We start from the raw sequence: 115343 nt of genomic DNA, 5'->3' as shown, positions 1-115343 counted from the left end.
GCCCGACCGAGTCCAGCGTCGGCGCGGAGAGGTCCGGCAGCACCAGCCAGCCGCCGGACGCCCCGGTGAAGAACGCCGGGTCGCCGGCGACGATCGGCCCGTAGGTCGCCGTCTGCGGCAGGTGCCCGGCGAACACGTCCGGGGTGAGCAGCCAGTACGGGTCGGCCGAGTCCCGCGGCCGCCAGACGCCGCTGACCTTGCGGGCGACGGCACGCCCGGTGTTCCGGTCGGTGAGCGCCAGCGTGCGACCGGCGGTCAGCCCGAGCGCGGTGGCGGCCGGCTGGGCCAGCGCCACCTCGTCCTTCCCGGCCGGCCAGGCGCCGTCCACCAGGTCGGCGTGCTCGTGCAGGTCGTCGAGCCGGACCAGCGAGGCGTAGACGATGCCGTCCGCGTCCGGGACCGCCGTGCCGGTCGCGCCACGCACGGCCCAGCCGGAGCCGTACTGGACGCTGCTGACGTGTGCCGGGGCGTACGCGGCCCGGACCGCCCTGTCGCGCGCCTGCGGATCGGTGCCGAGCGCGCCACGCACCAGCACCGAGCGTTCGTCCGGGTCAGCGGCCGTGACCGCGGCGCGGATGCCCGCGCCGGCCGAGGCGGAAGCGTACGCGGTCAGCCCCGTGAGCAGGAGCACCGCGGCCAGCATGACCGCGGCCGCCGCGGCGAGCAGTCCCCGAGCTGCCGCCGCACGCCGAAGAATCAGCGCCATCGGCGCTCTTGTTCGAGCATGCGGCGGATCCTGCCAGATGAGAATGGCACTCACGTACCCGCACCCCGGCCAGTCACGAATTTACATAGGGTGATCAAGTGACTGAGGCAGCTCTGGAAATCCGTGGCCTGACGAAGACATTCGGGGCCTATCGAGCGGTGGATCACGTCGATCTCACCGTACGGCCGGGCACGTTCCACGGCATCGTGGGACCGAACGGTGCGGGGAAATCGACCACGATCGGCATGGCGGTCGGCCTGATCACGCCGGACGCGGGCACGATCCGCCTGCTCGGCGGCGACGCGCTGGCCGACCGGACGCGGGCCCGTTCGCTGACCGGCGTGCTGCCGGACGGCCTGGACTTCCCGGAGCGGCTCACCGGCGCGGAGCTGCTGCACTACTGCGCCGGGCTGCGCGGCGTCACCTCCCCGCGGACTCGCATCGCGGAGCTGATCGAGGTGCTCGGCCTGGCCAAGGGCGCCGCCACGCCGCTCGCCGACTGCTCCACCGGCACCCGCAAGAAGGTCGGGCTGGCCCAGGCGCTGCTGCACGCGCCGCGCCTGCTGGTGCTGGACGAGCCGTTCGAGGCGGTCGACCCGGTGTCCGCGGCGGCGATCCGCCGGGTGCTGCGCCGCTTCGTCGCCGGCGGCGGCACGACGGTGCTCTCCACCCACTCGATGCTGCTGGTCGAGCAGATGTGCGACGACCTCACGGTGATCCACCAGGGCCGGGTGGTGGCGGCCGGCCCGGTCGCCGAGGTGGCCGGCGAGGCCGGCCTGGAGGAGCGGTTCGTCGAGCTGGTCGGCGCGGACGCCCCGGGCGCCGCCGACCTGAGCTGGCTGATCGCCGGATGACGGCCACGGTTGTCAGGTCGCCGGCGAGCACCCCGCCGCCGGCGGCGGTCACGACACTGGTCCGGATGCGGACCACGATGCTGCGGCGCGCGCTGCGCGAGAACCCGGCGCCGATGGTGGCGGCGATCGCCGGTCTGCTCGCGGCCGCCTGGCTGATCCGGTACGCGGTACGCGGCAATCCGCACACGCTCGCCGTCCTCACCGGCGCGTGGGTGCTCGGCTGGATCGTGCTGCCCCTGCTGCTCGGCGGCACCCGCGGCCGGCTGCGTCCCACCCAGCTCAGGCTCGAACCGATCACCGCGGGCCCGATGACCGCCGGTCTGCTCGCCGCGTCGGCGGTCGGCATCGGCCCGGCCGTGTCGCTGGCCGCGCTGTCGTCGCTGCCGGTGCACGCCGCCGTCCAGCACGGTCCCGGGCCGGCTGCGGTCGCGGCCGGCGGTGCGGTCCTGCTCTGGCTGATCGGCCTGACCGGGTCCGCGGTCGCGGTCGAAGCGGTCGGGCGTTCCACCGGAGCGGTCGGCGCCGTGCTCACCGGCACGTTCACCGGCGCGGTGATGGGTGTCACCGGGTCGGTGTGGGCGGTCGCGCCGTGGATCGGCTCGCTGCTGGTGACCGGCCCGCCGGTCGCGGTCCTCGGGATGCTGGAACGGGTGCCCAGCGACTGGCCGCTGGCGGCGGCGACGGGCGGTCCGGGGAAGGCGGCGGGGCTGCTGCTGGGGCTGGCGGCGCTGGCCGGGCTGCTGATCGGCGGGTATGCGGCGCAGGTCAGGCGGGTGCTGGCGGCCGGGGCGCCGTTCCGGCCACGCGGGGCGCGGGCTGTGCACAGTGGCGGGTTGTCCACAGGGGGCTCGGTGAAGCCCGCACTTTCCGGGCACACTGACCGGCGGGGGCGCCCCCAGGGAGGGCGGGCTGGGAGCGCGGCCGGGCCCGCGGCGGGGAGCACGACCGGAAGCGCCCCCGGGAGCACGACCGGAAGCGCCTCCGGAAGCGACTCCGGGAGCACGACCGGAAAAACGGCCGGAAGCACGACCGGAACCCCGACCGCCGCCCGGACCGCCATCGGCACCACGCCGCTCGGCGCGGTCACGGTCCGCGAGCTGCTCTCTTGGGTACGCCATCCCCTGCGCCTGCAATACCTCACCTTCGCCGTCGTCTACGGCCTGCTCCTCGCCACGTTGCCGCTGCTCGCCCACGTCGACCTGCTGGCGCCCTGGGCCGGCCCGCTCGCCGTGCTCTGGGCGGCCGCGATGTCCGCGAGCCTGGTCGGCCTGGACGGCACCGCCCTGTGGATCCCGCTGCTCACTCCCGGCGGGCCGGCCGTCGAGACCCGCGGCCGGGCCCTGGCCTGGCTGCTCCTCGCGGTCCCGATCGGCCTGGTGCTGACCGTCGCCGGGATCCTGATCGCACCCGGTGCAGACCCGCTCCCCGCGCTCGCCGTGCTGCCCGCCCTGCTCGGCGCCGGGGCGACCACCCCGGTCTGGGTCGCGCTGCTGCGGGTCAAGCCGGTGCTCGACGCCCGGCACCCGACAGCGGCCGACAACCCGACCGACATCGTCAGCGTGCTGCTCGCGATGGCCGGTCCGCTGGTCGCGGCGGTTCCGGCGTTCGCCCTGGTGGCGTGGGGACCGCACGGCCTGCGCTGGCTCGCGCCGGTGGCCGGGCTGGTCGCCGGGATCGCGGTGGGGCGTGGCGCGCTGTGGCTGGCCGACGACCGGCTCGCCCGGCGCGGCACCGAGGTCCTGGCCGCCGCGGGTGACCGGAGCGCGCCGCCGCCACCGGCGGTCCCGCTCACCTGGGACCCGCAGTGGTACCGGGACAACCGCGCGACCGCCTGGGCGCTGATCCTGCTGACCGCGGGGTGGGTCCCGGTGCTCCCGCAGGGGCTGCTGGTGCTGGTCCTGGACGTGCACGGCGGCTGGATCGTCGCCTCCCATCTGAGCGGCGGTGCGCGCACCGCCGTCGCGCTCGGGATGGTCACGCTCGGGGCCGCGATGCTGCTGACCGGCCTGGTCCTCTGGGGGCGCCGCCCGCTGAAGTAAAGCGGGCTGCCCGCCCGCTGAAGTAACCCCGGCTGCCGGCGAATGACCACGGAGACGACGCGCCGCGCCCGCGGCTCCAGCCGACGGATACCCCATCGGCCATTCGGCCAGAATGAAACAGAAAAAGTAGGATATTTCCGAATTTGCCGGACGTTAAACATGGGCGGGATAAAAGGCCGGCGGAATGGCGGCGGGCGCCGTTCCGGGCGTACCGAAAGATGTCCTGAAACGGCCGAGGGCCGCATCCTCGATGGATGCGGCCCTCGGCCGAGAGAAGCGTTTCTCAGTTCTTCTTCCACGGACCGTGGCCCGGGCCGTCGTGGTCGTCGAACCCGCCCGGACCGCGGTGGTCGTCGAAGCCACCCGGACCCCGGTGGTCACGGTCGTGGAAGCCACCCGGGCCGGCCCAGCCGTAGTAGACCTTCAGCATCCAGTCGCCGCGGTGGAAGCCGCGCCGGATCGGGATGCAGTCGTGGTCTTCCCACTGGTCACGCCACTCGCCGATCCGGCCGATCCGGTGGCAGGTCATCGGGCTGCGGTAGAACCCGACGATGCGGTCCCGGGACCAGGACTTGGCCGGGGCCTTCTCGGTGGCCGAGGCCTTGGCGGACGGCTGCGGGGTCGCGGCCGAGCCGGTCGACGCGGCGGCCGGACCGGCCCCGATCGCGAGGCCTGCGGCGACCGCCAGGCCGGACATCGCGACAGTGCGCATCAGCTTATTCATGGGATCACCTTTTCGGTAAGAAAGGTAATTTCGGACAAACTGATCATATGGATCGGGCGCCTTTCGGGTTGGCGACACACGAACACGATCAGGTGACCCGCGTGCAATTCGATCTTCGATGAACGTTGATCGACAAGGCATTTCCGCAGCTCATTCAGGATTCACCGAGCGTCAACCGCAGTGGCGGACAAGAAGTGCGGCCCGGTGCGCGAGCGCACCGGGCCGCCGTGAGCGGAGCCGAGGGTCAGACGGCGATCGTCTTGCGGGCGCCGGGCCGCAGGTAGACCACCCAGGTCACCACCACGCAGAGCGCGTAGAACCCGATGAAGGCCAGGTACGCCGCGTCCGCGTCCTTGTAGGTCAGGAAGGACTGACGGAAGGCCAGGTTGACCAGCACCCCGCCGATGCCGCCGACGGCGCCGGCGATGCCGATCACCGCGCCGGAGATCCGCCGCGCCTGGTGGGCGTCGCCGGCGTACTTCGCCTTGAAGATCGCCGGGATCATCTTGTAGGTCGAGCCGTTGCCCAGCCCGCTCAGGACGAACAGGGTGATGAAGCCGCCGATGTAGAGCGGCAGCGACCGCTGCTGCGCGGCGACGAAGACGACGCCGGCGCCCACCCCCATGGCCAGGAAGTTGACGAAGGTGACCTTCGCGCCGCCGAGCCGGTCGGCGAGCGCCCCGCCGAGCGGCCGGATCAGCGAGCCCAGCAGCGGGCCGAGGAAGGTCAGGTACGCGGCCTTGATCGGGGTGTTGAACTGGGTGGCGAACTGCACCTGCAGCACCTGGCCGAACGCGAAGCCGAAGCCGATGAACGAACCGAACGTGCCGATGTAGAGCAGCGACATGACCCAGGTGTGCGACTCGCGGAGGGCGTCACGCATGCCGCGCTTCTCGTTGCGGGCCTGGGACAGGTTGTCCATCCAGAACGCCGAGCAGACCGCGGAGATCACGATGAACGGGATGTAGATGCCGGCCACGATGCCCGGGTTGCCGGCCCCGAAGACCGCGAGGACGAAGAGGCCGACCAGTTGCACGGTGGCGACGCCGATGTTGCCGCCGCCGGCGTTGAAGCCGAGCGCCCACCCCTTGCGGCGCTCCGGGAAGAAGGCGTTGATGTTCGCCATCGAGGAGGCGAAGTTGCCGCCGCCGACGCCGGCGGTCGCCGCGATGAGCAGCAGCGTGTTGAACTCGATCCCCGGCTTGATCATGAACGCCGCCAGCCCGGCCGGGATGAGCAGCAGCGACGCGCTGATGATCGTCCAGTTGCGGCCGCCGAACCGGGCCACCGCGAACGTGTACGGGATCCGCAGCAGCGCGCCGATCAGCGTGGGCACCGCGGTGAGCAGGAACTTCTGCGCCGGGTCGAAGCCGTAGGCGGGGCCGAGGAAGAGCACCATCACCGACCACAGCGACCACACCGAGAAGCCGATGTGCTCGGAGAAGATCGAGAAGTACAGGTTGCGCTTGGCGATCTTCTCGCCGCCGTTCGCCCAGAACGTGCGGTCCTCGGGGTTCCAGTCGTCGATCCAGTGGCCGCGCAGCGTTCTGGCGGCAGGCCGGGTGGTCTCAATCGTCGGAATGGTCGCGGTCATGTCACTCTCCCAGAAGGATCTGACCGTCGTCTTCCCGGACCGGGTAGACGCTGATCGGGGCTTGTCCGGACTGGGAACACCCGGTGGCGAGGTCCCAAGCAAACAGGTGGAGGGGGCAGACGACGATCGAGTTGTCGATCTGCCCGTCGGCCAGCGGGCCGCCCTTGTGCGGGCAGACCGCCGAGACGGCGCGCAGGGAGCCGTTGCGCAGGCGGAAAACCGCGATCATGTCGCCGTCGACGGCGTAGGTACGTCCCTCGCCCAGCGGGATGTCGGTGACCGGGCCGAGGTTGGTCAGGGACAGAGTGTTCATGCGCGCACCGGAACCTGGGGGAGAACGGTCAGGGGAAGGGAGGTACGGAACTGGCCGGGCGTGGCCGGCTCGGCCCGCTCCTTCCAGGGGTCCTTGTACGACTGCACGGCCTCGTCGACGGCCGCGTCCAACCGAGAAGCGATGCCGTCCGCGTCGTCGATGACGATCTCCCGGATCCGGTCGATGCCGATCCGCGGGACGAACGCGTAGGTCCGCTCCAGCCAGTTGGCGTTCTCCCGGTAGTACTGCAGGAACCGGCCGGTCAGCTTGATGACCTCTTCGGCCGAGTCGACCGTGACGAGCAGGTCGCCCTTGCGGATGTGGGCGCCGGCCGCGCCGCCGACGTAGATCTCCCACTTGCCGCCGTCGATCGCGACCACACCAAGATCTTTGACGTACGCCTCGGCACAGTTCCGCGGGCACCCGGTGACGGCCAGTTTCATCTTGCCGGGACCTTCCAGCCCCTGGTACCGCTCCTCGATCGCGATGCCCAGCGCGGTCGAGTCACCGACGCCGAACCGGCAGAAGTCCGAGCCGACGCAGGTCTTCACGGTGCGGAAGCTCTTGGCGTACGCGTAGCCGGACGGCATGTCCAGGTCCGCCCACATCGCCGGGAGCTGTTCCTTGGGCACCCCGAGCAGGTCGATGCGCTGCCCGCCGGTCAGCTTGACCATCGGGACGTTGTACTTCTCGGCGACCTCGGCGATCCGCTTCAGCTCGGCCGGGGTGGTGACGCCGCCCTTCATCTGCGGGACCACCGAGAAGGTGCCGTCCTTCTGGATGTTGCCGTGCACCCGGTCGTTGATGAACCGGGCGTCCCGCTCGTCGATGTACTGGTCGGCCCACATCATCTTGAGCAGCGACGCGAGGCCCATCTTGCTCTTCGCGTCGTGCTCGCCGCCGGGGACCAGCTTGTCGAAGACCGACGAGACGCTCTTGAGTTCGTACTTGCGGATCGCGGCCATCAGCTCGGGCTTCGGCATCGGGACGCCGGGGACGTACCACGACGCCGCCGGGTCCTCCTCGGCCGCGCCGCCGTTGGCCCACTCGACGATCCGCTGCACGAGCGGCTTGCAGGTGCCGCAGCCCTTGCCGGCCCGGGTGGAGTCCATCACGCCGCTGACCGTCTTGCAGCCGGCGGAGACCGCGCCGCAGATGGCGCCCTTGCTGACGCCGTTGCAGTTGCAGACCTGCGCGTCGTCGGCCATCTCGGCGGGCGGCACCTCACCGGCCGGGCCGCCGATGTCGAAGATCAGCCCGGCGCGCTCCTCGGGGAGGGCGGTGCCCCGGTCGAAGGCCTGGATCAGCGACGCCGCCTTGCTGTTGTCGCCGACCAGCACCGCGCCGACCAGCACGTCGTCGCGGATGATGAGCTGCTTGTAGACGCCCTTCTTCGGCTCGTTGTAGACGACCACCTCGTCGGTGTCGTGCTCCGGGGCGATCAGGCCCATCGAGGCGACGTCGATGCCGGCCACCTTGAGCTTGGTCGACAGCTTCGAGCCGGTGTACGCGACGTCGGTGGTGCCGGTGATGTGGTCGGCGAGCACCTTCGCCTGATCCCACAGGGGCGCGACCAGGCCGTACAGGCTGCCGCGATGCTGGGCGCACTCGCCGACCGAGTAGATGTCCGGCTGGCCCTCGACGCGCATCTGGTCGTCGACCACGATGCCGCGCTCGACCGGCAGACCGCTGTTCGCCGCCATCTCGGTGTTCGGCCGGATGCCCGCGGCGATCACCACGACGTCGCACTCGATGACCGTGCCGTCGGCGAGCTTGACCCCGGTGACCCGGTCCTTGCCGAGGATCTCGGTGGTCATCGCGTTGGTGATCACCTTGATGCCCAGCTTGCCCTCGACGCTGGCCTGCAACATCTGCCCGGCCTTCGGGTCGAGCTGGCGCTCCATCAGGTGGCCCATGGCGTGCAGCAGGGTCACGTGGCTGACGTGGTTCTGCAGGCCGCGGGCCGCCTCCAGGCCGAGCAGGCCACCGCCGATCACGACCGCGCGCTCGTGGTCCCGGGCGTAACGGATCATGCCGCGCGTGTCGTCGAGCGTCCGGAAGGCGAAGACGCCCTGGTGGTAGCCGCGCTTCGGGTTGTGCACGTTCTTCATCGGCGGCGTCCACGAGTAGCTGCCGGTCGCGATGATCAGCTTGTCGTACGGGGTGACCACCCCGTTGCTGTCGTGGACCGTCTTGTTCTTCGCGTCGATCCGCTCGACCTTGACGCCGGCGTTGAGCGTGATGCCGTTCTCGGAGTACCAGGCCAGATCGTTGAGGAAGATGCCCTCCTCGGTCTCCACCCCGGCGAGCAGGTTGGACAGCATGATCCGGTTGTAGTTGCCGTACGGCTCGTCCCCGAACATCGTCACGGTGAAGTCCCCGTTGCGGGCGAGGATCTCCTCGACCGTGCGGGCGCCCGCCATGCCGTTGCCGATTACCACCAAACGCTGAGTCACTGGTCGGTCCCTTCTGGTGCGCCGGCACGCGCGATGGCGACCGCGCACACCTTGAAAGCGGGCATCTTGGAGTGCGGATCCAGGGCCGGATCGGTCAGCGCGTTCGCGCCGGGCCAGTGGAACGGCGCGAACACCGTGTCCGGGCGGATGCCGTCGGAGAGCCGGGCGCGCAACGTCGCGACGCCTCGGCGGCTGCGGAGAACGACCAGGTCACCGTCGGCGATGCCGTGCCGGCGGGCGAGGTCGGGGTGGATCTCGGCGCGGGCTTCGGGCAACGCCACGGTGAGCGCCTTCACCCGCCTGGTCTGGTTGCCGCTCTGGTACTGCTGCATGTTGCGGCCGGTGGTCAGGACGTACGGGAAACTCCGGTCCGGGACCTCGGCCGGATCGCGATGCTCGACCCGGATGAATCTCGCCCGGCCGGAGGCCGTGGGGAAACCGTCGGCGAACAGCCGCGGCGTCCCCGGATGGTCCTCACTGGGGCAGGGCCAGAAGACCCCGTTCGACGCCTCGATCCGCTCGTAGCTGATGCCCGCGTAGTCGGCGACACCGCCGGCGCTGGCCCGGCGCAGTTCCTCGAAGACCGCGCGCGGCTCGTCGGTGAAGAACTCGCCGCGGCCGAGCCGACCGGCCAGCTCGGTGAGGAACGTCAGGTCGGTCTTGACCATCGGCGGGGGCGGCAGCGCCCTCTTGCGCCGGATGACCCGGCCCTCCAGGTTGGTCATCGTGCCCTCCTCCTCCGCCCACTGGGCGGTGGGGAGGACCACGTCGGCCAGCTCCGCGGTCTCCGACCGGAAGATGTCGGAGACCACCAGGAAGTCGAGGGCGCGCAGCTTGTCCACCACGTGGTTGCTGTGCGGGGCGGACACCACCAGGTTGCTGGCCAGCACCAGGAGAACCCGGACGCCGCCCTCCTCCTGGATTCCGGAGATCATTTCGTACGCCGAACGCCCCGGTTGCGGGAGTTCGCCGGGGTCGACACCCCACACCGCGGCGACGTGCGCTCGCGCCGCGGGGTCGTCCAGCCGGCGATATCCGGGCAGCTGGTCGGCCTTCTGCCCGTGCTCGCGGCCGCCCTGCCCGTTGCCCTGGCCGGTGATCGTGCCGTACCCGGAGAAGGGTCTGCCGACCAGGCCGAGCGCGAGCGCCAGGTTGAGCCACGCCTGTGCGGTGTCGGTGCCGTTGCTGTGCTGCTCGGCGCCGCGGGCGGTGAGGATCATCGACGGGCCCTCGGTGGCCAGCAGCCGCACGGTCTCGCGCAGCTGGGCCTCCGGGACGCCGGTCATCCGCTCGACCCGCTCCGGCCAGTAGGAGTTGGCCGCTTTCTGGACCGCCGCGAAGCCCTCGGTCCGGGCCCCGACGAAGCCGAGATCGACCAGGTTCTCCCTGATCGCGATGTGCAGCAGGCCGTTCGCCAGCGCCAGGTCCGTGCCGGGCAGCGGCTGGAGGTGCAGGTACGCGCCGTTGGCCGTGTTCGTGCGCCGCGGGTCGACCACGATGTGCTTGGCGCCGGCGGCCCGGCCGGCGTCCAGGTACTGCATGGACGGCGGCATGGCGTCCGCCGGGTTCGCCCCGACCAGCAGCACGGTCCGCGCCTGCGCCAGGTCGGCGAGCGGGAACGGCAGGCCGCGGTCGATGCCCAGCGCCCGGTTCGCCGCCGTCGCCGCCGACGACATGCAGAACCGGCCGTTGTAGTCGATCGCCGAGGAGCGCAGGGCGACCCGGACGAACTTGCCGAGGGCGTACGCCTTCTCGTTGGTCAGCCCGCCCCCGCCGAAGGCGCCGACGCTGTCGTTGCCGTACCGGGCCTGGCTGTCCCGGATCGCCGTGACGATCCGTTCGTACGCCTCCTCCCAGGACGCCTCCCGCAGCGGAGACTCCCGGTTGCCGGGCTCCTTGCGGACCAGCGGCGTCAGCAGCCGGTCCGGATGGTCCAGCAGGTCCGCCGCGGTGAAGCCCTTGGCGCACAGGCCGCCCCGGTTGACCGGGAAATCGGCCGGCTCGAGCCGCACCCGAGGGATCTCGGGCGTCAGCGTCATCCCGCACTGCAAAGCGCAGTAGGGGCAATGCGTCTGGGTCGCCGTCACGAGAGGAACTCTGTCGGCCCGGCGTTAACCCCGACGACCACTTGCGGTGACGCTGTTGTTCGGAAAACCCCACAACCGCGGTGCCACCGATGTGACTACAAGGGGCTGCCGGCGGTTGTGAGGACCTGTTTCCCGCAGTTAACCAGCGCGCCGTCGAATCGACCCAGGACCAGGTCGGCGACCGCACCGTCGTGGCACAGCGGCGGGGTGACCGTGTCCGCGCCGGCGTCGTGCAACGAGCGGTAGAACAGTCCGTCGGCCAGCAGGTAGGCGGCGATCGCGATCCGCTTCGCGCCCGCGGCCCGCAGCTCGGCGACGACGTCCGGGACGCGCGGCCCGGTGCCGGAGACGTAGGCGATCCGGGCCTGCCCGGGCAGCTGCGCGGCGACGCCCTCCACATCGGCGCGCCAGCCCGGGTCGGAGGATCCGGCGGCGGCCAGCACCACGGCGTCGGCCTCCGGCAGGTGACGGGTCAGGCTCGCGAGCAGCACCGGGTCCGGTCCGAGCGGCGCGGTCACCGGGATGCCGGTGCCGGCCACCGCCTCGGCGATGTCGACCCGGACGTGATAGCCGCAGGACAGCAGCAGCGGGACGACGACCGCGTCGGTCACGGCCGGGACGACGTCGGCCACCTTCGGCTCCTGCACGTCGACGTAACACAGCCGCACGTCCAGGCCGGGGCGGCGGCGCGCCACCGCGGCGGCGAGCTCCCGCACCTCCCGACGCCCGGTCGCCGACCGCGTCCCGTGCGCAACAGCGATCAAAGTAGACATCAGGCCCTCCCGATCTGAGATCAAATTCATGGTGACTCGGATCCGCGCTGATCACTGATCGTCGCTCCCGCCAGGGACCCTTCCGGGCTTCGCAGGCCGCTGGCGCGGCCAGAACGCGAAGCCCGCAAGGGCGACGCCCGCGGGTGGAGACGGAAAACCCGGACGGCGCCCCCCACACCGGCGCCCGCGGTGCTCGGTCAGGCGGCCTCGTCCACCCGGAGGCGGTAGCCGCGCTTGATGACCGTCTCGATGTGCTTGCCGGAGCCGAGCGCGGCCCGCAGCCGGGCCACCGCGACGTCCACCGCGTGCCCGTCGTTGCCGCGCGGCAGCGCCGCCGCCAGCTGATCCTTGGAGACCACGGCGCCCGGCCGGCGGGCCAGCGACGCCAGGATCGCCATCGCGGCCGGGGCGAGCGCGTGCGGAACACCGTCGATCAGCACCGCGTGCCCGCGCACCTCCAGCGTGGTACCGGCCACGGCCAGCCGCACCGCCCGGCGGGGCAGCTCGTCGGTGACCGTCTTGATCAGGGCGCCGAGCCGGTACCGCTCCGGCATCACCACCGGGACGTCCAGGTCGGCCAGCGGCGCCGCGGTCACCGGCCCGACGCAGGCGGCCAGCGTCTTGTCCCGGAACGCGCCCGCCACGTCGGCGTTGATCTCGCCGGCGACCTGGAGGAACGCCTTCACCGCCGGCGCGCTGGTGAACGTGACCGCGTCGATCTGCCCGGCCGCGACCTGCTCGGCGAGCCGGCGCACCGGGGCGATGTCGGGCGGGAAGGCCCAGCGGTACACCGGCACCTCGACCACCGCGGCACCGGCCGAGCGCAACGCGTTCACGAACTCGGTCTGCGGCTCGCCGTGCTCCTGCACCACGATCCGGCGCCCCGCCACGCCGTCGCTGAGCAGCCGCTCCAGCACCTCCTCGGACGCCTCGGTCTTGGCCGCCCAGTCCTCGCTGAGCCCGGCCGCCCGGATCGCCCCGCACGGCTTCGGCCCACGGGCGATGATCGCCGCGCCGCGCAGCGACAGGCGCAGCGCGTCGCCCAGGCCCCAGCCCTCGGCCGCCTCCAGCCAGCCCCGGAACCCGAACCCGGTGGTCGCCACCACGATGTGCGGCTCCAGCCCGATGCAGGCCTCGGTCGCCGCGCGCAGCGCGTCGTCGTCGATCAGCGGCACGATGGTGATCGTCGGCGCGCCGACCACGCGGGCACCGCGCCGCTCCAGCAGCGCGGTCATCTCGCTGCGGCGCCGCTCCGCGGTGACCGCCACGGTGAAGCCGGCCAGTGCACCCTCGGTCATCCGGTCTCCATCCTGTGTCACCGTTTCCGCTGCAAGAGTCCCCAGACCTGGTTTCGGGCCCGCCACCCGAATGTTTCCGGCCCGATAACGCCGCGTCACTTCTCGCGCTCCGGCCGTGTGACCCCCATGATCATTTGCCGGGCCGGGCTCCTGAACAGGGCCCCCGCCGCACCTCATGGTCCTCCAGCAGGTCCCCGCTCACCGGTGAAGCAGAACACACCGCTCGTGCCGCGCTCCGGAATGCCGGGATCAGCGGCGACCTGACACTCGGCTGGTGGCGGAGGGACACCGATGGCGGATGCGTCCGTGGGAGGCCGCCCTCGCGGTCACCGGTGGCACCGCGGGGTTTCCGCACAGCCGCCCCGGAGCGGTCAGCGGGGGTCGTCGGGGTGCTCGAAGAGCGAATCGGTGACGCCGAGGATGCCGCGCAGTTCGTTGAGCATGTGGAAGGCGGCGATCCGGCCGTCCAGGATGCCGACCCGGTAGTCGGGGCCGACCTCGGGGTCCTCGGCGATCTGCGGGTCGCGGAATCCGGCGGCCCCGTCCACCCGTCCGGCGTTGTAGGCCACCAGCGCGTCGTCCATCGATCCCTCTCCCCACCCGGCATACGTCGGGCGTCAATCTCGCACGCCGCCGCACACCCGGCCCACCGCCCTTCGGCCGCCTTGGATCCGCCCGTCGGTTGGTGGCGCTCCCCCGCTCGTCGCCCGCAACCGGCAACCAAGCTGAAACCGTCCCGCACCCGAGCGACGTCCCTCACGCCGCCACCCGGACCGGCACTCCGGAGCCGCCGCCACACGAACCGGCGCCGGAGCCGGTCGAGCGGATCAGTAGCCGTCGAGGTCGTCGAAGTCGGCCACGTCCGGTGGCTGCGGGTCGATGCCGAGGGCTCGCAGGTCCGACTCGGTGAAGCGGGCCTCGGCGCGCTCACCGAGGATGACGGTGAGCAGATCGTCGAGGATGGCCAGGTGGTCCTGGCGGTTCTCGTCGGTGCGGGTGGCGATCCGGTGGCTGGCTTCGTAGACGCGGGCGCCCGCGTCGCCGGTGTCGTCGAGGTGACGATGGAGCAAGCCGGCCTCCAGGAAGCCGGACCACGGGGTGGTCAGCCGGTTCAGGGAGCCGGCCGTGGATCGGAACAGCATGAAGAGCACCCTGGCGCGCTGATCCGGCATGCCCTCGAAGGTCAGTTCGATCGCGAAGAGCCGCTGGAGGCCGTCGAGCATCGCCCGGTGGTGCGCCCGCAAGGCGCCGTCGTAGGACTCCGACTCGGACCCGTAGTCGCCGAGGCCGTTGCCGCCATCCGCGGCAACGTAGGCGTGGAGCAGTGCGGCCCGGCCATACGTCAGCTCTTCCATGCCCGTGGATCTTCGACGGTCCCGCTCCACCGCGCGCGCCATTTTCGGGCCGGGATGCCGCAGCCGGGTTTCGGGTTTTGATCTCCGGAACCACCCGCGGACAGCGAAGACATCCCATGTGCCAGGAATGTCAAGCCGCTTGACCCGATCCCGCGTCTGCCCAGGGCGCTGAGGACCAGCCGAGGAGTGTCGGGCTGGACCTGGTGGCCCTATCCGAGCGTGGCATAGGGCGCTGAAGACCAGCCGAGGAGCGTCCGGCTGGACCTGGTGGCCCTATCCGAGCGTGGCATAGGGCGCTGAAGACCAGCCGAGGAGTGTCGGGCTGGACCTGGTGGCCCTATCCCAGAGCGGAATAGGGCGCCGAGGACCAGCCGAGGAGTGTCGGGCTGGACCTGGTGGCCCTATCCGGGAGTGGGATAGGGCGCTGAGGACCAGCCGGGGTTTGATCTCCGGAACCACCCGCGGACAGTGAAGGGTGGGCTGATCGCCCTGGACGCGTCAGCGGCCAGATCAGGCCGCCCGGCCCGCGCGGGAGCATGCGATCCGTACCCGGGCGGGCCCGCGTAAATGAAGATCTTGATCGGGAAACGCACCGGCCCGCGCCTTCGGAGGACGCGGGCCGGACGCGCCCCGGACCGGTCACCCGGGACGATCGAGGCGGAGAGAAAGACCGGAAGCGAGCGGCGCGGAAGGCCGCACGGAAATCAGTGCGAGAGAAGCCCGCTCGCCTTCCAGAGGGACTTGGCGGGGCCGCCGCCGATCAGATCGAGATCGGACAGATATCCCACGATCCGCTCGCCTGCCCAGCGCATGGTCTCGCGGTGGTACGGGTTGGCGCGGGCCGCCCGCCGCCCCTCCTCGGGGTCGATGCCGACCGCCTTGTAGACGCGCGGGTCGACCAGGCGGGTGCCGGTCAGGTACGCCGCGCGGGCGATGACGATCTTGTCGAAGGCGAGCCGGGACTTGCCGGCGACGCGGATCTGGCGGGCCAGCTCCTCGCGGGCGAAGCGGACGTGCCGGGCCTCCTCGACCACGTGGATGCGGGAGACCATCCGGACCAGGGGCTGCACGCTCTCGTCGGCCATCGCCTCGCGCTGGAGGGTGTCCAGGATCTCCTCGGCGATCAGGATGGCGGCGAACATCCGCGGGCCGGTGGCGGTGTGCGCGATCCAGTTGCCCAGGTGCCGGTCGAGGCCGTGCGGGCGGTAGACCGGGGTGCCGAGGCGGCCGATCATCTTGCCGAACATGATCGAGTGGCGGCACTCGTCGGCGATCTCGGTGAGGCCGTACTGGGCGTGCGCGGCGGTCGGGTCCTGCTTGAAATATCCGCGGATGAGCAGCTGCATCAGGATCGTCTCGAACCAGACGCCGAGGCCGGCGATGCTGGCCACCTCGTGCTTGGTGAGCTCGATCCGCTGCTCCACCGTCAGGCGGTCCCAGAGGGCGGTGCCGTAGAGGCTGGACCGGTGCTCCGGGACGAAGTACTTGCCCTCGACGAACGGGGCGTCCCAGTCGATCTCGATCTCCGGGTCGTAGGAGTGCTCGGCTGAGGACCGCAGCAGCCGGGTGGCGGTGCGGTCCCGGTCAGGCGGGGTCACTGTCGTCATGGCGGCCTCCAGGAGCCTCAGGTACTTGACGTTACCCGGGGTAACAGTTACTTCTAGTACTATGAACTCGGTCACTCCACCCGTCAACACCGACGGTCGCCGCAATCGATGGGACGGTCATCGCGAGCAGCGCCGCACCGAACTCACCGCGGCGGCGATAGAGGCGATCCGGCAGCACGGGCCGGAGATCGGCATGGAGGCGATCGCCGCGCACGCCGGCGTGAGCAAACCCGTTCTCTACAGATACTTCGCCGACAAGTCCGAGTTGTGGCTCGCGGTCGGGCAGGCCGCCGGGGCGATGGTCCTGGAGGCGATGATCCCGGCGGTCGCCGAGGTCCGCGAGGAGCGGGCCGCGATCGCCGCGGCCATCGACGTCTACCTGGCGCACATCGAGGGCGATCTGAACCTGTACCGGTTCGTCGTGCACCAACCCGACATCGCCCGGCACCGCGACGTGGTCGCCGACGTGATGGACACCGTGGCCAGCGGTCTGGCCCGGATCTTCGGCGACCGGCTGCGGGCCCGCGGGCTCGACTCCGGCGCCTCGCTGCCGTGGGCGTACGGCGTCGTCGGCTACGTCCAGTCGGTCGGCGACTGGTGGCTCCGGCAGCAGCAACCGATCAGCCGCGAGGCGCTCGGCGAGTACCTGACGACGTTCCTCTGGGGTGGCGTCGCCGGCATCAGCCGCGCCGCGGACATGCCCGGTGGCCTGGCAGCTCAACAAGAAGGGTGGGCGAACGCATGACGGACGAGGAGGAGTACCGGGGACCGGCCACGCTGATGCTGGACGACGGCCCGGTCCCGGTCGAGGTGCGGATGTCCGCGCACTTCGAGCCGATCGAGGGCCGGTTCCGCTGGGCCGGGCGCACGAACCCGGTGGACGACCTGCGGGAACGCGTCAGCAGCGGACTGCGGAAGGCCACCATCGCGATCCCCGGAGCGCCGGAGACCGCGGTGAAGCTCAGCGAGCCCGACCCGTGGGGCGGCGTCCGGATCACCGGGGCCGGCACTCCCCCGTGGTTCCCGGTGGTGGCCGGTGAATGACGTCGACGTACTGATCATCGGCGCCGGGTTGTCCGGGATCGGCGCGGCGTGGCGGTTGCAGCGGCAGCGGCCGCGGGACACCTACGCGATCCTCGAGGCGCGGGACGCGATCGGCGGCACCTGGGACCTGTTCCGCTATCCCGGGGTCCGATCCGATTCGGACATGTTCACGCTGTCCTATCCGTTCCGGCCGTGGCGGGAGCCGGAGTCGCTGGCGTCCGGCGACAAGATCCGCCGGTACATCCAGGAGACGGCCGACGAGTCGGGCATCTCGAAAAATATCCGTTTCAACGCGAAAGTAGTCAGCGCCGAGTGGTCCTCGTCGACCGCCCGCTGGTCGCTGAAAACGGAAAAAGGCGATATCTACACCGCCAAATTTCTGTACGCGTGTGCCGGCTACTACAACTACGCGGAGGGTTACCAACCCGACTTCCCCGGACTCGACGACTACCGGGGCCGGCTTGTCCACCCCCAGTTCTGGCCCGAGGACCTCGACTACACCGGCAAGCGCGTCGTCGTGATCGGCAGCGGCGCCACCGCCGTCACCCTGGTCCCGGCCATGGCCTCCGACGCCGAGCACGTCACCATGCTCCAGCGCTCCCCCACCTACGTGATCCCGCTCCCCAACAAGGACCTGATCGCGAACGTGGCCCGCCGGGTTCTGCCCGCCCGGGCGGCGAACCGGGTGGCCCGCGCCAAGAACGTCTTCGTCACCCAGGTCTTCTACCAGGTCGCGCGCAAACGCCCGAAGCAGGTCCGCAAGGTCCTCCAGGGCCTGGCCGGCCGGTTCCTCAAGAACCCCGGATACGTCGAGGAGCACTTCAAGCCGCACTACGAGCCGTGGGACCAGCGGCTCTGCGTGATCCCGAACGGCGACCTGTTCACCACCATCCGCTCCGGCCGGGCCTCGGTCGTCACCGACCACATCGACGCGTTCGTCCCGGAGGGCATCCGGCTCAAGTCCGGCAAGGTCCTGGAGGCCGACATCGTGGTCTCGGCGACCGGACTGTCACTGCTGCCGGTCGGCGGGGTCCAGGTCAGCGTCGACGGGACCCCGGTCGATCTCGGCCGGCTCTCTGCCTACCGCGGGCTGATGCTCTCCGGCGTGCCGAACCTGGCCTACTGCATCGGCTACGTCAACGCCTCCTGGACGCTGCGTGCCGATCTCTCCACCCGGTACGTGCTCAAGCTGCTCGACCACATGGAGCGGCACGGCTACGCCGTCGCCACCCCGACCCAGCCCGCCGGCGCCGGCCGCCCCCTGCTCGACCTCTCCTCCGGGTACGTCCAGCGGGCGCTGGACAAGTTCCCGCGTCAGGGCGACCGGGACCCGTGGCTGGTCCGGCAGAACTACCTGCGCGACGTGGTCTCCACCCCGCGCGCCGACGTCACCCAGGACATGACCTTCGTCCCGCACACCGTTCCCGCTCCCGTCCCCCACACCGAGGTGGTCTGAATGGCCCGTCTTGATCCCTACCGGTTCGCCGGTCGCACCGCCGTGCTCACCGGCGCGGCCAGCGGCATCGGCGAACAGCTCGCCTACGGCCTGGCCCAGCGCGGCAGCGACCTCGTCCTGGTCGACGTCGACGCGGCCCGGCTGGATCCGGTCGCGTCCCGGATCCGCGGCGCGCACCCCGCCCTCGACGTCCGAACGATCGTCGCCGATCTCGCCGACCGCTCCACCGTCGAGGCGCTGGCCACCCGGATCCGCGCCGAGCACCCGTCGATCGGCCTGCTGATCAACAACGCCGGGATCGCCCTCGGCGGCCGGTTCGACCAGGTCGGCATGGACCAGTTCGAGCAGGTGCTGAACGTCAACTTCCGGGCTCCGCTGCTGCTCACCCACGCGCTGCTGCCGAGCCTGGACCGGGGCAGTCACCTGGTCAACGTGTCCAGCCTGTTCGGGCTGATCGCGCCGCCCGGGCAGAGCGCGTACTGCGCGAGCAAGTTCGCGCTGCGCGGGTTGAGCGAGTCGCTGCGCGGCGAGCTGTTCGAGAACGGGATCGGGGTCACCACCGTGCACCCGGGCGGCATCCGCACCCGGATCGCGGAGAGCGCGCTGATCGGCACCGGCGTACCGGAGTCGGAGGTCGCGCCGACCCGCAAGCTGTTCGCCTCGCTGCTGAGCTACCCCGCCGACAAGGCCGCCGAGCAGATCCTGCGCGCGGTCGCCCGGCGCAAGGCCCGGCTGCTGATCGCGGCGAACGCGAAGGGCCCGGACCTCTTCGCCCGCATCGCGCCGGTCATCACCGCCAACGTCATGCGGTCGCTGGCCGCCGCCACGGTCAAGGCCGCGACGCGACCCAAGGTCGGTGCGGGGCGATGAACTACGTGACGGTACGCGACAGCCGCATCCGCTACCACGAGACCGGCGACCCGGACGCCCCGCCCGTGATCCTGCTGCACGGCATCGGCCGCAGCCTGGAGGACTGGTCGTTGCAGCACTCCCGCTTCGACGACGGGTACCGGGTGATCAGCATCGACATGCCGGGCTTCGGGCTGTCCCAGCGGCTGCCCGCGCCGACCACGCTGCCGGTCCTGGCCGACGGGGTCTGGGCGACGCTGGACGCGCTCGGCGAGACCCGGCCGGTGCACCTGATGGGCAACTCGCTGGGCGGCGCGGTCTCGATGACCATGCTGGCCGCCGCCCCGGAGCGGGTGTGCACGCTGACCCTGGTGAACAGCGCCGGGTTCGGCAAGGAGGTGACCTGGGCGCTGCGCGTGCTGGCCCTGCCCGGCCTGGGCCGGACCATGCTGCGCAACATCAACAAGGTGTCCGCGCCGCGGGTGGAACGGACCCTGTTCCGCGACCGGGCCCTGGTCACCCCGGAACGGGTGGCGATGGCCATCAAGATCGCCAAGCAGCCGGACTTCGCCCCGGTCTACCTGGAGATCGCCAAGGCGCTCGGCGGCTTCCGCGGCGTGGCGCCGGCCTGGCGCACGTCGCTGCTGGACTCGCTGGCCGCTCAGGTCAAGCCGACCATGATCGTCTGGGGCGACCGGGACATGATCCTGCCGAGTACCCACCTGGCCGCGGCCCGCACGGCGTTCCCGCACGCGAAGTCGCACCTGTTCCCCGACACCGGCCACATGCCGCAGATCGAACGGCCGGACGAGTTCGCCGGCCTGGTCCGCCCGATGCTCGCCGAGGTGGCCGTCTGAGAGCTGGGGCCGGGCGGCGGGCAAGGGGGCGCCGCCCGGCCCCACAGTCGGGATGTTGACCTTCTTTCACTCGGCGGTGCGGTTGCGGAACTCCACAGTCCAGGTTGGATGGACACATGCGCCTTGTGATCGGTGGATTGCTCGCGGTTACCCTCGCCGGCTGTTCGGCGCCGCACCCGACGGCGGTCCGGGCGCGACCGCTGTCCGCGCCCGAGAGCGCTGCACCCACGGTCGCGGCCGGCCCGGCACGGCCGATGGGATCAGGACAGGATTTGCGTACGCCCGAACTCGCGGCCCGGGTGACGGTCCGTGAGGTGGCGGCCGGTTCCGGGTTCGCGGTGCAGGTCTCGGTGCGGGTGCTGCGCGGGACCTGGGAGTTCGGCCCGGCCGCGGTGCGGATGCGGTCCGCGGACGGGGCGGAGAGCACGCCGGTGCTCGAGAGGGCCAGCCGGGGTGCGCGGACGCTGCACGCCGGGGTCGCGCAGAGCTGGCAGATCCCGTTCGGCCGGGCGGCCGGGGCGGGCGCCCACCTCCTGCTCAGCACGCCGGCCGGGACGGCGCTGGCCTGGATCACCGGCTGAGCGACCGTTAGTGATTATGCGAACGCACCCGTGAGGAATTCCCGGATTTGTGGCATCCTCCGCTGACCCAGCAAGCCCGCGGCGGCCTGGGGCGAACACCGAAACCACGGGGGCGAGCCGATGACCGAAAATCAGCATGACACCGGCGCTGACCGGATCCGGGACACCGGACCGGTGAACGCGGCGATCGGCCTGCTCGGGCTGGCCGTCACCGGCACCGGCCTGTGGCTCGCGCTCAGCCAGGCGGACACCGTCATCACCAAGATCCTCGCCGGGATCGGCGTGGGGGCCGCGGCCCTGGCGGTCGCCGCCGCGGTGCTCAGCGGACTTCTGTCGCTGACCCGGCGACGCTCGACCGGCGGCACCGCCGCCGCCGGGCTCCTGAGCGTCTGCGGCCTGCTCCTGATCACCGCGTCCGGCCTGGTGGTGGCTTCCGGGCGGACGGCGCCCGGCCCGGCCTGGACGCCCGGCACCCCGCAGATCAGCGCACAGACCACCGGCCAGGGCGACCCGGGCGGGGTCACCGTCCAGGTCGTCATGCCCGGCCTGGACCCCGGCCGGCCGATGGACGTCGAACTCGACGGCTACGCCTTCGACGGCACCAAGCTCATCCTCGGCCGCTCTCTGGCACCGGCCGGCGCCGACGGCATCGCGCGCACCACGCTCGCGGCCACGAGCGAGAGCGGCAAGCTGACGGTCGAGGTGAGCATCCCCGGCCGGATCTGCAGCCAGGACCTCCCGCTGCACGACGCGGACGCCGCCGTCCCCGCCCTGCGCTGCCGCGACAACTGAGCCGGCCGGCGCCTTACCGCTGCTCGTACTTCTCGAAGAAGACGACCTCGTCCAGCGGCCGCCGCTTCGGCTGCGCCCAGCGGCCCTTGGCCGGATAGCCGAGCGGCACGATCGCCATGGTCAGCGCGTCGTCCGGGAGCCCGAGCAGCTTCCGGACGTCCTCCTCGTGCCCGATGTGCAACGTGGTCAGCGTCGACCCGACACCGTAGGCACGCGCTGCCAGCATCAGCTGCTGCACCGCACCGTAGATCGACGAGCCCAGCCGCGGATTCTTCGACGCCGCCGCGCCGAGCACCACCGGGACGATCCAGACCGGCGCCTCCTCGATGTGGTTGGCGAGGTGGTCGGCGGCCAGGAAGCTGCGGCTGCTCATCGGCCCGTCCGGCGAGTTCAGGATCTCCTCCCGGCGGGAGCCGTAGTGGCGCTCCCACCCCTGGCGGTACCACCCGGCGATCTGCTTCTTGACCTCCGGATCGCGCACCACGATCCACGCCCAGAACTGCCCGTTACCGGCCGACGGCCCACGGATCGCGGCGTCCAGGATGGCGCGGACGACGTCGTCGTCGATCGGATCGGCCGACAGGTAGCGACGGGCCGGGGTCGAGTGCAGGGCCTCCAGCAGGGGCAGGTCCTGCGGCGCGGGAGTCGTCATGCACGCAGCCTAACCAGCCCGCCGGCGCGAGGCCGCCGCATCCCCGGACCGCTGCTTCCCGGTACGCCCCGGGCCGCCGCATCGCCGGACCGCCACTTCCCGGTACGCCCCGGGCCGCCGCATCGCCGGACCGCCACTTCCCGGTACGCCCCGGGCCGCCGCATCCCCGGACCGCCGCTTCCCAGTACGCCCCGGGCCGCCGCGTCAGCGGACCGGCGCTTCCCGGCACGTCCCGGCGCCTCACGCGGGTGGACGGCCGGAGTACTGACCTGTCGGGCGGAAGCGGGCCGGGCGGTTCGCGTACTCCTCCAGGGCGTGCGCGAGCCAGCCCGCGGTCCGGGCCACGGCGAAGATCGCCTCGCCGGCGTCGGGCGGCATGTCGTAGCGCAGGGTCAGCGTGGCCAGCGCGAGGTCGATGTTGGGCACGATGCCCGACCGGGTCCGCACGGCGGCCGCCAGGCGGGTCGCGGCGTCGCTCACCGGGTGGTCCCCGAGCAGGTCGAACAGGGCGGCGGCGCGCGGATCGCCGGACGGGTAGAGCGGATGACCGAAACCGGGCAGCCCGCCGCTGGTCCGCAGCCGCTCCGAGATGATCCCGATCGGGTCGGTGCCGGTCAGCGCCTCGGCGAGCAGGGGGTGGACCTGCTCGCTGGCGGCCCCGTGCAGCGGCCCGTCGAGCGCCGCCAGTCCGGCGCTGATCACGGCGTAGGGATCGGCTCGGGTGGAGGCGGCCACCCGGGCGGCGAGCGTCGACGCGGCGATGTCGTGGTCGGCGAGAAGGACCAGAGCGCCATTCAGGGTGCGCCGGCCGTCGTCGGTCAGCGGGTGTTCGGTGAGGTGGTACCACAGCGACTCGGCGAGCGAATCCGGCTGCAGGGGGCGGAGCCCGGCCCGGGACGGCAACGCGTCGACCATCGTCGCGATCAGCGTACGGGCGGTGTTCGCCACGGCCGTGGGGCTGGTGTCGAAGCGCAGCGGATCGGCCGTGGCGATCGCGGCGACCGTCACGCGCAGCCGGTCCGCGAGGCGGGCGGTCGGCGGGAGCAACTTACCGATCCGGTGCGCGAGAAGCGAAAGGTCACGATTGATCGCGAAGCGCTCGAACCGGAGGTCGCCGTCCCAGAGTAGATTGGCGACGGCCTCATAGGGCTCGGTGCGCGCCAGCGCGGTGACATCGTGACCCCGGTAGAACAGCTCACCGTTGCGGATCAGGGTGATTCCGGTCTGAATATTCGGTGTGGCCCGTTTTCGACTAGCTATCAAGTCGTCTACATCAGATTTGGCGAACAGACTGCCCTTCCCGGCCGCATTGCGACGGCTCGTGAGGATGCCGCGGCTTACGTATGCATAGACGGTGGAGGGCTTGACGCCGAGGCGGTAGGCCACTTGCTCGGTCGTCATGAGCTGTTCGGAAGACATGTGCGGATGCTCTCATGTTGACTGGATCAACATTGACGAGTTGTACGTCAAGTCACATGTTGAACTCATGTTGACTGTCAATCCAGGACTCGCCGGTGTCGTCGCGTTCGACACCGAGATCGCCGAACCCGACCGCGACGGCGGCTCGCTCCGCTACCGCGGTGTCGACATCCGCTCCCTGGCCGGCCACGTCTCCTACGCCGACGTCTGGGGACTGCTCGCCGACGGTGACTTCGAACGGCCGCTGCCACTCGCCGAGGCGCTCCCGATCCCGGTCCGCTCCGGCGACGTCCGGGCCGACGTGCAGGCCGCGGTGTCGCTGCTCGCCCCGCGCTGGGGGCTGCGCCAGCTGATCGACATCGACGAGGCGCAGGCCCGCGACGACCTGGCCCGGGCCTCGACGATGGTGCTGTCCTACGTCGCGCAGGCCGCCCGGGGCACGGCGGCGCCGGTCCCGCAGCGCCTCGTCGAGGCCGGGCGCAGCGCCACCGAGCAGTTCCTGATCCGCTGGCAGGGCGAACCGGATCCCCGGCACGTCGCGGCGCTCGACCGGTACTGGGTCTGTGCCGCCGAGCACGGCATGAACGCCTCCACCTTCACCGCCCGTGTCGTCGCCAGCACCGGCGCGGACGTCCCGGCCTGCCTGTCCGCGGCGATCTCGGCCCTCTCCGGCCCGCTGCACGGCGGCGCGCCGGCCCGGGTCCTCGGCATGATCGAGGCGGTGGAGCGGTCCGGCGACGCCCGCGGCTACGTCCGTGCCGTGCTCGACGGCGGGCAGCGGCTGATGGGCTTCGGGCACGCGGTCTACCGAGCCGAGGACCCCCGCGCCCGGATCCTGCGGGACGCGGCGTTCGAGCTGGGCGCGCCGCGCTACGAGGTGGCCCGGGAGCTGGAGTTGGCCGCGCTCGCCGAGCTGCGCGAGCGCAAGCCGGACCGGGTGCTGGAGACGAACGTGGAGTTCTGGGCCGCGGTGGTGCTGGACTTCGCCGGCGTGCCGGCCGAGCTGTTCACGTCGCTGTTCACCTGCGCGCGGACCGCGGGCTGGAGCGCGCATGTGCTGGAGCAGAAACGCCTCGGCAAGATCATCCGCCCGTCCGCCGACTACGTCGGCCCGGGCGCCCGCGAGGCCGCCGACCTGCCCGGCTGGGCCACCGCTGTGACCCGCAACAGCTGACCGGCGCGCCAAGCGCGCAGCCGCCGTCGCCGGGCGCGGCGCATTCACCGAGGAAAGGGACGACATGACGACTGTGGACTTCGGGCGGACGGCGGCGGACTACGCGCGGCACCGGGCCGGCTTCCCGCCGAGCCTGCTGGACCGGCTCGCCGGCTACGGCGTCGGCGGACCCGGGCAGACCGTGCTGGACCTGGGGACCGGGACCGGCAGCCTGGCCCGCCTGTTCGCCCTCGGCGGCGCGACCGTGACCGGCCTGGATCCCGCCGAGCCGCTGCTGGACCAGGCCCGCCGGCTGGACCGCGAGGCCGGCGCCGAGGTGACCTACGTGGTCGGTGCGGCCGAGCGGACCGGCCTGCCGGACGCCACCTTCGACGTGGTCAGCGCCGGCCAGTGCTGGCACTGGTTCCGCGCCGCCGAGGCCGCCGCGGAGGCCCGCCGCCTGCTCCGCCCGGGCGGCCGGATGGTGATCGCCCACTTCGACTGGCTGCCGCTGCCGGGCACCGTGGTCGAAGCCACCGAGCGCCTGATCCTGGCCCACAACCCGGCCTGGTCGCTGTCCGGCGGCACCGGTCTCCACCCGCGCTGGCTCACCGACCTGCGCACGGCCGGTTTCAGCGACCTGGAGACGTTCTCCTACGACATCGACGTCCTCTACACCCACGAGGACTGGGTCGGACGGATCCGCGCCAGCGCCGGTGTCGCCGCCAGCCTCCCGCCGCCCGGGGTCGAGCACTTCTCTGTCGCGCTGCGAGCCGAACTGGCCGCCGGCTTCCGCGGCGACCCGCTGCCCGTTCCCCATCGGGTGTGGGCGGTGGTCGCCACCGGATAGGGCGCGGAACAGCGGTCAGGAGGCGAGGGTGGCGTAGCGACCGCCCTCGGAGAGCAGCGAGTCGTGGGTGCCGGATTCCAGGATGCGGCCGTGGTCGATGACGACGATCTGGTCGGCGTCGCGGACGGTGGAGAGGCGGTGGGCGATGGTGATCGTGGTCCGGCCGCGGGACAGCTCGTCGAAGGCCTGCTGCACGGCGCGCTCGGTCTCGGTGTCGAGGGCGCTGGTGGCCTCGTCGAGGACCAGGATGCGCGGGTCGCGGAGCAGGGTGCGGGCGATCGCGATCCGCTGTTTCTCGCCGCCGGAGAAGCGGTGGCCGCGGGAGCCGACCATGGTGTCGTAGCCGCCCGGGAGGGACGCGATCAGAGAGTGGATCTGCGCTGCCCGGGCGGCGGCGACGATCTCGTCGTCGGTGGCGGTGGGCTTGGCGTAACGCAGGTTCTCCCGGATCGTGGTGTGCAGCAGGTAGGTCTCCTGGCTCACCACACCCACTATGTCCGACAGGTCGGTCAGGGCGAGGGAGCTGAGCGGGACGCCGTCGATCGTGACGCGGCCCGAGGTCGGGTCGTGCAGTCGGGCGATCAGGCCGGCGATCGTGCTCTTCCCGGAGCCGGTCTCCCCCACCAGCGCGAGGGACGTCCCGGCGGGCACGTCGAGGTTCACACCGACGAGGGCGGCCGCGGTGCTGCCGTCGTACGCGAAAGTGACGTCCTCGAACCGCAAGTGGCCGCGGACCTCGGGCAGACGGACCGGATGGACCGGGTCCTCGATCTCGACCGGCAGGTCGAGGTACTCGAAGATGCGCGCGAACAGCGCGAGTGAGCTGGTCAGCGTCACGCTGACGTCGAGCAGGCTCATCAGCGGGCGGAACAGGTTCCCCTGGAGCGCGGTGAACGCGACGAGTGTGCCGATGCTCATCGCACCGGCCGCGAACGGCAGCCCGGCGGCCAGGTAGATGGTCGCCGGGATCACCGCGAAGATCACGCTCATCGCGGCCATCCGCCAGCGTCCGGCCAGCTCGGAGCGGAGCTCGAGATCGATCAGCCGGGTCGACGAGCCGGTGAAGCGCTCGACCTGCGCCGCGCCCGCACCCATCGTCTTGCTGAGCTGGATCCCGTTGATCGACAGCCCTTCCTCGATGATCACGTTGAGCTCGGCGAGCTCGCGCTGCCGCTCGGCGGTGATCTTCTGCCGCATCCGGGCGACGCGCCGGGTCAGGTAGATCGCCGGGGGCAGCACGAGCAGCGAGATCAGGGTGAGCTGCCAGGTCAGCGCGACCATCGCGACGATGGTGGCGACCACGGTGGTGAGGTTGGCCGCGATGCTGGTCGCGGTCGAGGTGACCACGGTCTGCATGCCGCCGATGTCGTTGGTGATCCGGGACTGCACCTCGCCGGTGCGGGTCCGTGTGAAGAAGCCGACCGACTGCCGTTGCAGGTGCCGGAACACGTCGACGCGCAGCCGGTGCATCACCCGCTGGCCGACGGTGGTCGAGATCCACGTCTGCACCACGCCGAGCACCGAGGTGATCGCGGCGACCACCACCATGCCGAGGACCAGCCAGACCAGCAGGCGCAGGTCGCTCTGCGGCAGGGCGACGTCGATGATCTCGCGGAGCAGGAACGGTGACGTCATGCCCAGCACGGACGACACCACGATGATCGCCACCACGAGCGCGAGCTGCTTGCGGTGACCGTTGAAGAGCGCGCCGATGCGGCGCATCGAAACGGATCGGGCCTGCGCCCTCTCCGCGGGGGTCACGGTCCGTGCCGCGCCCCGGCCTTGTCCTCCAGCCAAATTCAAACCCTTTCCCGTACGCCTCCGTGAACAAAGTGAGGTTACCTCAACATGAGGTAGCAACGGTAATCGCTGTTAAGTTGTTCCCGTGGAGGAAGAGTCGTTGCACGAGGCGTTCTGGGCGGTCAGCCGGCGGCTGCGCGAGCACGCCAAACGCGAGATGGAGCCGTGGGGCATCGCCCCGTCCCAGTTCCGTGCGCTGAACGTGCTGCTCGGGCATGGTGAGATGCGGCTCAGCACGCTCGCCGAGCACCTCCGGATCGCCCCGCGCTCGGCGACCGAGGTCGTCGACGACCTCCAGCAGCGTGGCCTGGCGGAGCGCCGGCCGGACCCGGCTGATCGGCGGGCGACGCTGGTGACGCTCACCGATCAGGGGCGCGCCACGGGTGAGGGGGTGCGGGCGGCCCGGGCAGCGGCCAGTGAGCGCCTGTTCACCACGTTGTCCGCGGAGGATCGCGCCGAGCTGGGCCGAATCCTGCGCAAGCTCGCCTGAGTCTGCGGTTACGGGCTGGCCCTGGTGGCCCCATCCGGGTACGGAATAGGGCCATGAGCACCAGCCCGACCGTTACGGGCTGGCCCTGACAGCCCTATCCGGGTACGGAATAGGGCCATGAGCACCAGCCCGACCGTTACGGGCTGGCCCTGACAGCCCTATCCGGGCGCGGAATAGGGCCATGAGCACCAGCCCGACCGTCACGGGCTGGCCCTGACAGCCCCACCCGCGCACGGAACAGGGCCATGAGCACCAGCCCGACCGTCACGGGCTGGCCCTGGTGGCCCTATCCGGGCGGGGAATAGGGCCATGAGCACCAGCCCGGGGTTGGGCTGTCTGGCGTCTTGGCCGGGTCAGAAGCGGCGGGCGAGGGACGGGCGGAACAGGACCGCGGCGCAGGCGGCGGAGGCGCCGAAGGCGAGCAGGGCCACGTAGAGGCCGGCCGGGACCGCGACGATCGAGGTGGCGCCCAGCACCGCCAGCGCGAGTAGGAAGATCAGGCACCAGCTCACCGTGACCCGGGCGGCGTACCCGATCGCGTCGCGAGCCAGGATCGCGCGCTCGTCGACCCGGCCGTGCGGGCCGACCCGCATCGACTCGGCGAACTCGTCGGCGGCCTGGGCCAGCGACGACGCGTCCACCACGGACTCCATCGCGATCTCGAAGAGGGCCAGGGCCCGGTGCGCGCCGTGGTGGCCGGGCTCCAGGGCCAGCGCCCGGTTGATCGACTCGCGGGCGCTCAGCGGGCGGCCGGCAGCGAACATCGCCCGGCCGAGCGTGACGTGCAGGTCCGCGTCGTAGCCGGCCAGTTCGACGGCGATCTTCAGGCCGTCCAGGGCGTCACCGACCCGGCCGGCCGCGAGCTGCGCCTGGGCGAGCCGGTTGTGCAGCCGCGGGTTGCCCGGGTCCTCGCGGCAGGCGGCGGCCGCGGCGTCGACCGCCTCGCGGTGCCGGCCCAGCTCGGTGGCGGCCCGGCTCAGCCAGTAGAGCGTCTCCGGGCCGTGCGGGTCGAGGTGCCAGGCCGCGGTGGCCGAGCGCAGCGCCCCGTCCAGGTCGCCCATGTCCAGGTGCGCGCGAGCCATCCGGTGCCAGGCCTCGACGTTCTCCGGCTGCCGGCCGACGATCGGCGCGAGCAGGTGGGCGGCGTTCGCCGCACGACCACGGGCGAGCAGGTCGTCGGCCTGGGAAAGGAGGGGCTCGGTTCGCACGAGGCTGCTGATCGGCCGGCGACCGGCCGACTTTGGCGAACCGCGCGTTGCGGCCCAGTTGCGTCTTCGGACGACCTACGAGCGCAGCTCGTCGCGGTATCCGGACAGCGAGTCGACCATGCCCTGCACGAACCGCTCCACCACCTGGAGCTCGGCCACGTCGAACTGGGCCATCACCGCGTCGGTGCGCGGCGCGAGCGGGGTGAAGAACGCCTGCGCCAGCGCCATCCCGGTGTCGCCGTAACGCAGATGCACCACCCGGCGGTCGGAGCTCTCCCGGCTGCGGCGCAGGTGCCCGGCCCGCTCCAGGCGGTCGATCATCGCCGTGGTGGCCCCGGAGGAGAGGCCCATCGCCTCGCCCAGCCGGCCCGGGGTCAGCGGCGCGCCGGCCCGTTCCGCGTGCATCACGGCGAGCAGCGCGTGCAGGTCGGGGCCGTGCAGATGGTGGCGCCCGGCGAACGCATGCCCGATGTGGTTGGCCTCGCTGGCATACGAGTTGAGCAGGTCGACGAGCCGGGAGCGCAGCCGCTGCCGTTCCGCCGGTTGGTCTTTCTGGTCCTCCACGAGGCCCAGTGTTGCAGATTCCGTCCCCGTGGGTAAGAATCTCGATTGTCGAGATTCTTTATCTTGGAGGATTCAATGAGACGGGCATGGGCATCCCTGCTCCTGGCCCTGGTGCTCGGCGGTCTGGTGATCGGCCTCTCCGGGTCGACCAAGGTCACCAACGACCCGAACGCATCGTTGCCGTCGTCCGCCGAGTCCACCCGGGTGGCTCAGCTGCAGAAACAGTTGCCGTCCGGCCGGACCACCGCCGCGCTGGTGGTGGTCGCCAAGGGCGGTGCGGCGCTCACCGACGCCGACCTGGCCGCGGTCCAGCCGCTCGGCCGGCCGATCGTGAGCCAGGACCGGAAGGCCGCGATCATCTCGGTGCCGCTGCCCGCCGGCCTCTCCTCCGAGGAGACCATCCAGCAGGTCGCCGACCTGCGCGCCAAGGCCCGCCAGGGCCTGCCCGCCGGGGTGACCGCGCAGGTCACCGGCGGCGCCGGGTTCACCGCCGACCTGGCCGACAGCTTCACCGGGGCGAACACCCGGCTGCTGCTGGTCACCGTGGTGGTGGTCGCGGTGCTGCTGCTGGTCACCTACCGCAGCCCGCTGCTCTGGCTGGTCCCGCTCGTCGTGGTCGGGCTCGCCGACCGGGTCACCACCGGCATCATCGCGCTGCTCTCGCAGCACACCGGCCTGCCGGTCAGCGGCTCCACCACCGGCATCGTGACGGTGCTGGTGTTCGGCGCCGGGACCGACTACGCGCTGCTGCTGATCTCGCGATACCGGGAGGAGCTGCACGGCCACGAGGACCGGTTCGTCGCGATGCGCCGGGCGCTGCGCGGCGCCGGGCCGGCCATCGCGGCCAGCGCCGGCACGGTCATCCTGAGCCTGCTCACCCTGCTGCTGGCCAGCCTGGAGAGCAACGTGTCGCTCGGCGTCACGGCCGCCGCAGGGATCGCGGTCGCCGCGATCTTCGCGCTGGTGGTGCTGCCGGCCGCGCTGGTGGTCTGCGGGCGCGGGCTGTTCTGGCCGTTCGTGCCGCGGGTCGGGCAGGCCGGTGTGGAGGCGGAGACGGGCGTCTGGGCGCGGGTCGGCCGGGCGGTCTCCCGCAAGCCGGTCGCGGTCACCGTCGCCTCGGTGATCATCCTGGGCGTGCTGTCGGCCGGCGGGCTCGGCACCCGGCTCGGCCTGTCGCAGACCGAGCAGTTCCGGGTCAAGTCCGAGTCGGTGGCCGGCCTGGAGACCCTGTCGCAGTACTTCCCGGCCGGTGCGGCCAGCCCGACCGTGGTGCTGACCAGCCCGGACCGGGCGCAGGCGGTGCTCGCCACGGTGTCCGCCACCGACGGGGTGGCGCAGGCCCGGATCGCCGAGCAGAACGCCACCCAGGCGAGCATCCAGGTGATCCTGAACGCGGCGCCGGACACCGGCGAGGCGTACGACGCGATCCGCGCGCTGCGCGCCGAGCTCGACGACACGGCCCTGGTCGGCGGCAGCGTGGCGACCAGCCTGGACACCCGCGACGCCACCCGGCACGACCTGCGGGTGATCGTGCCGGTGATCCTGCTCGTGGTCCTGCTGGTGCTGGTGGTGCTGCTGCGGGCGCTGGTCGCGCCGCTGCTGCTGATCGTCACGGTGATCATCAGCTTCGCGGCCGCGCTGGGCGCCGGGTCGTTCCTGTTCGGCCACGCGCTGGACAACCAGGTGCCGCTCTTCTCGTTCCTGTTCCTGGTCGCACTCGGGGTGGACTACAACATCTTCCTGGTCACCCGGGCCCGGGAGGAGGCCGGCAAGCGCGGCACCAAGGACGGCATGGTGCACGCCGTCGCGGTCACCGGCGCGGTGATCACCAGTGCCGGGATCCTGCTGGCGGCGGTGTTCGCGGTGCTCGGCGTGCTGCCGGTGATCACGCTGACCCAGATCGGCGTGATCGTGATGATCGGCGTGCTGCTGGACACCCTGCTGGTGCGTACCGTGCTGGTCCCGGCCTTGGCCACCATCCTCGGTGACCGGTTCTGGTGGCCGGGCCGTCCGCAGGCGGTGACGGCCGAGCAGCCGAAACCGTCGGCCCGGGCCGATTGGGACGCGGTCGACCGCACGAAACTGACCGAGCCGGCCGAGCGCGGCTGATCGTCGCCCGTTGTTTCGCCGGGCGGCTCCCGCCCGGCGAGACGACCGCCCGTACGCTCCGTGCCTCGCCCCGAACGCGCGAGGTCACACCATCGGCGAGTCGGTCGTCATGAGATCCGAGTTGAACGTCTGCGTCTGGACATAGAACTCGTCGATCATCTGCGAGATCTCCTCGGGGTTCAGCTCGGAGAGCGTGAGAGACGACCGCCAGGCGTGTTTCTGGAACTCCGGCACGGTCAGCGTGAAGTCCGTGAAGCTCAGCAGTTCCTCTTCCGTGTGCCCGGCACGCAGCAGATCAGCCCACAGCGCCGACCCGGGCATCGGCTTGTAACCGAACACGAGGCACCGCACACCCTGCCGGCCGCTGCGGGAGCCGACCGACGCCAGATCACGTGCGAAGGACAGTGTCTGTTCGGTCGACTCACGTGACTCGCCGGGAAGCCCGATGATGAAGTAGAACCGGAGATCGATTCCGCTTCGGGCGGCGCCGTTCACGATGTCCCAGATCCGGCCGTCGGTGACGCGTTTCCCCAACTGGTATCGCAGCGTCATGTCGGCCGCCTCGACCCCGGAGATGACCGTGGCCAGGCCGTACTCGGACAGGTGCCGCCACTCGTCGGCGCTCAGGCCGACGCCGTACTGAAGCGGAAAACTGAGTTCCCAGGCGAGCCGATCGCCGTATCGCCGGTGCGCCTGGCCGAGAAAATCGAGCAGCGGCCGTTTGCCCTTGAAGGGGAGGTCGTCGAAGACCCTGATTCCGGTCGCGCCGAGCCCGACGAGATAGTCGACCTCACGGAACACGCTGTCGTAGGAACTCACCCGGTACGGAATGCCGCTGCTGTGGCTGCTTCCCGCACAGAACGCGCAGCGGAAAAGGCAGCCCCGGCTCATCGTCAGGCCGTACCAGCGCCGGCCCAACCTTTCGAACGGCTCACCCCGGCTGAATCGCCGGTCGATCATCGGCATGGCGGTGACATCGACATACGTCGGCCGGACGGTGATCGACGTCGATATCATGGCGGCACCGGGAAGCCCCGCCGCCTTTCCGGTCAGGACTCCCGGGACGCCGGCCGGATCGGCACCTCCGATCAGTTCGAGGACCGCTCGCTCACCGTCGCCTCGCACGTAGACGGCCCGGGGTCCGAACTGCTTGGCGACGAGCTCGTCCGAGACGTTCGTGATGTGGGGGCCACCGACGACCACCCGGGTCGGCTCCTGGCAAACCAGCCCGACGATCCGGCTGACGATGTCGATGTTTATCGAGAACGAATTGATGCCGACCCATCTCGGCCGGCGCGCACGAACCGCCTCGACGATAGCCTCGGGCGAAAGCCTTTCGAGTTCCGCGTCGAGCACTTCGACACGGAACCCGGCCCGGTCGGCCGCGGTCGCGATGGAAAGAATCCCGAGTGGTGGCGAGTGCGGTGTCGAGGTCCGCGGGTAATGAGCGTAATCATGCACCGGCGCATTGACGAGCAGAAGATCTATCAACGCCCGCTCCCTCGCACTCCATCAGACGAGTGCCAGCTCACTCTCAAGCTGACAGATCAGCATCGATGTCAGCTTACGCAGGGATTCACCTTCTTCGTAGCCTCCGGAGACACTCGCGACCGACAGGATCTTTTCCGGCCGATCCGGCTGCCGCCAGATCGCGATGATCGGCTTGCCCAAAGCCAGCGCTCCACCCGCCTCGACGCTCAAGCCGGTGCGAGCCGCGCCGGCGTGCGAGGTCAGATCGAGAACCACACCGCGAGCGGTCCTGATCCGTTCGATGACCTTGGCGAAGGCTTCCCGGTAATCGATCTCACCGATTTCCCAGCCCTGGACGTCACGGACGTGGGCGAAAGTGGACAGACCATGGTCAGCCGCGCCCTCGGTGATCTGTTCTATCCGTTTGCGCAGGCTCTCACTCTGCCCCTGCTCCACCGAATAGCAGATCACCAGATCGGGATATGCGTTCACCGGCGACGTCATGCGACCCTCCGCAGAAACCAATCAGCCAATGCCACGCTCATGCGTTTCTCCTGGCGGGGGAGGTCGAATTTGAGGCGGCCGAGCAGAACCGCGGCCACGAGAGCATAGTAGAGGTCACGTGGCCCGAGGTCACGAACCTCGACGCACTGATTCTCGTATTGGAACAGGTCGAGAATGGATTGGAGATCGTCGGCGACGAGGACGTCACCTTTCTGCGTCCCGAATGCGAGGAGCTGCTCGACCGCGTGCACGCCCGCCAGGCTGAGTCGTCCCGCCGTGACCGCCGACTGCACATCGGCGGCGAGAAATGCCGCGTCGTAGAGGGCCGGCCAGTCCTGCCGCATCTTGCCGTAATCGATGATGCCGTACTTCTCGGATCCCCACAGCACATTGCCCGCGTGCAGGTCACCGTGGATCGCCGACATGACGACATTGCGATATTCCCGATCGAGAACCCGGTCGAGCCGGGCGACGGGATCCTCGATGGCGTTGCCCGGGCTGAAAACCAGTTTGCCGTCCGCATAGTTCAGGCCGATCTCGCCCAGCGTGCGCCGGAACCAGGAATCGCGGGTCTCCTGAACGACACCGGTCACCACCAGCTCGGCGTCGACAGCGATCACATTCAGCTGACGCTCGCCGAGTTCTGAGAGGTCCAGATCGATCTTCTGATGTGTGCTCAGCGTGTAGCCCCGGCAGAAGGACCGCACGAGGTCCGTCTCGGTGACCCGGATACCCACCCGGAGAACGTCGTCGGAGCCCAGAACCGGCGCTGACGGGTGCTCACCCACCGGCCGGCGGTCCACGGTGCCGACCAGCACCCGGAAGTCCGCGGGCAGGAACTCGTTCAGCGGCCTGCGGATCTGCGCCACGTCACGACGCACGCCGTGCTTGTAGAGAACCTCGTGGAGATGCCGCGAGTAGAGGTCGTCGAGAACCTCGCGGATGCGCTCGAGCCCGAGCAGCCCGGGAGTGAACAGCGCGGTCAGCGGCTCCAGCTGCCCCGTCGGCTCGATGCCGAGAAAGCGACCGGCGTCGTCGTAGACGATGCCGGCCTGGTTGCCGATTATCGCGTCGGAGGAGCGGACCGCCATGAAGGCGCCGGTCCGGCGTGGCTCGATGAACCGCTGATAGTTCCGCCGTTCAGCGAGGATGTGCTCGGCGGGACCGACCTTGAGCACGGACACATTCGCGATCCGTGCGGCATTCTCGTCCTCGAACTCCCGGACGCCGAACACCCGGCTGCCCGACTTCCCACCCTTCATGATCTTGTGAATGGCGATGCTTCGATAGGTCTGGCCGACGTAGAGCGAGGTGGCGATGCGCTCGACGTCGGACTGTTCCTCCGGACCGAGCTGCCGAAACATCGCATCCGACCAGTTGATGTCGACGACCTGGTCCTTCTCCGCCGGCGCGTACGGAATGAGGTGTCGCACATTCGCCAGAAACTTCGTGAGAGCCAGCACGCGGGCGGACTCGTACGAATGGACCGCCGGAATGCCGGTCTTGATCCGCTCCGGAGCGGGCACGAAAATCATGTCGAAGAAGTGCGAGACCCACGTGGAGCGCCGGTCGACCTGCTCGCTGAGCAGATTCAGCTTGTGCAGGACCAGGTCCTCGTGATCGCTGACGTCGATGTAGTTCTGAACGCTGCGGACGTGATCCATGGCGGTCGCCATCGACAGGTCGTAGAAGTGGTCGAAAAGATATGACGTCGTCCCGCGGCCCTCACGCTCGAGGATCGCGTCGAAGCAATCCGCGATGGGCCGGTGCTTGGCGCCGGCGATCAGCGCGTCCGGAGCGAGCGCCTCGATCGCCTGGATGCACTTGGGAACGAACAGGATGTTCGGCGACGACCAGGGACGAGCATGCTTGTCGACGAGGTAGCGAACGGCGCTGTTGCCCTCCGCGTAGAGCGCGGCGTAGTTCTTCTGGATCCGGCGGATGGCGGCCTCGTCGGACGGAATCTCGGCAGTGGTGACGATGCGCAGATTCGGGTGCGAAAAACCGAGATACGCCTTGTAGAACTCCTTCGTCAACTCGGTGTCCTCGGCGAGCCGGCGTTTCATGGTCCGGTTGTTCGGATCGTGCTCGTCATACGTGATCAACAGGATTATCACGGTGTTGCCGTTGGTCAGCAGTTGGTACAAGACGTTGAGCATCCGCAGATGCCCCAGATGGAAGACCACCTGGGGCCGGCAGTGCAGCAGATACGTTCCCGGAGCGTCCGGGGCGTGGGGGGTTTCCAGGATCGGCAACTCGGCTGCCCTTCGTCGTCACTTGGCTGCCCGGACGGCGTCACCGCAGAGGTGGCAGGTCCGCGTTGAATCGCCGGGTTCCCAGCAGGAACGCGGACTGCGGAGCCACCAGGAACGGGCCGTGCCTGCCCAGCTCGATGTCGGCGCTGCTCACCGCGATGACCTGTTGTTCCGCCGGGTCCCGGCCGAGCGCCACTAGGCGGTTGACCAGCTCGACCGCATCGGGATCGTCCGGAATGACGTCGTAGACGTCGAACCTGCGGACCACCCGCTCGGCCCGGCCGTACTTCGGCGGTCTCTCGAAGACGCCACGAACCAGGGTGAGGGTGAGCGCCCCGGCCAGCGGGACCAGTTCGGGGTGGCCGACCTCGGCCAGTTCCTCCCGCAGCTCGCGCCGGACACAGTCGACCGCGGACTCACGGTCCCGGCCGGAGGCGTACCACCGGAGAAAGGAGATGACGCTCCGCAGTGGCAGGAAGCCGCGCAGATCGTGGCGCATGGCCGCTTGCCGGGCCGCGGACCGTTGCTCCACGAAGCCGACCGAGTCGAGGGTCCGCCGTGCGCCTTCCGCGTATTTGACGACGCCGCCGGGTGGACCGTAGACACCCGGCCGGTAGGGGTGGCTGAACAGGACGTAGCAGTCCTCGTCCTTCACCCGCAGGAGCGCCGCCATCGAGACGCGGACCCGCCGGGCCCCGGGGGACAACGCCGGGAGGACGGCAAGGTACTTACGGTTGCCCCAGAGGAGACCGGCGATGCCGAGCAGGACTGCGGTGATGAGGCCGGCGACGATGTTGGAGATCACGGGACGCTCCAGGCAGTCGGGAATGCGCAAGAGTCTCGGCGAAGGCGGTCCGTCGTTCCCTCAACATCCTATCGGTGATGGTCGAGACGACACCGGTGGCGAACCGCCGGAGGTACGCCCGTGGCCCGGATCAGGAAGGGGTGGACGGGACACCGGCGAAGGGGATCGCGGCCGGTGCGGTTCCCTTCTCCCCCGCCGGGTGCCGCCACAGGCCGCGGCGGCGCAGCTCCGGCAGCACGCCCTCGCCGAACCAGTACGCCTCCTCCAGGTGCGGATACCCGGACAGGATGAACTCGGAGATGCCGAGAGCCGCGTACTCCTCGATCCGGTCGGCGACCTCGGTGTGGCTGCCGACCAGGGCGGTGCCGGCGCCGCCGCGGACCAGGCCGACACCGGCCCACAGGTTCGGCGAGACGACCAGGCCGTCGCGGCTGCCGCCGTGCAGGTCGAGCATCCGCCGCTGGCCCTCCGACTCGCTGCTGCGCAGCCCGGCCTGCACGCTGGCGATGTCGGCCTCGGACACATTCTGGAGCAGGCGGGCCGCCTCCGCCCAGGCCGCCTCGGCGGTGTCCCGGGTGATCACGTGCAGGCGGATGCCGAACCTCATGTCCGGTTTCAGGGTGCGGATCCAGGCCAGCTTCTCGGCGACCTGGGCGGGCGGCTCGCCCCAGGTGAGGTAGACGTCGGCGTGCTCCGCGGCGACCGGGCCGGCGGCCGCGGACGAGCCACCGAAGTAGACGGTCGGCGCGACCTCCGGCACCCGGGCCAGCCGGGCGTTCTCCACCTTGATGAACGCACCGTCGAGCGAGACGGTCTCCCCGCGCAGCAGCGGGCGCACGATGCTCAGGAACTCGGCGGTGCGCGCGTAGCGCGCGTCCTTGTCCAGGAAGTCGCCGAACTGGCGCTGCTCGCTGGACTCCCCGCCGGTCACCACGTTGAGCAGCAGCCGCCCGCCGGACAGCCGCTGGAACGTCGACGACATCTGCGCCGCCAGGGTCGGCGAGATCAGCCCCGGCCGGAACGCGACCAGGAACTTCAGCCGCTCGGTGACCTCGGTCAGCATCGCCGTGGTCAGCCAGGCGTCCTCGCACCAGGCACCGGTCGGGGTGAGCGCGCCGACGAACCCGAGCTGCTCCGCGCTGCGCGCGATCTGGCCGAGGTAGCCGATGGTCAGCGGCCGTACCCCGCCCGCCGACCCGGACGGCGTGCCGTGCCCGCCGCCGACGATGTCCCGGCTGTCGCCGTTGGTGGGCAGAAACCAGTGGAAGTCCATGCGCGGAGCCTACCCAGCACTCCCATCGGCTCGATAGGATCCCCGCCATGATCGATGAGGCTGCATACGACGAGACCCGGCTCCGTGACTGGCTGGCCGGCCGGGCCCGTGGATTCTCTCGCCGCGACCTGTTCGCGCTGGCCGCGGCGGTCGGCGCCGGTGCGGCCGGCCTCCCGTCGAGCCCGGCCGCGGCGGCCGGCTCGCCGATCGTCAAGCCGCTGCCGCCCGAGCTGTTCCGGGTGCTCGGCACCAACGCCGAGACGAAGTGGTCGGCGCTCAAGGACCAGGGCTACCTCGTGCCGGTCGACCGGTTCTTCGTGCGCAACCACACCAGCACGCCGATCATCGACGCCGCGACCTGGAGCCTGGAGGTCTCCGGCTCCGGTCTGCGCGGCGACGCCGCGCACTTCACCCTCGCCGACCTGCGGCGCCTGCCGGCGCAGACCCACACGGTCGCGGTCGAGTGCGCCGGCAACGGCCGCGGCTACTACAGCTCGCAGCAAGGCCAGACAGTTTCCGGTACGGCCTGGGGCCTGGGCGCCGTCGGCGTGGCCCGCTGGCGCGGCGTCCGGCTCTCCACCGTGCTGCGCCGGGCCGGCGTGCGCCGCGACGCCGTCGACGTGCAGCCGATCGGCCTCGACCCGAACTTCGTGTCCGGCGGCGTCGACCTGGGCCCGGTGCGCCGCCCGTTCCCGATCGCCAAGGCGTTCGACGACGTGCTGCTGGCCTACGAGATGAACGGCGAGCCGCTGCCCGCCGACCACGGGCACCCGGTCCGGGTGATCGTCCCGCACTGGATCGGCATCGCGAGCATCAAGTGGGCCGGGCGGATCGAGGTGTCCGCCGAGCCGCTCTTCTCCCCGTGGAACACCCAGTTCTACCGGCTGTTCGGGCCGGAGTTCCCGGCCGAGGGCCGGCCGTTCGACCGTCAGGTGATCAAGAGCGCGTCCGAGCTGGAGCCGGGCACCACGGTCGCCGCCGGCCACCGGGTCCGCCTGACCGGCCGCTCGTGGTCGGCCGGCGGCCGGATCCGCCGGGTCGAGGTGAGCACCGACGGCGGCGCGACCTGGCGGCACGCTCGGTTCACCGGACCGTCCCGGGACGGCGCCTGGCAGCAGTGGGAACTCGACTGGCGACCGGCCGCGGGGGCGTACGAGTTGCTGGCCCGGGCCACCGACGTGCACGGCAACACCCAGCCGGACGTGGCCCGGTACAACACGCTGGGCTACCTGTTCGACGCCGTGGTGCGTGTCCCGGTCAGCGCCGCCTGAACAGGGCGCGGGCCGGGACTTCCGCCCCGGCCCGCCTGCACTCCACTCAGGACTTGAACGCGTCCTTGACCTTCTCGCCGGCCTGCTTGAGATTCGAGCTGGTCTGGTCGGCCTTGCCCTCGGCCTCGAGCCGCTCGTCGTCGGTGGCCTTGCCGACGCCCTCCTTGACCTTGCCGCCGATCTCCTCGGCCTTGTTGTCGACCTTTTCGTCGAAAGCCATCACAACCTCCGGAGGAATCCAGAACTCTCTCTCGTGAGGCTGATACCCGGACGGGCTCATCCGTAACGCATGAGGCGCGATCGGTCAGGTGATCTCATCCTGGCAGCATGCCGGACTACCCGCTCATCGCCGACCACGGGCTGATCGGTGACCTGCAGACCGCGGCCCTGGTGTCCACCGACGGCACCGTCGACTGGTTCTGCGCGCCGCGCTTCGACTCGCCCAGCATCTTCGGCGCCCTGCTCGACGCCGAGCGCGGCGGCCACCTGGCCACCCGCCCGGCCACCGCGGCCTACACCGCCAAGCAGCTCTACCTGCCGGACTCCGCGGTCCTGGTCACCCGGTTCATGACCGACACCGGGGTCGGCGAGATCGTCGACTTCATGCCGGTCTCGGACAGCGCCACGGCGACCGACCGGCACCGGCTGGTCCGCCTGGTGCGGTGCGTGCGCGGGGAGATGACCTTCGCGGTGCACATCGCCCCGCGGTTCGGGTACGGACGGGACGCGTTCCGGACCCGGGCGACCGATCAGGCCGTGGTGTTCGAGAGCGACCGGGAGGCGCTGACCGTACGCCTGATCCGGGAGCCGTTCGAGGACCCGGGCCGCTCCTGGATCGACGGTGACGGCGACGTCCGCGCCGAGCTCCAGTTGCACGCCGGTCAGCTGCGCGGGCTGGTGCTGGAGACCGGGCCGGCCGGGCCGCTGCGCCAGTTCCCGCTCGCCGAGGCGATGCGGCTGCTCGACGACACGGTCGACTTCTGGGAGTCGTGGCTGGGCGGCTGCACCTATCAGGGGCGCTGGCGGGAGATGGTGTACCGGGCGGCGATCACGATCAAGCTGATGACGTACGCGCCGACCGGCGGGCTGGTCGCCGCGCCGACCGCGGCGCTGCCCGAGCAGCTCGGCGGCGAGCGCAACTGGGACTACCGATACACCTGGGTACGCGATGCCTCGTTCTCGGTGTACTCGCTGCTGTCGCTGGGCTTCACCGACGAGGCGGCGGCGCTCGGCCGGTGGCTGCGCGACCGGGTGTACGAGCAGGAGGAGAAGGACCCGACCGGCCCACTGAAGATCATGTATCGGGTGGACGGGTCGAGCGACCTGGTCGAGGAGACGCTGCCGCACTGGTCCGGTTACCGCGGGTCCAGCCCGGTACGGATCGGCAACGGCGCGGCCGGGCAGTTGCAGCTGGACATCTACGGCGAGGCGATGGACAGCATCTACGTCGGTCAGCGGCAGGGGATCACCCCCGGGCATCGGGGCTGGCAGGCGATCCGGCACATGCTCGACTGGGTGGCCGGCAACTGGTCGCAGCCCGAGGAGGGCATCTGGGAGACCCGGGGCGGGCGGCAGGACTTCACGTACGGAAGGCTGATGTGCTGGGTTGCTCTTGATCGTGGTCTGCGGATGGCGGGTGAGCTCGGCCGTCCCGCTCCGCTGGACGAGTGGCGCAGGCAGCGGGACGCCATCTACGCGGAGATCATGGAGCGTGGCTGGAGCCCGGCCCGGCAGGCGTTCCGGCAGCACTACGACACCACCGTGCTGGACTCGTCGCTGCTGCGGATGCCGACGGTCGGGTTCATCACGCCGGGCGACCCGATGTGGCTGTCGACGCTGCGGGCCATGGAGAGCGAGCTGGTCACCGACAGCCTGGTCTATCGGTACGACCCGGCCGCCTCCCCGGACGGCCTGCGCGGCTCGGAGGGCACCTTCTCGCTGTGCACGTTCGCCTACGTGACCGCGCTGGCCGGGGCCGGTGAGCTGGACAAGGCCCGGGTGACGTTCGAGAAGATGCTCACCTACGCCAACCACCTGGGCCTGTACTCCGAGGAGATCGGGCTGACCGGCGAGCAGCTCGGCAACTTCCCGCAGGCCTTCACCCACCTGTCGCTGATCGACGCGGCGGTCACCCTGGACCGCCAGCTGGACCGGTTCCCGCGGGCCGCCGCCCGCCGGCACACGGTGCTGCCCGCCACGCGCCGCGGAGGGGCCGCCGCCGACTGAGTTATGGTGAGCGCTCAGACCAGGGAGCGTGCATGCCGTCGAGGAAGCCGGGCAGCCCCACTGCAAGAAGTTTCAAGACCGGCAAGCCGACCTCCAGCGACGTGGCCAAAATGGCCGGTGTGTCCCGTTCCGCGGTATCGTTCGCGTTCAACAACCCGCAGCGGATCTCCACCGCGACCAGGGACCGGATCCTCGCCGTCGCCGACGAGCTCGGGTACACGCCGAACACCCTGGGCCGGATGCTCCAGGCCGGGACCACCAACTCGATCGGGGTGCTGCTGCCCCAGGGCCTGGCGCAGATCCTGGAGAACCCGTACTACGCCCGGTTCCTGATGGGCGCCGGGCAGGTCTGCGACCGGGAGGGATACACGCTGCTGCTGACCCCGCCGTTGCAGGACTCGGTGCTCAAGGCGATTCCGTACGCGGCGGTGGACGGCTTCATCGTCTGCGGGCTGGAGATCGACCGGGGCGAGGTGGCCGAGCTGGACCGGCGCGGCATCCCGTTCGTGCTGATCGACTCGGACCGGCACGAGGGCGCGCCGCACGTCGAGGTGGACGACCGGGGCGGCGCCCGGGAGGTGGCTCGCTACCTGCTCGAACTCGGTCATCGACGGCTCGCGGTGCTGTCCATCGGGCCACGGCCGGCGGCTGATCCCGGGCAGCGGGGTCCCCTCGCCCGGCGGCTGGCCGGGATCACCGACGCGCTCGCCGAGGTGGGGCTCACGCTCGGCGACGTGCGGCTCGCCGAGGCCCCGGTCACCCGCGCCGACGGATACCGGGCGACGAAGGCGCTGATGTCCGAGCCGGGAGACCGGCCGACGGCGATCCTGGCGCTCTCCGACATCCTCGCCTACGGCGCGGTGGACGCCCTCCAGGAGATGGCGATCGAGGTGCCGGGGCAGGTCTCGGTCACCGGCTTCGACGACCTCGCCGAGTCGGCCTGGTTCCGCCCGCGGCTCACCACGGTCCGGCAGCCGATCGTGACCAAGGGCCGGATGGCCGCCGACTTCCTGATCTCGGCCATCCGCGGCGAGGATCAGCACCCGCACCAGATGCTCGGCACCCATCTGATCGTCCGGGATTCAGCAACAAATCCGGCATAACGGCGCCCTGAAAGAACTTGCTGAAAGAAAGCAGCCGTCGGGCTATGTAACACGTGTTAGTTGCCTGCTAGCGTTCCTCGCCATGACAGATCAATTGGTCGCACCGCCCACCGTCGAGGCGCCACCGGCTTCCTGGTGGCGCAACGCGGTCATCTACCAGATCTACCCGCGCAGCTTCGCCGACTCGAACGGCGACGGCATCGGTGATCTGCCCGGCATCAGCAGCCGTCTGCCGTACCTCAAGGATCTCGGTGTCGACGCGGTCTGGCTCTCCCCGTTCTACGCGTCGCCGCAGGCGGACGCGGGTTACGACGTCTCGGACTACCGCACCGTCGACCCGATCTTCGGCACCGTCGCCGACGCCTCCGAGCTGATCGCCGGCGCCCACGCGCTCGGCCTGCGCGTGATCGTCGACCTGGTGCCCAACCACTCGTCCGACCAGCACGAGTGGTTCCAGAAGGCGATCGCCGAGGGCCCCGGCTCGCTGTTCCGCGAGCGCTACCACTTCCGCCCCGGCAAGGGCGAGAACGGTGAGCTGCCGCCGAACGACTGGCCGTCCATCTTCGGCGGCCCGGCCTGGACCCGGGTCGAGGACGGCGAGTGGTACCTGCACCTGTTCGCCCCCGAGCAGCCGGACTTCAACTGGGAGCACCCGGCGGTCCGCGACGAGTTCAAGACCATCCTGCGGTTCTGGCTCGACCTGGGCGTCGACGGCTTCCGGATCGACGTGGCGCACGGCCTGGTCAAGGAGGACGGCCTGCCGGACGTCGGCGCGGACGCCGAGTGGCACCTGCTGGGCGTCGGCGAGAGCCCGTGCTTCGACCGCGACGGCGTGCACGAGATCTACCGCTCCTGGCGGCAGATCCTGGACGAGTACCCGGGCGAGCGGATCGCGGTCGCCGAGGCCTGGGCGCCGAACCTGGCCCGCGTCTCGCACTACGTCCGCGACGACGAGCTGCACCAGGCGTTCAACTTCAGCTACCTGGGCACCGCGTGGAACGTGCACGAGCAGCGCCAGATGATCGACGACTCGCTGGCCGCGATGACCGCGGTCGGCGCGCCGACCACCTGGACGCTCTCCAACCACGACGTGGTCCGGCACACCACCCGGCTGATGCAGACCGCCGACGGCGAGGTGGCCGGCCGCAAGGCGGTCGCGGTCGACGAGGCGGCCGGGCTGCGCCGGGCCCGGGCGGCCAGCGCGCTGATGCTGGCGCTGCCCGGATCGGCGTACCTCTACCAGGGTGAGGAGCTGGGCCTGCCGGAGGTGCTGGACCTGCCGCCGGAGGTGCGCCAGGACCCGGCGTTCCACCGGGCGACCGGCCAGGACGGCTACCGCGACGGCTGCCGGGTGCCGATCCCGTGGAGCGGCGACGTGGCGCCCTACGGCTTCGGCCCGGACGGCGGCGCCAGCTGGCTCCCGCAGCCGGCGTCCTGGGCGCGGCTGAGCGTGGCCGCGCAGGCCGACGTGCCCGGCTCGACGCTGGAGCTGTACCGCCGGGCGCTCGCCGTGCGCAAGACCGACCCGGCGCTGCAGGGCACCGACAACCTGACCTGGGTGACCGCCCCGGCCGGGGTCCTGGCGTTCGACCGCGCGGTCGAGGGCGCCCCGGTGTTCCGCTGCACGGTCAACATGAGCGACCAGCCGGTGGCCGTCGGCCGGCCCGGCGAGCTGCTGCTGGCCAGCGGCCCGGTGGAGGGCGGCCCGGACGAGGTCGTGCTGCCGCCGGACACCACCGTCTGGTGGTCCATCCCGAGCTAGAACCGTCCCACCCACCCGCGGACGGTGCGGGTGGGCGGGTGCTGCGGGCGTGACACGTGGGGGGACGTGTCACGCCCGCACCTTTTTTCCTCAGTTCCCGAGTGCGCCCACCGATCAGGCACGGTGACCTGAAGGCGGTGGAGCGGCATGCGACCAGTGGACGGACCGGCCCGGACAGCCGGGCGCATCCTGATCCTGGCGGTCGTCTGGGCGGTGCTGAGCGTGGTGCTCGGCGTCGCCGGTGTCCTCGTGCCGGCGCCGCCCGCCTGGCTGCTCTGGCCGGCCGGGGTCGGTGCGGCCGGCACCGCGGCGTACGCCAGCCTGGTCGCCGCCGCGGCCGCCGGCGAGAGCGTGGCCCGCCGGTTCTGGCAGCGGCTCGCCGCCTCCGTCGGCCTGCTCACCGCCGGCACCGCCGGCCACGCCCTGGCCACCACGCTGGCCGGGCACCCCACCCCGATGAACCCGTTCAGCGCCGTCTGCTACCTGAGCTCGGTGGCCGGGATCGCCTACGCGATGGTGCGCCTGCCGCACCCGCCCCGCTCCTGGCGGGCCAGCCTGGCGATCTACCTGGACATCGCCGTGGTCGGGGTGGCAGCCGCGCTGGTCACCACGCACTTCCTGTGGAGCTTCCCGGTGCCGGGCGTCCCCGGCGCGCCGGGCGGCCCGCCGCCGGCACCGGACGGGCCGCAGATGCCCGGGCTGGCCGCCGGCCTCACCCTGATCGTGCTGATCACCGCGGTCACCGCGGTGGTCGCGGTGATCCGGGTCGGGATCACCGGCGCCGGACCGGTGCACGGCCCGGTCCTCTGGTACCTGGCTCCGCTCGGCCTGCTCGCCCCGATCTCCTGGCTGATCTACCCGGCCACCAAGGATCACCCGCACCTGAGCGTCACGGCGATCGTGATGGTGCCGCTCGGGCTGCTGTTCGCGCTCGCCGCCCGCTCGCAGATCCGCTACGGCGGGCTGCCGCCGCGCACGGTCAGCGCCCGCTGGGTACGCCGGTGGAGCAGGATCAGCGTGGTCCCGTACGCCGCCGTCGCGCTCACCGTCGGCATGCTGATCTCGGTCACCCTGCACCTCGGCTTCCTGCCGCCCGGCCTGGCCGGCGGCTCGATCGTGCTGATCACCCTGGTGGTGATCCGGCAGATCGCCGTCCTGTCCGACAACACCGACCTGATGGAGCGGCTCGAGGAGCAGGCCAACCACGACGACCTGACCGGCCTGCCGAACCGGCGGATGTTCGCCGCCACCCTCCAGGCGCGCACCGCCCCGGCCGTGGTGGCGGTCGGCGACCTGGACGGCTTCGGCACCCTCAACGACCGGCTCGGCGACGAGCGGGGCGACGCCCTGCTGCGCGCCGCCGCGGCCCGGATCACCGAGACGTTCGGCCCGGACGCGATCGTCGCCCGGCTGCTCGGCGACGAGTTCGGCGTGCTGATCGACGGCGACCAGGAGCAGCTCGGCGAGCGGCTGGTCCGCGCGTTCCGCCTCCCGCTCCAGGTGGACGGCCACGACCTGCTGGTCACCGCCACCGTCGGGGTCGCGGCCGGCCGCGACGCGGTGGTCCCCGACCTGCTGCGCCGCGCCGAGCTGGCGCTCAAGGCGGCCAAGCGGGCCGGCGCCAACCGGTACACCGAGCACACCGCCGCGATGGACAGCACCGCGCAGCACGACGCCGACCTGGCCGCGGCCCTGCGCCGGGGCCTGGACATGGGCGAGTTCCGGCTGGCCTACCAGCCGATCGTGGAGCTGCCCGGCGGCCGGATCACCGGCGTCGAGGCGCTCGTGCGCTGGCACCCGGCGGACGGCGCGCCGGTGTCGCCGGCCGAGTTCATCCCGGTCGCCGAGCAGACCGGGCTGATCCTCGACCTCGGCCTCTGGGTGATCGAGACGGCCTGCGCCGACGCCTCCCGGTGGCAGCTGCGGCACGGCAAGGACGCGCCCCGGGTCAACATCAACGTCTCGGCCCGGCAACTGCTCGACCCGGACCTGCCCGACCAGGTCGCCTCGGCGATCGCCCGGTACCGGCTGGACCCCGACAAGATCACCCTGGAGATCACCGAGACCGCGGTCTTCGGCGGCGGCGCCGCCCTGAGCACCGTGCACGACCTGCGGGCCCTGGGTGTCGGGGTGGCCCTGGACGACTTCGGCACCGGCCAGTCGTCGCTGACCCTGCTGCGCACCTGCCCGGTCACCACCCTGAAGGTGGACAAGTCGTTCATCGACGAGCTCAACGGCACCGCCGAGCAGGAGGCGATCGCCACCTCGCTGAGCACCATCGCCACGACGCTGGGCCTGCGCGCGGTCGCCGAGGGCGTGGAGACCGAGGCACAGGCCGCCCGCCTGGAGGCCCTCGGCTACCGCTACGCGCAGGGTTACTTCTTCGCCAAGCCGGGCCCGGCGGCCCTGATCGACGCGGCCCTGGAGGCCGCGCCGGTCATCGACTGAGGTCCGCCGCCCACACCCGGCCCGCTCCCCTTTCCGGCCGCCCGTTTCCGGTACGCCCTGAGCACCCGTCCCGCCCGCGCACCTCACGCCAGGGCGATCCCGCACCGAGCCCCCTACTCACCGGCGGCACTGGACGCACTACCCGGCCGCCGAGGCCGGGAAGGTCAGCCGGCAGCCGTCGATCTTGATATACATCGACCCGTTACCGCGACGGAACGGAGCCGAGCTTGCTTGCAGCTCCCCAGAGGTAGAAGGACGGGCGACCACCATACAGGCCCGACCGGTAGATACCGACACCTTCCACAACAGAGCGGTCGCGGAGATTCGGCATCTGGAGTTCAGCCGCCTTACGCAGCAGTTCAGCAGCGGGCAGACGGGTCTTGTCATCGGCACTGACCCGGATCGCCCGCTTGGTACCACCGCCGGGACCGAATGGCTCGAGACAGACGTCAGGCGCGGCGAGGGCGAAATCTTCAGTCTCGAACGCCGCTATGAATCCACTCAGGTCAGCCGCGCTCGCCGGCCAGGAGATCTCCGGTCGACGCACCACCGCGAATGGCAAGTCGGGACGATGCAACGCCTCTTCCTCGTCGGTCAACGGTTCGTCTCGGAGGTAGTTGGCCTTCGCCAACACCGTTGACGCGGAGGTCGCGTAGTAGCTTGTCGCCCCACGACGAGCTTCCCTCAGGTTGGCGTGTCCCCAGGCATTGAGATGAGGCCACCAGCTGTCGTACATGACGATCTCGTCGGCGTGGACGAGGACCCGCGCGGGTCGTTCATCATGTGCCCAGCGGAAGACCGTGCCCGCCTTGATCGACGAGAAGCTCACGATTGGACCATACCGTTCATAGGTCCAGGGCGAACTCTCATACCCCAGCGCGACCGACTGCCTGCTAGAGCGAGAAGAGCCCGAGGGTCCCCGCTACGAAGATCGATCACTCTTCGTGGGACAGATCCACTCTCGGAAGCCATTTCTCGACAGGTTCGGCGTCAAGGTTGGCGGCGGACCCGCAGGGATAGTCGAGGGCATGCGGCAAGTCAACAGGTGTCGTCCGGCATCGGGCCAGGCCTGGCCGGCAGGCCCCGGCGAACAGTCCGTCGCCGGGATCTGCCGGAACCAGGCCCGGGCTCCTGCCGTCAGACGGTGGCGCGGTCCCGGATGGCGTGGCCCACCTCGGCGCGCAGCGCGGCGAACTCCGGGGAGCCGCGCAGCTCGTCGGCGGTGACGCCGGTGCGGGGCAGGCCGATCGGCAGGTCCAGGGCGATCTGACCCGGGCGGGGCGTCAGGACCACGACGCGGCTGCCCAGGAAGATCGCTTCGTCCACGCTGTGCGTGACGAAGATGCTGGTCCGGCCGGAGGAGGCGCTGACCTGCCGCAGGTCGGCCTGCAGGCGTTCCCGGGTGAGCGCGTCCAGGGCCGCGAACGGCTCGTCGAGCAGCAGCAGGGGGTTCTCCACCGCGAGCGCCCGGGCGATCGCCACCCGCTGCTGCTGGCCGCCGGAGATCTGCCAGGTACGCCGGTGCGCGACGTCGTGCAGGCCGACCCGGGCCAGCAGCTCGTCCACCCGGGCCGGGGTGGCCGGCTGCCCGGCGTAGCGCAGCGCCAGCGCGATGTTGCCGCCGACCGTCTTCCACGGGAACAGCCGCGGCTGCTGGAAGACCAGGCCGGCCCCGCGGCCCGGCACCGGCGCCTCGCCGGCCGTCCGGACCGTGCCGGTGGTCGGCTGCTCGAAGCCGGCGATCAGGCGCAGCAGCGTGCTCTTGCCGCAGCCGGACGCGCCGACCAGGACCAGGAACTCCCCGGCGGGCAGCGTCAGGTCGACCGGCCCGACGGCGGTGACGTCCCCGTAGGAGCGCGTCACCGCGTCGAGCACGACAGCGTCAGCTGAGGACACTGGGCAGACCCTTCACGTAGATCGCCTTCTGCACGTCGGCCAGCGCCGGCACCGCGTCGATCTTCTGCTGCGACTTGAGGAACTCGGCGGCGCTGACCAGGTTGTCGGCGAGCTTGCCGACGCTGCCCTCGGTGCCCAGCCACTCCGGCGAGGCGATGTCCGCGGGCTTCAGGAAGACGCCCTGCTTGAGCTGGTTGAGCGCGTCGTCGGCGGAGAGGTTGAGCTCGGCGCCGACCGCCTTGGACGCGGCCGCCGGGTCGTTCGCGATGAGGTCCAGGGCCTGCGCCTCGGCCTTGCGCCAGGCGTCCACGGCCTCCGGGTGGGCCTGGGCGAACGCGGTGTCCACCACGCCGAGGTCCAGGGTCGGCTTGCCGGCGGTGGCCAGCTCCCGGCTGCTGATCAGCACCTTGCCGGTCTTCTTCAGCTCGTCGAGCGAGGGCAGCCAGGTGTACGCCGCGTCCAGGTCGCCCCGGGTCCACGCCGCCTGGATGTCCTGCGGCTCCAGGTCGACGATGTTCACGTCGGACTCCTTGACGCCCGCCTTGTTCAGCGCGGCGAGCAGGCTGTAGTGCGCGGTCGAGGCGAACGGGGTGCCCACCTTCTTGCCCTTGAGCCCGGCGATGTCGGTGACCCCGCTGCCGTTGCGGGCGACCAGCGCCTCGTTGTCCCCGGCGACGTCCAGGACGAACGCCACCTGGTAGGGGATGTTCAGCGGCGCCGAGAGTCCACGGGCGACCGGGCTGGAGCCGATGGCCGCGATGTCCAGGCTCTTCGCGACGAACGCGGTGTTGATCGACGCGCCCGAGTCGAACTTGGTCCACGTGATCTTGTAGTCCGGCAGCGCCTTCTCCAGCAGCCCCTGGTTCTTGACGATCAGGTCGCCGCTGGGGAACGCCTGGTAGGCGATCCGGATCGACTTCTTCGACGCGTCACCCCCGCCGGAGGCGGCGCCGTTGCCGCAGGCGGCCAGGAGCAGGACGGAAAGGGTGGAGACAGCCGCGAGCAGCTTCTTCTTCATTGCGGATTTCCTTAACTAATGCCCCGCCACGGGATCAGGCGTTCTTCGCTGATCCGCAACAGGGCGTCGATGAGCAGGCCGGAGAGGCCGATGGCGAAAAGTCCGAGCACGACCACGTCGGTCTGCGAGTAGCGCTGCGCGTCGCGGATCATGCCGCCGATCCCGGGCACCCCGTTGATCGTCTCGGCGGCGACCACCGACGAGTACGCCACGCCGACCGCCAGCCGGACCCCGGTGAAGATCTCCGGCAGCGCGCTGGGCAGCACCACGTCGCGGATCGTCTGCCACCGCCCGGCGCCGAGCGCCCGGGCCGCCTCGACCAGTCCGGACGGCGCGCCGTGCACGGCGGCGGCGGTGGCCACCGCGACCGGCGGCAGCGCGGCGATCGAGAGCAGCCACAGCTTCGGCGTCTCGTCGATGCCGAACCAGATGATGAACAGGCTGAAGTAGGCCAGCGGGGGCAGCGCCCGGACGAAGGTGACCACCGGCTCGGCGATCACCCGCAACCAGGAGACGGTGCCGAGCAGCACGCCGATGATCAGGCCGCCGATCACGCCGATGGCCGAGCCGATCACGATCCGGCGCAGGCTCACGCCGAGGTGCTCGATGAGCAGGTGGCCGCTGTAGCCGCGGACGCCGTCGTGGGTGGTCGAGGTGAGGATCAGCTGCCGCCAGACGGCGCCGGGCGACGGGATGAAGGCCGGGTTGTCCAGCGCCCGCGCCGCGACCTCCCAGAGCAGGCCGAGCGCGAGCAGCGCCAGCAGCCTCAGGGCGATGCGGCGGCGCAGGCCGCCGCCGGGCGCGAGCGCCGGCGCCGGCTTGGTGGCGCTCTCCGGCGCGGAGGCCGGGGCAAGCAAGGTGGTCACGGAGAACTCCAGGCAGAGGTACGTGGCAATGCCTGCTATTCCTATCGTGCCGATGGGCTTAATCGCAATACGGAGAGCGCTCCCGTCCCGCTCCCTGGAACAATGTCGTAAAACATATTAGACAGATAGGACTTGTGGGCATCGCGGGCGGCTCCCTACCGTCAGCGCTGTGAGCGTCCTCTCCCCACCACGCACCGCCGGGCGGGCCGGCGAGCAGGTCGTGCCCGCCCGCCACCCGTGGCGCTGGGCCGGCACCGCCCTGGTCCTGGTGCTGCTCGCCCAGTTCGGGCACGGCCTGGCCACCAACCCCGGCTGGGACTGGCCGACCTTCGCCGGCTACCTGTTCGAGAAGTCGGTCATGCAGGCGCTGGGCGTCACCCTGCTGCTGACCGTGGCCGGCGCGGCGCTCGGCTTCCTCGGCGGCATCCCGCTCGCCGCGATGCGCCTGTCCGGCAACCCGGTGCTGTCGGCGGTGAGCTGGACCTACATCTGGGTGTTCCGCTCGGTCCCGCTGATCGTGCAGCTGCTGTTCTGGGCCAACCTCGGCTACCTCTACCAGACGTTGCAGATCGGCATTCCGTTCGGGCCGGGCTGGTCGTTCAGCACCACCGGCCTGATCAGCTCGTTCGGGGCGGCGCTGCTCGGGCTGGCGCTGCACGAGGCCGCGTTCGCCGCCGAGATCATCCGGTCCGGGCTGCTCAGCGTCGACCAGGGCCAGCACGAGGCGGCCGCCGCGCTGGGCCTGCCCCGGCGTCGGCAGTTCGTCCGGATCGTGCTGCCGCAGGCCATGCGGGCGATCCTGCCGAACGCGGCGAACCTGCTGGTCAACCTGCTCAAGAGCACGTCCATCGTGTACGTCCTGGCGATCGGCGAGCTGTTCTACCAGGTGCACGTGATCTACGGCCGCAACGGCCGGGTGGTGCCGCTGCTGATGGTCGCGACCGTCTGGTACATGGTCCTCACCGCGCTGCTGTCGGTGCTCCAGTACTACGTGGAGCGCCACTTCGCCCGCGGGGCGGTGCGCTGATGATCGAGCTGACCGGCGTGCACAAGTCCTTCGGCACCCTGGAGGTGCTGCGCGGCATCGACCTGACCGTGCGGCCGGGCACGGTCACCGTGATCCTCGGCCCGTCCGGCTCCGGCAAGTCGACCCTGCTGCGCAGCATCAACCACCTGGAGAAGGTCGACCGCGGCCGGGTCCGCGTCGACGGCGAGCTGATCGGATACCGCCAGGCCGGCGACAAGCTGCACGAGCTCGGCGAGCGGCAGATCCTGCGGCAGCGCGCCAGGATCGGTTTCGTCTTCCAGAACTTCAACCTGTTCCCGCACCTCACGGCGCTGGAGAACGTCGCCGAGGCGCCGATCTCGGCGCTGCGCAAGGACAAGACCGAGACGTACGCCCGGTCCCGCGCCCTGCTCGCCCGCGTCGGGCTGGCCGACAAGGTGGACGCCTACCCGCGGCAGCTCTCCGGCGGCCAGCAGCAGCGGGTGGCGATCGCCCGCGCACTCGCCCTGGAGCCCCGGCTCATCCTCTTCGACGAGCCCACCTCGGCGCTCGACCCGGAGCTGGTCGGCGAGGTGCTCGACGTGCTGCGGGACCTGGCCGCGGCGGGCACCACGATGATCGTGGTGACGCACGAGATCGGCTTCGCCCGGGAGGCGGCCGACACCGTGATCTTCATGGACGAGGGCCGGATCGTCGAGCAGGGCCCGCCCGCGCAGGTGCTCGACCGGCCCACCCACGAGCGGACCAGGGCGTTCCTGTCCAAGGTCCTTGCGTAGAAACAAGGAGATTCCGTGCGTACGAAAATCGCTGTTGCCCTTGTCGTGGCCGCGGCCCTGAGCCTGACCGCCTGCGCCGCGCCGGAGGAGAAGGCGGCGTCCGCCGCCGCGCCCGCGGCCGCGCGGATCAACACCACGCCGGACCAGCAGCGGATCGTCCCGGCCAAGGACGACGCGCTGGCCGCGCTGGTCCCGGCCGGCATCCGGGCCACCGGCAAGCTCACCATCGGGGTCGGCGCGGCCGGCTCCGGCTTTCCCCCGCTCGCCTTCACCGCGACCGACAACAAGACGCTGATCGGCAACGAGCCGGACCTCGCGTACGCGGTGGCCGGCCTGCTCGGGCTGGAGCCGGCGGTCGAGAACACCTCGTGGGAGAACCTGTTCATCGGCTTGGACAGCGGGAAGTACAACGTCGGCGTCTCCAACATCACGGTCACCGAGGAGCGCAAGCAGAAGTACGACTTCGCCACCTACCGCCTGGACAACCTGGCCTTCGTCGCCCGGCAGGGCAGCGGCACGAAGGTGACCGGGCCGGCCGACCTGGCCGGCAAGAAGGTCGCGGTCAGCTCCGGCACCAACCAGGAGAAGATCCTGGTCGAGTGGAGCAAGCAGGCGGAGAAGCAGGGCCTCGAGCCGGTCGACATCAAGTACTACCAGACCAACGACGCCACCTACCTGGCCCTGGGCTCCGGGCAGATCGACCTCTACCTCGGCCCGAACCCGAGCGTCGCCTACCAGGTCGCGCTCGACCCCAAGTTCGAGATCGTCGGCACCTACTCGGGCGCCGGCGCGAACCTCCAGGGCAAGATCGCGCTGACCACGAAGAAGGACAACGGGCTGGTCAAGGCGCTCGGCGCGGCGGTCGACAAGCTGATCGCGACCGGCGACTACCAGAAGATCCTCCAGCGCTGGAACCTGGCCGGCGAGGCGGTGACCGCCTCCGAGATCAACCCGCAGGGCCTGCCGATCGAGGGCAAATGACCACACACACCCGGTTCGACGAGGTGCTGGACAACCCGGCCTGGTCCGCGCTGCGCGGGGCACACGCGGCGTTCGCGCAGGTGCACGGCCGGGCGGGCCGCTACCACAGCGACGTGGCGCCGTTCCACGCGCTCGCCGAGCCGGAGGACCCACGATCCTGGGCCGATCTCGCGGAGCTGGTCGGGCCGGACACCGTGGTGATGCTGGCCGGGCTCGGCGGGCTGCCGCACCCCGGCTGGGAGGTGGTCCGCAGCATCCCCGGCGTGCAGCTGGTCGACGTCGCGCTGCACGCCGAGCCGGATCCGGAGGCGGTGGTGCTGACCGCCGCCGACGTGCCGGAGATCCTCGATCTGATCGCGCGGACCCAGCCCGGGCCGTACCTGAAACGGACCATCGAGCTCGGCGCCTACCTGGGCCTGCGCGACGAGGGACGGCTGGTCGCGATGGCCGGGGAGCGGCTGCGCCCGGCCGGGTGGACCGAGATCAGCGCGGTGTGCACGGATCCGGCGTACCGGGGGCGGGGCTGGCGACCCGGCTGGTCCGGGCGGTGGCGGCCGGCATCCTGGCCCGGGGCGAGACCCCGTTCCTGCACACCGGGGCGGCCAACACGACCGCGATCCGGCTCTACGAGCAGCTGGGCTTCACGCTGCGGCGGACCGTCGACTTCACGGCATATCAGAGGTCATCACGTGCCGGCAGGCCTGGACGGCGGGGGTGAGCGGCCGGTCCCGGTGATGGATCATGCCGATCGGCGGGTGGGCCGGCGCCGCGTGCAACTGCCGGACGGTGATCGCCGGCCCGTCCGGGCTCTCCGCCACCGACCGGGCCAGCAGCGCCACCCCGAGACCCGCCGCGACCAGCTCCCGCATGCTCTGCGGGCTGTGCGTCTCGAACTGCACCCGGGGCGTGAACCCGGCGGTGCGGGCCGCGTCGTCCAGGATCCAGCGCAGCCCGCTGCCCTCGGGCAGGCAGACGAACGCCTCGTCGCGGAACTCGCCGAGGGTGAGCCGGCCGGTCCCGCTCAGCGGGTGCCCGACCGGCAGCGCCAGCACCAGATGCTCGTCGACCAGCGGCAACGCCTCGAACCGGGCCGGCAGGTCGGCGTGCACCGGGCCGAGCACCAGGTCCACCTCGCCGCCGTCGAGCGCGCCGAGCAGCCCGGTGATCAGCCCGGAGCGCAGCCGTAACGCGATGCCGGGAAACCGCTCGTGGAAACGGGCCAGCGCTTTCGGCAGGTCGTACGACCCGAGCACGGTGGTGGCGCCGACCGTGACCCGGCCGGTGACCACCGCGGTGATCTCGCCCATCTCCAGCCGGGCGCCGTCCAGCTCGGCGAGCACCCGGCGGGCCCGGGCCACGAACATCTCCCCCGCCGGGGTGAGCGCGACCCGCCGCGTGGTCCGGGCGAACAGGGCCACGCCCAGCTCCGCCTCCAGGGCCCGGATCTGCGCGGAGACCGCCGACTGGGCGACGTGCAACCGCTCGGCCGCCCGGGTGAACCCGCCGTACCGGGCGACCGCCTCCACGTAGCTGAGTTGTCGAAGCTCCACGTGTTCATCGTGCCGCACGATGAATGCGATCGTGAACGTGTCTTGGACATATCAATCCGCCGGGACGAGGCTGGACGCATGTTCTCCACACGTATCGGGCTGGGCTGCATGGGGTTCTCCCAGGCGTACGGCCCCGCCGACGACGAGCAGTCGATCCTCACGATACGGACGGCGCTGGACCACGGGGTCCATCTGCTGGACACCGCCATGAGTTACGGCGCCGGCCACAACGAGCAGCTGATCGGCAGGGCGATCGCGGGCCGCCGCGCGGACGCCTTCGTCGCCACCAAGTTCGGCATCGTCCGCGGCCCGGACGGGGTGCGCCTCGACGCGCACCCGGACCGGGTCCGGGACTACTGCGACGCCTCCCTGCGGCGGCTCGGTGTCGACGTGATCGACCTCTACTACCTGCACCGGGTCGACCCGGCCGTGCCGATCGCGGACACCGTCGGCGCGATGGCCGCCCTGGTCGCCGACGGCAAGGTGCGCCACCTCGGCCTCTCCGAGGTCAGCCCGGAACAGTTCGCGCAGGCCCGCGCGGTGCACCCGATCGCCGCGGTGCAGCTGGAGTGGTCCCTGGCGTGGCGGCAGCCGGAGGACGACATCATCCCGGCGGCGCGGGCCGGCGGGGCCGGGATCGTCGCGTACAGCCCGCTCGGGCGCGGGTTGCTGACCGGCGCGCTGCCGGCCGGCCCCTTCGGGCCCGGCGACTTCCGGGCCGGAGACCCCAGGTTCGCCGGGGAGGCGCTGGCGGCCAACCTCGCGGTCGTCGAGGCGTTGCGGTCCAAGGCTTCGGCGTACGCGGTGAGCGTCGGTCACCTGGCCCTGGCGTGGCTGCTGGCCCAGGGCGACGACGTGGTCCCGATCCCCGGGACGCGCAGCCCCTCCCGGATCGCCGAGAACGCAGCCGCCGCCGAGCTCGTCCTCAGCGCCGATGACCTGGCCTTCCTCGACGCTCTGGCCTGGCAGGGCGACCGTCGGTCGTTCGCCGCCTATGGGACATCCCGGTCGGCATAGCCCAAGATCGGAGGCATGTCCTTCGATCCGATCATCGCCGGCTTCCACCCCGACCCGACCGTGTGCCGGGTCGGGGACGACTACTACCTGGCGACCTCGTCCTTCGAGTACTTCCCCGGCGTCCCCATCTTCCACAGCCGCGACCTGGCGTCCTGGCGGCAGATCGGCCACGTCCTGACCCGGCCGTCGCAGCTCGACCCGGCCGGGCTGACCCCGTCACGCGGCATCTTCGCGCCGACCCTGCGGCACCACGACGGCCGGTTCTGGATGATCACCACGAACGTCAGCCGCATGATGTCCGGGCAGCTCATCGTGCACGCCACCGACCCGGCCGGCCCGTGGAGCGACCCGGTGTACGTGCCCGGCGCGCTCGGCATCGACCCGGACCTGGCCTGGGACGACGACGGCACCTGCTACCTGACCTACGCCAGTTACCGGTCCGGTGAGCCGGCCGGCATCGCCCAGGTGCGCATCGACCCGGAGACCGGGGCCGAGCTCAGCGAGCACTACCCGGTCTGGCAGGGGTCCGGCCTGGTGCACCCGGAGGGACCGCACCTGTACCGGATCGACGGGAGCTGGTACCTGATGCTGGCCGAGGGCGGGACCGAGCGCGGGCACGCGGTCACCATCGCCCGCGGCCCGACGCCGTCCGGCCCGTTCGCCGGCTGCCCGGACAACCCGATCCTGAGCCACCGCAGCACCGGGCACCCGGTGCAGAACACCGGGCACGCCGACCTGGTGCGGGCCGCCGACGGCAGCTGGTGGGCGGTGCACCTCGGGGTCCGGCCGCGCGGGGTAACGCCGCACTACTACGTGCTCGGACGGGAGACGTTCCTGGCGCGGGCCGACTGGGCCGGCGGCTGGCCGCGGCTGACCACGGTGTCCCGGCCGGGCGGCCCGGCCGACCACTCGTTCACGGTCACCGATGGCGTCTTCGACGAGCGGTGGGTGGCGCCGGGCGCGGACCCGGCAACGATCGCCGAGCAGCACCCGGACGGCGGCGCGCGACTCCGCTCGGCGGACCTGCTCTGTGTCCGGGTGCGTGACCAGGCCTGGACCGCCATCGCGACGTTCGACGGACCGGGCCGCCTGGTGCTGCGCCTGGACGATCGGCACTGGTACGCCCTGCACGTCGCGGACGGCGTCGCCACCGCGATCGCCCGGATCGGGGATCTGGAACAGGTGGTCGGCACCGGCCCGGCCGGCCCGCTGCGACTGTCCGCCGTCGCTCCGGCCGGCGACCCCGGTGCGCAGGCCGGCCCGGACGAGATAGTCCTCACGGCCGGGGACGCCGAACTCGCCCGGCTCGACGGGCGCTATCTGTCCACCGAGGTGGCGGGCGGGTTCACCGGGCGGATGCTGGGGATCGGGGCGCTGGGGGCGGAGGAGACCCGGCTGGTCTCGTTCACCTACCGCAGCGACGGCTGAGCGGTTCGCCCGACTCGGCTGTCAGATCGTCAGCTCGTGCAGGTGGTGCTCGGCCCAGTCGCGCAGGCCGCGCAGCGGGGTGATCAGGCTGCGGCCGACGGCGGTCAGCTCATATTCCACATGCAGCGGGACCGCCGGGTAGACCGTGCGGGTCAGCAGGCCGGCGTCCTCCAGCCGGCGCAGGGTCTGGGTCAGCACCTTGGGACTGATGCCCTCCATGTGCCGCTGGAGGGCGCCGAAGCGCAGCGGCCCGGACTCCAGCGCGCCGACCGCGAGGGTGGTCCACTTGTTGGCGATCAGGTCGAGCAGGCCGCGGCAGGGGCACAGCTCGGCATAGACGTCGTGCTTGTCGTGCTCGCCGGTGGCGCAGGTGGCAGTCATCCGACCTCCTTGGTTACCAAAAGATAGTAGTCTCCCTTGCGGGTAACTACCGTCCCGGGGATAGCTTTCGCGGCGTGCAGAACAACATGCGAGCAGTCACACAGCAGGAGTTCGGCGGCCCCGAGGTGCTCCGGGTGGCCGAGGTGCCGATCCCCGAGCCGCTGCCCACCGAGGTGCGGGTCCGGGTGGTCGCGGCCGGGGTGAACCCGGTGGACCACAAGACCCGGGCCGGCGCCGGGATGGCCGGGGTGCTCGGGGCGCCGCCGTTCATCCTCGGCTGGGACGTGTCCGGCGTGGTGGACAAGGTCGGCTTCGGCGTGCACACCCTCGCGGCCGGCGACGAGGTCTACGGGATGCCGTGGTTCCCGCGGCAGGCCGGTGCCTACGCCGAGTACGTGACCGCGCCGTCCCGGCAGTTCGCCCGCAAACCGGCCACCATCGGGCACACGGCCGCCGCCGCGGTGCCGCTCGCGGCGCTGACCGCGTGGCAGGCGCTGACCGCGGCGACCACGATCCGTCCCGGTCAGCGGGTGCTGGTGCACGCGGCGGCCGGCGGGGTCGGGCACTTCGCCGTCCAGTTCGCCAAGCACCTCGGGGCGCACGTGATCGGGACCGCGCGGGCGGACAAGCACGACTGGCTGCGCACACTCGGCGCGGACGAGCTGGTCGACTACCGGGCCACCCGGTTCGAGGAGGTGGCCAAGGACGTCGACGTGGTCCTGGACCTGGTCGGGGACGAGGACACCGGGGTGCGGTCGGTGGCGGCGCTGGCGCCGGGCGGGCTGCTGATCGCCGTGCCGTCCGGGGTGTCGCCGGCGGTGTCCGAGGCCGCCGGGCGGGCCGGGGTGCGGGCCACCGGGTTCCTGGTCGAGCCGGACGGGCCGGCGCTGGCGGAGATCGCCGGGCTGATCGATGCCGGTCGGGTGCACGTCGAGGTCGCCGGGGTGCTGCCGCTGGCCGAGGCCGGGGAGGCGCACCGCCGGCTGGCCACCGGCCGCACCCGCGGCAAGCTCGTCCTGGAGATCTGACCGGGTGGGCGACCCTCGGGCGGCGGGACGCCGAGCCGGCGACCGCCGCTCGGCGTCCGCCGCTCGGCGTCCGGGCAGCGCGGCACGGGCGACCGCCGCTTCCTGCCGGGACGGCGCTGTGGGCGTACCGGAAAGCGGCGGTCGCAAGCCGGAGCGGACCCGGTCGTCAGGCCGGAGCCGACCCGGTCGCAAGCCGGAGCGGACCCGGTCGTCAGGCCGGGGCGGGAAGCTCGTAGCGGTTGATCGCGGGCGGCAGGCCGAGCCGCTCCCGCAGGGTGGCGGCGTGCGACGGGTGGAACAGACCGCGCCAGCGCAGCTCCGGGATCAGGTCCCGGATGACGGTGAGCAGGTCGCCGCGCAGCCGCACCCCGTCCACCCCGGCCGCAGCGGCGGCCAGGATCCGGACCATCGCGTCCCGATTGCCGCCCTCCCGGACCGGAACGTCCGCGAACACCTTGCGCCCGGGCCGCGGCCCGGCCAGCCGGTCCGCCACGAACACGACGTCCGCCGCGTCGTCCGGCGCCTCGCCGTCGGCGACGGCCACCACCGGCTGGCCCTGCGGCGGGCGCGGGACGATCGACGGGCCCTTGACCGAGAAGTACCGCCCGGCGAAGTCGGTGTAGTGCAGCCGATCCCGGTCGATGTACCGCCCGGTCGCGACGTCCTTGATGATCGCGTCGTCCTGCCAGCTGTCCCAGAGCCGCCGGACCACCTCGACCGCGTCGGCGGCCTCGGCGAACAGCTCGTCCCGCTCCAGCGGCGCCCGCCGCCCGAGCAGCGCCGCCTCGGCCGGATCGGTGGAGACCCGCACCTGCCAGCCGGCCCGGCCGTTGCTCACGTGGTCGAGCGTGGCCAGCGCGGTGGACAGGTGGAACGGCTCGGTGTGCGTGGTCGTGGCGACCGGCACCAGCCCGACGTGCCGGGTCAGCGGCGCGACCCGGGCCGCGGTCAGCACCGCATCCGGGCCGTGCCGGCCGAAGTCGTCGTCGAAGGTGACCAGGTCGACCCGGGCGTCGTCGGCCTGGCGCACCACGTCGGCCCAGTCCCGCGCGGCGAACGAGTCGCCGTCCAGAGCCACTGCCACAAACATCAGGAGTCCGCCCATTCCTTGGCGAGCAGTTCGAACGACCGGACCCGGTCGGTGTGCCGGTGGGTGATCGTGGTGATCAGCAGCTCGTCGGCGCCGGTCACCTCGCGCAGGGTGCGCAGCCGCTCGGCGACCGTGGCCGGCGAGCCGACGAACTGGGTGTCGACCCGGTCGGCGACCAGCGCCCGGTCGGCGTCGGTCCACTCGTACGCGAGCGCCTGCTCGATGCTCGGGAACGGCACCGCGCCCAGGCCGGTCCGGATGCTGCGGACCCACAGCGCGTAGGGCAGCGCCAGCCGCCGCGCCGTCTCGTCGTCCTCGGCCACCACCACGTCGGCCGAGACCATCAGGTGCGTCCCGCCGGCCGCCCGGTACGCCTCCACCGCGTCGAGCACCTTGGCCGGCGCCACGTGATAGTTCGCCACGAACGGCAGGCCCCGTGCCCCGGCCGTGCGCGCGCTCTCCCCGCCGCTGCTGCCCAGCAGCCACACCTGAAGGTCGGCCCCGGCCCCGGGCACCGCGGTCACCTCGTTGCCCTTGCCGTCCGAGTACGGCCCGGCCAGCAGCGCCTGGATCTGGTCGAGGATCTCGCCGAGCGGCAGCGACTCGGCGCCGGGCTGCTGGAGCAGCCGGCCGACCAGGGCGCTGCGGTCGGACGCGAAGATCGGCGCCCAGGAGAAGTGCTTCGGGATCAGCAGCCCGCCCACCTCGCGCTCCCGCGCCGGGGCCGCCGCCTGCTGCCGCAACGCCTCGGCCTTGGCCTGGCCGGACCGGCCGAGCCCGAGGTCGAACCGCCCCGGATACAGCGCGTCCAGCAGCCCGAACTGCTCCACGATGGAGAGCGCGGTCTGGTGGCCGGTCTGCACCGCGCCGGACCCGAGCCGGATCCGGTCGGTGACCGCGGCGATCTGCCCGAGCAGCAGGGCCGGCTGCGCCGACGCCACCCCGGGCGTGAAGTGGTGCTCGGCCACCCAGTACCGGTGATAGCCGAACTGCTCGGCCCGCTGGGCGAGGTCGAGGGTGCGTCGCAGCGCGTCGCCGACATCCCCGCCGGCCACCAGCGGCGCGAGGTCAAGAACGGACAGGGGCACACCCATGGTCACTCCCCACCGAGGCCGAGGTGGCCCCGCAAAGTCGTCGTCTCGTAGGACGTGCGGAACACGCCCCGTTCCTGGAGCAGCGGCACGACCCGGTCGACGAAGTCGTCGAGGCCGGTCGGGGTCAGGTGCGGCACCAGGATGAAGCCGTCGCAGGCGTCGCTCTGCACGTACTCGTCGAGCTCGGCCGCGACCCGCTCGGGCGTGCCGATGAAGTTCTGCCGGCCGGTCACCTCGATGATCAGGTCCCGGATCGACAGCTTCTTCGCCTCGGCGAGGGCCCGCCACTCGTTCGCGGTCCGCAGCCGGTCCGGGTACATCCCGGCCCGGCCCTTGATGATCGTGTCGTCCTCGTCCAGCAGCGGGTCGGCCGCCGGCAGCGGGCCGTCCGGGTCGTAGCCGGACAGGTCGCGGTTCCACAGCTGCTCCAGCAGCAGGATCGCGGTCTGCGGGCTGACCTGCTGCCGCCGGATGTGGTGCGCACGCTCCTGCGCGTCCGCGTCGGTGTCGCCGAGAACGTACGAGACACCCGGAATGATCTTCAGCGACTGCTCGGGACGGCCGTGGCGGACCAGCCGGTCCTTGACGTCGCGGTAGAACCGCTGCGCGTCACCGAGCCGGTGGTGCCGCGAGAAGATCGCGTCGGCGTGCCGCGCCGCCAGCTCCCGCCCCTCGTCCGAGTCGCCCGCCTGGAGGATCACCGGGTGGCCCTGCGGGCTGCGCGGCACCCCGAAGCGGCCCCGGATGTCGAACTGCGAGCTGCCGACCGCGAAGTCCCCGCCGTCGGAGTCCCACAGCGCGCGGGCGGCCTCGATGAACTCCCCGGCCCGCCGATATCGGTCGGCGTGCTCCAGGAAGCCGCCGCGCCGGAAGTTCTCCCCGAAGAACGCGCCGTGCGAGGTGACCACGTTCCACGCGGCCCGCCCGCCGGACAGGTGGTCGAGGGTGGCCAGCTGGCGGGCCAGCTCGTACGGCTCGTGGAAGGTGGCGTTCAGCGTCCCGGCCAGGCCGAGGTGCTCGGTCACCGCGGCCAGCGCGGCGAGCACGGTCAGCGTGTCCGGCCGGCCGACGACGTCCAGGTCGTGGATCCGGCCGCGCTGCTCTCTGAGCCGCAGCCCCTCGGCCAGGAAGAAGAAGTCGAACTTCCCGCGCTCGGCGGTGCGGGCCAGGTGCTCGAAGGACGTGAACGCGATCTGACTGCCCGCGTCCGGGTCGCTCCACACGGTGGTGTTGTTCACCCCCGGGAAGTGCGCGGCCAGGATAATCTGCTTCGCCACCTTCTTTTCCTATCGGCTAGATATGTAAAAGACAAGGGGTTGAACCATCTGAGCCCGGCATGCGTTCCCTCAGACGTGCCAGAACTTGACGTCGCCGACGAGCAGAACCCCGCCGCGGAGATCACCGAGGTCCCCGAGGTGGCCGAGATCACGGAGGGAGCCGAGATCGAGGAGAGCCCGGCCGCCGAGGTCGAGGAGAGCCCGGCCGCCGAGATCGAGGAAAGCCCGGTCGGCGAGATCGCCGAGACCCCGAAGGAACCGGGCCGTGTCCGCCGCTTCCTCCGCAGCCCCGGGTTCAGCCGCGGCCTCACCGTCCTGGCCTGCCTGATCGTCTTCGTGGCCTTGCTTTACCCGAACGTGCTCAAGCGCCTCACCCTGGGCAGCTTCACCCGGATCCCGATCGAGGCCGCGCTCGGCATCGCCGTGCTGATCGTGCTCCCCCGCCGCCCCCGGCGGATCGTCGCCGCGATCGCCGGCGTCGCGCTCGGCTGGCTGGTCATCGAGAAGTGCCTGGACATGGGCTTCTTCCAGGTCCTGAACCGGCCGTTCGACCCGGTCCTGGACTGGGTGCTCTTCGACGACGCCTACGACTTCGTGCACGAGTCCTACGGCCCGGCCGGCGCGTACGGCGCGATCGCCGCGATCGTCCTGCTGGTCGCCGTGGTGCTCGGCGTCACCACCTGGGCCACGCTGCGGGTCAACCGGCTGCTCGGCGAGGACCGGCGCAAGTCCGCGTTCACCGCCGGCGGCATCGCGACCGCGTGGGCGCTCTCGCTCGCGTTCGGCATCCCGACCCTGATGCCGAACGTCCCGGTGGCCGCCCGCACCACCGTCAGCTACGCGTGGGATCGCGCCAACCAGGCCCGGGCCGGCATCAAGAACGAGGCCGCGTTCGCCCGCGAGGTCAAGGTCGACGCGTTCCAGAACGTACCGCCCGACCAGCTGCTCACCGGCCTGACCGGCAAGGACGTGATGCTCACCTTCGTGGAGAGCTACGGCCGCAACGCCGTCGAGGCACCGAACCTGGCCCCCGGCGTCGACCCGGTCCTGGACGAGGGCACCGCCAAGCTCAAGGCCGCCGGGTTCAGCGCCCGCAGCGGCTGGCTCACCTCGCCCACCTTCGGCGGCGGCAGCTGGCTGGCCCACTCCACCACGATGTCCGGCCTGTGGATCAACAACCAGGGCCGGTACCGCAACCTGACCGCCAGCAGCCGGCTCACCCTGCCCAGCCTGTTCCGGTCGGCCGGCTGGGACACCGTCAGCGTCATGCCGGGCGCCACCCGGGCCTGGCCGGAGGGCAACTTCTACGGCTTCAACCGGATCTGGGACTCCCGCAACCTCGGTTACACCGGCCCCAAGTTCAGCTGGGCGCCGATGCCCGACCAGTACACCCTCAAGAAGTTCTCCGAGGTGGAGTACACCAAGGCCGGCCGCAAGCCGCTCTTCGTCGAGATGCCGCTGGTCTCCAGCCACACCCCGTGGGCGCCGATCCCCGAGTTCCTCGACTGGGACAAGGTCGGCGACGGCTCGGTCTACAACGGCATCGTCGCCAACCAGCCCACCAAGGCGGAGATCTGGACCGCCTCGTCCAAGGTCCGCCAGGAATACGGCAAGTCGATCCAGTACACCCTCACCACCCTGGTCGACTGGATCACCACGTACGGCAAGGACAACCTGGTCATGGTCTTCCTCGGCGACCACCAGCCGTCCCCGGTCGTCACCGGCGACAACGCCAGCCACGACGTCCCGATCACCATCGTCGCCAAGGACCCGGCCGTCCTCGACCGCATCACGAGCTGGAACTGGACCGACGGCCTCAAGCCCGCCCCCGACGCGCCGGTCTGGCCGATGAACACCTTCCGCGACAAGTTCCTCACCACCATGAGCGAGGGAAGCCACTGATCGCCTCGGCCCGCTCGGTTCGCCCATGAAGATCCCATCCTTCATTGCCACGGTCCGCGCTGATAACTGATCGCCGCTCCCGCGGGGACCCTTCCGGGCTTCGCAGGCCGCTGGCGCGGCCAGAACGCGAACCCCTCCAGGGCGACGTCCGCGGCTGGCCACGATCGCCAACCCCCACCGGGCTGGCCGTGGTGGCCCTATCCGTGCCTGGGCAAGGGCCATGAGCGCCAGCCCGGAACCCCCGGCTGGCCGTGACGGCCCTAACCGTGCCTGGGCAAGGGCCATGAGCGCCAGCCCGGAACCCCCGGCTGGCCCTGGCGGCCCTAACCGTGCCTGGGCAAGGGCCATGAGCACCAGCCCGGAACCCCCGGCTGGCCCTGGCGGCCCTAACCGCGCCCGGGAAAGGGCCATGAGCACCAGCCCGGAACCCCCGGCTGGCCGTGACGGCCCTAACCGCGCCCGGGAAAGGGCCATGAGCGCCAGCCCGGTAACTCCGGCTGGCCCTGGTGGCCCTATGCGTGCTTGGGAAAGGGCCATGAGCGCCAGCCTGGGGGACGGGCTAGGGGTGGAGCAGGGGGCGGAGGGCTTCGAGGACGGCGGGGTCCTCGATGGTGGACGGGATGGGGGCGTCGCCCGAGTCGGCGATGCCCCGCATGGTGGCTCGGAGGATCTTGCCGGAGCGGGTCTTCGGGAGGGCCGGGACCACGTCGACCCGGCGTAAGGCGGCGACCGGGCCGATCTCGGTGCGGACCCGGGCGATCAGGTCGGCTTCGACACCGGTCGGGTCGGCGCCGGACTTGAGGACCACGAAGGCTCGGGGCGCCTGGCCCTTCACCGGGTCGTGGACGCCGATCACGGCGCACTCGGCGACGGCCGGGTGCGCGGCGAGGACCTCCTCCATCGCGCCGGTGGAGAGGCGGTGGCCGGCCACGTTGATGACGTCGTCGGTGCGGCCCAGGACGTACAGGTAGCCGTCCTCGTCGAAGCGCCCGCCGTCACCGGTCAGGTAGTTGCCCTGGAACGTGGTGAGGTAGGAGCGGACATACCGCTCGTCGTCCTGCCAGAGCGTGGGCAGGCAGCCCGGTGGCAGCGGCAGACCGATGACGATCGCTCCCTCCGCGCCCGGCGGCAGATCATTACCGGACTCGTCGACGACCCGGACGCGGTACCCGGGCATCGGCACCGACGGTGAGCCCGGCCTGGTCGGCAACTCCTCGATGCCCCGCGGGCTCGCGGCGATCGGCCAGCCGGTCTCCGTCTGCCACCAGTTGTCGATCACCGGCACGCCGAGCAGGTCACCGGCCCAGCGGTAGGTCTGCGGATCGAGGCGCTCGCCGGCGAGGAAGAGCAGGCGCAGGGCGCTCAGGTCGTACGGAAAGAGGAATTTGCCCTCGGGGTCTTCCTTGCGGATCGCGCGCAACGCGGTCGGCGCGGTGAACATGCTGGTCACCCGGTGTTGCGCGGCCACCCGCCAGAACGCTCCGGCGTCCGGCGTGCCGACCGGCTTGCCCTCGTAGAGGATCGTGGTGGCGCCGGTCAGCAGCGGCGCGTAGACGATGTACGAGTGGCCGACCACCCACCCGACGTCGGACGCGGCCCAGAACACCTCCCCCGGGCGCACCCCGAAGATGTGCTCCATCGACCAGCGCAGCGCGACCGCGTGCCCGCCGTTGTCACGGACCACGCCTTTCGGCCGGCCGGTCGTCCCGGACGTGTACAAAATGTACAGCGGGTCGGTGGCCCGCACCGGCACGCACTCCGCGGGCGCCACGTCGGCGACCGCTTCCGCCCAGGTGAGGTCCCGCTCGGCGAGCACGCCGACCGGCTGCTCGGGGCGTTGCAGGATGACGCAGCGGTCCGGCCGGTGCGCCGCCTGCCGCAGCGCCGCGTCCAGCATCGGCTGGTACGCCACCACCCGCCCGGCCTCCACCCCGCACGACGTCGCGACGATCACTTTCGGACGGGCGTCGTCGATCCGAGCGGCCAACTCCCGCGCCCCGAACCCACCGAAGACCACCGAGTGCACCGCGCCCAGCCGCGCGCAGGCCAGCATCGCGATCACCGTCTCCGGCACCATCGCCATGTAGATCACCACGCGGTCCCCGCGCTCCACCCCGAGCCGCCGCAGCGCCCCGGCGAAGACCGCCACCTCGTCCCGCAGCTGCCCGTACGAATATGTCCTGGTCACCCCGGTCACCGGGCTGTCGTGGACCAGCGCGGCCCGGTCGCCGTGCCCGTCGTCGACGTGCCGGTCCAGCGCGTTGTAGCAGGTGTTCAGCTCGGCGTCGGGAAACCACCGGAAGATCGGCGCCTCGCTGTCGTCGAGGATCCGGGTCGGCGCGACGTGCCAGGAGATCGCGGCGGCGGCATCCCGCCAGAATCCGTCAGGGTCGGCGATGCTGCGCTGGTAGGTCTCCCGGTAGTCAGCCATGATCTGACGCTGCCGCCGCCGTCTCCGCTTGTCCACCCTTCTTCACTCCCCGGAAGTTCCGGCACAGCCGTTAGGGTGTCCTAGGAGGCTAGGCAAGTGCCCAGCCCGCCTGCCGGGTGTCGGGGCAGTAGGGTGCGACGGTATGGGGGACGGCTACCGGGCACGGCTCTCGCCGCGGTGGCGGCGGCTGTTGCTCCTGCTCGGGGCGGTGCTGGTCGCGCCGGCGCTGTGGGCCGGCCCGGCGGGGACCGTGGATCGGCTGGTGGCCGCCGGACTGGCGGCCGGGCAGGTGGCCGCGCTCTGGTGGCTGGACCGGGCGCCGCGGCGGGTGATCGCGGTCGTCCTGGTGGCCGGGACAGCCCTGCAATGGCTGGTGCCCGCGGTCGGGCCGGGGCTGGTCTTCGTGGTGCTGTGCACCTATGCCTGGACCCGGCCGGCTCGGGAGACGCTCGGGGGGCTGGCCGCCACGGTGGTCGCGGTCTGCGGGCCGCCCGCGCTTCAGGGCCGGTGGGCGCTCGCCGGGATCTGGCTGGCGGCCTCGCTGCTGGCCTGGAGCTGGGGTGCGCTGGGGCGGGCCCGGGAGGCCCGGCGGCTCGCGGAGCGGCGGCAGGCGGTGCTCGAGGAGCGCGCCCGGATCGCCCGGGAGCTGCACGACGTGCTGTCCCACACGGTGTCGGTGATGGTGGTGCAGGCCGCGGCCGCCGACGACGTCTTCGAGCTGAACCCGGGGCAGGCCCGCGCGGCGATCCGGCGTACCGAGGCGGCGGGGCGGGAGGCGCTCGCGGAGTTGCGGACGTTTTTGCGTACGGTGCGGGACGGCGACCCGGCCCCGGTGCCGGGGGACGCGCGGCACGACGCGCCGCCGCAGCCCGCGCTGACCGATGTGGAGAGGCTGGTCGAGACGATGAGCGGGGCCGGGCTCACGGTGACGCTGCGCCGGGAGGGCGACGCCGAGCCGCCGGCCGGCGTGCAGCTGTCGGCCTACCGGATCGTGCAGGAGGCGCTGACCAACACGCTGCGGCACTCCGGCGCGGCCAAGGCGGAGGTGCTCATCCGGATCACCGGCACGGAGGTGGAGCTGGACGTGCGCGACGACGGTCGCGGGGATGCGGGCAACGGGCCGGGCAACGGGATCCGGGGCATGCGCGAGCGGGCCGCCGTCCTCGGTGGCACGGTGACCGCCGGGCCGGATCCGGAGGGCGGCTTCCGGGTCTGCGCCCGGCTGCCCTGGCAGGCCGCGGCATGAACGCCGACGCGCGTCTTCCCGGGCGGGCCGCTCTTCCGTCGCGGGCCGCTGTTCCCCGGCGGGCCGCTGTTCCCCGGCAGGCCGCTCTTCCCCGGCGTGCCGCTCTTCCCCGGCAGGCCGCGGCATGAGCGTCCGCGTGCTGATCGTCGACGATCAGGCCCTGGTCCGCGTCGGGTTCCGGATGATCATCGAGGCTCGCGAGGATCTCGAGGTCGTCGGCGAGGCCGGCGACGGCGAGCAGGCGCTGCGGCTGGCCGCGCAGACCCGGCCCGACGTCGTCCTGATGGACGTCCGCATGCCCGGGACGGACGGCCTGACCGCGACCGCGCGGCTGACCGCCGGCCCGGACGCGCCGCGCGTGATCATGCTGACCACCTACGACCTGGACGAGTCGCTGTACGCCGCGCTGCGCGCCGGGGCCAGCGGTTTTCTGCTCAAGGACGTCCGCCCCGGCGACCTGGTCGAGGCGATCCGGGTGGTGGCCCGCGGCGAGGCGCTGCTGGCCCCGACCGCGACCCGCCGGCTGCTCGACCGGTTCGTCGCCGCCGACCTCAACCCGCCCGGCGCCGACGCCCGCCTCGATCGGCTCACCGGCCGCGAGCGCGAGGTCCTGGAACTGCTAGCCCGCGGCGAGTCGAACGCCGAGATCGCCGCCCGGATGACCGTCACCGAGGCCACCGTGAAGACGCACGTCTCGGCCATCCTGCGGAAACTCGACGTCCGCGACCGGGTGCAGGCCGTGGTGCTCGCCTACGACCTCGGTGTGGTCCGCCCCCGCCCCTCATCCTGAAGTCGTAGACGCAAGACCCCTCCTCGGCCGGAGGATCGGCGCCGCCGGAATTCCTAGCGTTTCAAGCATGCATCCGACGACCCGCACCGCGGCGACCAGAGCCGTTGTCACCCTGGTCATCGCGAACCTCGCCCTCAGCCTGCTCTTCGCCGTCCTCACCCTGGCCGGCCACGACGCCGTCCTGGCATATCAGCGGCAGCACCACCCCGGCACCGACCCGGCCGCGCTGGAACGGACCCTGTGGTCCCGCCCGGTCACGGTCTTCCTCGTCGCGCTGCTGTACCTCCGGATCGTCCGGCAGCTGCGGGCCGGCACCGCGGCGGCGCTGCGCCGGGTCCGGATCGTCGCCGTCCTCGGGCTGGGCGGGCTCGGGTGGTTGCTGGTCAGCGCGGAATACCCCGCTTGGCTGCGGGTGGTCGAGATTGTGCAGGTGCTGCTGCTGGCCGCGCTGGCGGTCACCACGAACCGCCGGACCGTCCGGTCCGCCTTCGACGCCGTGGCGCTGGTCGACACCCGGCCGCGGAACCGCGCCGCGGCCTGGACGCTGGTGTTCCTGGCGCCGGTGGTCGCCGAGCTCTGCCTCGGGCTGGCGCCGCTGCGGGTCGCCTGGGTGTTCCTGTTCTTCGTGCCGCTCTACGGCGCCGGGGCGCTGCTGATCCGGGAGACCGTCCGCCGCTTCGGTGGCGGGTATCCGAGCCTGCTGCTGCTCGGGGTCACCTACGGCCTGGTCGAGGAGGGGCTGGTGCTCCAGGGCATGACCAGCCCGCATCTGTACGGCGCGGCGGACTGGGCGCCGAGGCTGGCCGGCCTGAACACCGCGTACGCCGAACTGAATTTGATCTATCACCCGGTCTTCAGCGTGACCATCCCGATCATCCTGGTCGAGCTGCTCTTCCCCGCGCACGGGCGACAGCCCTACCTGCGCCGGGGCGGGCTGATCACGACGGCGGTGGTCGCGGTGCTCGGCGCGCTGCTGCTGCGGGTCACGATCCCGCCGTCCGAAGACCCGGGTTACACCCTGGCGCCGGTCGCGGCCGCGGTCATCGTCACGGTCGCGCTGCTGGTCACGGCCGCGGCGATTATCGTACGCACAAAGCACCTCCGCCCCGCGAACCCGCCGCGAGTCCTCCCCTCCCCCGCCGTGACCGGGCTCGCGGCCGGCGCCGCCGCCTTCGGCTTCCTCGCGCTGGTCTTCCCGTTCGCGGGGGCCGACCAGCCGTTCTTCACCCGCGGCGCCTGGTCCCTGCTGCCGATGGCGGTGGCCGCACTGCTGGTGCTCGGCGCCGGCGTCACACTGCGCCGCCGGCACGCACACCCGTCCTGGAATCCGCGCCATCTGCTCGCCGTCGCGATCGGCGCCACGGTCGGCCACACCCTGTTCGGCCTGGTCGCCAACGCGGCCTCCTGGCCCGACCGCGCGTTCCTGGCGGCCCTGGCCGCCCTCACCGTCCTCCTCGGCCATCGCACCGCCCACCGGCTCCGCAACGCCGCCACACAGCCGGGCCCGCCGAGCAACCGCCCCGAGTCAAGCTCGGTCCCGCCCGCAAGCTACCCCGCCCGAGCAGCCTGACAGGCTTCACTCATCGAAGCTGAACTCGAACTCGCCGCTCTCGATCCGATCGACGAGTTCGCCGACATCGCCGGTCTGGCGAATGCCGGTCTCCCACCCGGCGCTGGTGGTCTCGAGCAGCAGCACCGGTGCGGGGTCCTTCCGCAGATCCAGCACCAGCTGCTCGCGGGAGCCGTTCCCGCCGATGATCGCGATGCCCGGATGTGCGTCGGTGGCTTCATCCCATGCCTCATGGAGGCCGAGCATCTCGCGTGGGGTGTTGAGCCACACGTACGTCTCGCTCGCCAGCCAGCCTCGGCGGAACCAGGACGCGCCTTGCAGGTAGCTTCGCCAAGCTCGCGGCAATGGCCGGCCAAGGGCCTGCTCGGCTTCGGCGAACTCCGCATCGTCGACCGGGCCCCGGTAGTCGGCGTCCTCCACGATCACGCCGATGACGTGGGTATTGAGTCCGGCCACCTCATTCGCCGGGATCCGATACTCGGACTCATTTCGGCCGGTGCCCTCGAACCGATCCAGAAATCGCCGGGGCAGGTCGAACCGGGCCACGTATCCCACGCCCTCAGCGGGCACAATCCGCTCGCGGCAGATCCTCACCGCATGCCGGCGGTCGGATACGACCGAGAAGATCGGCTGGTCCGGTAGCCGTGGCGGCCAAGCACGCCATCCTGACGACGCAACCGCGTCGAGTTCGCCCTGCCCGACAGACCGCCACACAGTGACCGCGCCCGAGTCGTGGACGTCCGGCAGCTCCGTACCGAGCGCTGAGGCGCTCTGACCGTGGTCGATCATGCCGCCATTCTCGTGCAGGCGTTTCCGTCCGGCCGTCACGGGGTTCCGAGACCGCGTGACGGGTGCGGTTCCACGGCGTCCCGAATCGGCGGACCACGTCACCGTCCGCGGCCGGTTCCAGAGATCAAACCCCCGGCTGGCCCCCAGCGCCCTATCCCAACCCCGGAAAGGGCCACCAGCACCAGCCCGACACCCCCGGCTGGCCCCCAACGCCCTATCGCATCCCCGGGAAGGGCCGTCAGGACCAGCCCGACACCCCCGGCTGGCCCCCAACGCCCTAACCCAACCCCAGATAGGGCCACCAGGACCAGCCCGACACCCCCGGCTGGCCCCCAACGCCCTAACCCAACCCCGGAAAGGGCCGTCAGGACCAGCCCGACACCCCCGGCTGGCCCCCAACGCCCTAACCCAACCCCGGAAAGGGCCGTCAGGACCAGCCCGACACCCCCGGCTGGCCCCCAACGCCCTAACCCAACCCCGGAAAGGGCCGTCAGGACCAGCCCGACACCCCCGGCTGGCCCTCAACGCCCTAACCCAACCCTGGGAAGGGCCGTCAGGACCAGCCCGACACCCCCGGCTGGTCCTCAGGGGCCTGGCAGACGCGGGATCGGGCTACGGCGCTTGACATTCCGGGCACACGGGATGTTTTCAGTGCGACACCGGTCGGCTCTGGGCCAATCGACTGACGAGCGGGGTACCTCTGGGTCGTCTTGCGCGGCCGACGACGACCGTGAGGCCCGGCTCGGGTTGAGGGTGCGTTGCGGACATGGGTCGGGTGCAGCATCGCGCGCTGAGCGAACCCGCACGACACGCGCTGCGGTCCGGGGCGGGCCGCAGCATCGCGAGCCGACGGGCACGGGATTCCGAGTCGTACCAGAAAAGGAACCGGAAACGTGCGGACGGCATCGCGGCAGCGAGGATGGTTTGCCGGCGGTCGGGAACGTGCGGACGGCGTTGCGGCAGCGAGGATGGTCCTGGAGGCGCGGCCTAGGGGAAGACCTTCTCGACCATGGCGAGCAGGGTGGTGGTGAGCAGGGTGTGCACCTGGGCGCGGGTGAGGGCGCCGCGCTGGAGCCACTCGCGGGCCGTGTAGGTGCACATGCCGACGTAGGCGCGGGCCATGCCGCGCAGGGCCTCGTCGGAGCGTTCGGTGACGCCGACGGCGGCCAGGACGCTGTCGGCCGCCACGTCGATGGCCTCGGCGATCACCTGGTCGACGTCGGTGTCGCCGGCCATGCCGCCGGCGGTGATCGCGGCCAGCCAGGACGTGCTGTGCCGGGAGACGACGTCCAGGAACCAGGTGACGATGGCGTCGACGCGCTCGGCGGGGCCACCGGTCGGCAGGCGTTCCAGGGCCACCTCGGGGACGGTGAGCATCACCCGGACGACCTCCAGGTAGAGCTCCTTCTTCGTCCCGAAGTAGTGGTTGACCAGGCCGCGGGCCACGCCGGCGTCGCGGGCCACGTCGGTGGTGGACACCTCCGCGTAGGGACGCTCGCCGAACAGCCGCACCGCGACCGACATGATCTGCTCGCGCCGGGCGTCCGGCTCCAGCCGCCGCCGGCGGATCACCGGCATCGTCCTGGGCGCCGGCTCTGCTTCGCTGATCGCCACCGTCCCGCTATCCTCCCTGTTCACCGCAGCCCCACCGGCCCCGGGTAACGAGGCGGCCGGACTGGTGATGGCACAGCGGTGACCTTACGGCACGTCGATTCATCGGGTGGCGAGATGGGCGTTTCGTCTATGTTTCGATCGGGCGGTCAGATGGATGACGCCAATTCATCACACCCTTGTTGACACAGCGCCAATAGTGATCGAGGGTGTATCGATGCCGACGCCTGGACTGGAGGGCTACGCCGAGCCGTGGCGCAAGCCGGAACACGACGACCTGGCCGAGATGGCCCGGTCCTTCTTCCTCAAAGAGGTGGTGCCGCACGCCGCCCGCCTGGAGCAGCAGGGCCACCCCGACCGCGAGCACTACGCGAGAGCCGGCGAGCTCGGCCTGCTCGGCCTCTCGGTGCCGGAGCAGTACGGCGGCGGGGGCGGCGACTTCACCCACGAGGCGGTGCTCCTGCACGAGCAGATGCGGGCCGGCGAGGGCAGCCTCGGCCTGGCCGTGCACAGCGGGATCGTGACCGGTTACCTCGCCGCCTACGGGACCGAGAAGCAGAAACAGCGCTGGCTGCCCAGGCTGTGCAGCGGCGAGATGATCGGCGCGATCGCGATGACCGAGCCGGACGGCGGCTCCGACGTGCAGGCGATACGGACCCGTGCGGTCCGGACCGGCGAGGACTTCTTGGTGAGCGGGTCCAAGACCTTCATCACCAACGGGTATTTGGCGGACTTATTGGTCCTGGCCGTGAAGACCGATCAGTCCGCCAAGGCGCACGGCATCTCGCTGCTGGTCTGCGAGCTGGACGAGGACACGCCCGGCTTCCGGCGGGGCCGCAACCTGGAGAAGATCGGGCTGCACGCGAACGACACCGCGGAGCTGTTCTTCGACGAGTTCCGGGTGCCGGCCGCGAACATCCTGGGCGGGCCGGAGGCCGAGAACACCGGCTTCTATCAGCTGATGCAGCAGCTCCCCCAGGAACGCCTGGTGATCGGCGTGGGCGCCGTCGCCGCCATGCAGCGCGCGGTCGAGCTGGCCACGGTGTACGCAAAGGAACGTCAAGCTTTTGGAAGACCGCTCGTCGGGCACCAGAACACCCGCATGGTGCTGGCCGAGTGCGCCACCCGCACGCGCGTGTCACGAGTTTTCCTGGACGACTGCATCGCCCGGCATCAGCGGGGTGAACTGGACGTGGCGACCGCCGCGATGGCCAAGCTGTACCTGACCGAGGGCCAGTGCGAGGTCGTCGACCGCTGCCTGCAGATCTTCGGCGGGTACGGCTACACCACCGAGTACCCGATCGCCCGGATGTACGCCGACGCCCGGGTCCAGAAGATCTACGGCGGCACCAACGAGATCATGAAGGAGCTGATCGCCCGTGCCCTCTGAGGCCTACATCTACGACGGGGTACGCACCCCGCGCGGGCGCGGCAAGGACAACGGCGCCCTGCACGGGACGAAGCCGATCACCCTCGTGACCGGGCTGATCGACGCCGTGCAGAAGAGGAATCCCGGCCTCGACCCGAAGCGGATCGAGGACGTGGTGCTGGGCATCGTCACCCCGATCGGCGAGCAGGGCGGCGACCTGGCCCGCGCGGCCGCCCTGGTGGCCGGCCTGCCGGACACCACCGGCGGGGTGCAGCTCAACCGGTTCTGCGCGTCCGGCCTGGAGGCGGTCAACCAGGCCGCGTCCCGGATCCGCTCCGGCTGGGAGCACCTGATCCTGGCCGGCGGCGTCGAGTCGATGTCGCGCAACCCGATGGGCTCGGACGGCGGCGCCTGGTTCCTCGACCCGGAGACGGCGCTGGCCACCAGCTTCGTCCCGCAGGGGATCAGCGCCGACCTGATCGCCACCATCGAGGGGTTCACCCGGGACGACGTCGACGGCTACGCGATCCAGTCGCAGGAGCGGGCCGCCAAGGCGATCGCCGGTGGCGCGTTCAGCCGCTCGATCGTCCCGGTCCGCGACCCGAACGGCCTGGACGTGCTGACCGTCGACGAGCACCCGCGGCCGGACACCACCCGGGCCGGGCTGGGCAAGCTGCGGCCGTCCTTCGCCGGGATCGGCGAGCAGGCCGGGTTCGACGCGGTGGCGTTGCAGAAGTACCACTGGCTGGAGGCGATCGAGCACGTCCACCACGCGGGGAACTCGTCGGGGATCGTGGACGGGGCGGCTCTGGTCGCGATCGGATCAGAGGAGATAGGCCGAAATTTCGGACTTGTACCCCGGGCGCGGATCGTCGGCGCGGCGGTGAGCGGCGCTGACCCGACCCTGATGCTGACCGGCCCGACCCCGGCGACGGAGAAGGCGCTTTCCATCGCCGGCCTCAGCACGAAAGACATCGACCTCTTCGAGATCAACGAGGCCTTCGCCGCGGTGGTACTGAAGTACATCCGCGACCTCGACCTCGACCCGGAGAAGGTGAACGTCAACGGCGGGGCGATCGCCCTCGGCCACCCGCTCGGCGCGACCGGCGCGATGCTGGTCGGCACCGTGGTCGACGAGCTGGAGCGGCGCGACCTGCACCGGGCCGTTGTCACCCTCTGCATCGGCGGCGGCATGGGCGTCGCGACCGTCATCGAGCGCGTTACGGAGTTCGCCAAGTGATCTCGTACGAGAAGGACGCAGCCGGCATCGTCACGCTGACGATGAATGACCCGGACCAATCGGCCAACACGATGAATGCCACCTACGTGGCCGCGATGACCGCCGCCCTGGATCGCCTGGAGGCCGAGAAGGACCAGGTCACCGGCGTGATCGTGGCCAGCGCGAAGAACACCTTCTTCGCCGGTGGCGACCTGCCGTCGATGAGCCAGGCCCGGCCTGAGGACGCGCCCGCGCTGTTCGAGCTGCTCGGCACGATCAAGCGGGACCTGCGCCGGCTGGAGACCTACGGCCGGCCGGTGGTCGCCGCGATCAACGGGGCCGCGCTCGGCGGCGGGTTCGAGATCGCCCTGGCCTGCCACCACCGGATCGCGCTGGACGCCCCGGGCACCCGGCTCGGCTTCCCCGAGGTGACGCTCGGCCTGCTGCCCGGCGCCGGTGGCGTCACCCGGACCGTGCGGATGCTCGGCATCGCCCCGGCCCTGATGACCTGGCTGCTCACCGGCAAGCGGCTGAAGCCGGCCGCCGCCCGGGAGGCCGGGATGATCGACGAGGTGGTCTCGTCGCCCGAGGAGCTGATCACCAAGGCGAAGGAGTGGATCGCCGCCAACCCGGACGCGGCCCAGCCGTGGGACCGGCCGGGCTACAGGATCCCCGGCGGCACCCCGTCGACGCCGAAGCTCGCCGTGCAGCTGCCCGCCTTCCCGGCCACGCTGCGCAAGCAGCTCAAGGGCAACCGGATGCCGGCGCCCGAGGCGATCCTTCAGACCGCGGTCGAGGGCGCCCAGGTCGACTTCGAGACCGCGCTGGTCATCGAGACCCGCAAGCTGATCACGCTGCTCACCGGGCGGATCGCGAAGAACATGATCGGCGCGTTCTTCTTCGACATGAAGGCGGTCAACGGCGGCGCGGCCCGGCCGGCCGTCGAGGTGCCGGCCGCCACCAAGGTCGCGGTGCTCGGCGCCGGGATGATGGGCGCCGGGATCGCCTATGCCTGTGCCCGCGCAGGCTTGGAGGTCGTGGTCAAGGACGTGTCGGCGGAGGCCGCCGCGCGCGCGAAGGCCGAGGGCGACCCGGCCGTGCTGGCCCGGATCACGACCACCGCCGACGTCGAGGACCTGCGGGGCTGCGACGTGGTGATCGAGGCGGTCTTCGAGGACCCGAAGCTGAAACACCAGGTGTTCGCCGAGGTCGAGCCGGTCCTGGCGCCCGGCGCGCTGCTCGCCTCGAACACCTCCACGCTGCCGATCACCGGCCTCGCCCAGGGCGTCAGCCGGCCGGCCGACTTCATCGGGATGCACTTCTTCTCGCCGGTGGGCAAGATGCCGCTGCTGGAGATCGTGGTCGGCCGGGAGACCGGCGACGCGGCGATCGCCCGGGCGTTCGACCTGGGCCGCAAGATCAGCAAGACGCCGATCGTGGTGAACGACGGGCGGGGCTTCTTCACCAGCCGGGTGATCGGGCAGTTCATCAACGAGGCGGTCACCATGGTGGCCGAGGGGGTGCCGGCCGCGTCGGTCGAGCAGGCCGCGTTGCAGGCCGGCTACCCGACCGGGCCGCTGGCACTGGCCGACGAGGTCACGCTGACGCTGATGGCGAAGATCCACAAGGCGTACCTGGCGGCCGGGGTGAACGCCGGATACGAGAAGGCGCACGCGCTGGTCGGGGCGATGCTGGAGACGCACGACCGGCCGGGGCGGTCGTCCGGGCGGGGGTTCTACGCGTACGAGGGCGGCCGCCGCCAGAAGCTGTGGAGCGGGCTCGCCGAGCTGGCCACCGACGAGGGGCGCGCGGTGCCGTTCGCGGACCTCCAGGAGCGGCTGCTGTTCAGCGAGGCGCTGGACGCGTTGCGGTGCCGGGCCGAGGGGGTGTTGCGGACCGACGCGGACGGCAACATCGGCTCGATCCTCGGCATCGGGTTCCCGGCGTGGACCGGTGGCGTGCTCCGCTACGTGGAGCAGCACCCGGACTTCAAGGGGCGGGCCGCCGAGCTGGCCGCGCGGTACGGCGAACGGTTCGCGCCGGCATGAGCGCCGGCGCCCTGAGCGGCATCCGGGTCGTCGAGCTGGCCGGGCTCGCGCCCGGCCCGTTCGGCTGCATGGTCCTCGCCGACCTGGGCGCGGACGTCGTGCTGGTGGACCGGCCCGGCGGGACCGGACCGCTCGTTCCGCAGGCCGGGCCGTTGCAGCGCGGCCGCCGCACGGTCACCCTCGACCTCAAGTCGCAGGACGGCCGGGCCGGCCTGCTGCGCCTGATCGAGAAGGCGGACGTGCTGGTCGAGGGCTACCGGCCGGGCGTCGCCGAGCGCCTCGGCTTCGGCCCGGAGCGGTGCGCCGAGCTGAACCCGCGGCTGGTCTACGGCCGGATGACCGGCTGGGGACAGGACGGTCCGCTCGCCGCGGCGGCCGGGCACGACATCGACTACCTGGCGATCGCCGGCGCGCTGGAGCCGCTGGGCCGGGCCGGCGAGCGGCCGCACGCGCCGATCAACCTGCTCGCCGACTTCGCCGGCGGCGGGATGCTGCTCGCCGTCGGGGTGCTGGCCGCGCTGCTGGAACGCGAACGTTCCGGCCGGGGCCAGGTGGTCGACGCCGCGATGGTCGACGGGTCGGCGCTGCTCACCACGTTCCTGCACGGCATGCTGCACGCCGGGCAGTGGCGGGGCGGGCGGGGCGAGAATCTGCTCGACGGCGGGGCGCCGTTCTACGACACCTATCAGACCGCCGACGGTGGTTACGTCGCGGTCGGCGCGCTGGAGCCGCAGTTCTACGCGGCGCTGCTCAAGGGGCTCGGGCTGGACGACGACCCGGACCTGCCCGCGCAGTTCGACCGCGGGGCCTGGCCGGAGCTGCGGCGGATCTTCACCGAGCGGTTCCTGACCCGGAGCCGGGACGCGTGGGCCGAGGTCTTCGACGGGCTGGATGCCTGCGTGAGCCCGGTGCTCAGCCCGGCCGAGGCGCCCGGGCATCCGCACAACCGGGCCCGGGCCGCTTTCGTCGAGGTGGGCGGGCAGTTGCAACCGGCTCCGGCGCCGCGCTTCGGGCGTACGCCGGCAAGCGTGCCGCAACCGAGCCGGACCGCGACCGTGCCGGAGATCCTGGAAACCTGGAGCTGATCGCGCGGGGCCGCCCAGCCGGACCGTTTGCCGGACCGGCCCGGCTGGGCGGCGTTCGTGGCGCGACGTGGGATCAACGCGTGCGCGGGCGTTAGGTCGCGCCGATGTCGCGGATCATCAGATGGTGAATCATGCCGCTCGCCGGGCGTGTTTCTCGCGGTACATGGCGACGTCCGCCTCCGCGGTCAGCGTGTCGAGATCGGCCGTCCCGTCCACCGGGCGGACCGCCTGGCCGACGCTGACCCCGACGGTCACCGCACGGCCGTCGCCGATCTGGACCGGCCGGCGGATCACCTCGCGGATCCGGTCCGCGACCTGCGCCGCCCGCTCCGGGCCGGCGTCCGGCAGCAGCACCACGAACTCGTCGCCACCGAGCCGGCCGACCAGGTCGCCGGAGCCGATGATGGCGCTCAGCCGCAGCGCGACCTGATGCAGCAGCTCGTCTCCGGCCGCGTGCCCATAGGTGTCGTTGACCTGCTTGAACCCGTTGAGGTCGAGGAGCAGCACGGCGAGCCGCCGGCCGGAACAGTGCGCGGCGCGCTCGGCGAGATGGGCCCGGTTCGGCAGGCCGGTGAGGTTGTCGTGCCGGGCCTGGTGCTGCAACTCGCGGCGGACCTGGTTGAGGGTGTCCAGCTGGCGCGCGAACGCGGTCGACTGGGTGCCGGTGACCAGCGCGATCAGCAGGTTGATCAGGGCGCCGAAGATCGCGTCCCGGGGCTGCGACGAGCCCAGGGCGAGGCTCACGACCAGGCCGAACGACGCCGACGTGAACGCCCAGACCAACAGCGCGCCGGCGAGCCGGTGCCGGATGGCCGCGACGACCACCGGAACCGCCATGATCGGCCAGGTCACCTGACCGGTGTAGGCCTCGGAGATGGTCACCAGCCCGGCGACCACCACGCTGTCCAGGGCCACCTGACCGGCGCTCAGCGCGCTGTACCAGCGTCCTCCCGGACGCCGCCACCCGGCGAAGGCGAGCAGGTTGGCGGCCGCCATCGCGACGATCCCGGCGATCAGGCTGCGTTCCAGCGGCGCCGGCACCGGACCGGCGGTGGTGACCTGCATCAGGTAGGCGATCGTGGAGAGCCAGCCGAGTCCTCGGGTGATCAGGGCGGAGAGCTCGACCGTCCGGCGACGCGTCAGCAGGGACTCATCCGGCGGCACAGGCATATGCGTTCCATCGGCAAGGAACACCGGAACATGAGAACGGACCGGTCGCTCGCGCAACCGGCCCGCTCACTGCTTTTTCAGTACGACCTCTTTTGCGTACGCCCTCAGAACTTGAATCCGCCGACCAGGACGCGCAGCTCCTCGGCCGTCCGGGAGACCTCCTCGCTGGCCTCGCGGGTCTGGTTGACGCCGCTGACCGTGGCCTGGCTGGCCGACGACACGTCGTTGATGTTGGCGGCGATCCGGGAGGAGCCGGCGGCCACCTCGCCGATGCTGCGGCTCATCTCGCCGGTGGTGGCGGTCTGCTCCTCGACGGCCGAGGCGATCGTGGTCTGGAAGTCGTTGATCTGCGCGATCACCTCGGAGATCCGGTTGATCACCTCGACCGCGCCGCTGGTGTCCTGCTGGATGGCGGTGACCCGGGCGCCGATGTCCTCGGTGGCCCGGGCGGTCTCCTGGGCCAGGTCCTTGACCTCGCTGGCGACCACGGCGAAGCCCTTACCGGCGTCGCCGGCCCGGGCGGCCTCGATGGTGGCGTTCAGGGCGAGCAGGTTGGTCTGCTCGGCGATGCTGGTGATCAGCTTGATCACGTTGCCGATCTCGGCGGACGACTCGCCGAGCTTGCGGATGGTCTCGGTGGCCATCGCGGCCTCGGAGACGGCGACCGAGGCGACCTGGGCGGCGTCCGCCGCGTTGCGGGAGATCTCCCGGATCGACAGGCCCATCTCCTCCGAGCCGGCCGCGACGCTCTGCACGTTGCGGGAGATCTCGTCCGCCTCGGTGGCGGCCGAACTGCTCTGCCGGTCGGTGTTGTCGACCGCGGCGGCGATCTCGCCGGAGACGGCGGCCAGCTCGGTCGACGCGGTCGCCAGGGCGTCCGAGTCCTTGGCGATGGTGATCATCGACTGGCGGAGCTTGTCCAGCGTGCGGTCCAGGCTCTGCGCCATGGTGCCGAGCTCGTCGCGGCTGGTGATGCCGCTGCGCACGGTGAGGTCACCCTTGTCCAGCGCGTCGATGACCAGCCCGATCCGCCGGATCGGGCCGAGGATCGAGCGGACCATCGGGATCGCCATGCCGATCAGCAGGGCCAGGCCGAGGATGACCACGATGATGGCGATCCAGCGGGTCTGCTTGACGGTACGCTCGGTCAGCGCCTGCTGCGCCTCGACCTGTGCGGTCACCGCCTCGGTGATGGCGTCCAGCTCGTCGTCGGTCTTGTTGTTCATCTCGGAGATCTCGTCGGTCCGGTTCTTCACCGCATCCGGGTTTTTGACGCCCTCACTGACGAACTGCGTGATGAACGTGTTGAACGCCTCGAAGTCGCCGTTGTAGCCGGCGAACTGGTCGATGACGGCCGACGGCAGGTTGCAGTCGTGCACCCCCTGCGATGCCTCGACCGACGACTGCACGTCGTCCTTCGCGTCCCCGTTGACGTTGTGGCCGAGGGCCGACCGGAACGCGTCGACCTTCAGCTCGCTCTGCCGGTTGTTGAGGTGGTTGAGCGCGGCCAGGCCGCACTGCAACTCGCTGACGCGCAGGCCCTGCTGGGCCACCCGCTCCTGACCGACAAGCGCGATGGCGCCCATGCCGCAGAGGGCGACGGCGCCCGTGGCGACGATGATGCCCAGCCGCTTGGCGGTACCGATGTTTTCCAGGCCGAGCATCTTCCCTCCACGGTTGGCTGACTGACCACCAATTCGGCGGTGACTCAGGCCACCTGAGGGGGACGCGAGCGGTTCGGGCGGTTTACCGGGTTTCTTTCCGGTTGCCGCCCCTGATGTCCGATGTTTAGCGGACTCGCACCTAACGGTTGATCTTGGAGCGCCAGTCGGCGGGGACCGCGCCGGCCGGGCCGGGGGTCGGCTGCTCGGCCGGGCGGCTGGTCGGCGCGGCCAGCTCGGGCCCGGTCAGCACCTGGTCGGTCGAGTAGCCCCAGAACCAGTCCTCGCCCGGCTCGAAGGACTGGATCACCGGGTGGCCGGTCGCCCGGAAGTGGGCGGTGGCGTGCTGCGCCGGCGAGGTGTCGCAGCAGCCGACGTGCCCGCACTGCGCACACCGGCGCAGGTGGACCCACCAGCCGCCGGACTCCAGACACTCCACGCAACCGGTGCCGGACGGCGGGACATCGGGCTGAATCGACGCGCTCACGGGTGGAACCTATCGTCGTACGCGGCCTGGGCGACCCTAACTTGACCGATCTCACTCTCCAGCAGATCGATCAGCTCCTTGAGCTTGCCGGCCACCCGCGTGCCGAGCGGGGTCAGGCTGTACTCCACCCGGGGCGGGATGGTGGCCTGCACCTCGCGGACGACCAGGCCGTCGCGCTCCAGCGCCTGGAGGGTCTGGGCCAGCATCTTCTCGCTGACGCCGTCGACGCGGCGGCGCAGGGCGTTGAAGCGGTAGCTGCCGTCGTGCAGCGCGGCCAGCGCGAGACCGCCCCACTTGCCGGTGACGTCGGCCATCACGTGCCGGGAGGTGCAGTCCCGGGCGAAGACGCTGGGGATCAGGTCGTCGGCGGGATCTGTCATGCGTCACAGAGTACATCCCCGGAGTTGGCACTTTCGAAAAGTTAGTGCATTCTGTGATGCAGCACTTCCCAACGAACCGTCTAGGAGTTCGACATGACCACCATCGCTGTCACCGGCGCCACCGGGCACCTCGGCCGTCTCGTCGTCGAGGCCCTGCTCAGCCGGGGTGTCGAGGCCGGTTCGATCGTCGCCGCGGTGCGCACCCCGGCGAAGGCGGCCGGCCTGCTCGCCCGCGGCGTGCAGGTGCGCGAGGCCGATTACGAGCGCCCCGAGACGCTGGCCACCGCGTTCGCCGGCGTCGACAGGCTGCTGCTGATCTCCAGCAACGCGGTCGGCAACCGGATCGAGCAGCACACCGCGGCGATCGAGGCGGCCAAGGCGGCCGGGGTGACGTTCGTGGCGTACACCAGCGTGCTGCGGGCCGACACCACGCCGATCCTGCTGGCCGCCGACCACAAGGCCACCGAGTCGGTGCTGGCCGCGTCCGGGCTGGCGCACTCGTTCCTGCGCAACGGGTGGTACACCGAGAACTACACGGCGCAGCTCCCGACCGTGCGGGCCACCGGCTCGTTCCTGGGCAGCGCGGGCGACGGCCGGATCGCCGCGGCGACCCGGGCCGACTACGCCGAGGCGGCGGCCGCGGTGCTCACCGCCGGCGATCCCAAGAGCGTCTACGAGCTGGGCGGCGACGCGCCGTTCACGATGGCCGAGCTGGCCGCGGAGGTGAGCCGCCAGGTGGGCGCCGAGATCGGCTACACCGACGTGCCGGCCGACAAGCTGGTCGAGATCCTGAGCGGCGCTGGCGTACCGGAGGGCTTCGCCGCCATCCTGGCCGACACCGACGTCCACATCCGCGCCAACGGCGTCCTCGACAACCCGGGCAGCGACCTGCGTGATCTGATCGGCCGCCCGACCACGCCGCTCGCTGACGCGGTCGCGGCCGCCCTCAAGGCCTGACCCCGCCCACTCCCGGTCCGCCACCGCCGCCGGCTAACGGTCGGCGGCACGGGCTGGCGCCCATGGCCCCATCCCAGGCGGGCATGGGGCCATGAGGCCCAGCCCGAGGTGGTCGGGCTGGCGCTCACGGCCCTAACCCGCACCCGGATAGGGCCACCAGAACCAGCCCGAACCACCGAGCTGGCACCCACAGCCCTAACCCGCACCCCGACAGGGCCACCAGCACCAGCCCGAACCTCCGAGCTGGCGCTCATAGCCCTAACCCGCACCCGGAAAGGGCCACCAAGACCAGCCCTAGCCACCGAGCTGGCGCTCACGGCCCTAACCCGGACCCGGATAGGGCCACAGGAGCCAGCCCGAACCACCGAGCTGGCGCTCATAGCCCTAACCCGCACCCGGAAAGGGCCACCAAGACCAGCCCGAACCACCGAGCTGGCACCCACGGCCCTAACCCGGACCTGGACAGGGCCACAGGAGCCAGCCCGAACCACCGAGCTGGCACCCACGGCCCTAACCCGGACCTGGACAGGGCCACAGGAGCCAGCCCGAACCACCGAGCTGGCACCCACGGCCCTAACCCGGACCTGGACAGGGCCACAGGAGCCAGCCCGAACCACCGAGCTGGCACCCACGGCCCTAACCCGGACCTGGACAGGGCCACAGGAGCCAGCCCGAACCACCGAGCTGGCACCCACGGCCCTAACCCGGACCTGGACAGGGCCACAGGAGCCAGCCCGAACCACCGAGCTGGCGCTCATGGCCCTAACCCCGATACGGATAGGGCCACCAAGACCAGCCGGCACCACCGAGCTGGCGCTCATGGCCCTAACCCGGATACGGATAGGGCCACCAGGACCAGCCAGCTAACGCGGTAGGCAGGGCAGACGGCGTTACCGGGGTTGGTACGCCGCGCGGCGTACTGGAAAGGGCGTGCCGCGGTCAGGAGCGGTGGCCGCGGACCGGGACCGGGCGCGGACCAGGTCTGACCGTGGCCGGCCGACGCCATGCCAGGGCGGCCGGGGCCGTGAGCAACAGCTCCGTTGCCTGGCACGCAGACAGCGACCAAGTGCGGACCGCACCCGGCGGCCGGGACCGGACCGGGCTCGGGCCCGGGCGATTTCCGGGCCGGCGCGACCGCGTAGAACACCGGCGCGACCGCGTAGAACGTCGGCGCGACCGCGTAGAACGCCAGGGCGACCGCGTAGAACGCCGGCGCGACGGCGTCGAACGGGGTGGGCATTGCAGGACCGGGTTCGGGTAGGGCCGCATCCCGGTGCGGACTGAGCGGTCAGGCGGGGTCGGTGACGTCGGCGAAGGTGCCGCCCAGGGCGGCGACGGCGGCGTCGGCGGCCACGCGGAGGCCGACGCCGCGTTCGCCGGCGCCGAGGTTGATGGTGCGGCCGACGGTGCGGGAGTCGGCGACGACCGGCCATGCGGTCGCCGAGCCGAACGGGGTGATCGTGCCCCGCTCGTAGCCGGTGGCCGCCTTGGCGGTGGCGGCGTCCGGCATGGACAGCCGGTTGACTCCGAGGAGAGCGCGCAGTTTGGACCAGGAGATCGACCGGTCGGCGGGGACCAGGACGAACAGGTAGTCGTCCGGGCCACGACGGACGACCAGGGTCTTGACCAGGTCACGCAGCTCGACGCCCTGCTGGGCGGCGGCCTCGGCGGCGCTGCCGGCCGGGCCGTGCCGGATCACCTCGTGGCTGATCCCGGACTCGGTCACGGCGGCGATCGCGGCATTCGTCACTGGATCACCGTAGTAGCTTCGGAATCGTCCGACTGAGGAGGCAACCCCGATGACAGAGCGGCCCAAGTTGGTGCCCGGACCGGACCACCCCATCACCGTCACGCCGACCGGGAAGCGCGTGGTGGTGACCGTCGCGGGCAAGGTGGTGGCGGACACCGTGAACGCGCTGAGCCTGAAGGAGGCGACGTATCCGGTGGTGCACTATGTGCCGCTGGCCGACGTCGACCGGTCGCTGCTGGAGCGCAGCACGACGCAGACCTATTGCGGGTACAAGGGAGACGCCACCTACTACTCGATTCCGATCGGCGGTGACCGGTCCGTCGACGCGATCTGGGAGTACCGCGAGCCGTCCGCCGCGGTGGCGCAGATCAAGGACCACGTCGCGTTCTATCCGGACCGGGTCGACGAGATCAAGATCGGTTAGACGTACGCAACGCGCTGCGGACCGCTGCCAGTTGGTAGCGGTCCGCTTCGTACGGTGTGTAGAGCGAGATGCGGTCGATGGTGGCGCCGAACCGCGCGGTGAGCCCGGCCGCCACCGTGGCCGGGTCCCCGGCGACGGCGAAGGCGTCCAGCACCTCGTCGGAGATCTCGGCGGCCATCGCGGCCCACTCCTGGCGGCGGGACAACGCGTTGAGGCGGTCGGCCAGCTCACCCCAGCCGTGCACCTCGAGCACCGGACGGTACGCCGGGGTGGAGGCGTAGAAGGCGATCTGCCCGCGCACCGCCTGCTCGGCCCGGGCCCGCTGTGCCGGGTCGGCGCCGAGCACCACCATGGCGCTCAGGCCCAGGCTGAAGTCGTCGAGCGCGCCGCCGCGGGCCTCGCGCAGGGTCGGCAGGATGCGCTCGGTCAGGTACGCCACACTGGTCAGGGGATGCACCAGCAGCCCGTCGGCGACCCGCCCGGCCACCGCGGTCATCCGCTCCCCCACCGCGGCCAGCTCGACCGGCGGGTTGCCGTGCGGGTTCGGCCCCGGGTCGAAGAACTCGGTCATCAGGGTGTGCTTGTAGAACTCGCCGCGGAACAGCAGCCGCTCGCCGGTGGCCCAGGCCTGCCAGATCGCCCGGAGCGCGGCGACGAACTCCTCCATCCGCGCGGCCGGCCTGCTCCACGGCATCGCGAACCGGCGCTCGATGTGCGGCTTGACCTGCGAGCCGAGCCCGAGCCGGAACCGGCCCTCGGAGATCAGCTGGAGGTCGTTGCCGAGCACCGCCACGGTCATCGGGTTGCGCGCGAACGCCACCGCGATCCCGGACTGGAGCGAGATCCGCTCGGTGGCCCGGGCCACCAGGGCCAGCGTGGTGAAGACGTCGTGCTTGGTCTCCGCGGCGCCGAAGCCGTCATATCCCACCTGTTCGGCCGAGACGGCGGCGGCTTCCGCCTCGGCGGGGGACGCGGCGACGGGCGCGCTGAAGTCAACCAGCATCACACAGTGATAACACCGGCATGTTTCGGGTGATCGTCAGGGGTGGGTCCCGGCGGCGCGCCGGATCGCCGACGCCATCACCTCGGTGGTGACCGCGCGGAGCAGGTCCAGGTCGACGCCGTCGGTGACCTCGCCGCTGGCCAGGGCGACCACGGCGTCACCGTCGTAGCGGGAGTGCGCCGGGTGCAGGGCGCGGGCGAACCCGCCGTGGCCGCTCTGGGCGAGCAGGTGACAGTCCGCCTTGCCGAGCGCGGCGTCGGTGAGGACCACGGCGATCGTGGTGTTCTCCCGGCCGAACGGGGCGGCCGGCCGATAGGTCTCGTCGCCGCCGAACACCGGCTCGCCCGCGGGGGTGAGGACGTCGCCCCAGGCGTTGACGACGGCCAGGGCGGTGACCCGCGCCGGACCGGCCCGGCCGTCCGCGCGGCCCAGGCCGCCCGGGTCGGCGCGACCCCGCCACCTGCCGGTGCTCGCGCCGGCGCCGGCCCCGGCCCGGCCGAGGGCGAGCGGGTCGCCGGCCAGCGCCGCGAGCGCCGCCCGCCGGCCGGACTCCGCGTCCGGCGGGGTGGTGGCCACCGACTCGTCGAAGATCGACATGCCGACCACGATCGGGACCGGGCCGTACGGCGTCGGGAAGCCGAGGCCACGCTCGCGCAGGACGGTCATCACGCCGTCGGCGGCGGCCAGGCCGAACGCCGAGCCGCCGGAGAGCACGACCGCGTCCACCCGGTCGACCGTCCGCAGCGGGTGGAGCAGGTCGAACTCGCGGGTGGCCGGGGCGCCGCCGCGGACCTCGCCGGAACCGACGGTGCCCGGCGGCGGCAGGATGACGGTGACGCCGGTGCCGGCGCCGGTCCAGTTCCCGGCGTGGGCGGTGAGAAGCTGCACCCGATCAGCGTAGGACCGGTGCTCCGGGCGTACCGAAACTAGTAGTTGAATTTGCTGACCAGGGCGGTCAGCTCGGTCGACATGCGGGCCAGCTCGGCGGTGGTCTGCTGGGAGCGCTCGACGCCGTCGCTGGTGGAGCGGGCGGCCTCGGCCACGCCGGTGATGTTCTGGGCGATGTCGCCGGTGCCGGCGGCGGCCTCGCTGACGCTGCGGTTCATCTCGGCGGTGGTCGCGGTCTGCTCCTCCACAGCGGACGCGATGGTGGTCTGGAAGTCGCTGATCCGGGCGATCACCCGGGTGATCTCCTCGATCGCGCTGACCGCGCCGGACGTGTCGGCCTGGATCGCCTCGACCCGCTGGGAGATGTCCTCCGTGGCCCGTGCGGTCTCCTGGGCCAGATCCTTGACCTCGCTGGCGACCACCGCGAAACCCTTGCCGGCCTCGCCCGCGCGGGCCGCCTCGATGGTCGCGTTGAGCGCGAGCAGGTTGGTCTGCTCGGCGATGCTGGTGATCGTCCGGATCACGTCGCCGATCTCCGCGGAGGAGGCGCCGAGCTGGTTCATCGTGGCCGAGGTCCGCGACGCGAGGTCGACGGCGGCGCCCGCGACCTGGGCGGCCTCGGTGGCGTTCTGGGAGATCTCGCGGATCGACGCGCCCATCTCCTCGCTGCCCGCGGAGACGGTGTCGACGCTGCGGGAGATCTCCTCGGCGGCGGCCGACACGGTCTGCGCCTGGCTGGTGGTGCGCTCCGCGGAGCCGGCGATCTCGGTGGCCACCTGGTTGACCCGCTCCGCGGCGCCGGCCAGCGAGATCGCCGACCGGTCGATGGTGGCCACCGTGTGTCGCAGGTTGACCAGCGCGGCGTCGAGCGCCCGGCCCATCTGCCCGGTCTCGTCGTTGCCGGTCAGCCCGGTACGACCGGTCAGGTCCCCGGCGGCCAGCCCGGTGCAGACCACCTTGACCCGGGTCAGCGCCCCGACCACCGAACGGATCACCAGCCAGCCGACCAGCACGGCGAGCAGGTTGCCCAGCACCGCGACCGTGATGATCAGGTTGCGGTTGGTGCGATAGGTCGAGGCGGCGCCCGCGGCGGCCGCCGCCGCCTCCACCGACTCGGCCTCGCCCAGCTCGGTGAACCTGGCCTTCACCCGGTCGATGATCGGCGAGGTCTGCTCGTCCCGGACCTGGGCGTACGCGATCATGTCCTTCCTGAGCGCGTTGGCGATCTGCTTGCTCTCCACCAGCCGGCGGTACTCGTTCCAGCTGCGCACCAGCGCGTCGATCGTCTCCGGCGTCCCGGCCGGATCCGTCTCGCGGTAGTCGGCGAGCCCGCTGTCGAAGCCGGTGAAGCCGTCCCGGACGCGCTGCTCGTACTTGGTGTTGTCGGTGGCGGACCGGGAGATCAGCAGGTTGGCCATGTCGTTGCGGACCGCCACCGCGATCGTCTCCAGCTCGGCGAGCGCGGCGTCACTGGCCATGTTCGAGGCGTAGAGCTCGTGGGCGGCGGCGGCCGACCGGCTCAGCGCGCGGGTGGCCAGGACACCGGCGACGATCGAGATCAGCACGCCGATCCCGATGATCGAGCCGATCTTCTGCCGGACCCCGAGGTCGGCCAGGAAGCTGCGCCACCCGGGCGGATCGGGCAGGATCGTCGCGCTCATCAGGTCCCCCGTCGTCGGCCGCCTTTCACGGTACGAGGGGATTTGCCCCGTGCGGGGCGGTTCGCGCGGCCTCATCCGGCCCAGGGGCACCGGCGGGCACGATCACCCCGGGAGGCTCAGCCGATCCGGCGGAGGGTACGCCGACCGGCCAGCAGGGCGGTGCCGCCGAGCACGATCACCAGCACCACCGCGGTCACCACCAGACTGATCACTCCCGGCCACGACGGGCGCGGCAGCGGCGGCGGATCCACCCCGGTCAACGGCAGCGCCCACCCGGTCACCGCCCACCCCGCCAGAGCGATCGCCACCCCCGCCGGGACCGCCGCCACGACCAGCATCGGATAGGCCCACAGCGCGGCGCGGCGCACCTCCCGCCGGCTCAGTCCCTGCGCCCGCAGCGCGGCCAGGTCCTCGGCCTGCCGCTCCCGCCCGGCCCCGGCGGTCAGCACCAGCACTCCGGCGGCCAGCACCACGACCAGGACCGCGACCAGCCCGGCGTAGCCGAGCGCGACCGCCGCACCCTGCCGGTCGAGCCGGCTGGCGACCTGGGCGGCGGCCAGGTCGCGGGTGACCGTCAGGCCGTGCGCGGTGAGCTGGCGCACCACGTCGGGCGGCGCGTCCGCGGCGAGCCACACCTGCCCGGCGAGCGGGGCGGCGTCGGTGGAGATCGGGTCGAGGTAATCCAGGTCGACCAGGACGGCCGGGGCGCCGAGCGACGGGATCGCCGGGAGCCGGCCGGCCACCGTCACCGGGATCGCGCGGAAGTCGAGACCGGACACCGAGCCGGGGACGAAGGTGCCGGTCGCCACCACCGGCAGCGGCCACGGGGTGGCGGCCGGCTGCACCAGCAGGCCCTCCGGGTGACCGTCCAGACTGGTCACCTCGATCCGCAGGCCGTCCGGCGCGGCGCTGAGCCGGCCGCCGGGCGACACCCGCCAGGCGGCCGGGTCGCCGCTGCCCAGGTTGTGCACGGTGATGACGCCGTGGGTGCCCAGCGACTGACCGCCGGAGATCTTCAACGCGTTCAGCCGGCAGCCGCCGTGGCACTGGGGCAGGGCGTATCGGTACGTGTGCGGGCCCGGGACGACGACACCCATCGGGAGCACCGCGTCCGGCCCGCTCCCGTCGACCGGGGTGACGATCATGTCGAGGCTGACCGCCTTGCCGGGCTCGAACTCGGCGGCGGTCAGGTCCAGGGCGATGTCCGAGCCGCCCGGCACCACCAGCGGCCGGGGCGGCTGCGGTCGCAGCGCCCGGCTGATCCGTTCCGCGTCGTCGGCGCCGCCGGGCCAGTTCGCCGTCGCGGCCAGCCGGCGCTCGCCGGTGTCGACCGCCAGCAGCGGCGGTGCGCCGGGGTCCTGCGCGACCGGCACCACGGCCATCGCGAACCGCTGGCCGGGGTCGACCGCCCGGACCGCGGTGACCAGCTGGTTGCGGCTGGTCGCGCCGATCGACAGCACCCGGGCGGCGCCGGTGCCCAGGTCCGCTTCGACCTGCCGGCCCCGGGCGGCCACCTCGGAGGCGGCCACCATGTAGCCGCTCACCGCGACCGCCGCGATCAGCAGCGCCAGCACCCGGCCGGTGGCCGGGCGGCGGGACAGCAGCAGCCCGGTCAGGCCCCGGCCCAGCCGGCCACGGTCCAGCGACCGGTGACCGGACCGAGCCGCCAGCGGGCGCAGGGCGCGGGCCACCAGCAGCGCGGCGGCCAGCATCACCAGGGCCGGGGCGGCCGAGCCGATCCCGGCCAGGTCGCCGCCGCCCAGGGCGAGCTGGGCCGCGGCGCCGGCGGCGAGGGCGGCCAGCAGGACGTCGACGGCTATACCGGCGTACCGGCCGGGCATCGGGGCGCGGCGCAGCAGCTCGGCGACCGGGCGCAGCATCGGGCCGCCCTGGGCGGCCAGCACGGTGATCAGCACCGCGGCGAGCGCGAGCGGGGCGTACCTGAGCGAGGCCGGGTCCGGGTCGGCGCCGACGCCGGGCCAGCGGATCGCGACGACGGCGTCGACCAGCCACTGTCCGGCGAGGACCCCGGCGATCGTGCCGGCCAGCACGGCGACCAGGCTCTCCCCGGACGCCAGCCACCAGCGGTGCGGCAGCCGGGCGCCGCGCAGCGCGATCACCGCCGTCTCCGGGCGGCGGGCCTCGGCGCCGGCCCCGACCGCGAGCAGCACGGCCAGGCAGGCGAGCACGATCAGGGCGACGGCGGGGACCGGGACGATCCGGCGGGCGGCGGCGTGACCCTCGTCGATCCGGGCCATCAGCGCCGGCATCGAGGTCGACAGGTTCAGGGCGTTGCCCGGTCCGCCGGCGCCGGCCGCGCCCAGGTCGGCGACGCCGGACTCCAGGTGGACGAGGGCGTCGCGCAGGGCGGGCAGGCGGTCCACGTCCAGGGCGCCCGGTCCGGCGTACCCGTCGACGCTGAGCTCGGCGTCGCCGTGGTCCATCAGGGAGATCGTGGACAGGCTGGTGAAGGCCGGCTCGCCGGGCCGGCTGCCGCCGGCGACGTCCTCCGGCGCGAAGTAGTCGTGCGTGCCCCAGTACGCCTCGGCCGGATCCGTGACCCGGTAGATCCCGGCGACGAAGAACTTTTTCGCGGCGCCGTCCGCGACGAACTCCAGGGCGTCGGGGTCGGCGTCGAATTTCGCGAACCTCAGCGGCACCGACTGCCCGGCGTGCAGGTGCAGCCGGCGCGCGGCCTGCTCCCCCACCACCAGGTCACTCTCGCCGAGCAGGCACCGACCGGCCACGATCCTCAGGTGGGCGCAGGCGTCCTGCCGGTGCACCAGCCGGGTCCGCACCCGGTCGTCGGTCTCCATGCCGATCACCGGGAACTCGACCGAGTAGACATATCGGAACCCGGGCAGCTCGACCAGGGTGGCGCCGGCGGCGGTCAGATCGACACCGCCCGGCACGTCGCCGCCGGCGCGCCGGTCCCGGTCGGTGGTCCGCATGCTCAGCGCCGTCTCGGCCGGATCGGCCTCGGCGACCTGCCCGGCGGCCACCACCCGGTCGGCGGCGCGCAGGTAGGCGGGCGCCGCCACGGCCGGCGCGACCGCGAAGGCGGCCAGCACGGCGAGCACAATGGCCGGTCCGCGCCGGGCCCAGACCATGGTGAACACCAACGCGATCACTGGGACCTGCCTTTATCACCGAGCATGCCGGTCATCCCGGCCAGCGCGGCCAGGCCGAGCATGGCTGCCAGAGCGGAGAGGAGCAGTGGCTGCCAGCCGAGCACCTCGGGCGGGGGCAGCAGTCGCCAGCCGTCCTCGAAGTACGAGTCCGGCTCACCGGTCAGCCGCCGGGCCAGCAGCGCCGCCAGCACACCCCCGGCGACCCCGCCCGCGGCCAGGATGAACGGCCCCAGATAGCGGCTCGCGGCAGCGGTCGTGGCGGGCAGGCCCTGCACCCGCAGGGCGGCCATCGCGGCCCGCTGCGGCGCCCGGTCGACCGAGGCGGCCACGGCGCACATCGCGGCCGCGGTGAGCACCGCGATCACCGCGCAGAGCAGGGCGAACGACCCGGCCGGCGCGGTGCCCCGGCCGGCTGTCCGGGCGGCGCGCGCGACGGCCGTCTCGTCGCCGAGCACCAGCACCCCGGCGTCCCGCAGCCGGTCGAGCACCACGGCCGGGGCGTCGGCGGTGAGCCAGACCTGGGTGATCCCGGGCGCGCCGGTGTCGGCGGCCACCCGGCGCAGCGCGTCGAAGTCGGTGAGCACCCCGGCGCCGCCGAGGACCGGCAGTGCCGGGAGGGTCGCGGTGATCCGGCCCGGAATCAGGGTGCCGCTCACGTTGAGGGCCGGCTCGGCGAACCGCCACGGCACCGGGCTGGGGCCGGACTGCACCAGCGGCAGCGGGAGCGGGGCGTCGACCGGGAACAACCGGTCACCGCCGGGCTTGCCGCCGCCGTCGCCGGCCGCGACGGCCAGGCCGCCGGGGCCACCGGCCAGGACCAGGCCGGGATCGGTGGCGCCGGTCCGCCACTCGCCGGCGTCGGCGAGCCGGTCCGGGCCGAGCACCTCGGCGTCCGGGCCGCGCTGGACGAGTGAGCGCAGCGTGACCGGCTCCCGGGCCGGGAGGCCGTCCGGGCCGACCGGGGCGGGGATCTGCCACCGGGCCAGCCGGCACCCGCCGGCGCAGCCGGCCAGCGCGGTGGTGACGGTGTGCTCGCCGGGCGGCACCGGCCCGAAACCGGCCTCGACCTTGGCGCCGGTCACCTCGTCGAGCAGGATCAGGTCGACGGTGGCGGGCACCGGGCGGTCGTTGCGGACCCGCAGGACCAGCGCATTTCCGGTGATCAGCGGGACCGGATCGAGTCGTGGCGGTGGCGCCGGGAGCGGGCCGAACTCGGGGCGCCAGGCGCCGACCGCGGCGAGCCGGGCGGTGTCCACGGCCAGCAGCGGCGGGCTGGCCGTCCGGTCGACCGCGGCGGCCATGGCGTACCGCCCTCGCGGGTCGGCGACGGCGACGGCGTGCCGCAGCGCGGTCCAGTTCGCCGCGCGGACGGTGAGCACCCGGGCGGCGCCCAGCTCGGCCTCGGCCCGGGCGGTGTGCGCCGCCCGGTCGGCGGCGGCCGCGCCGGTCGCGGTGATCAGCATCGACACCGCGACGGCCAGCAGGGCGAACACCCGGTCGAGGCCGGCCAGCCGGGACATCCGGACGGCGGTCAGGCCGAGCCGCAGCTGCCCGGCCCGCAGCGCCGCGCTGCCGCCGCGGTCGGCCACCCGGATCAGCAGCCGGGCCAGCAGCACGGTGCCCGCGACCGCGACGGCGAGCGGGGCGATCGCGCCGACCCCGGTGTCCGGGCTGCCGGACCGGGCCTGATAGACGGCCGCCACGGCGACCGCGACCAGCAGGATGTCGGCGAGCAGCGCGGCCCGGCCGGTCCGGGCGGCGGGCAGCTCCCGCTGGAGGGCCACCACCGGGGTACGGATCAGCAGCAGGTCCGCCACGAGCAGGATCACCAGCGCGCCGAGCAGCACACCGGCGACCGCCGCGAGCGACCACCCGCCCGCGGCGAGCGAGCCGCTCCCGGCCAGGATCCGGCCGGCCCCGATCCCGGCGGCCGCGCCGAGCAGCCCACCGGCCAGCAGCGGGCCGGCGTGCTGCCCGGAGAGCAGCACGATCAGGCGTCTCCGGGTGCCGCCGCGCATCTTCAGCAGGGCCGCGTCGCGCCGACGGTCCCGCGCCGTGTAGCGGCCGGCCAGGGCGATCGCGTACCACCCGAGGAGCAGCACCGGGACGACGGCGAGCAGCACCGCGCGCAGCAGCCGGACGCCCGCGTCGGCCAGATCGGCGCGGAGCGGGCCGGTCGGGTCGGTGACCTTGCCGATCGCGCCGGAGCGGGCGACCAGGTCGCCCAGGTCGTAGCCGCCGTCGCCGCGCAGCAGCGGCACCGGGACCTCGGCGGACCAGGTGAAGACCGGCTCGCCGAGCGGGCTGCCGGTGAACGTGCGCGGCACCGTGAAGATCGGGTCGAGGCCGCTGTCCACCTTGAACAGCGAGTCGGCCCAGTATCCGCCGGCCGGATCGGCGATCTCGTAGAGCGCGGTGACCCGCATCGGCACGCGGGTGGCCTTGACGTCGGAGCTGGCCCGGACGGTGATGGTGGCGCCCGGCCGGACGCCGAGCCGGTCGGCGACGGCCCGGGTGATCGCGGCGTCGCCGGCCTGGGCCGGGCACGTGCCGGTCAGCCGGACCCGCTCGCAGAAGCCGGCCCGATAGTCGACGTTGACCCGGTCCGGCACCCCGGCCGGGTCGAGGACGGTCATCGCCCGGCTCAGGCCGAGCGCGCCGTCCGCCCCGGGCATCGGCAGGCTCCGCCCGACGGTCTCGCCGAAGGCGTCGAGCGCGGCCTCCGGGTCGACGCCGGTGTCGCTGTCCCAGTGCACGGTCACGGTGCGCTCGGCGGCCGGGACGGTGCCGGCGGTGACCGCGGCGGCCCGGCCGGACTCGGACAGCGCGTACCACGGCGCGGCGGCGGCCGCGGCGGCCGGCAGCGCGGTGAGGATGATCAGCGTGAACGTCTGCGCGGCCCGGGAGCGCACCGCGGCCCAGAGGATCGTGAACATGCCCCGTCTCACCCCCTGGGACTCAGCCTCGCGCCCGGGCGGCTGCGGCGCATGCCCCAAGGGTCAGACCGTTATCCCTCTGATATGGACTGTGCCACGGTCCGGAAACCCATGTTGCCGGTCGACGAGTCCGGGGTGTTCGAGGACCGGGCCGCGTTGCGGTAGCGGTTGCAGTAGGAGTCGTGGCACAGGTACGACCCGCCGCGGATCACCCGGGCCGCGCCGAGCGCCGGGCCCCGCGGGTCGCCGATCGGCGAGGTGGCGTAGTAGCGGGGCGAGAACCAGTCGTGCACCCACTCCCACACGTTGCCGACGCACTGGTACAACCCGTACGCGTTGGGCGCGAAAGTCCGCACCGGCGCCGTCGTGACATACCTGTCCGCCGCGGTGTTCCGCCCCGGGAACTCGCCCTGCCAGATGTTGCAGAGCCAGTCGTCCTCCGGCAGCTCGTCGCCCCACGGGTACCGCCGGGACGCCAGGCCCCCGCGGGCCGCGCACTCCCACTCCGCCTCGGACGGCAGCCGGCGCCCCGCCCAGGCGCAGTACGCCTGAGCGTCGTTCCAGCTCACGTGCACCACCGGGTGATCGTCGGCGGCGGTCGAGGACGGCCCTCCCGGGTGCGCCCAGTCGGCCCCGGCGACGCCGAGCCACCACGGTGTCCCGGCCATCTCGCCGGCGATCCGGTCCGGGTCGGTGACGGCCAGGTGGAAGACGGCGGACCAGCCGTACCGCTCGGCGTCGGTGCGGAAGCCGGTGGCGGCCACGAACGCCCGGAAGTCGGCGACCGTGACCGAGGTGGCGTCGATGCTGAACCCGGGGACGGTGACCGGGTGCACCGGCTGCTCGCCGTCGGCCGGGATGCCGTCGCCGTGCGCGTCGCCCATCGCGAACGTCTGGCCGGGTACGACGACCTGCGCGACGCCGTGCGGACCCGCGCCGGGGACCGGCGCCGGCACGACGGCCAGGCCGGGCCGGTCCTCGGCCGAGGGAGTGCAACAATTCATGACCGCTAGGATAGGTAGGATTGGTCGTCGAGACCGCTCAGGGTCGGATCGTGGTCCACCGCGCCGACCGGGTACATCGACGTCATCCAGTGATAGAAGTTGTCGTCCCGCTCCACCAGCAGGGTGTACAGCCGCTGGAGCATCCGCTCCCGGACCGGCGCCGTCTCCGGGTGGCGATAGATGTTGATCAGCTCGTCCGGGTCGCGCTCCAGGTCGTAGAGCTCGTTCACCGACTCCGGGTTGACGACCAGCTTGTAACGGTCGTCGCGGAGCATCCGCTGCGGGTACGGGAAGTGGTGCCCGTGGAACTCGCAGACGATGTCCGGCTGCCAGTCCGGGGTCTCGCCCCGCACCAGCGGCGCCAGGCTGCGCGAGTCGACCGCCGGGGCGGGGTCGACGCCGGCCAGGTCCAGGATGGTGGCCGTGCAGTCGAGCAGGCTGACGAACTCGTTGCGGACCTGGGAGGGCGCCCCCGGCGTCCGGATAATCCCCGGTGTTCGGTAAATATCCTCATACATCGCTGGGCCCTTGTCGTGCAGCCGGTGCGCGCCGGTGAACTCGCCGTGGTCACAGGTGAAGAAGACGGTGGTCTTGTCCCCCTGATCGAGATCATCGAGGGCGCCGAGGATCCGGCCGACCTCATGGTCGATCATCGACACGTAACCCCAGTACACCGCGATCAGCTTCCGGGTGACCTCGATCGGCATCGTGTCGAAGGTCCAGTGCGCGCTGTAGTTCCGCTGCACCGCAGGCTTGCCCTCGAACGTCTCCGCGATCGACTTGGGCAGCTCCACGACAGCGGGGTCGATCAGGTCGAAGTACTCGTCCGGCACGATGTACGGCAGGTGCGGCCCGAAGAAGTGGGTGGCGAGGTAGAAGGGGCGATCCTCCCCGGCATATCGCTGGAGAAGCTCGATGGTCCGGGTGGCGAGGTAGTGCTCGAAGGTCGCCTCCACCGGCTGCCGCAGCCGCGCGGCGAGCAGATTCCCCGGCCCGCCGTTGGGCAGCGTCCCCCTGATCCGATCGTGGATCTCATAAGGCGGAAGGTCGTTCTCCTTGAGATACGCCAGGTAGTCCGGGTGCTCGACCGGGTTGTGCCACCCCGGCAGGTGCGGCCCGTCGAACCCGTAGTCCGCCGGCGTCGCCGCCGTGCTCGCGTGCCACTTCCCGAGCAGCCCGCAGTTGTACCCCCGCTCCCGCAACGCGAGCCCGAAGGTGAACGCCGACGCCGGCAGATCCTCCTGATATCCCACGTTCCGCTCCTGGTTGGCCAGGACCTTGTGCCGGAACGGCGCCTGCCCGGTCAGCAGGCTCGCCCGCGCCGGCGTGCAGATCGCGGTCGGTGTGTACCACCGGTCGAACCGCGTCCCGCTCGCCGCGAGCCGGTCCAGGTTGGGGGTGCTGACGTGCGGGTTCCCGTACGCCCCGAGCGTGTCCACCCGGTGCTGATCGGTCATCAGGAACAGGAAGTTCACTTCGCGGCGGTCCCGACGTAGTAGGTGGCCGGGTCCGGGTTGGACGGCAGCTTGCCGGCCGTCACGAAGTACTCGCCCAGCCCGCTGAGCCACTTCTTCGCCGTCGCGTCGTCGGTCGAGCCGTCCAGCATCTTGCTGTTCGCCGCGTCCGCCTTGACCGCGTCCACCGGTTGCTTGTTCAGCGCGGCGACCAGTTGCGCCGTCTCGTCCGGGTGCGCCGCCCGGTAGGCCATCGCCTCGTGCAGCACGGCCAGCACCTTGCCGGTCCTGGCGGCGTCACCGGCCGCGGCGTTGCTGCCGATGAACGCGGTGGGAAACGCCATGGTGTCCGCGAAGTCGGCGTCCTTGGCCAGCTCGACCAGGTCCGGCTTCTTCGCCTTGATGTTGTTGAGCAGCGGGTACCAGATGCCGGCCGCGTCGATCTGCCCGGCGCCGAAGGCCGAGACGATGGTGGCCGCGTCCATCGGCACGCGCTGGATGTCGGAGTTCTTCAGGCCGGCCTTCTGGAGCGCCAGGGTGAGGATCATGTCGCCCGAGGTGCCCTCCGGGACGCCCACCTTCTTGCCCTTGAGCTGGCTCAGGTCGGTGATCCCGGCCCGCGCGATCACCCGGTCGGCGTTGCCCAGCGAGTTCAGCGCGACGATCTTCGCCTTGCCGGAGGCGGGCAGCCAGACCGCGCCCGGGCCGATGTAGCCGTAGTCGAGGTCGCCGGCGTTCATCGCGGTCACCTGCAGCGGACCGTTGGTGAACACCTTGGTGCTCACCTCGAGACCCTGCTTGGCCCAGAGCTTCTGGTCCTGCGCGACAGCCAGAAGGCTCGTACCGTTGTAGTCGGCGATGTAGCCAAAGGTGACTTTTTCTGATGATTTTTCGCCCGCGGCGTCGTCGCCGCAGGCGGCGACGAACAGCAGAGACGCTGCGGACAGGGCCGCGACAAGCTTTTTCACGGTACGAGCTCCTGGTGATGGACCGCGCTCCACACGCGATGGCGCAGAGCGGTGAACTGTGGGCTGAGACGGATCTCTTCGGTACGGGGGTAGGGCAGGTCGACGTCGACGATCTCGGCGATCCGGCCGGGCCGGGCGGCCATCACGACCACCCGGTTGGCCAGGAAGACCGCCTCGTCGACGTCGTGGGTGATGAACACGACGGTGCGTTTCTCCCGGCTCCAGGTGGCCAGCAGCTGCTCCTGGAGCCGGACCCGGGTCAGCGCGTCGACCGCGCCGAACGGCTCGTCCATCAGCAGGATCGACGGGTCGACCGCGTAGGCGCGGGCGATCGCCACCCGCTGCTTCATCCCGCCGGACAGCGTCTTGGGCAGCGCGTCGGCGAACTCGGTCAGTCCGACCAGCGCGATGAAGTGGTCGGCGATCCGCCTCCGCTCCGCCGCCGGGACGCCCTTCTCGCGCAGGCCGAACTCGACGTTCTTGCGGACGGTGAGCCACGGGAACAGGGCGTACTGCTGGAAGATCACACCGCGATCCGGGCCGGGCCCGTCCACCGGCCGGCCGCCGACCAGCGCCCGCCCGGAGGTCGGCGTCTCCAGCCCGGCGAGGATGTTCATCAGCGTGGTCTTGCCGCAACCGGACGGTCCGACGACGGTGACGAACTCGTTGTTCCCGATCCGCAGCGAGACGTCGCCCAGGGCGACGAAGTCCTTCGGCGGGTAGACCTTGCCGACGTGCTCCAGCGTGATCATCGGGTCTCCTGCCAGGACGTGAGGCGGCGTTCGGCGAGCAGCAGGACGCGGTCCATCAGCAGGCCGAGCACGCCGATGGTGAGCAGCCCGACGAAGATGGTCGGCAGGTCGTAGTAGAGCTGCGCGCTCTGCATCCGGTAACCGAGGCCCTGCTGGGCCGCGATCAGCTCGGCGGCGACCAGGGTGGCCCACGACGAGCCCAGCCCGATCCGCATCCCGACCAGGATGAACGGCGACGACGCCGGGATCACCACGCGGGCGAGGATGGTGTGGTCGCGGGCGCCCAGCACCCGGGCCGCGTTGATCAGCGTGCGATCCACGGTGAGCACGCCCTGGAGGGTGGCGATCACACAGGACAGGAACGCGGCCAGGAAGATCACGAAGATCTTCGGGGTCTCCTCGATGCCCATCAGCACGATCGCGAGCGGGATCAGGGCCAACGGCGGAATGGTCCGGAAGAACTGGATCCACGGCTCGATCAGGGCGCGGACCGGGGCGTACCAGCCCATCAGGAAACCGATCGGCACGGCCAGCCCGACGCCGAGGCCGAATCCGATCAGCACCCGTCGCAGGCTCGCCAGGATGTCGGCGCCGAGCGTCCCGTCCTCGATCAGCTCGATCGCCCGGTTCAGCACCACCACCGGCGCCGGGATGTCCAGGCCGGTCAGCGACAGCCCCCACCAGACACCCACCCCGGCCACGATCGAGATCAAGGTCAAGACCGTTTTCGGTACGACCGGCCGGCGCTTGCCCGGCGCCCGCGGGGCGGTCACCCTGGTGTCCGCGCGTACCAAGGTCATCGGGTACTCCGTTCGAGATTCGCATATCCGGCCAGCAGCGGGGACTGCCGGTAGAGAGCGGCGACCGCCCCGCGCGCCCCGTCGTCGTCACCCAGGCGCGCGGCCCGGACCAGCGGGCCGTCGCCGGTCCGGCCGATCCCGGCGACGTCGTGCCCGGCCGGGATCCGTCCGGCCGCCACCACCTCGGCGGCCCGGTCGACGATCGCCGGGACCGCGCGCGGCAGGCTGCCGCCGATCACGATCAGCTCCGGGTCGAGGATCAGCGCGGCCGACGCGAGCACCTGCCCGACCGCCGTGCCGACCCGGTCCATGGCCGCCGCGACCGGCGGCTCGAACCGCCGGGCCCGCAGTGTGTCCAGGTCGTCGACGCCGGCCGCGGCCAGCGCCGGGCCGACCGATGCGACCGTCTCCAGGCAGCCGCGCTTGCCGCAGCGGCAGGGCGCGCCGCCCGGCTCGGCGAGCACGTGCCCGAACTCGCCGGCCGCTCCCCCGGCCCCGGCCACCAGACGCCCGCCGACCACCAGGCCGCCGCCGATCCCGGCGGCCAGCCGGATGTAGAGCACGTCGCGCGCGGCGGTGGTGCCGGCCTCGGCCAGCGCCGCGAACCGGGTGTTGTTGTCCACCAGCACCGGCGCGCCGAACCGCTCCCGGAACACCGCGGAGACGTCAGCGCGGGCGGTGTCCGCCGGATACGGCCCGGTCACCCCGACGCCGACCGCCTGCAACGCGGAGAGGCCGAGGCCCTGCTCCCGGCCGAGCCGGTCGATCAGACCGAGGGCGGCGCGGATCCGGGCCGGCAGCGAGGTCCTCGCGGGGTACGGCGTGACCCCGCTCGCGATGATCTCGTGGGCCGCGTCGGTGACCACGGCCCGCACCCGGGTGTGCCCGAGGTCGACGCCGAGGAACTGGCCGGAGCGCGGATCGAGGGCGAGCAGCTCGGCCGGGCGGCCGCTGCCGGCCCGCTGGTGGGCGTCGGTGGTCACCTTCACGATCGCCCCGCGGCCCAGCAGGTCGCCGGTGATCTCGGAGAGCGTGGTGCGGGACAGGCCCGAGCGGGCCGCGATCTGTGCCCGGCTCAGGGTTCCGTGCTCGCGAAGGATGGCCAGCACGCGCTCCTCGTGAGCGCGTCTGACCAGCGCGTGGACGCCAACTGTTCCGGACACGCGGCCATTGTCGGCAGCCTCCAATTTTTCCGTCAACGATCCGGCAGAATTATCTCTCCAAAACCAGTAGGAGAACTTCCTCAGATGGCGCGCGCCGGGGCCGCCATCCGCCGTTCGTTCATCCCATGTGCTAATTCCGGACCCGGAACGGGGCACCACGGCGGGCGATGGTGATGCCACCCTGTGTCGATGTCCGCACCCCGTCACAGCGCACGGCCCGCCGTCCGTACCGCTCCCCCGGGCGACACGCCACGGTGGACGGATCCCGCCGCGTCCCGGCCCGGGCAGACGATCTGGCAGTTCCTCTCGCTGTGGATCCTGGGCGGCTGCGTCCCACTGGTGCTGACCGGCATGGCCCGCGGCTTCAAGCTCGGCGGCACCGGCGCGACGGTGGCGACCGTGGCGCTGCTCGCGGTGGCCGCGCTGGTCTTCCTCGGCCTGCTCGTCCTGCTGGTGCGGGCCACGCCGGTGGTCACCCCGCTGGGCGCCACCCCGGCCCGGCGGCTGATCTGGGCCCTGCTGGTGGCCGGCCTCGGCGCGCTCACCTGGCTGGCCGGCCGGGCGGTGGCCGACGCGCACGGCCTGGCGTTCATGCACGACGGCCGGCTCACCGTGTTCCTCGGCGGCGCCCTGATCATCCCGGTCGCGGCGCTGCTGGCCCGCGGCTGGTGGCTGCGCACCCCGGCCGCCCTGGTGCTGGTGGCGCTGGCCGGCGCCGGCCTGCTGGCGCTGCGCGACAACGGCCCGAGCGACGGCGACCACCGGGTGGACCGGCTCAACGCGCTCCCGGTCCAGGCCTGGGTGGTCGACGTGCCCGGTTACCGGCGCAACCGGCAGACCTTCGGTCTGGGCGACGGCGGCGACGAGTACTCTCCGGCCGGCGCGGGCGGCCACCTCCACCTGGTCGCCGCCCCGGTGGACGCGGCCTGCGAGCTGCTCGACTGCGAGGACGCGGACGAGGACGCCCGCCAGGCCCGCCTCGAGCCGGGTGCCGGCCCGGCCGCGGTGATCCGCCGCGGCGAGGTCTACCTGCGGCTCACCGGCGACCGCGGCGTCGACGGCACGATCCTGGTCCAGGCCCTCGACCAGTCCCGCCCGGCCACCGAGTCCGAGCTGGTCGCCAACCTGCCCGAGGCGCCCGGAGTGACCCTCACCGAGCACCTCCGCAGCCTGCTCCGCCGGCACACCTGACACACCGTCGCGGGTCACCGATGTGCGCCCGGGTGCCAGGATGTCGGGAATGGACGACGAGCCCGTGGCCGGGCCGGGTGCCCGGGTCGCCGGGCAGCTGGTCGCGGTGTGGTTGTTCGGGGCGATCGCACCGCTGGTGAGCGGCGGGTTCCTGCTCGCGGCCGTCTGGGGCGGCGGCCCGGCCGCGCAGGTGCTGGCGCCGGTGGTGCTGGCCGCCGACGTCGGCGTGCTGTTCCTGATCGCCCGGCTCACCCGGGAGGCGACCTGGCTGGGCGCGACGACCGGGCGGCTGATGCTCTGGGCCGTGCTGGTGGCCGGGCTCGGCGCGGCGCTCTGGGGCCTGGGCTGGGGGGTCAGCGACGCCGCCGGACTCGGCCTGTCCCGCGGCGACCTCGGCATCCTGCTCTTCGGTGGTCTGGCGTTCGCGCTGATCGCCGGCCTGCTGGCGAGGCCGTGGCCGGTGCCGGTCGCCGCCGCGGTGCTGCTGACCGTGCTGGCCGCGGCGGGCCTGCTGGGACTGCGCGCGTCCGCGCCGGACGACCTGACCGAACGGCTCGCGCACGCCGGCAAGCAGCGCGACGAGTTCTGGGCCGTCCAGATCCCCGGATACCGCCCGGTGGGCGCGGTGGCCTACGGCCCGTGGGCCGGCGGCGGCGAGTTCGAGCCGGTCGACCCGGCGCTGATCCCGCCGGTGCGCTTCTACACCGTCCACACGCAGCCGTTCGAGCCGGCCGGCCACCCGTGGACCTGCGCCGGCACCGCCGGGTACGCGACGCGGTCCGGCGCGTTCACCACCACCGTCGGCACGTGCGCGGCGGAGCCCGGCGGCCTGCTCCACCTGACGTCCGACAGCGGCGGGAGCCACGGCTACCTGCGCCGCGCCGGGGCCACGCTGATCACCGTGGAGGGCGTCGACACGGTGGACCGGGCCACGCTGCGGGCGGCCGTCCGCGCCGCCCGGCCGGCGAGCGCCGCCGAGCTCAGGGTCCACCCGGCCGCGGGCGACATGCCGTTCGTCGCGCCGGCGACCGGTTACCGCTTGCAGGGCTTCAGCGAGCGTGGCGCCACCTACGAGCCCGCCGACGGCATCAGCGGCATCGAGGACGCGATGATCGGCCTCCAGGTCCGCTCGGTCACCGCGCCGTCCGTCTGCCCCCTGGACTACACGTGCACCACGGAGCCGGACGGGCTGATCTATCAGCGGGCGCGGGGCTGGCACGCCTACGTGCAGCAGCGCTCGCCCCACCTCGTCGAGGTCCACGGCGGCCTCGCCGTGGACCGGTCCCGCCTCCGGGACGCGGTCCTCGCCGCCCGTCCCGCCACCGATGCCGAACTGCGGGCGCTCCTGCCGGAGCCGGCGCCCCGGGGCCCGATCGACGGTCTCCGCCGCCGCCTGCGCTGAGGGCAGCGGGATGGTGCTCCGGGCGTACGGTAAGGAATTTTGATCTTGTCGGGGTCGGTAGGTTGTTTGCATGAGCATCAAGTTCGGCATTTTCGTGCCGCAGGGCTGGCGGATGGACCTGGTCGAGATCGACGATCCGGTCGAGCAGTACGAGGCGATGACCGCCGTGGCCAAGCTGGCCGACGCGGGGCCCTGGGATTCGGTGTGGGTGTACGACCACTTCCACACCGTGCCGGAGCCGACGATCAACACCACGTTCGAGGCGTGGACGGTGAGCGCGACGCTGGCGCGGGACACCAGCCGGGTCAAAATCGGACAGATGGTGGGGTGCAACGGGTACCGGCAGCCGTCCCTGTACGCCAAGATCGCGTCGACCGTGGACGTGGCCAGCCACGGCCGGCTGTATGCCGGGCTGGGCGCCGGGTGGTACGAGCACGAGTGGAAGGCCTACGGCTACGAGTGGGCGGACGTGCCGGAGCGGATGCGGGCGTTCCGGGAGGCCGTGGAGATCGTGCACCGGATGTGGACCGAGGAGACGCCGGTCTTTCAGGGCAAGCACTACCGGATCGACGGGGCGATCAACCAGCCGAAGGGCGCCGGGCAGCGCAAGCCGGACCTGTGGCTGGGCGGCGGTGGCGAGAAGGTGACGCTGAAGCTGGTCGCGAAGTACGCGGACGGCTGCAACGTGGGCGGCGGCGACCCGGAGCTGATCACGCAGAAGCTGGACGTGCTGCGCCGGCACTGCGACGAGCAGGGCACCGATTACGACCGGATCGCCAAGTCGACCAGCCTGCACCTGGAGCCGGGCGAGTCGATCGCGTCGATCCGCTCGCGGGTGGAGCGGATCGCCGAGGCCGGGGCGGACTACGTGATCGCCTACATCCCGCGGGTGGCGTATGAGCACGAGCCGCTGCTCGCGTTCGCCGAAGAGGTCATCCCGCAGTTCTCCTGAGCGACTCCCCTGAGCGGCTCCGGACGGCTCTCCCGAGCGGCCCCGGACGGCTCTCCCGAGCGGCCCCGGGCGGCTCTCCCGAGCGGCTCCGGACGGCTCTCCAGCGGCTTCCGAGCCGCTCTCCCGGCCGGTGGGGAGCCGGGTGCGCCCGGCTCCCCACCGAAGGCGGCTCAGCCGATCATGAGCTGCGTCACCGGCCGTTCGCTGAACGGCCACCTCGGCTTGTGCCGTACTTCGATACAGCGCTGCAACCGGCAACCTTGCGCTGACCTGGGCAGGCCTGTCGTTGACCTGTTCGTGGAAGCGCTCTCCGGAAGTTTCGGAGTTCCCGTCGGAAGCGCTCCCACCGCAAAACCGCAGGACACGCTTAACCGGTTAACCGAAAATGGGTGGTTTCCAGCGTGTTGAACTATCACTGAGGCATGGCATGATTTCGGTGCCGGGCCCGGAAGTTGCAGACATCGCAGTCCGAAAACGCTGCACCCCGGCGGGTAAGGAGTGCGCGCCCATGGTTGCCGGTAAGCAACGCGTCACCATCGCGGCCATCGCTGACGCCGCGGGCGTCTCGGTGCCGACCGTCTCCCGGGTGCTCAACGGACGCTCCGACGTCTCGCCGCAGACCCGTGAGCTGATCGAGCGACTGCTGCGCGAGCACGACTACCGGCCCCGCAACTCTCGGCACTCCGGCCGGGCCCGCCTGATCGACCTGGTCTTCAACGACCTGGACAGCCCGTGGGCCCTGGAGCTGGTCCGCGGCGTGGAGGACGTCACCCACGCAGCCGGCGTCGGCACCGTGGTGTCCCAGGTGCACCGGCGGACCACCGCGACCCGCCAGTGGCTGCAGAATCTGCGGGCCCGCGCCTCGGACGGGGTGGTCTTCGTGACCTCCGACGTGGCCGAGCCGGTGCACACCGAGCTGCACCGGCTGCGCGTGCCGGTGGTGATCATCGATCCGGCCGGCGGCGCCGCGACCGACGTGCCGACCATCGGGGCGACGAACTGGTCGGGCGGGCGCACGGCCACCGACCACCTGATCAGTCTCGGTCACCGGCGCATCGGTTTCATCGCCGGGCCGAAAGATCTGCTGTGCAGCCGCGCCCGCCTCGACGGGTTCCGGGCGGCGATGGAGGCGGCCGGGGTGCCGGTCGACCCGGGCCTGATGGAGCAGGGCGACTTCCGCAACGAGTCGGGATATCAGGCCGGTGGGCGGCTGCTGGACCGGCCGGACCGGCCGACCGCGATCTTCGCCTCCAGCGACCAGATGGCGCTCGGCGTCTACGAGGCGGCCCGCCGCCGGGGCCTGCGCGTGCCGGATGACCTGAGCGTGATCGGCTTCGACGACCTGCCGGACGCGTGCTGGTCCTCGCCGCCGCTGACCACGATCCGTCAGCCGCTGGCGGAGATGGGGGCGCTCGCCGCGCGGACCGTCCTGCGACTGTCGCGCGGCGAGACCATCGAGACCCCCCGGGTGGAGCTGGTCACCAAGCTGATCGTGCGGGAGAGCACGAAGTCACTTGCCGAAACCCGCGGTCAGACCACTGAGTAGCTGACGGCGGCCGATGACGTAAAGGGTCAGGATCGGCAGCGTGGTCAGCACGACGGAGGCCAGCACCGCCGGGATGTTGATGTTGTACTGGCCCTGGAACGCGGTGAGCGCCAGCGGGAGGACCCGCCGCTCCGGGCTCTGGGTCAGGATCAGCGGCAGGAGGAATCCGTTCCACACCTGGAGACCCTGGTAGATCGTGACGGTCACCAGGGCCGGGCGGGTCAGCGGCAGCGCCAGGCGCCACAGCGTGCCCCACTCGGTGGCGCCGTCCATCCGCATCGACTCGAACAGCTCCTTCGGGATGTCCCGGATGAAGTTCGAGAGCACCAGCACCGAGAGCGGGATGGCGAACGCGATCGACGGCAGGATGATCGCGCCCAGCGTGTCGTACATCTTGAGCTTGATGATCAAGAGGTAGACCGGGATGATCACCGCCTGCAACGGGATGGCGAGACCCATCAGGAACACCGCGTTCACCGTACGCAGGAACCGGCTCACCGCGCTGCCCCGCACGATGGCGTACGCCGCCATGAACGACACCACGATCGCCGGGGCCACCGCGCCGACGGTGACGATCACGCTGTTGAAGAAGTACCGGATGAAGTCGTGCTCGATCACGAACCGGTAGTTCTCGAGGGTGGGGTCGGTCGGCGGGGCCAGTGGGTTGGTGGAGAAGTAGTCCGCCTGGAGCTTGAAGCTGGTGATCACGATCCAGTAGATCGGGACGATCACCACGCCCAGCCAGAGCCAGCCGGCCAGGCCGCCGAACCAGTTGTACTGCAAGAGCTTGGAGCGGCGGCCGGTCGACGGTGGCGCCGCGTGCGCGGCTTTCCCGGACTGCCGGCTGCTGTCGAGCATCGTCGTCATCTCAGGCTCCTTCCAGCTGGCTCTCGGCCGCGTCGCGTCCGCCGAGCCGGCGCACCAGCAGGGCCAGGCCCAGACCGAGCAGCACCAGGATGACGGCGATGACGCTGGCCGGACCCATCAGGGTCGCCTTGAAGCCGCGCTGGTACATGTCGACCGCGAGCGCCCGGGTGGCGTCGCCGGGACCACCGGCGGTGAGCACCCAGATCAGGTCGAAGAAGGTCAGTGAGCCGACCACCATCAGCGTCGACGATGTGATGATCGTGTACTTCAGCTGCGGCAGCGTGATGCTGAAGAACTTGCGGACCCGGCCGGCCCCGTCGATCTCCGCCGCCTCGTACATCGAGGCCGGGATCTGCCGGACGCCGCCCTGGTAGATCAGCGAGTGGAACGGGATCCACTGCCAGGACACCACGAAGATGACCACGCCGACCGCGAGGGTGCTGTCGCCGAGCCAGTCCTGCTGGAGGAACTCCAGGCCGAGACCGGCGCCGAGCCCGAAGTTCGGGTCCAGCAGCATCTTGTAGGTGATGGCGATGGCCGCCTGGCTGAGCAGCAGCGGGACGAAGAAGAGCACCGCGAGCACGCTGCGGTACCGCGAGTGCTTGGCGATGAAGACACCGAGGAGGATCGAGATCGGGGTCTGCGCCAGCCAGGAGAGCGCCATGATCAGGAAGGTGACCCAGAGGGCGTGCGGCAGACCCGGGTCGCTCAGCACGGACTTCCAGCTCTCCAGCCCGGCGAACGGCACATTCTGGCTGAGACCGTTCCAGGACGTGAAGCTCAGGTAGAGCACGCCGAACAACGGGATGATCCCGAAGATCGAGAAGGCGACCAGTGCCGGCCACGCCATCCAGGAGACGGAACCGCTCCCCCCACCGCGGGAAGCGGTGGAGGGAGCGGACCGCACTACAGGGGGTGCGATCGTCATTTGCCGATGACCGCGTTCATGTTGGTGGCGAACTCCTGCGGCGTGAGCTTCAGCTGGAACAGCTTGGCGATGTTCTCCAGCAGCGTCTCGGCGGCGGTCGGGCTCAGCGCTTGGTCCCAGGACTGGGCGAAGTTGCCGGCCTTGCTGGCGACGTCGTAGATGAAGTTGAGGAAGTCCTTGTCGGGCGAGGACGCGAGCTTGGAGTTCGAGCCCTGGACGATCGGGACACCACCGGTCTCGATCCAGCCCTGCTGCTCGGTGTCGTCGAGCAGGGTCTTGAAGAAGTTCTTCGCGGCTTCCTTCTGCTTGTCGGAGGCCTTCGAGTAGATCGACAGGTACTGCCCGGCGTTGCCGACGGTGTTGGTCGGGTCGCCCTTGCCGCCCTCGACCGCCGGGAAGTTGAAGAAGCCCAGCTTGCCGTCCTTGATGAAGTTGCCGCCGTCGGCCTTGATGATGCCGTACGACCAGGAGCCGTGCAGCTCCATCGCGGCCTTGCCGCGGTAGAGCAGCGCCTGGTCGGCGTTCGAGTCGGCGGTGACCGACGCGAAGCCCTTGACGAAGCCGTTCGCCTTGATCAGGTCCTGGATCTTGGTCAGGCCCTCGATCGCGGCCGGGTTGCTCCAGGCGTCCTTCTGGCCGTTGTAGGCGTTGCCGAAGACCTCCGGGCCGCCGATCCGGTCGAAGAGGAACTCCAGCCACATCATGTTGGTCCAGCGGGACTGGCCGGCCAGCGAGAACGGCGCGATGCCCTTGTCGTTGAACTTGGGGAGCATGGCCATCAGCTCACCCCAGGTCTGCGGCGGGGCCGAGACGCCGGCCTTCTCGAAGACCTCCTTGTTGTACAGCATGATGATCGGCTGCACGGTCTCGGCGGGCATCGCGTAGATCTTGCCGTCAACCGTGGCCGGGCCGAAGGACGCCTTGAACAGCCGGTCCTTGACCGCGGCGTTCTGGCTGAACCAGTCGGTCAGGTCGTCGACCTGGCCGGCCTCGACGTAACTCTTCAGGCCGCCGCCGCCCCAGCCCCAGATGATGCTGGGTGCCTGGCCCGCGCCGAGGGCGGTCTTCAGCTTGTCCTTGTAGGTGTCGTTCTGGAATGTGGTGACCTTGATCTGGCCCTGGCCGAGCTTGTTGAACCGGTCCACGGCGCCCTGCCGGATCGGCTCACCGGGCGGGCCGCTGAGGAACCAGTAGCTGGCGGCGTCGGCGCTGCCGGAGCCGGTGTTGCTGCTGGTGTCCGACGGACCGGAGCTGCCGCACGCGGCGAGGCCGGTGGCCGCGGCCGCACCCGCGGTGAGACTCAGAAAGTTCCTGCGCTTCACGCTGTTCTCCGTACTCGAAGCAAGCCGCGGCGAGCCGCGGGAGGTGATAAAGCGATGGCGACGGCGGTCACTGAGTTCCGGAACTTTCGAGTGACAGCCGCAAATTAACGCGAGGTTTCGTTAACGTAGGGTTTCGCTGTGACGGGTGTCAAGGCCCTTGCCCTAACCGTGCCCTGAGCGCCAGAGTAGGCACCGTCGGCAGGCACTTTCGTTACGCCGGCGTGCTGTACAAGGCCCCCGAAAGTTTCGGGAACCGTTCGGAGGAAACGTTGACCACAGAACAGGTGACCCAGCCGTGGCGCGACCCGGCGCTGCCCGTCGCCGACCGCGTCGAGGCGCTGCTCGCCGAAATGACCCTCGAGGAGAAGGTCGCACAGCTGGGTAGCCGCTGGGTCGGCAACGACATGGGCGACTCCGGCCAGGAGCCGGGATACGACCCGGAGGAGCAGCACAACGTCGCGCCGATGCAGGACGTCTTCGCCGCCGGCGGTTCGATCCCGCTGGAGGAGTCCGCCAAGCACGGCCTCGGTCACCTGACCCGGGTGTACGGCAGCGTCCCGCTCACCCCGGCCGAGGGCGCCGCCGAGCTGATCCGCCAGCAGCGCGTGGTGATGGCCAGCCGGCTCGGCATCCCGGCGCTGGTGCACGAGGAGTGCCTGACCGGGTTCACCGCGTTCGGCGCCACCGTCTACCCGGCCGCGCTCGCCTGGGGCGCCACCTTCGACCCGGAGCTGATCGAGCGGATGTCCGCGGCGATCGGCCGGGACATGGCCGCGCTCGGCGTCCACCAGGGCCTGTCCCCGGTGCTCGACGTGGTCCGCGACTACCGCTGGGGCCGGGTCGAGGAGACCATCGGCGAGGACCCCTACCTGGTGGCGATGGTCGGTTCGGCGTACGTCCGCGGCCTGCAGAGCTCCGGGGTGATCGCCACGCTCAAGCACTTCGCCGGATACTCCGCTTCCCGTGGCGCCCGTAACCACGGCCCGGTGCCGATGGGCCGCCGTGAGCTGATCGACCTGATCCTGCCTCCGTTCGAGACCGCCGTGCAGATCGGCGGGGCGGGCTCGGTCATGAACTCTTATTCCGACGTCGACGGCGTCCCGGCCGGCGCCGACCCGTGGCTGCTGACCGAGGTGCTGCGCGACGAGTGGGGCTTCACCGGCACGGTCGTCTCCGACTACTGGGCGATCCCGTTCCTGGCCACCATGCACGGCGTCGCCACCGGCAACGCGGACGCCGGCGCGCAGGCCCTCGCCGCGGGCATCGACGTCGAGCTGCCCGACACCATCGGGTACGGCGCCGAGCTGGTCGCCAAGGTCCGCGGCGGCGAGGTGCCGGAGGAGCTGGTCGACCGCGCCGCCCGCCGGCTGCTGACCCAGAAGGCGCAGCTCGGCCTGCTCGACCCGGGCTGGACGCCGGAGGAGTCGGTGCTGGCCGCGCCGGTCACCGACCTGAACGGGCCGGCCAACCAGGGCCTCGCCACCGAGCTGGCCGAGCGCTCCGTCGTGCTGCTCGACGCGGGCAGCGCGCTGCCGGTCACCGCGCCCTCGGAGACCCGGCCGTTCCGGATCGCCGCGATCGGCCCGTGCGCCGACGACGCCCGGACCTTCCTGGGCTGCTACGCCTTCCCCAACCACGTGCTCCCCCGGTATCCGCAGCTCGGTCTCGGCCTGGACATCCCGACCGCGCTGGACGGCCTGCGCGCGGAGTTCCCGGCCACCGAGATCACCCACGCCCGGGGATGCGAGGTGTCCGGCGACGACCGTGGCGGTTTCGGCGAGGCGGTCGAGGCGGCCCGCGGCGCCGACCTGGCGGTGGCCTTCGTCGGCGACCTGGCCGGCCTGTTCGGCAAGGGCACCTCGGGCGAGGGCTGCGACGCCGAGGACCTGCGGCTGCCCGGCGTGCAGCCGGAGCTGCTGGAGGAGCTGCTGGCCACCGGCACCCCGCTGGTCGTGGTGGTGGTCTCCGGACGGCCGTACGCCCTCGGCGACCTGGACGGCCGGGTCGCCGGCCTGGTCCAGGCGTTCATGCCCGGCCAGGCCGGCGGGCACGCCATCGCCGGGGTGCTCAGCGGCCGGATCCAGCCGACCGGCAAGCTCCCGGTGCAGATCCCGCGGCACCCGGGCGGGCAGCCGGGCACCTACCTCCAGCCGATCCTGGGCGCCACGCACAGCGGGGTCAGCAATCTCGACCCGACGCCGCTCTACCCGTTCGGCTACGGCGGCTCCTACACCAGCTTCGCGGTCGACGAGCTGCGGGTCAGCGCGGACTCCGTGCCGACCGACGGCGAGTTCACCGTCTCGGTCCGGGTCCGCAACACCGGCGAGCGCGACGGCGCCGAGGTGGTCCAGCTCTACCTCGCCGACCCGGTCGCCCAGGTCACTCGTCCGGTGCGCCAACTGTCCGGTTTCCATCGCGTCGAGCTGGCCGCGGGCGCGGGCGCCCAGGTGACCTTCCACGTGCACACCGACCGCACCGCGTTCGCCGGCCGCGATCTGCGGCGCGTGGTGGAGCCCGGTGACCTGCGCATCCTCGTCGGAACGTCGGCCGGCGACCTCCCCTGCGAGGCGACCGTCCGGCTGACCGGCCCGGTCCGGCCGGCCGGCGCCGACCGCCGATTGGTGACGCCGGCGGAGGTGCGGCCGATCGAATCGTGACTGCTGGTTACCGTCCGCTCCGGTGAGCGGACACTAGGCTGAAACCGTGCCCCGACGCATCAATGACGACGAACGGATCCGGCGATTCGAGGCCGTCACCGATGCGGCGCTGTCCCGCCTCGACGCCGCCGATCTGCTCGACGAGTTGCTCGATCGCGTCCGGGACCTGCTGGACGTGGACACCGCGGCGATCCTGCTGCTCGACGTGCACGCCCAGCAGCTGGTCGCCACCGCGGCCAAGGGGCTGGAGGACGAGGTCCGGGCCGGGTTCCGGGTCGCCGTCGGGCGCGGTTTCGCCGGCCGGGTGGCGGCCGGCCGCCGCCCGGTCCGGATCGCCGACCTCACCCCGGACGACGGGGTCAACCCGATCCTGGTGCAGAAGGGCATCCGGTCGCTGCTCGGCGTGCCGATCATGGTCGGCACCGACCTGGTCGGGGTGCTGCACGTCGGGTCGCTGACGCCGCGGCGGTTCGGGGCGGACGACGTACGCCTGCTCCAGCTCGTCGCGGACCGGGCCGGTCTGGCCGGCCGGCTCCGCGCCGACAAGCTGGACCACGCCGCGGCCCTGGCCGTCCAGCGCAGCCTGCTGCCGGCCCGGCTGCCGGAGATCCCCGGCGTCCAGATGGCCGCGCGGTACGTCCCCGGCCACGCGTTCGGCATCGGCGGCGACTGGTACGACGTCTTCACCCTTCCCACCGGCGACCTGGGCGTGGTGATCGGCGACGTCTCCGGGCACGGCCTGGCCTCGGCCGTGGTGATGGGCCGGATCCGCAGCGCGCTCCGTGCCTACGCACTGATCTGCGACGACCCGGCCGAGGCGCTCACCCTGCTGAACCGCAAGGTGCAGCACTTCGAGGCGGGCAGCCTCACCACCGCGCTGTACGCCATGATCAGCCCCAACCGGGACCGGATCGTGCTCTCCTCGGCCGGCCACCTACGCCCGGTGCTGGCCCGCCCGGGCGCCCCGGCCGAGCTCGCCGGCATCCCGGTCGACCCGCCGCTCGGCGTCGGCCGCACCCCGCGCCCGCGGCGCAGCACGACACTCGACTTTCCGCCCGGCGCGGTGCTGCTCTGCTACACCGACGGCCTGATCGAACGCCGGGACCAGGTGATCGATCGCGGATTGGGCCACCTCACCGAGCTGGTTCAGGCGGAGAATGCGGAGACGGTGTGCGCCACGGTGATGAGCGCGGCGGGCACCGAGCAACCCGGGGACGACGTCGCGGTGCTGGCCGTGCGGCGCCATCCGTGAAACACGGAAAAATGCCCTAGCCCCCTTGTTCACCACGGATTCAGCGGAAAAGATGGGGCGGCACGCACTGATCCCGAAGCTGGAGGCCGGATGACCGCCAAGAAGGTTCTGCACAATTTCGTCGCCGGCGCCGCGGTCGCGCCCGCGGACGGCCGGTACACCGACCTCGTCGACCCGGCCACGGGCGAGGTCTTCGCCTCCGCTCCGGTGTCCGGCCAGGAGGATGTCGACCGGGCCATGTCGGCTGCCGCGTCCGCGTTCGACCAGTGGCGCACCACCACTCCCAGCGACCGGCAGAAGGCGTTGCTGAAATTCGCCGATGCCGTCGAGGCCCGCGCCGACGAACTGGTCGCGGCCGAGTCGCAGAACACCGGCAAGCCGCTCGGCCTGACCGCCAGCGAGGAGCTGCCGCCCGCGGTCGACCAGATCCGGTTCTTCGCCGGCGCCGCCCGGCTGCTCGAGGGCCGCTCCGCCGGGCAGTACATGAACGGCTTCGAGAGCTACGTGCGGCGCGAGCCGATCGGCGTCTGCGCGCAGGTCACGCCGTGGAACTACCCGCTGATGATGGCCGTCTGGAAGATCGCGCCGGCCCTGGCCGCGGGCAACACCGTGGTCCTCAAGCCGTCCGACACCACGCCGGTCACGAGTGTCATGCTGGCCGAGATCGCCGCCGAGTTCCTCCCGGCCGGCGTCTTCAACGTGCTGCTCGGCGACCGGGACACCGGCCGGGCCCTGGTCGAGCACAAGACCCCGCAGATGGTGTCGATCACCGGCTCGGTGCGGGCCGGCATGGAGGTGGCCGGGTCGGCCGCCGCCGACCTCAAGCGCACCCACCTGGAGCTGGGCGGCAAGGCCCCGGTCGTGGTCTTCGAGGACGCCGACATCGCGGCGGCCGCCGCGGACATCGCGGTCGCCGGTTACTTCAACGCCGGCCAGGACTGCACCGCGGCCACCCGGGTGCTGGTCGCCCCGGCCGTCTACAAGGACTTTGTCGCCGCCCTCGCCGAGCAGGCCAGGGCCACGAAGACCGGACAGCCGGACGACGAGGACGTGCTCTACGGCCCGGTCAACAACGCGAACCAGCTGGCCCGGGTCAGCGGCTTCCTGGACCGGTTGCCCGACCACGCCTCGATCGAGGCGGGCGGCGCCCGGGTCGGCGACCGCGGCTTCTTCTGGTCGCCCACGGTCGTGGCCGGTCTGCGCCAGGACGACGAGATCATCCAGAACGAGGTGTTCGGCCCGGTCATCACCGTGCAGCAGTTCACCGACGAGGACGAGGCGGTCCGCTACGCGAACGGCGTCGACTACGCGCTGGCCTCCAGCGTGTGGACCAAGGACCACGGGCGGGCCATGCGGATGACGCAGCGGCTCGACTTCGGCTGCGTCTGGGTCAACTGCCACATCCCGCTGGTCGCCGAGATGCCGCACGGCGGCTTCAAGCACTCCGGGCACGGCAAGGACCTCTCGGTGTACGGCCTGGAGGACTACACCCGGCTCAAGCACGTCATGCACAACGTGGGCGCCTGATGTCCAAGTCCGAGGACCTGCAGAAACGACGGGTCGCCGCGGTCGCGCGGGGCGTCGGCTCGACCATCTCGGCGTACGTCGACCACGCAGGCGGGGGCACCCTCACCGACGTCGACGGGCGGGAGTGGATCGACTTCGCGTCCGGCATCGCGGTCACCAACGTCGGCAACGCCGCGCCCAAGGTCGTCGAGGCGGTGCGGGCGCAGGTGGAGCGCTTCACCCACACCTGCTTCATGGTCGCGCCGTACGAGTCGTACGTCGCGGTCTGCGAGCAGTTGATCGAGCTGACCCCGGGCACGTTCGAGAAGCGGGCCGCCCTGTTCAACTCCGGCGCCGAGGCGGTGGAGAACGCCGTCAAGATCGCCCGGCACGCCACCGGGCGGCAGGCGGTGGTGGTGTTCGATCACGCGTACCACGGCCGGACCAACCTGACCATGGCGCTGACCGCGAAGAACATGCCGTACAAGCACCGGTTCGGGCCGTTCGCGCCGGAGGTGTACCGGGCGCCGATGTCCTACCCGCTGCGCGACGGCGGGCTGGACGGCGCCGAGGCGGCCCGCCGGGCGATCGACGTGATCGAGAAGCAGGTCGGCGCGGGCAACGTGGCCGCGGTGCTGATCGAGCCGATCCAGGGCGAGGGCGGCTTCGTCGTCCCGGCTCCGGGCTTCCTGCCCGCGCTCGCGGCCTGGGCGGCCGAGGCGGGCGCGGTCTTCATCGCCGACGAGATCCAGACCGGGTTCTGCCGTACCGGGCAGTGGTTCGCCTCCGAGCACGAGGGCCTGGAACCGGACCTGATCACCACGGCCAAGGGCATGGGCGGCGGGCTGCCGATCGCCGGTGTCGTGGGGCGGGCGGACCTCATGGACGCGGTGCACGCGGGCGGACTCGGCGGGAC

97 protein-coding genes (2 of these 97 running past the window's edge) are annotated in these 115343 nt (G+C 71.8%); 43 read left to right on the top strand and 54 right to left on the bottom strand.

The features are described from left to right. A protein-coding gene (locus Aiant_RS35435) for an ABC transporter permease (protein ID WP_189333988.1) crosses the window boundary here: on the bottom strand, positions 1-706 show its beginning. Its footprint begins 2174 nt before the window's first position; 706 of the gene's 2880 nt are visible here — the first part of the coding sequence; it begins with the start codon at positions 704-706; the stop codon falls past the left edge of the window. Positions 707-804: 98 nt separating this feature from the next. Between Aiant_RS35435 and Aiant_RS35430 the strand changes: the two genes are divergently transcribed. Both Aiant_RS35430 and Aiant_RS35425 read left to right on the top strand, forming a co-directional pair. Beyond that, a complete protein-coding gene (locus tag Aiant_RS35430) occupies positions 805-1560 on the top strand; it encodes an ABC transporter ATP-binding protein (RefSeq protein WP_189333987.1) in 756 nt (251 codons plus the stop codon). Continuing rightward, entirely contained in the window at positions 1557-3599 is a 2043-nt protein-coding gene (locus Aiant_RS35425) for a hypothetical protein (protein WP_189333986.1), read from the top strand. The genes Aiant_RS35430 and Aiant_RS35425 overlap by 4 nt, the downstream gene beginning before the upstream one ends. Before the next feature lie 283 nt (positions 3600-3882). Here Aiant_RS35425 and Aiant_RS35420 read toward each other — a convergent pair whose 3' ends face one another. From Aiant_RS35420 to Aiant_RS35375, 10 genes are all read right to left on the bottom strand, one after another. Further along, the gene (locus tag Aiant_RS35420; RefSeq protein ID WP_189333985.1) at positions 3883-4323 is read right to left on the bottom strand and encodes a hypothetical protein; all 441 of its coding nucleotides are present in this window, start codon (positions 4321-4323) and stop codon (positions 3883-3885) included. A gap of 244 nt (positions 4324-4567) precedes the next feature. Continuing rightward, positions 4568-5917 (bottom strand): MFS transporter, encoded by a 1350-nt coding sequence (locus Aiant_RS35415; protein WP_189333984.1) that lies wholly within the window; start codon positions 5915-5917, stop codon positions 4568-4570. Between the two features lies 1 nt (position 5918). Further along, complete coding sequence (locus Aiant_RS35410) at positions 5919-6230, bottom strand: Rieske (2Fe-2S) protein (RefSeq protein ID WP_189333983.1); 312 nt, start codon at positions 6228-6230, stop codon at positions 5919-5921. After that, a complete protein-coding gene (gene nirB, locus Aiant_RS35405) occupies positions 6227-8686 on the bottom strand; it encodes a nitrite reductase large subunit NirB (RefSeq protein WP_189333982.1) in 2460 nt (819 codons plus the stop codon). The genes Aiant_RS35410 and nirB overlap by 4 nt, the downstream gene beginning before the upstream one ends. Further along, on the bottom strand, positions 8683-10725 hold the full coding sequence (locus tag Aiant_RS35400) for a molybdopterin oxidoreductase family protein (protein WP_229830855.1): 2043 nt from the start codon (positions 10723-10725) through the stop codon (positions 8683-8685). Before Aiant_RS35400 ends, nirB begins: the two co-directional genes overlap by 4 nt. A 143-nt stretch (positions 10726-10868) precedes the next feature. Beyond that, a complete protein-coding gene (locus Aiant_RS35395) occupies positions 10869-11546 on the bottom strand; it encodes a sirohydrochlorin chelatase (RefSeq protein WP_189333980.1) in 678 nt (225 codons plus the stop codon). Between the two features lie 197 nt (positions 11547-11743). After that, complete coding sequence (locus Aiant_RS35390; protein WP_189333979.1) at positions 11744-12844, bottom strand: uroporphyrinogen-III synthase; 1101 nt, start codon at positions 12842-12844, stop codon at positions 11744-11746. A 371-nt stretch (positions 12845-13215) separates the two neighbouring features. Beyond that, positions 13216-13428, bottom strand: a complete 213-nt coding sequence (locus Aiant_RS35385; RefSeq protein WP_189333978.1) for a hypothetical protein — start codon at positions 13426-13428, stop codon at positions 13216-13218. Between the two features lie 243 nt (positions 13429-13671). Further along, a complete protein-coding gene (locus tag Aiant_RS35380) occupies positions 13672-14199 on the bottom strand; it encodes a hypothetical protein (protein WP_189333977.1) in 528 nt (175 codons plus the stop codon). 704 nt (positions 14200-14903) lie between these two features. Then, entirely contained in the window at positions 14904-15806 is a 903-nt protein-coding gene (locus tag Aiant_RS35375; RefSeq protein ID WP_189333976.1) for an AurF N-oxygenase family protein, read from the bottom strand. Positions 15807-15867: 61 nt separating this feature from the next. Here Aiant_RS35375 and Aiant_RS35370 point away from each other — a divergent pair, with 61 nt between their 5' ends. The 7 genes from Aiant_RS35370 (at position 15868) to Aiant_RS35340 (ending at position 21385) form a co-directional block, all read left to right on the top strand. Further along, on the top strand, positions 15868-16551 hold the full coding sequence (locus tag Aiant_RS35370; RefSeq protein ID WP_189333975.1) for a TetR/AcrR family transcriptional regulator: 684 nt from the start codon (positions 15868-15870) through the stop codon (positions 16549-16551). Beyond that, a complete protein-coding gene (locus Aiant_RS35365; protein WP_189333974.1) occupies positions 16548-16850 on the top strand; it encodes a DUF4873 domain-containing protein in 303 nt (100 codons plus the stop codon). The genes Aiant_RS35370 and Aiant_RS35365 overlap by 4 nt, the downstream gene beginning before the upstream one ends. Beyond that, positions 16843-18306 carry a flavin-containing monooxygenase gene (locus tag Aiant_RS35360; RefSeq protein ID WP_189333973.1) on the top strand — a complete coding sequence of 488 codons (1464 nt, stop codon included), beginning with the start codon at positions 16843-16845 and terminating at the stop codon, positions 18304-18306. The genes Aiant_RS35365 and Aiant_RS35360 overlap by 8 nt, the downstream gene beginning before the upstream one ends. Next, positions 18307-19176 carry an SDR family NAD(P)-dependent oxidoreductase gene (locus Aiant_RS35355; RefSeq protein ID WP_189333972.1) on the top strand — a complete coding sequence of 290 codons (870 nt, stop codon included), beginning with the start codon at positions 18307-18309 and terminating at the stop codon, positions 19174-19176. It abuts the gene before it with no gap. Next, complete coding sequence (locus tag Aiant_RS35350; RefSeq protein WP_189333971.1) at positions 19173-20012, top strand: alpha/beta fold hydrolase; 840 nt, start codon at positions 19173-19175, stop codon at positions 20010-20012. The genes Aiant_RS35355 and Aiant_RS35350 overlap by 4 nt, the downstream gene beginning before the upstream one ends. 272 nt (positions 20013-20284) lie before the next feature. After that, complete coding sequence (locus tag Aiant_RS35345) at positions 20285-20593, top strand: hypothetical protein (protein ID WP_189333970.1); 309 nt, start codon at positions 20285-20287, stop codon at positions 20591-20593. A gap of 120 nt (positions 20594-20713) precedes the next feature. Further along, positions 20714-21385, top strand: a complete 672-nt coding sequence (locus Aiant_RS35340; protein WP_189333969.1) for a hypothetical protein — start codon at positions 20714-20716, stop codon at positions 21383-21385. A gap of 13 nt (positions 21386-21398) precedes the next feature. Here Aiant_RS35340 and Aiant_RS35335 read toward each other — a convergent pair whose 3' ends face one another. Continuing rightward, complete coding sequence (locus Aiant_RS35335) at positions 21399-22037, bottom strand: nitroreductase family protein (RefSeq protein WP_189333968.1); 639 nt, start codon at positions 22035-22037, stop codon at positions 21399-21401. Between the two features lie 240 nt (positions 22038-22277). After that, complete coding sequence (locus Aiant_RS35330; protein ID WP_245006676.1) at positions 22278-23438, bottom strand: citrate/2-methylcitrate synthase; 1161 nt, start codon at positions 23436-23438, stop codon at positions 22278-22280. 85 nt (positions 23439-23523) lie between these two features. Here Aiant_RS35330 and Aiant_RS35325 point away from each other — a divergent pair, with 85 nt between their 5' ends. Together Aiant_RS35325 and Aiant_RS35320 are read left to right on the top strand one after the other, a co-directional pair. Then, entirely contained in the window at positions 23524-24630 is a 1107-nt protein-coding gene (locus Aiant_RS35325) for a citrate synthase 2 (RefSeq protein ID WP_189333966.1), read from the top strand. Between the two features lie 64 nt (positions 24631-24694). Further along, on the top strand, positions 24695-25459 hold the full coding sequence (locus Aiant_RS35320; RefSeq protein WP_189333965.1) for a class I SAM-dependent methyltransferase: 765 nt from the start codon (positions 24695-24697) through the stop codon (positions 25457-25459). A gap of 15 nt (positions 25460-25474) precedes the next feature. Here Aiant_RS35320 and Aiant_RS35315 read toward each other — a convergent pair whose 3' ends face one another. Continuing rightward, positions 25475-27181, bottom strand: a complete 1707-nt coding sequence (locus tag Aiant_RS35315) for an ABC transporter ATP-binding protein (protein ID WP_189333964.1) — start codon at positions 27179-27181, stop codon at positions 25475-25477. Between the two features lie 163 nt (positions 27182-27344). Between Aiant_RS35315 and Aiant_RS35310 the strand changes: the two genes are divergently transcribed. After that, complete coding sequence (locus tag Aiant_RS35310) at positions 27345-27749, top strand: MarR family winged helix-turn-helix transcriptional regulator (RefSeq protein WP_229830853.1); 405 nt, start codon at positions 27345-27347, stop codon at positions 27747-27749. Positions 27750-28102: 353 nt separating this feature from the next. Here the strand turns inward: Aiant_RS35310 and Aiant_RS35305 are convergent, their stop codons facing one another. Then, a complete protein-coding gene (locus Aiant_RS35305; protein ID WP_189333963.1) occupies positions 28103-28957 on the bottom strand; it encodes a tetratricopeptide repeat protein in 855 nt (284 codons plus the stop codon). Between the two features lie 75 nt (positions 28958-29032). Beyond that, complete coding sequence (locus Aiant_RS35300; protein WP_229830851.1) at positions 29033-29521, bottom strand: MarR family winged helix-turn-helix transcriptional regulator; 489 nt, start codon at positions 29519-29521, stop codon at positions 29033-29035. A 75-nt stretch (positions 29522-29596) separates the two neighbouring features. Between Aiant_RS35300 and Aiant_RS35295 the strand changes: the two genes are divergently transcribed. Beyond that, on the top strand, positions 29597-31630 hold the full coding sequence (locus Aiant_RS35295; protein ID WP_189333962.1) for an MMPL family transporter: 2034 nt from the start codon (positions 29597-29599) through the stop codon (positions 31628-31630). An 84-nt stretch (positions 31631-31714) separates the two neighbouring features. On the opposite strand, the gene Aiant_RS35290 is transcribed toward Aiant_RS35295, so the two are convergent. From Aiant_RS35290 to Aiant_RS35270, 5 genes are all read right to left on the bottom strand, one after another. Beyond that, entirely contained in the window at positions 31715-33091 is a 1377-nt protein-coding gene (locus Aiant_RS35290) for a B12-binding domain-containing radical SAM protein (protein ID WP_189333961.1), read from the bottom strand. Positions 33092-33142: 51 nt separating this feature from the next. Next, on the bottom strand, positions 33143-33604 hold the full coding sequence (locus Aiant_RS35285) for a TIR domain-containing protein (RefSeq protein WP_189333960.1): 462 nt from the start codon (positions 33602-33604) through the stop codon (positions 33143-33145). Next, positions 33601-35859: a phosphotransferase gene (locus Aiant_RS35280; RefSeq protein WP_189333959.1), complete on the bottom strand. Its 2259-nt coding sequence runs from the start codon at positions 35857-35859 to the stop codon at positions 33601-33603. Before Aiant_RS35280 ends, Aiant_RS35285 begins: the two co-directional genes overlap by 4 nt. Before the next feature lie 40 nt (positions 35860-35899). After that, a complete protein-coding gene (locus tag Aiant_RS35275; RefSeq protein WP_189333958.1) occupies positions 35900-36664 on the bottom strand; it encodes an SMODS-associated NUDIX domain-containing protein in 765 nt (254 codons plus the stop codon). A 130-nt stretch (positions 36665-36794) separates the two neighbouring features. Further along, on the bottom strand, positions 36795-37937 hold the full coding sequence (locus tag Aiant_RS35270) for an LLM class flavin-dependent oxidoreductase (protein ID WP_189333957.1): 1143 nt from the start codon (positions 37935-37937) through the stop codon (positions 36795-36797). Positions 37938-37984: 47 nt separating this feature from the next. Between Aiant_RS35270 and Aiant_RS35265 the strand changes: the two genes are divergently transcribed. Next, positions 37985-39208, top strand: a complete 1224-nt coding sequence (locus Aiant_RS35265; protein WP_189333956.1) for a sulfite oxidase — start codon at positions 37985-37987, stop codon at positions 39206-39208. 46 nt (positions 39209-39254) lie between these two features. Here the strand turns inward: Aiant_RS35265 and Aiant_RS35260 are convergent, their stop codons facing one another. After that, the gene (locus Aiant_RS35260; protein ID WP_189333955.1) at positions 39255-39428 is read right to left on the bottom strand and encodes a CsbD family protein; all 174 of its coding nucleotides are present in this window, start codon (positions 39426-39428) and stop codon (positions 39255-39257) included. 107 nt (positions 39429-39535) lie between these two features. Between Aiant_RS35260 and Aiant_RS35255 the strand changes: the two genes are divergently transcribed. The 4 genes from Aiant_RS35255 to Aiant_RS35240 all read left to right on the top strand — a co-directional run bounded on the left by Aiant_RS35255 (position 39536) and on the right by Aiant_RS35240 (position 46747). Next, the gene (locus Aiant_RS35255; RefSeq protein ID WP_189333954.1) at positions 39536-41434 is read left to right on the top strand and encodes a glycoside hydrolase family 15 protein; all 1899 of its coding nucleotides are present in this window, start codon (positions 39536-39538) and stop codon (positions 41432-41434) included. Positions 41435-41544: 110 nt separating this feature from the next. After that, on the top strand, positions 41545-42537 hold the full coding sequence (locus tag Aiant_RS35250) for a LacI family DNA-binding transcriptional regulator (RefSeq protein WP_245006634.1): 993 nt from the start codon (positions 41545-41547) through the stop codon (positions 42535-42537). 82 nt (positions 42538-42619) lie between these two features. Then, on the top strand, positions 42620-44299 hold the full coding sequence (locus tag Aiant_RS35245) for a glycoside hydrolase family 13 protein (protein ID WP_189333952.1): 1680 nt from the start codon (positions 42620-42622) through the stop codon (positions 44297-44299). A gap of 147 nt (positions 44300-44446) precedes the next feature. Then, on the top strand, positions 44447-46747 hold the full coding sequence (locus Aiant_RS35240) for a putative bifunctional diguanylate cyclase/phosphodiesterase (protein ID WP_189333951.1): 2301 nt from the start codon (positions 44447-44449) through the stop codon (positions 46745-46747). Between the two features lie 202 nt (positions 46748-46949). On the opposite strand, the gene Aiant_RS35235 is transcribed toward Aiant_RS35240, so the two are convergent. The 4 genes from Aiant_RS35235 to Aiant_RS35220 form a co-directional block, all read right to left on the bottom strand. Further along, positions 46950-47576 carry a hypothetical protein gene (locus Aiant_RS35235; protein WP_189333950.1) on the bottom strand — a complete coding sequence of 209 codons (627 nt, stop codon included), beginning with the start codon at positions 47574-47576 and terminating at the stop codon, positions 46950-46952. A 308-nt stretch (positions 47577-47884) separates the two neighbouring features. Next, positions 47885-48643: an ABC transporter ATP-binding protein gene (locus Aiant_RS35230; RefSeq protein WP_189333949.1), complete on the bottom strand. Its 759-nt coding sequence runs from the start codon at positions 48641-48643 to the stop codon at positions 47885-47887. Beyond that, on the bottom strand, positions 48630-49661 hold the full coding sequence (locus Aiant_RS35225) for a taurine ABC transporter substrate-binding protein (protein WP_189333948.1): 1032 nt from the start codon (positions 49659-49661) through the stop codon (positions 48630-48632). The genes Aiant_RS35230 and Aiant_RS35225 overlap by 14 nt, the downstream gene beginning before the upstream one ends. Positions 49662-49672: 11 nt before the next feature. Beyond that, on the bottom strand, positions 49673-50527 hold the full coding sequence (locus Aiant_RS35220; protein WP_189333947.1) for an ABC transporter permease: 855 nt from the start codon (positions 50525-50527) through the stop codon (positions 49673-49675). A gap of 169 nt (positions 50528-50696) precedes the next feature. Here Aiant_RS35220 and Aiant_RS35215 point away from each other — a divergent pair, with 169 nt between their 5' ends. Genes Aiant_RS35215 through Aiant_RS35205 form a run of 3 tightly spaced genes read left to right on the top strand, consistent with a single transcriptional unit; the run spans position 50697 to position 53290 of the window. Then, on the top strand, positions 50697-51554 hold the full coding sequence (locus Aiant_RS35215; RefSeq protein WP_189333946.1) for an amino acid ABC transporter permease: 858 nt from the start codon (positions 50697-50699) through the stop codon (positions 51552-51554). Next, entirely contained in the window at positions 51554-52309 is a 756-nt protein-coding gene (locus Aiant_RS35210) for an amino acid ABC transporter ATP-binding protein (RefSeq protein WP_189333945.1), read from the top strand. The genes Aiant_RS35215 and Aiant_RS35210 overlap by 1 nt, the downstream gene beginning before the upstream one ends. Before the next feature lie 15 nt (positions 52310-52324). Next, the gene (locus Aiant_RS35205) at positions 52325-53290 is read left to right on the top strand and encodes an ABC transporter substrate-binding protein (RefSeq protein ID WP_189333944.1); all 966 of its coding nucleotides are present in this window, start codon (positions 52325-52327) and stop codon (positions 53288-53290) included. A 100-nt stretch (positions 53291-53390) separates the two neighbouring features. On the opposite strand, the gene Aiant_RS46935 is transcribed toward Aiant_RS35205, so the two are convergent. Continuing rightward, entirely contained in the window at positions 53391-53684 is a 294-nt protein-coding gene (locus Aiant_RS46935) for a hypothetical protein (RefSeq protein WP_306415842.1), read from the bottom strand. A gap of 78 nt (positions 53685-53762) precedes the next feature. Between Aiant_RS46935 and Aiant_RS46930 the strand changes: the two genes are divergently transcribed. Next, positions 53763-54008 carry a GNAT family N-acetyltransferase gene (locus Aiant_RS46930; protein WP_306415841.1) on the top strand — a complete coding sequence of 82 codons (246 nt, stop codon included), beginning with the start codon at positions 53763-53765 and terminating at the stop codon, positions 54006-54008. On the opposite strand, the gene Aiant_RS35195 is transcribed toward Aiant_RS46930, so the two are convergent. Further along, positions 53956-54840 carry a LysR family transcriptional regulator gene (locus tag Aiant_RS35195; RefSeq protein ID WP_189333943.1) on the bottom strand — a complete coding sequence of 295 codons (885 nt, stop codon included), beginning with the start codon at positions 54838-54840 and terminating at the stop codon, positions 53956-53958. The genes Aiant_RS46930 and Aiant_RS35195 overlap by 53 nt on opposite strands. Before the next feature lie 78 nt (positions 54841-54918). Between Aiant_RS35195 and Aiant_RS35190 the strand changes: the two genes are divergently transcribed. Further along, positions 54919-55857, top strand: coding sequence for an aldo/keto reductase (locus Aiant_RS35190; RefSeq protein ID WP_189333942.1), 939 nt, complete (start codon positions 54919-54921; stop codon positions 55855-55857). Between the two features lie 15 nt (positions 55858-55872). Then, a complete protein-coding gene (locus tag Aiant_RS35185) occupies positions 55873-57285 on the top strand; it encodes a glycoside hydrolase family 43 protein (protein WP_189333941.1) in 1413 nt (470 codons plus the stop codon). A gap of 21 nt (positions 57286-57306) precedes the next feature. Here Aiant_RS35185 and Aiant_RS35180 read toward each other — a convergent pair whose 3' ends face one another. After that, complete coding sequence (locus tag Aiant_RS35180) at positions 57307-57666, bottom strand: winged helix-turn-helix transcriptional regulator (protein ID WP_189333940.1); 360 nt, start codon at positions 57664-57666, stop codon at positions 57307-57309. A gap of 86 nt (positions 57667-57752) precedes the next feature. Between Aiant_RS35180 and Aiant_RS35175 the strand changes: the two genes are divergently transcribed. Beyond that, positions 57753-58694 carry an NADP-dependent oxidoreductase gene (locus tag Aiant_RS35175; RefSeq protein ID WP_189333939.1) on the top strand — a complete coding sequence of 314 codons (942 nt, stop codon included), beginning with the start codon at positions 57753-57755 and terminating at the stop codon, positions 58692-58694. 211 nt (positions 58695-58905) lie between these two features. On the opposite strand, the gene Aiant_RS35170 is transcribed toward Aiant_RS35175, so the two are convergent. Genes Aiant_RS35170 through Aiant_RS35160 form a run of 3 tightly spaced genes read right to left on the bottom strand, consistent with a single transcriptional unit; the run spans position 58906 to position 62155 of the window. Then, positions 58906-59784 carry an LLM class flavin-dependent oxidoreductase gene (locus Aiant_RS35170; protein WP_229830847.1) on the bottom strand — a complete coding sequence of 293 codons (879 nt, stop codon included), beginning with the start codon at positions 59782-59784 and terminating at the stop codon, positions 58906-58908. Continuing rightward, positions 59784-60878: an LLM class flavin-dependent oxidoreductase gene (locus Aiant_RS35165; RefSeq protein WP_189333937.1), complete on the bottom strand. Its 1095-nt coding sequence runs from the start codon at positions 60876-60878 to the stop codon at positions 59784-59786. The genes Aiant_RS35170 and Aiant_RS35165 overlap by 1 nt, the downstream gene beginning before the upstream one ends. 2 nt (positions 60879-60880) lie before the next feature. Continuing rightward, positions 60881-62155: an LLM class flavin-dependent oxidoreductase gene (locus tag Aiant_RS35160; RefSeq protein WP_189333936.1), complete on the bottom strand. Its 1275-nt coding sequence runs from the start codon at positions 62153-62155 to the stop codon at positions 60881-60883. 75 nt (positions 62156-62230) lie between these two features. Here Aiant_RS35160 and Aiant_RS35155 point away from each other — a divergent pair, with 75 nt between their 5' ends. Beyond that, positions 62231-64057 carry a sulfatase-like hydrolase/transferase gene (locus Aiant_RS35155; RefSeq protein ID WP_229830844.1) on the top strand — a complete coding sequence of 609 codons (1827 nt, stop codon included), beginning with the start codon at positions 62231-62233 and terminating at the stop codon, positions 64055-64057. Between the two features lie 559 nt (positions 64058-64616). Here Aiant_RS35155 and Aiant_RS35150 read toward each other — a convergent pair. Next, a complete protein-coding gene (locus Aiant_RS35150) occupies positions 64617-66488 on the bottom strand; it encodes a propionyl-CoA synthetase (RefSeq protein WP_189333935.1) in 1872 nt (623 codons plus the stop codon). Between the two features lie 142 nt (positions 66489-66630). Here Aiant_RS35150 and Aiant_RS35145 point away from each other — a divergent pair, with 142 nt between their 5' ends. The 3 genes from Aiant_RS35145 (at position 66631) to Aiant_RS35135 (ending at position 70094) form a co-directional block, all read left to right on the top strand. Continuing rightward, positions 66631-67734, top strand: a complete 1104-nt coding sequence (locus Aiant_RS35145; protein WP_189333934.1) for a sensor histidine kinase — start codon at positions 66631-66633, stop codon at positions 67732-67734. 124 nt (positions 67735-67858) lie between these two features. After that, entirely contained in the window at positions 67859-68524 is a 666-nt protein-coding gene (locus tag Aiant_RS35140; RefSeq protein WP_189333933.1) for a response regulator, read from the top strand. Between the two features lie 67 nt (positions 68525-68591). Beyond that, positions 68592-70094 (top strand): hypothetical protein, encoded by a 1503-nt coding sequence (locus tag Aiant_RS35135; RefSeq protein WP_189333932.1) that lies wholly within the window; start codon positions 68592-68594, stop codon positions 70092-70094. Positions 70095-70100: 6 nt separating this feature from the next. Here the strand turns inward: Aiant_RS35135 and Aiant_RS35130 are convergent, their stop codons facing one another. Beyond that, positions 70101-70883 carry an SMI1/KNR4 family protein gene (locus tag Aiant_RS35130; protein ID WP_189333931.1) on the bottom strand — a complete coding sequence of 261 codons (783 nt, stop codon included), beginning with the start codon at positions 70881-70883 and terminating at the stop codon, positions 70101-70103. Between the two features lie 987 nt (positions 70884-71870). Further along, positions 71871-72521, bottom strand: a complete 651-nt coding sequence (locus Aiant_RS35125; RefSeq protein ID WP_229830842.1) for a TetR/AcrR family transcriptional regulator — start codon at positions 72519-72521, stop codon at positions 71871-71873. A 190-nt stretch (positions 72522-72711) separates the two neighbouring features. Between Aiant_RS35125 and Aiant_RS35120 the strand changes: the two genes are divergently transcribed. From Aiant_RS35120 to Aiant_RS35105, 4 genes are read left to right on the top strand one after another with little or no spacing between them, the layout of a single operon-like run. After that, positions 72712-73884, top strand: coding sequence for an acyl-CoA dehydrogenase family protein (locus tag Aiant_RS35120; protein WP_189333930.1), 1173 nt, complete (start codon positions 72712-72714; stop codon positions 73882-73884). Beyond that, entirely contained in the window at positions 73874-75103 is a 1230-nt protein-coding gene (locus tag Aiant_RS35115; RefSeq protein ID WP_189333929.1) for an acetyl-CoA C-acetyltransferase, read from the top strand. The genes Aiant_RS35120 and Aiant_RS35115 overlap by 11 nt, the downstream gene beginning before the upstream one ends. Continuing rightward, the gene (locus tag Aiant_RS35110) at positions 75100-77130 is read left to right on the top strand and encodes a 3-hydroxyacyl-CoA dehydrogenase NAD-binding domain-containing protein (RefSeq protein ID WP_189333928.1); all 2031 of its coding nucleotides are present in this window, start codon (positions 75100-75102) and stop codon (positions 77128-77130) included. Before Aiant_RS35115 ends, Aiant_RS35110 begins: the two co-directional genes overlap by 4 nt. Further along, complete coding sequence (locus Aiant_RS35105) at positions 77127-78215, top strand: CaiB/BaiF CoA transferase family protein (protein WP_189333927.1); 1089 nt, start codon at positions 77127-77129, stop codon at positions 78213-78215. Before Aiant_RS35110 ends, Aiant_RS35105 begins: the two co-directional genes overlap by 4 nt. A 129-nt stretch (positions 78216-78344) precedes the next feature. Here the strand turns inward: Aiant_RS35105 and Aiant_RS46700 are convergent, their stop codons facing one another. The 4 genes from Aiant_RS46700 to Aiant_RS35085 form a co-directional block, all read right to left on the bottom strand. After that, positions 78345-79385, bottom strand: a complete 1041-nt coding sequence (locus Aiant_RS46700; protein ID WP_189333926.1) for a GGDEF domain-containing protein — start codon at positions 79383-79385, stop codon at positions 78345-78347. 104 nt (positions 79386-79489) lie between these two features. Then, positions 79490-81049, bottom strand: coding sequence for a methyl-accepting chemotaxis protein (locus Aiant_RS35095; RefSeq protein WP_189333925.1), 1560 nt, complete (start codon positions 81047-81049; stop codon positions 79490-79492). Between the two features lie 139 nt (positions 81050-81188). Further along, on the bottom strand, positions 81189-81533 hold the full coding sequence (locus tag Aiant_RS35090; RefSeq protein ID WP_189333924.1) for a UBP-type zinc finger domain-containing protein: 345 nt from the start codon (positions 81531-81533) through the stop codon (positions 81189-81191). Beyond that, complete coding sequence (locus Aiant_RS35085) at positions 81530-81913, bottom strand: winged helix-turn-helix transcriptional regulator (RefSeq protein WP_189333923.1); 384 nt, start codon at positions 81911-81913, stop codon at positions 81530-81532. Before Aiant_RS35085 ends, Aiant_RS35090 begins: the two co-directional genes overlap by 4 nt. Before the next feature lie 93 nt (positions 81914-82006). Here Aiant_RS35085 and Aiant_RS35080 point away from each other — a divergent pair, with 93 nt between their 5' ends. Further along, a complete protein-coding gene (locus tag Aiant_RS35080) occupies positions 82007-82870 on the top strand; it encodes an SDR family oxidoreductase (protein WP_189333922.1) in 864 nt (287 codons plus the stop codon). Positions 82871-84158: 1288 nt separating this feature from the next. Here the strand turns inward: Aiant_RS35080 and Aiant_RS35075 are convergent. Next, positions 84159-84620 carry an aminoacyl-tRNA deacylase gene (locus tag Aiant_RS35075; RefSeq protein ID WP_229830840.1) on the bottom strand — a complete coding sequence of 154 codons (462 nt, stop codon included), beginning with the start codon at positions 84618-84620 and terminating at the stop codon, positions 84159-84161. Positions 84621-84669: 49 nt separating this feature from the next. Here Aiant_RS35075 and Aiant_RS35070 point away from each other — a divergent pair, with 49 nt between their 5' ends. Further along, a complete protein-coding gene (locus Aiant_RS35070) occupies positions 84670-85044 on the top strand; it encodes a DUF427 domain-containing protein (protein WP_189333920.1) in 375 nt (124 codons plus the stop codon). Here the strand turns inward: Aiant_RS35070 and Aiant_RS35065 are convergent. The 11 genes from Aiant_RS35065 to Aiant_RS35015 all read right to left on the bottom strand — a co-directional run bounded on the left by Aiant_RS35065 (position 85031) and on the right by Aiant_RS35015 (position 100804). Further along, positions 85031-86047: a TIGR03617 family F420-dependent LLM class oxidoreductase gene (locus Aiant_RS35065; RefSeq protein ID WP_189333919.1), complete on the bottom strand. Its 1017-nt coding sequence runs from the start codon at positions 86045-86047 to the stop codon at positions 85031-85033. The two genes, Aiant_RS35070 and Aiant_RS35065, sit on opposite strands and share 14 nt — an antisense overlap. Positions 86048-86083: 36 nt before the next feature. Then, complete coding sequence (locus Aiant_RS35060) at positions 86084-86935, bottom strand: P1 family peptidase (protein WP_189333918.1); 852 nt, start codon at positions 86933-86935, stop codon at positions 86084-86086. A 38-nt stretch (positions 86936-86973) separates the two neighbouring features. Then, positions 86974-88596, bottom strand: a complete 1623-nt coding sequence (locus Aiant_RS35055) for a methyl-accepting chemotaxis protein (RefSeq protein WP_189333917.1) — start codon at positions 88594-88596, stop codon at positions 86974-86976. 116 nt (positions 88597-88712) lie between these two features. Beyond that, positions 88713-91727: an ABC transporter permease gene (locus Aiant_RS35050; RefSeq protein WP_189333916.1), complete on the bottom strand. Its 3015-nt coding sequence runs from the start codon at positions 91725-91727 to the stop codon at positions 88713-88715. Then, entirely contained in the window at positions 91724-94663 is a 2940-nt protein-coding gene (locus tag Aiant_RS35045; protein ID WP_189333915.1) for an FtsX-like permease family protein, read from the bottom strand. The genes Aiant_RS35050 and Aiant_RS35045 overlap by 4 nt, the downstream gene beginning before the upstream one ends. Before the next feature lie 71 nt (positions 94664-94734). Next, positions 94735-95667 (bottom strand): formylglycine-generating enzyme family protein, encoded by a 933-nt coding sequence (locus tag Aiant_RS35040; protein ID WP_189333914.1) that lies wholly within the window; start codon positions 95665-95667, stop codon positions 94735-94737. A 5-nt stretch (positions 95668-95672) separates the two neighbouring features. Next, complete coding sequence (locus Aiant_RS35035; protein ID WP_189333913.1) at positions 95673-97124, bottom strand: sulfatase family protein; 1452 nt, start codon at positions 97122-97124, stop codon at positions 95673-95675. Between the two features lie 14 nt (positions 97125-97138). Beyond that, on the bottom strand, positions 97139-98089 hold the full coding sequence (locus tag Aiant_RS35030) for an aliphatic sulfonate ABC transporter substrate-binding protein (protein ID WP_189333912.1): 951 nt from the start codon (positions 98087-98089) through the stop codon (positions 97139-97141). Next, complete coding sequence (locus Aiant_RS35025) at positions 98086-98841, bottom strand: ABC transporter ATP-binding protein (protein ID WP_189333911.1); 756 nt, start codon at positions 98839-98841, stop codon at positions 98086-98088. The genes Aiant_RS35030 and Aiant_RS35025 overlap by 4 nt, the downstream gene beginning before the upstream one ends. After that, positions 98838-99641, bottom strand: coding sequence for an ABC transporter permease (locus tag Aiant_RS35020; RefSeq protein WP_189333910.1), 804 nt, complete (start codon positions 99639-99641; stop codon positions 98838-98840). Before Aiant_RS35020 ends, Aiant_RS35025 begins: the two co-directional genes overlap by 4 nt. Then, on the bottom strand, positions 99638-100804 hold the full coding sequence (locus tag Aiant_RS35015; protein WP_212846601.1) for an ROK family transcriptional regulator: 1167 nt from the start codon (positions 100802-100804) through the stop codon (positions 99638-99640). Before Aiant_RS35015 ends, Aiant_RS35020 begins: the two co-directional genes overlap by 4 nt. A gap of 189 nt (positions 100805-100993) precedes the next feature. Here Aiant_RS35015 and Aiant_RS35010 point away from each other — a divergent pair, with 189 nt between their 5' ends. The 4 genes from Aiant_RS35010 (at position 100994) to Aiant_RS34995 (ending at position 105895) form a co-directional block, all read left to right on the top strand. Beyond that, positions 100994-101995 carry a hypothetical protein gene (locus tag Aiant_RS35010; RefSeq protein WP_189333909.1) on the top strand — a complete coding sequence of 334 codons (1002 nt, stop codon included), beginning with the start codon at positions 100994-100996 and terminating at the stop codon, positions 101993-101995. A 49-nt stretch (positions 101996-102044) separates the two neighbouring features. Further along, positions 102045-103397, top strand: a complete 1353-nt coding sequence (locus Aiant_RS35005; protein ID WP_189333908.1) for a hypothetical protein — start codon at positions 102045-102047, stop codon at positions 103395-103397. Positions 103398-103467: 70 nt separating this feature from the next. Next, positions 103468-104349, top strand: a complete 882-nt coding sequence (locus Aiant_RS35000; RefSeq protein ID WP_189333907.1) for an LLM class F420-dependent oxidoreductase — start codon at positions 103468-103470, stop codon at positions 104347-104349. A gap of 508 nt (positions 104350-104857) precedes the next feature. Continuing rightward, positions 104858-105895: a LacI family DNA-binding transcriptional regulator gene (locus tag Aiant_RS34995; RefSeq protein WP_189333906.1), complete on the top strand. Its 1038-nt coding sequence runs from the start codon at positions 104858-104860 to the stop codon at positions 105893-105895. On the opposite strand, the gene Aiant_RS34990 is transcribed toward Aiant_RS34995, so the two are convergent. The 3 genes from Aiant_RS34990 to Aiant_RS34980 all read right to left on the bottom strand — a co-directional run bounded on the left by Aiant_RS34990 (position 105860) and on the right by Aiant_RS34980 (position 109012). Then, on the bottom strand, positions 105860-106762 hold the full coding sequence (locus tag Aiant_RS34990) for a carbohydrate ABC transporter permease (RefSeq protein WP_189333905.1): 903 nt from the start codon (positions 106760-106762) through the stop codon (positions 105860-105862). The genes Aiant_RS34995 and Aiant_RS34990 overlap by 36 nt on opposite strands. 1 nt (position 106763) lies before the next feature. Beyond that, on the bottom strand, positions 106764-107612 hold the full coding sequence (locus Aiant_RS34985; protein WP_229830838.1) for a carbohydrate ABC transporter permease: 849 nt from the start codon (positions 107610-107612) through the stop codon (positions 106764-106766). 74 nt (positions 107613-107686) lie between these two features. Further along, positions 107687-109012, bottom strand: a complete 1326-nt coding sequence (locus Aiant_RS34980; RefSeq protein ID WP_229830837.1) for an extracellular solute-binding protein — start codon at positions 109010-109012, stop codon at positions 107687-107689. 269 nt (positions 109013-109281) lie between these two features. Here Aiant_RS34980 and Aiant_RS34975 point away from each other — a divergent pair, with 269 nt between their 5' ends. The 4 genes from Aiant_RS34975 to gabT form a co-directional block, all read left to right on the top strand. Further along, positions 109282-111669, top strand: a complete 2388-nt coding sequence (locus Aiant_RS34975; protein ID WP_229830836.1) for a glycoside hydrolase family 3 N-terminal domain-containing protein — start codon at positions 109282-109284, stop codon at positions 111667-111669. Between the two features lie 46 nt (positions 111670-111715). Then, complete coding sequence (locus Aiant_RS34970; RefSeq protein ID WP_189333903.1) at positions 111716-112921, top strand: PP2C family protein-serine/threonine phosphatase; 1206 nt, start codon at positions 111716-111718, stop codon at positions 112919-112921. Between the two features lie 90 nt (positions 112922-113011). Then, complete coding sequence (locus Aiant_RS34965; protein WP_189333902.1) at positions 113012-114448, top strand: gamma-aminobutyraldehyde dehydrogenase; 1437 nt, start codon at positions 113012-113014, stop codon at positions 114446-114448. Continuing rightward, on the top strand, positions 114448-115343 hold the 5' portion of the coding sequence (gene gabT, locus Aiant_RS34960; RefSeq protein ID WP_189333901.1) for a 4-aminobutyrate--2-oxoglutarate transaminase. It continues 370 nt past the right edge of the window; the window shows 896 of its 1266 coding nt (coding positions 1-896); the start codon lies at positions 114448-114450; the stop codon falls past the right edge of the window. The genes Aiant_RS34965 and gabT overlap by 1 nt, the downstream gene beginning before the upstream one ends.

This window comes from Actinoplanes ianthinogenes (assembly GCF_018324205.1).
Taxonomy (GTDB): Bacteria; Actinomycetota; Actinomycetes; order Mycobacteriales; family Micromonosporaceae; genus Actinoplanes; species Actinoplanes ianthinogenes.
This window is presented reverse-complemented; position numbering and strand designations above follow the sequence as displayed.

Coding starts and splice junctions, on each gene's coding strand:
- Aiant_RS35425 (WP_189333986.1), top strand. CDS start 1,557: ATGACGGCCACGGTTGTCAGGTCGCCGGCGAGCACCCCGCCGCCGGCG.
- Aiant_RS35420 (WP_189333985.1), bottom strand. CDS start 4,323: ATGAATAAGCTGATGCGCACTGTCGCGATGTCCGGCCTGGCGGTCGCC.
- Aiant_RS35415 (WP_189333984.1), bottom strand. CDS start 5,917: ATGACCGCGACCATTCCGACGATTGAGACCACCCGGCCTGCCGCCAGA.
- Aiant_RS35410 (WP_189333983.1), bottom strand. CDS start 6,230: ATGAACACTCTGTCCCTGACCAACCTCGGCCCGGTCACCGACATCCCG.
- Aiant_RS35400 (WP_229830855.1), bottom strand. CDS start 10,725: ATGACGCTGACGCCCGAGATCCCTCGGGTGCGGCTCGAGCCGGCCGAT.
- Aiant_RS35395 (WP_189333980.1), bottom strand. CDS start 11,546: ATGTCTACTTTGATCGCTGTTGCGCACGGGACGCGGTCGGCGACCGGG.
- Aiant_RS35390 (WP_189333979.1), bottom strand. CDS start 12,844: ATGACCGAGGGTGCACTGGCCGGCTTCACCGTGGCGGTCACCGCGGAG.
- Aiant_RS35385 (WP_189333978.1), bottom strand. CDS start 13,428: ATGGACGACGCGCTGGTGGCCTACAACGCCGGACGGGTGGACGGGGCC.
- Aiant_RS35380 (WP_189333977.1), bottom strand. CDS start 14,199: ATGGAAGAGCTGACGTATGGCCGGGCCGCACTGCTCCACGCCTACGTT.
- Aiant_RS35375 (WP_189333976.1), bottom strand. CDS start 15,806: ATGACGACAGTGACCCCGCCTGACCGGGACCGCACCGCCACCCGGCTG.
- Aiant_RS35370 (WP_189333975.1), top strand. CDS start 15,868: ATGAACTCGGTCACTCCACCCGTCAACACCGACGGTCGCCGCAATCGA.
- Aiant_RS35365 (WP_189333974.1), top strand. CDS start 16,548: ATGACGGACGAGGAGGAGTACCGGGGACCGGCCACGCTGATGCTGGAC.
- Aiant_RS35355 (WP_189333972.1), top strand. CDS start 18,307: ATGGCCCGTCTTGATCCCTACCGGTTCGCCGGTCGCACCGCCGTGCTC.
- Aiant_RS35350 (WP_189333971.1), top strand. CDS start 19,173: ATGAACTACGTGACGGTACGCGACAGCCGCATCCGCTACCACGAGACC.
- Aiant_RS35340 (WP_189333969.1), top strand. CDS start 20,714: ATGACCGAAAATCAGCATGACACCGGCGCTGACCGGATCCGGGACACC.
- Aiant_RS35335 (WP_189333968.1), bottom strand. CDS start 22,037: ATGACGACTCCCGCGCCGCAGGACCTGCCCCTGCTGGAGGCCCTGCAC.
- Aiant_RS35330 (WP_245006676.1), bottom strand. CDS start 23,438: ATGACGACCGAGCAAGTGGCCTACCGCCTCGGCGTCAAGCCCTCCACC.
- Aiant_RS35325 (WP_189333966.1), top strand. CDS start 23,524: ATGTTGACTGTCAATCCAGGACTCGCCGGTGTCGTCGCGTTCGACACC.
- Aiant_RS35320 (WP_189333965.1), top strand. CDS start 24,695: ATGACGACTGTGGACTTCGGGCGGACGGCGGCGGACTACGCGCGGCAC.
- Aiant_RS35315 (WP_189333964.1), bottom strand. CDS start 27,181: ATGCGCCGCATCGGCGCGCTCTTCAACGGTCACCGCAAGCAGCTCGCG.
- Aiant_RS35295 (WP_189333962.1), top strand. CDS start 29,597: ATGAGACGGGCATGGGCATCCCTGCTCCTGGCCCTGGTGCTCGGCGGT.
- Aiant_RS35285 (WP_189333960.1), bottom strand. CDS start 33,604: ATGACGTCGCCGGTGAACGCATATCCCGATCTGGTGATCTGCTATTCG.
- Aiant_RS35270 (WP_189333957.1), bottom strand. CDS start 37,937: ATGGACTTCCACTGGTTTCTGCCCACCAACGGCGACAGCCGGGACATC.
- Aiant_RS35265 (WP_189333956.1), top strand. CDS start 37,985: ATGATCGATGAGGCTGCATACGACGAGACCCGGCTCCGTGACTGGCTG.
- Aiant_RS35260 (WP_189333955.1), bottom strand. CDS start 39,428: ATGGCTTTCGACGAAAAGGTCGACAACAAGGCCGAGGAGATCGGCGGC.
- Aiant_RS35255 (WP_189333954.1), top strand. CDS start 39,536: ATGCCGGACTACCCGCTCATCGCCGACCACGGGCTGATCGGTGACCTG.
- Aiant_RS35250 (WP_245006634.1), top strand. CDS start 41,545: ATGGCCGGTGTGTCCCGTTCCGCGGTATCGTTCGCGTTCAACAACCCG.
- Aiant_RS35245 (WP_189333952.1), top strand. CDS start 42,620: ATGACAGATCAATTGGTCGCACCGCCCACCGTCGAGGCGCCACCGGCT.
- Aiant_RS35240 (WP_189333951.1), top strand. CDS start 44,447: ATGCGACCAGTGGACGGACCGGCCCGGACAGCCGGGCGCATCCTGATC.
- Aiant_RS35225 (WP_189333948.1), bottom strand. CDS start 49,661: ATGAAGAAGAAGCTGCTCGCGGCTGTCTCCACCCTTTCCGTCCTGCTC.
- Aiant_RS35210 (WP_189333945.1), top strand. CDS start 51,554: ATGATCGAGCTGACCGGCGTGCACAAGTCCTTCGGCACCCTGGAGGTG.
- Aiant_RS46935 (WP_306415842.1), bottom strand. CDS start 53,684: ATGGTCCGTTTCAGGTACGGCCCGGGCTGGGTCCGCGCGATCAGATCG.
- Aiant_RS35190 (WP_189333942.1), top strand. CDS start 54,919: ATGTTCTCCACACGTATCGGGCTGGGCTGCATGGGGTTCTCCCAGGCG.
- Aiant_RS35185 (WP_189333941.1), top strand. CDS start 55,873: ATGTCCTTCGATCCGATCATCGCCGGCTTCCACCCCGACCCGACCGTG.
- Aiant_RS35180 (WP_189333940.1), bottom strand. CDS start 57,666: ATGACTGCCACCTGCGCCACCGGCGAGCACGACAAGCACGACGTCTAT.
- Aiant_RS35175 (WP_189333939.1), top strand. CDS start 57,753: ATGCGAGCAGTCACACAGCAGGAGTTCGGCGGCCCCGAGGTGCTCCGG.
- Aiant_RS35170 (WP_229830847.1), bottom strand. CDS start 59,784: ATGTTTGTGGCAGTGGCTCTGGACGGCGACTCGTTCGCCGCGCGGGAC.
- Aiant_RS35165 (WP_189333937.1), bottom strand. CDS start 60,878: ATGGGTGTGCCCCTGTCCGTTCTTGACCTCGCGCCGCTGGTGGCCGGC.
- Aiant_RS35150 (WP_189333935.1), bottom strand. CDS start 66,488: ATGGCTGACTACCGGGAGACCTACCAGCGCAGCATCGCCGACCCTGAC.
- Aiant_RS35145 (WP_189333934.1), top strand. CDS start 66,631: ATGGGGGACGGCTACCGGGCACGGCTCTCGCCGCGGTGGCGGCGGCTG.
- Aiant_RS35140 (WP_189333933.1), top strand. CDS start 67,859: ATGAGCGTCCGCGTGCTGATCGTCGACGATCAGGCCCTGGTCCGCGTC.
- Aiant_RS35135 (WP_189333932.1), top strand. CDS start 68,592: ATGCATCCGACGACCCGCACCGCGGCGACCAGAGCCGTTGTCACCCTG.
- Aiant_RS35130 (WP_189333931.1), bottom strand. CDS start 70,883: ATGATCGACCACGGTCAGAGCGCCTCAGCGCTCGGTACGGAGCTGCCG.
- Aiant_RS35120 (WP_189333930.1), top strand. CDS start 72,712: ATGCCGACGCCTGGACTGGAGGGCTACGCCGAGCCGTGGCGCAAGCCG.
- Aiant_RS35105 (WP_189333927.1), top strand. CDS start 77,127: ATGAGCGCCGGCGCCCTGAGCGGCATCCGGGTCGTCGAGCTGGCCGGG.
- Aiant_RS46700 (WP_189333926.1), bottom strand. CDS start 79,385: ATGCCTGTGCCGCCGGATGAGTCCCTGCTGACGCGTCGCCGGACGGTC.
- Aiant_RS35095 (WP_189333925.1), bottom strand. CDS start 81,049: ATGCTCGGCCTGGAAAACATCGGTACCGCCAAGCGGCTGGGCATCATC.
- Aiant_RS35085 (WP_189333923.1), bottom strand. CDS start 81,913: ATGACAGATCCCGCCGACGACCTGATCCCCAGCGTCTTCGCCCGGGAC.
- Aiant_RS35080 (WP_189333922.1), top strand. CDS start 82,007: ATGACCACCATCGCTGTCACCGGCGCCACCGGGCACCTCGGCCGTCTC.
- Aiant_RS35070 (WP_189333920.1), top strand. CDS start 84,670: ATGACAGAGCGGCCCAAGTTGGTGCCCGGACCGGACCACCCCATCACC.
- Aiant_RS35065 (WP_189333919.1), bottom strand. CDS start 86,047: ATGCTGGTTGACTTCAGCGCGCCCGTCGCCGCGTCCCCCGCCGAGGCG.
- Aiant_RS35055 (WP_189333917.1), bottom strand. CDS start 88,596: ATGAGCGCGACGATCCTGCCCGATCCGCCCGGGTGGCGCAGCTTCCTG.
- Aiant_RS35045 (WP_189333915.1), bottom strand. CDS start 94,663: ATGTTCACGATCCTCTGGGCCGCGGTGCGCTCCCGGGCCGCGCAGACG.
- Aiant_RS35040 (WP_189333914.1), bottom strand. CDS start 95,667: ATGAATTGTTGCACTCCCTCGGCCGAGGACCGGCCCGGCCTGGCCGTC.
- Aiant_RS35035 (WP_189333913.1), bottom strand. CDS start 97,124: ATGACCGATCAGCACCGGGTGGACACGCTCGGGGCGTACGGGAACCCG.
- Aiant_RS35025 (WP_189333911.1), bottom strand. CDS start 98,841: ATGATCACGCTGGAGCACGTCGGCAAGGTCTACCCGCCGAAGGACTTC.
- Aiant_RS35020 (WP_189333910.1), bottom strand. CDS start 99,641: ATGACCTTGGTACGCGCGGACACCAGGGTGACCGCCCCGCGGGCGCCG.
- Aiant_RS35010 (WP_189333909.1), top strand. CDS start 100,994: ATGTCCGCACCCCGTCACAGCGCACGGCCCGCCGTCCGTACCGCTCCC.
- Aiant_RS35005 (WP_189333908.1), top strand. CDS start 102,045: ATGGACGACGAGCCCGTGGCCGGGCCGGGTGCCCGGGTCGCCGGGCAG.
- Aiant_RS35000 (WP_189333907.1), top strand. CDS start 103,468: ATGAGCATCAAGTTCGGCATTTTCGTGCCGCAGGGCTGGCGGATGGAC.
- Aiant_RS34995 (WP_189333906.1), top strand. CDS start 104,858: ATGGTTGCCGGTAAGCAACGCGTCACCATCGCGGCCATCGCTGACGCC.
- Aiant_RS34990 (WP_189333905.1), bottom strand. CDS start 106,762: ATGACGACGATGCTCGACAGCAGCCGGCAGTCCGGGAAAGCCGCGCAC.
- Aiant_RS34985 (WP_229830838.1), bottom strand. CDS start 107,612: ATGGCGTGGCCGGCACTGGTCGCCTTCTCGATCTTCGGGATCATCCCG.
- Aiant_RS34965 (WP_189333902.1), top strand. CDS start 113,012: ATGACCGCCAAGAAGGTTCTGCACAATTTCGTCGCCGGCGCCGCGGTC.